The organism is Ruegeria sp. CG1 (assembly GCF_056537265.1).
Genome location: NZ_JBQFRF010000003.1, coordinates 115344 through 230686, shown reverse-complemented (window position 1 = coordinate 230686; position 115343 = coordinate 115344). Strand labels below are relative to the sequence as shown.

The 115343-nt window shown below is 56.8% G+C and carries 110 protein-coding genes and 1 tRNA gene (2 of these 111 cut by a window edge); 48 read left to right on the top strand and 63 right to left on the bottom strand.

The features are described from left to right. A protein-coding gene (gene carB / locus ACR0AU_RS10645) for a carbamoyl-phosphate synthase large subunit (RefSeq protein WP_170401770.1) crosses the window boundary here: on the top strand, positions 1-3276 show its 3' portion. It extends 69 nt beyond the left edge of the window; 3276 of the gene's 3345 nt are visible here — the last part of the coding sequence; its start codon lies beyond the left edge, outside the window; its stop codon occupies positions 3274-3276. Positions 3277-3378: 102 nt separating this feature from the next. After that, positions 3379-3789 (top strand): VOC family protein, encoded by a 411-nt coding sequence (locus ACR0AU_RS10640; RefSeq protein ID WP_170732993.1) that lies wholly within the window; start codon positions 3379-3381, stop codon positions 3787-3789. Here ACR0AU_RS10640 and ACR0AU_RS10635 read toward each other — a convergent pair whose 3' ends face one another. The 3 genes from ACR0AU_RS10635 to ACR0AU_RS10625 are packed head-to-tail and all read right to left on the bottom strand — an operon-like array spanning position 3790 to position 8343. Continuing rightward, on the bottom strand, positions 3790-6831 hold the full coding sequence (locus ACR0AU_RS10635; protein ID WP_170625207.1) for an efflux RND transporter permease subunit: 3042 nt from the start codon (positions 6829-6831) through the stop codon (positions 3790-3792). Between the two features lie 10 nt (positions 6832-6841). After that, entirely contained in the window at positions 6842-7879 is a 1038-nt protein-coding gene (locus tag ACR0AU_RS10630) for an efflux RND transporter periplasmic adaptor subunit (protein ID WP_480795661.1), read from the bottom strand. Further along, positions 7876-8343, bottom strand: coding sequence for a MarR family winged helix-turn-helix transcriptional regulator (locus ACR0AU_RS10625; protein ID WP_170420601.1), 468 nt, complete (start codon positions 8341-8343; stop codon positions 7876-7878). The genes ACR0AU_RS10630 and ACR0AU_RS10625 overlap by 4 nt, the downstream gene beginning before the upstream one ends. A 154-nt stretch (positions 8344-8497) precedes the next feature. On the opposite strand from ACR0AU_RS10625, the gene ACR0AU_RS10620 reads away from it, so the two are divergent. Next, positions 8498-9622 (top strand): beta-ketoacyl-ACP synthase III, encoded by a 1125-nt coding sequence (locus ACR0AU_RS10620; protein WP_170732994.1) that lies wholly within the window; start codon positions 8498-8500, stop codon positions 9620-9622. 157 nt (positions 9623-9779) lie between these two features. Then, positions 9780-10514 (top strand): hypothetical protein, encoded by a 735-nt coding sequence (locus ACR0AU_RS10615; protein WP_480795660.1) that lies wholly within the window; start codon positions 9780-9782, stop codon positions 10512-10514. 93 nt (positions 10515-10607) lie between these two features. Here the strand turns inward: ACR0AU_RS10615 and ACR0AU_RS10610 are convergent, their stop codons facing one another. Further along, complete coding sequence (locus tag ACR0AU_RS10610) at positions 10608-11069, bottom strand: hypothetical protein (RefSeq protein WP_170392365.1); 462 nt, start codon at positions 11067-11069, stop codon at positions 10608-10610. Between the two features lie 355 nt (positions 11070-11424). On the opposite strand from ACR0AU_RS10610, the gene ACR0AU_RS10605 reads away from it, so the two are divergent. After that, positions 11425-12003, top strand: coding sequence for a thymidine kinase (locus ACR0AU_RS10605; RefSeq protein WP_170801975.1), 579 nt, complete (start codon positions 11425-11427; stop codon positions 12001-12003). On the opposite strand, the gene ACR0AU_RS10600 is transcribed toward ACR0AU_RS10605, so the two are convergent. The 5 genes from ACR0AU_RS10600 to ACR0AU_RS10580 form a co-directional block, all read right to left on the bottom strand. Then, complete coding sequence (locus tag ACR0AU_RS10600; protein WP_170594589.1) at positions 12000-12950, bottom strand: 2-hydroxyacid dehydrogenase; 951 nt, start codon at positions 12948-12950, stop codon at positions 12000-12002. The two genes, ACR0AU_RS10605 and ACR0AU_RS10600, sit on opposite strands and share 4 nt — an antisense overlap. Next, on the bottom strand, positions 12950-13288 hold the full coding sequence (locus ACR0AU_RS10595) for a tRNA-binding protein (RefSeq protein ID WP_170392371.1): 339 nt from the start codon (positions 13286-13288) through the stop codon (positions 12950-12952). The genes ACR0AU_RS10600 and ACR0AU_RS10595 overlap by 1 nt, the downstream gene beginning before the upstream one ends. Further along, positions 13281-14096, bottom strand: coding sequence for a pyrroline-5-carboxylate reductase (gene proC, locus ACR0AU_RS10590; protein ID WP_170594587.1), 816 nt, complete (start codon positions 14094-14096; stop codon positions 13281-13283). The genes ACR0AU_RS10595 and proC overlap by 8 nt, the downstream gene beginning before the upstream one ends. 33 nt (positions 14097-14129) lie before the next feature. Further along, positions 14130-14630, bottom strand: coding sequence for a type III secretion system chaperone family protein (locus ACR0AU_RS10585; RefSeq protein WP_010441802.1), 501 nt, complete (start codon positions 14628-14630; stop codon positions 14130-14132). Between the two features lie 314 nt (positions 14631-14944). Continuing rightward, positions 14945-15193, bottom strand: coding sequence for an accessory factor UbiK family protein (locus tag ACR0AU_RS10580; protein ID WP_170512483.1), 249 nt, complete (start codon positions 15191-15193; stop codon positions 14945-14947). Between the two features lie 97 nt (positions 15194-15290). Here ACR0AU_RS10580 and lgt point away from each other — a divergent pair, with 97 nt between their 5' ends. The 4 genes from lgt to ACR0AU_RS10560 all read left to right on the top strand — a co-directional run bounded on the left by lgt (position 15291) and on the right by ACR0AU_RS10560 (position 19503). Further along, on the top strand, positions 15291-16178 hold the full coding sequence (gene lgt, locus ACR0AU_RS10575) for a prolipoprotein diacylglyceryl transferase (protein WP_170732997.1): 888 nt from the start codon (positions 15291-15293) through the stop codon (positions 16176-16178). Next, positions 16175-17242, top strand: coding sequence for a class I SAM-dependent methyltransferase (locus ACR0AU_RS10570; RefSeq protein ID WP_480795659.1), 1068 nt, complete (start codon positions 16175-16177; stop codon positions 17240-17242). The genes lgt and ACR0AU_RS10570 overlap by 4 nt, the downstream gene beginning before the upstream one ends. Further along, positions 17239-17997 carry a peptidoglycan editing factor PgeF gene (gene pgeF / locus ACR0AU_RS10565; RefSeq protein ID WP_480614963.1) on the top strand — a complete coding sequence of 253 codons (759 nt, stop codon included), beginning with the start codon at positions 17239-17241 and terminating at the stop codon, positions 17995-17997. The genes ACR0AU_RS10570 and pgeF overlap by 4 nt, the downstream gene beginning before the upstream one ends. 723 nt (positions 17998-18720) lie before the next feature. Further along, complete coding sequence (locus tag ACR0AU_RS10560; RefSeq protein WP_480795658.1) at positions 18721-19503, top strand: Hint domain-containing protein; 783 nt, start codon at positions 18721-18723, stop codon at positions 19501-19503. A gap of 118 nt (positions 19504-19621) precedes the next feature. Here ACR0AU_RS10560 and ACR0AU_RS10555 read toward each other — a convergent pair whose 3' ends face one another. Continuing rightward, positions 19622-20122, bottom strand: a complete 501-nt coding sequence (locus tag ACR0AU_RS10555; protein ID WP_170392385.1) for an Lrp/AsnC family transcriptional regulator — start codon at positions 20120-20122, stop codon at positions 19622-19624. Positions 20123-20349: 227 nt separating this feature from the next. On the opposite strand from ACR0AU_RS10555, the gene trxB reads away from it, so the two are divergent. From trxB to ACR0AU_RS10535, 4 genes are all read left to right on the top strand, one after another. Continuing rightward, positions 20350-21291, top strand: coding sequence for a thioredoxin-disulfide reductase (gene trxB / locus ACR0AU_RS10550; RefSeq protein WP_480795657.1), 942 nt, complete (start codon positions 20350-20352; stop codon positions 21289-21291). Between the two features lies 1 nt (position 21292). After that, positions 21293-21751 carry an RES family NAD+ phosphorylase gene (locus ACR0AU_RS10545; protein ID WP_480795656.1) on the top strand — a complete coding sequence of 153 codons (459 nt, stop codon included), beginning with the start codon at positions 21293-21295 and terminating at the stop codon, positions 21749-21751. A 102-nt stretch (positions 21752-21853) separates the two neighbouring features. After that, positions 21854-23509, top strand: coding sequence for an adenylate/guanylate cyclase domain-containing protein (locus ACR0AU_RS10540; protein WP_480439142.1), 1656 nt, complete (start codon positions 21854-21856; stop codon positions 23507-23509). 200 nt (positions 23510-23709) lie between these two features. After that, positions 23710-25428: a bifunctional sulfate adenylyltransferase/adenylylsulfate kinase gene (locus ACR0AU_RS10535; protein WP_480795655.1), complete on the top strand. Its 1719-nt coding sequence runs from the start codon at positions 23710-23712 to the stop codon at positions 25426-25428. Positions 25429-25500: 72 nt separating this feature from the next. Here the strand turns inward: ACR0AU_RS10535 and ACR0AU_RS10530 are convergent, their stop codons facing one another. The 3 genes from ACR0AU_RS10530 to ACR0AU_RS10520 form a co-directional block, all read right to left on the bottom strand. Beyond that, entirely contained in the window at positions 25501-26379 is an 879-nt protein-coding gene (locus tag ACR0AU_RS10530; RefSeq protein WP_480795654.1) for a PhzF family phenazine biosynthesis protein, read from the bottom strand. Between the two features lie 83 nt (positions 26380-26462). Beyond that, positions 26463-26687: a DUF1150 family protein gene (locus tag ACR0AU_RS10525; protein WP_170392397.1), complete on the bottom strand. Its 225-nt coding sequence runs from the start codon at positions 26685-26687 to the stop codon at positions 26463-26465. Positions 26688-26692: 5 nt separating this feature from the next. Continuing rightward, the gene (locus ACR0AU_RS10520; RefSeq protein ID WP_010441788.1) at positions 26693-27106 is read right to left on the bottom strand and encodes an Hsp20 family protein; all 414 of its coding nucleotides are present in this window, start codon (positions 27104-27106) and stop codon (positions 26693-26695) included. 165 nt (positions 27107-27271) lie between these two features. On the opposite strand from ACR0AU_RS10520, the gene ACR0AU_RS10515 reads away from it, so the two are divergent. The 4 genes from ACR0AU_RS10515 to ACR0AU_RS10500 all read left to right on the top strand — a co-directional run bounded on the left by ACR0AU_RS10515 (position 27272) and on the right by ACR0AU_RS10500 (position 29880). Continuing rightward, entirely contained in the window at positions 27272-27496 is a 225-nt protein-coding gene (locus ACR0AU_RS10515; RefSeq protein WP_010441787.1) for a YdcH family protein, read from the top strand. Positions 27497-27572: 76 nt separating this feature from the next. Beyond that, the gene (gene purE, locus ACR0AU_RS10510; RefSeq protein ID WP_170392399.1) at positions 27573-28058 is read left to right on the top strand and encodes a 5-(carboxyamino)imidazole ribonucleotide mutase; all 486 of its coding nucleotides are present in this window, start codon (positions 27573-27575) and stop codon (positions 28056-28058) included. Continuing rightward, entirely contained in the window at positions 28055-28810 is a 756-nt protein-coding gene (locus ACR0AU_RS10505; RefSeq protein ID WP_480795653.1) for an NAD(P)-binding domain-containing protein, read from the top strand. Before purE ends, ACR0AU_RS10505 begins: the two co-directional genes overlap by 4 nt. Positions 28811-28812: 2 nt before the next feature. Further along, the gene (locus ACR0AU_RS10500) at positions 28813-29880 is read left to right on the top strand and encodes a 5-(carboxyamino)imidazole ribonucleotide synthase (RefSeq protein WP_170392403.1); all 1068 of its coding nucleotides are present in this window, start codon (positions 28813-28815) and stop codon (positions 29878-29880) included. Between the two features lie 61 nt (positions 29881-29941). Here the strand turns inward: ACR0AU_RS10500 and ACR0AU_RS10495 are convergent, their stop codons facing one another. The 6 genes from ACR0AU_RS10495 to ACR0AU_RS10470 form a co-directional block, all read right to left on the bottom strand. Further along, positions 29942-31093, bottom strand: coding sequence for an alpha-D-ribose 1-methylphosphonate 5-triphosphate diphosphatase (locus ACR0AU_RS10495; protein WP_170401837.1), 1152 nt, complete (start codon positions 31091-31093; stop codon positions 29942-29944). After that, complete coding sequence (locus ACR0AU_RS10490; protein ID WP_170401841.1) at positions 31090-31863, bottom strand: alpha/beta fold hydrolase; 774 nt, start codon at positions 31861-31863, stop codon at positions 31090-31092. The genes ACR0AU_RS10495 and ACR0AU_RS10490 overlap by 4 nt, the downstream gene beginning before the upstream one ends. A 38-nt stretch (positions 31864-31901) precedes the next feature. Then, positions 31902-32744: a DMT family transporter gene (locus ACR0AU_RS10485; protein WP_170733001.1), complete on the bottom strand. Its 843-nt coding sequence runs from the start codon at positions 32742-32744 to the stop codon at positions 31902-31904. A 182-nt stretch (positions 32745-32926) separates the two neighbouring features. Next, positions 32927-34570, bottom strand: a complete 1644-nt coding sequence (gene groL / locus ACR0AU_RS10480) for a chaperonin GroEL (RefSeq protein WP_170392413.1) — start codon at positions 34568-34570, stop codon at positions 32927-32929. A gap of 55 nt (positions 34571-34625) precedes the next feature. Next, entirely contained in the window at positions 34626-34913 is a 288-nt protein-coding gene (gene groES / locus ACR0AU_RS10475) for a co-chaperone GroES (RefSeq protein ID WP_010441779.1), read from the bottom strand. 174 nt (positions 34914-35087) lie between these two features. Beyond that, complete coding sequence (locus tag ACR0AU_RS10470) at positions 35088-35762, bottom strand: DUF2161 family putative PD-(D/E)XK-type phosphodiesterase (RefSeq protein WP_170594561.1); 675 nt, start codon at positions 35760-35762, stop codon at positions 35088-35090. A gap of 121 nt (positions 35763-35883) precedes the next feature. Here ACR0AU_RS10470 and ACR0AU_RS10465 point away from each other — a divergent pair, with 121 nt between their 5' ends. From ACR0AU_RS10465 to ACR0AU_RS10435, 7 genes are all read left to right on the top strand, one after another. Further along, positions 35884-36864 carry a TraB/GumN family protein gene (locus ACR0AU_RS10465; protein ID WP_480795652.1) on the top strand — a complete coding sequence of 327 codons (981 nt, stop codon included), beginning with the start codon at positions 35884-35886 and terminating at the stop codon, positions 36862-36864. Between the two features lie 99 nt (positions 36865-36963). Next, a complete protein-coding gene (locus tag ACR0AU_RS10460) occupies positions 36964-37884 on the top strand; it encodes a manganese-dependent inorganic pyrophosphatase (RefSeq protein WP_170512514.1) in 921 nt (306 codons plus the stop codon). A 196-nt stretch (positions 37885-38080) separates the two neighbouring features. Then, positions 38081-38956, top strand: a complete 876-nt coding sequence (locus tag ACR0AU_RS10455; RefSeq protein WP_170733003.1) for a TIGR01459 family HAD-type hydrolase — start codon at positions 38081-38083, stop codon at positions 38954-38956. A 100-nt stretch (positions 38957-39056) separates the two neighbouring features. Then, positions 39057-39500: a MaoC family dehydratase gene (locus ACR0AU_RS10450; protein ID WP_074736482.1), complete on the top strand. Its 444-nt coding sequence runs from the start codon at positions 39057-39059 to the stop codon at positions 39498-39500. Between the two features lie 60 nt (positions 39501-39560). After that, positions 39561-40493, top strand: a complete 933-nt coding sequence (locus tag ACR0AU_RS10445) for a bifunctional riboflavin kinase/FAD synthetase (RefSeq protein WP_170733004.1) — start codon at positions 39561-39563, stop codon at positions 40491-40493. Next, on the top strand, positions 40490-40963 hold the full coding sequence (locus ACR0AU_RS10440) for a YcgN family cysteine cluster protein (protein ID WP_480795651.1): 474 nt from the start codon (positions 40490-40492) through the stop codon (positions 40961-40963). Before ACR0AU_RS10445 ends, ACR0AU_RS10440 begins: the two co-directional genes overlap by 4 nt. After that, positions 40963-41997 (top strand): beta-eliminating lyase-related protein, encoded by a 1035-nt coding sequence (locus ACR0AU_RS10435; RefSeq protein WP_170512555.1) that lies wholly within the window; start codon positions 40963-40965, stop codon positions 41995-41997. Before ACR0AU_RS10440 ends, ACR0AU_RS10435 begins: the two co-directional genes overlap by 1 nt. Positions 41998-42015: 18 nt before the next feature. On the opposite strand, the gene ACR0AU_RS10430 is transcribed toward ACR0AU_RS10435, so the two are convergent. Then, positions 42016-42615 carry a 2-hydroxychromene-2-carboxylate isomerase gene (locus tag ACR0AU_RS10430; protein WP_170512556.1) on the bottom strand — a complete coding sequence of 200 codons (600 nt, stop codon included), beginning with the start codon at positions 42613-42615 and terminating at the stop codon, positions 42016-42018. 108 nt (positions 42616-42723) lie between these two features. Here ACR0AU_RS10430 and ACR0AU_RS10425 point away from each other — a divergent pair, with 108 nt between their 5' ends. Continuing rightward, positions 42724-43743: a ribose-phosphate pyrophosphokinase gene (locus ACR0AU_RS10425; protein WP_170512558.1), complete on the top strand. Its 1020-nt coding sequence runs from the start codon at positions 42724-42726 to the stop codon at positions 43741-43743. A gap of 51 nt (positions 43744-43794) precedes the next feature. Here the strand turns inward: ACR0AU_RS10425 and ACR0AU_RS10420 are convergent, their stop codons facing one another. The 8 genes from ACR0AU_RS10420 to ACR0AU_RS10385 form a co-directional block, all read right to left on the bottom strand. Then, complete coding sequence (locus tag ACR0AU_RS10420) at positions 43795-44487, bottom strand: nitroreductase family protein (protein WP_170401865.1); 693 nt, start codon at positions 44485-44487, stop codon at positions 43795-43797. Positions 44488-44590: 103 nt separating this feature from the next. Further along, positions 44591-44941, bottom strand: coding sequence for an H-type lectin domain-containing protein (locus tag ACR0AU_RS10415; protein ID WP_170401869.1), 351 nt, complete (start codon positions 44939-44941; stop codon positions 44591-44593). 117 nt (positions 44942-45058) lie between these two features. Further along, positions 45059-45469: a F0F1 ATP synthase subunit epsilon gene (locus ACR0AU_RS10410; protein ID WP_170512562.1), complete on the bottom strand. Its 411-nt coding sequence runs from the start codon at positions 45467-45469 to the stop codon at positions 45059-45061. 12 nt (positions 45470-45481) lie between these two features. Next, entirely contained in the window at positions 45482-46906 is a 1425-nt protein-coding gene (gene atpD, locus ACR0AU_RS10405) for a F0F1 ATP synthase subunit beta (RefSeq protein ID WP_039537698.1), read from the bottom strand. A 20-nt stretch (positions 46907-46926) separates the two neighbouring features. Beyond that, complete coding sequence (locus ACR0AU_RS10400; RefSeq protein WP_170392441.1) at positions 46927-47805, bottom strand: F0F1 ATP synthase subunit gamma; 879 nt, start codon at positions 47803-47805, stop codon at positions 46927-46929. Positions 47806-47820: 15 nt separating this feature from the next. Next, positions 47821-49359 carry a F0F1 ATP synthase subunit alpha gene (gene atpA, locus ACR0AU_RS10395; protein WP_170392443.1) on the bottom strand — a complete coding sequence of 513 codons (1539 nt, stop codon included), beginning with the start codon at positions 49357-49359 and terminating at the stop codon, positions 47821-47823. Next, entirely contained in the window at positions 49360-49920 is a 561-nt protein-coding gene (locus ACR0AU_RS10390; RefSeq protein WP_170392445.1) for a F0F1 ATP synthase subunit delta, read from the bottom strand. Between the two features lie 302 nt (positions 49921-50222). Beyond that, a complete protein-coding gene (locus tag ACR0AU_RS10385) occupies positions 50223-50957 on the bottom strand; it encodes a methyltransferase domain-containing protein (protein ID WP_170401881.1) in 735 nt (244 codons plus the stop codon). Positions 50958-51018: 61 nt separating this feature from the next. On the opposite strand from ACR0AU_RS10385, the gene gloB reads away from it, so the two are divergent. Both gloB and clpA read left to right on the top strand, forming a co-directional pair. Beyond that, positions 51019-51786, top strand: coding sequence for a hydroxyacylglutathione hydrolase (gloB, locus tag ACR0AU_RS10380; RefSeq protein ID WP_170512527.1), 768 nt, complete (start codon positions 51019-51021; stop codon positions 51784-51786). A 174-nt stretch (positions 51787-51960) separates the two neighbouring features. Further along, the gene (clpA, locus tag ACR0AU_RS10375; RefSeq protein ID WP_170401887.1) at positions 51961-54285 is read left to right on the top strand and encodes an ATP-dependent Clp protease ATP-binding subunit ClpA; all 2325 of its coding nucleotides are present in this window, start codon (positions 51961-51963) and stop codon (positions 54283-54285) included. An 87-nt stretch (positions 54286-54372) separates the two neighbouring features. Here clpA and ACR0AU_RS10370 read toward each other — a convergent pair whose 3' ends face one another. The 3 genes from ACR0AU_RS10370 to ACR0AU_RS10360 all read right to left on the bottom strand — a co-directional run bounded on the left by ACR0AU_RS10370 (position 54373) and on the right by ACR0AU_RS10360 (position 57833). Then, entirely contained in the window at positions 54373-56052 is a 1680-nt protein-coding gene (locus ACR0AU_RS10370; protein ID WP_170636080.1) for a peptidoglycan -binding protein, read from the bottom strand. A 3-nt stretch (positions 56053-56055) separates the two neighbouring features. Continuing rightward, positions 56056-57234, bottom strand: coding sequence for a biopolymer transporter ExbB (locus tag ACR0AU_RS10365; protein WP_170636081.1), 1179 nt, complete (start codon positions 57232-57234; stop codon positions 56056-56058). A gap of 68 nt (positions 57235-57302) precedes the next feature. Continuing rightward, positions 57303-57833, bottom strand: coding sequence for a gamma-glutamylcyclotransferase (locus ACR0AU_RS10360; RefSeq protein WP_170392457.1), 531 nt, complete (start codon positions 57831-57833; stop codon positions 57303-57305). A gap of 67 nt (positions 57834-57900) precedes the next feature. On the opposite strand from ACR0AU_RS10360, the gene ACR0AU_RS10355 reads away from it, so the two are divergent. Beyond that, entirely contained in the window at positions 57901-58902 is a 1002-nt protein-coding gene (locus ACR0AU_RS10355; RefSeq protein ID WP_480795650.1) for a DUF2125 domain-containing protein, read from the top strand. On the opposite strand, the gene ACR0AU_RS10350 is transcribed toward ACR0AU_RS10355, so the two are convergent. From ACR0AU_RS10350 to ACR0AU_RS10335, 4 genes are all read right to left on the bottom strand, one after another. Continuing rightward, on the bottom strand, positions 58899-59720 hold the full coding sequence (locus ACR0AU_RS10350) for an extensin family protein (protein WP_170733006.1): 822 nt from the start codon (positions 59718-59720) through the stop codon (positions 58899-58901). The genes ACR0AU_RS10355 and ACR0AU_RS10350 overlap by 4 nt on opposite strands. Beyond that, on the bottom strand, positions 59717-60637 hold the full coding sequence (locus ACR0AU_RS10345; RefSeq protein WP_480795649.1) for a prephenate/arogenate dehydrogenase family protein: 921 nt from the start codon (positions 60635-60637) through the stop codon (positions 59717-59719). The genes ACR0AU_RS10350 and ACR0AU_RS10345 overlap by 4 nt, the downstream gene beginning before the upstream one ends. Next, positions 60634-61719, bottom strand: coding sequence for a histidinol-phosphate transaminase (gene hisC / locus ACR0AU_RS10340; protein ID WP_170392463.1), 1086 nt, complete (start codon positions 61717-61719; stop codon positions 60634-60636). Before hisC ends, ACR0AU_RS10345 begins: the two co-directional genes overlap by 4 nt. A gap of 64 nt (positions 61720-61783) precedes the next feature. Continuing rightward, on the bottom strand, positions 61784-63199 hold the full coding sequence (locus ACR0AU_RS10335) for an aminotransferase class V-fold PLP-dependent enzyme (RefSeq protein WP_170733007.1): 1416 nt from the start codon (positions 63197-63199) through the stop codon (positions 61784-61786). Between the two features lie 103 nt (positions 63200-63302). On the opposite strand from ACR0AU_RS10335, the gene ACR0AU_RS10330 reads away from it, so the two are divergent. After that, positions 63303-63764: an Lrp/AsnC family transcriptional regulator gene (locus tag ACR0AU_RS10330; protein ID WP_170392465.1), complete on the top strand. Its 462-nt coding sequence runs from the start codon at positions 63303-63305 to the stop codon at positions 63762-63764. A gap of 123 nt (positions 63765-63887) precedes the next feature. On the opposite strand, the gene rpsD is transcribed toward ACR0AU_RS10330, so the two are convergent. The 3 genes from rpsD to ACR0AU_RS10315 form a co-directional block, all read right to left on the bottom strand. Then, entirely contained in the window at positions 63888-64508 is a 621-nt protein-coding gene (rpsD, locus tag ACR0AU_RS10325) for a 30S ribosomal protein S4 (protein WP_170392466.1), read from the bottom strand. Between the two features lie 212 nt (positions 64509-64720). Next, entirely contained in the window at positions 64721-65035 is a 315-nt protein-coding gene (locus ACR0AU_RS10320) for a hypothetical protein (RefSeq protein WP_480795648.1), read from the bottom strand. A gap of 426 nt (positions 65036-65461) precedes the next feature. Beyond that, positions 65462-67744: an adenosylcobalamin-dependent ribonucleoside-diphosphate reductase gene (locus tag ACR0AU_RS10315; protein WP_170733008.1), complete on the bottom strand. Its 2283-nt coding sequence runs from the start codon at positions 67742-67744 to the stop codon at positions 65462-65464. A 129-nt stretch (positions 67745-67873) separates the two neighbouring features. Here ACR0AU_RS10315 and ACR0AU_RS10310 point away from each other — a divergent pair, with 129 nt between their 5' ends. Further along, a complete protein-coding gene (locus ACR0AU_RS10310) occupies positions 67874-68305 on the top strand; it encodes a DUF1489 family protein (protein WP_170392480.1) in 432 nt (143 codons plus the stop codon). Here the strand turns inward: ACR0AU_RS10310 and hisG are convergent. The 3 genes from hisG to hisS are packed head-to-tail and all read right to left on the bottom strand — an operon-like array spanning position 68302 to position 71579. Next, entirely contained in the window at positions 68302-68991 is a 690-nt protein-coding gene (gene hisG / locus ACR0AU_RS10305) for an ATP phosphoribosyltransferase (protein ID WP_170401909.1), read from the bottom strand. The genes ACR0AU_RS10310 and hisG overlap by 4 nt on opposite strands. Beyond that, positions 68988-70076: an ATP phosphoribosyltransferase regulatory subunit gene (locus ACR0AU_RS10300; protein WP_480587988.1), complete on the bottom strand. Its 1089-nt coding sequence runs from the start codon at positions 70074-70076 to the stop codon at positions 68988-68990. Before ACR0AU_RS10300 ends, hisG begins: the two co-directional genes overlap by 4 nt. Positions 70077-70079: 3 nt before the next feature. After that, on the bottom strand, positions 70080-71579 hold the full coding sequence (gene hisS, locus ACR0AU_RS10295; protein WP_480795647.1) for a histidine--tRNA ligase: 1500 nt from the start codon (positions 71577-71579) through the stop codon (positions 70080-70082). Between the two features lie 125 nt (positions 71580-71704). On the opposite strand from hisS, the gene ACR0AU_RS10290 reads away from it, so the two are divergent. After that, a complete protein-coding gene (locus ACR0AU_RS10290) occupies positions 71705-71899 on the top strand; it encodes a SlyX family protein (RefSeq protein ID WP_170392484.1) in 195 nt (64 codons plus the stop codon). A 4-nt stretch (positions 71900-71903) separates the two neighbouring features. Here ACR0AU_RS10290 and ACR0AU_RS10285 read toward each other — a convergent pair whose 3' ends face one another. From ACR0AU_RS10285 to dnaE, 3 genes are all read right to left on the bottom strand, one after another. Further along, entirely contained in the window at positions 71904-72272 is a 369-nt protein-coding gene (locus ACR0AU_RS10285) for a hypothetical protein (RefSeq protein ID WP_170392485.1), read from the bottom strand. 5 nt (positions 72273-72277) lie between these two features. Next, positions 72278-72490, bottom strand: coding sequence for a YMGG-like glycine zipper-containing protein (locus tag ACR0AU_RS10280; RefSeq protein ID WP_170392486.1), 213 nt, complete (start codon positions 72488-72490; stop codon positions 72278-72280). An 86-nt stretch (positions 72491-72576) separates the two neighbouring features. Then, on the bottom strand, positions 72577-76077 hold the full coding sequence (dnaE, locus tag ACR0AU_RS10275) for a DNA polymerase III subunit alpha (RefSeq protein ID WP_480795646.1): 3501 nt from the start codon (positions 76075-76077) through the stop codon (positions 72577-72579). Here dnaE and ACR0AU_RS10270 point away from each other — a divergent pair. From ACR0AU_RS10270 to ACR0AU_RS10230, 9 genes are all read left to right on the top strand, one after another. Then, positions 76076-76333: a hypothetical protein gene (locus ACR0AU_RS10270; RefSeq protein ID WP_170733013.1), complete on the top strand. Its 258-nt coding sequence runs from the start codon at positions 76076-76078 to the stop codon at positions 76331-76333. The two genes, dnaE and ACR0AU_RS10270, sit on opposite strands and share 2 nt — an antisense overlap. 86 nt (positions 76334-76419) lie before the next feature. After that, the gene (gene xdhA / locus ACR0AU_RS10265) at positions 76420-77781 is read left to right on the top strand and encodes a xanthine dehydrogenase small subunit (protein ID WP_480795645.1); all 1362 of its coding nucleotides are present in this window, start codon (positions 76420-76422) and stop codon (positions 77779-77781) included. Beyond that, positions 77778-80180, top strand: coding sequence for a xanthine dehydrogenase molybdopterin binding subunit (gene xdhB / locus ACR0AU_RS10260; RefSeq protein ID WP_170594400.1), 2403 nt, complete (start codon positions 77778-77780; stop codon positions 80178-80180). Before xdhA ends, xdhB begins: the two co-directional genes overlap by 4 nt. Continuing rightward, on the top strand, positions 80180-81115 hold the full coding sequence (gene xdhC, locus ACR0AU_RS10255) for a xanthine dehydrogenase accessory protein XdhC (protein ID WP_170733015.1): 936 nt from the start codon (positions 80180-80182) through the stop codon (positions 81113-81115). The genes xdhB and xdhC overlap by 1 nt, the downstream gene beginning before the upstream one ends. Next, complete coding sequence (locus ACR0AU_RS10250; protein WP_480795644.1) at positions 81112-82629, top strand: ABC transporter ATP-binding protein; 1518 nt, start codon at positions 81112-81114, stop codon at positions 82627-82629. The genes xdhC and ACR0AU_RS10250 overlap by 4 nt, the downstream gene beginning before the upstream one ends. Before the next feature lie 38 nt (positions 82630-82667). Continuing rightward, the gene (locus ACR0AU_RS10245) at positions 82668-83750 is read left to right on the top strand and encodes an ABC transporter permease (RefSeq protein WP_170392492.1); all 1083 of its coding nucleotides are present in this window, start codon (positions 82668-82670) and stop codon (positions 83748-83750) included. A gap of 1 nt (position 83751) precedes the next feature. Then, a complete protein-coding gene (locus ACR0AU_RS10240; RefSeq protein ID WP_170392493.1) occupies positions 83752-84672 on the top strand; it encodes an ABC transporter permease in 921 nt (306 codons plus the stop codon). A 34-nt stretch (positions 84673-84706) separates the two neighbouring features. Then, positions 84707-85780: a BMP family ABC transporter substrate-binding protein gene (locus tag ACR0AU_RS10235; protein ID WP_170733016.1), complete on the top strand. Its 1074-nt coding sequence runs from the start codon at positions 84707-84709 to the stop codon at positions 85778-85780. Positions 85781-85887: 107 nt separating this feature from the next. Next, positions 85888-87078: a S41 family peptidase gene (locus tag ACR0AU_RS10230; RefSeq protein ID WP_480795643.1), complete on the top strand. Its 1191-nt coding sequence runs from the start codon at positions 85888-85890 to the stop codon at positions 87076-87078. A 195-nt stretch (positions 87079-87273) separates the two neighbouring features. On the opposite strand, the gene ACR0AU_RS10225 is transcribed toward ACR0AU_RS10230, so the two are convergent. Both ACR0AU_RS10225 and ACR0AU_RS10220 read right to left on the bottom strand, forming a co-directional pair. After that, a complete protein-coding gene (locus ACR0AU_RS10225) occupies positions 87274-88506 on the bottom strand; it encodes an HlyD family secretion protein (protein ID WP_170733018.1) in 1233 nt (410 codons plus the stop codon). 3 nt (positions 88507-88509) lie between these two features. Next, positions 88510-88920: a hypothetical protein gene (locus tag ACR0AU_RS10220; protein WP_170595262.1), complete on the bottom strand. Its 411-nt coding sequence runs from the start codon at positions 88918-88920 to the stop codon at positions 88510-88512. A gap of 203 nt (positions 88921-89123) precedes the next feature. On the opposite strand from ACR0AU_RS10220, the gene ACR0AU_RS10215 reads away from it, so the two are divergent. The 3 genes from ACR0AU_RS10215 (at position 89124) to ACR0AU_RS10205 (ending at position 91249) form a co-directional block, all read left to right on the top strand. Beyond that, positions 89124-90185: an NAD(P)/FAD-dependent oxidoreductase gene (locus tag ACR0AU_RS10215; RefSeq protein WP_170733019.1), complete on the top strand. Its 1062-nt coding sequence runs from the start codon at positions 89124-89126 to the stop codon at positions 90183-90185. 2 nt (positions 90186-90187) lie between these two features. Beyond that, on the top strand, positions 90188-90841 hold the full coding sequence (locus ACR0AU_RS10210) for a DUF938 domain-containing protein (RefSeq protein WP_170594397.1): 654 nt from the start codon (positions 90188-90190) through the stop codon (positions 90839-90841). 72 nt (positions 90842-90913) lie between these two features. Next, on the top strand, positions 90914-91249 hold the full coding sequence (locus ACR0AU_RS10205; protein WP_170733020.1) for a carboxymuconolactone decarboxylase family protein: 336 nt from the start codon (positions 90914-90916) through the stop codon (positions 91247-91249). A 69-nt stretch (positions 91250-91318) separates the two neighbouring features. Here the strand turns inward: ACR0AU_RS10205 and ACR0AU_RS10200 are convergent, their stop codons facing one another. The 4 genes from ACR0AU_RS10200 to ACR0AU_RS10185 form a co-directional block, all read right to left on the bottom strand. Further along, entirely contained in the window at positions 91319-93826 is a 2508-nt protein-coding gene (locus tag ACR0AU_RS10200; protein WP_170733021.1) for a GcvT family protein, read from the bottom strand. Between the two features lie 140 nt (positions 93827-93966). Continuing rightward, entirely contained in the window at positions 93967-95295 is a 1329-nt protein-coding gene (locus ACR0AU_RS10195) for a hypothetical protein (protein WP_480795642.1), read from the bottom strand. A gap of 86 nt (positions 95296-95381) precedes the next feature. After that, positions 95382-96779, bottom strand: coding sequence for an FAD-linked oxidase C-terminal domain-containing protein (locus ACR0AU_RS10190; protein WP_170733023.1), 1398 nt, complete (start codon positions 96777-96779; stop codon positions 95382-95384). A gap of 27 nt (positions 96780-96806) precedes the next feature. Continuing rightward, complete coding sequence (locus ACR0AU_RS10185; protein WP_170392503.1) at positions 96807-97793, bottom strand: 2-hydroxyacid dehydrogenase; 987 nt, start codon at positions 97791-97793, stop codon at positions 96807-96809. A 169-nt stretch (positions 97794-97962) separates the two neighbouring features. Between ACR0AU_RS10185 and ACR0AU_RS10180 the strand changes: the two genes are divergently transcribed. Continuing rightward, on the top strand, positions 97963-98451 hold the full coding sequence (locus tag ACR0AU_RS10180; RefSeq protein WP_480439217.1) for an SH3 domain-containing protein: 489 nt from the start codon (positions 97963-97965) through the stop codon (positions 98449-98451). A gap of 27 nt (positions 98452-98478) precedes the next feature. Here the strand turns inward: ACR0AU_RS10180 and ACR0AU_RS10175 are convergent, their stop codons facing one another. Continuing rightward, positions 98479-98988 (bottom strand): ferritin, encoded by a 510-nt coding sequence (locus ACR0AU_RS10175; RefSeq protein ID WP_170401952.1) that lies wholly within the window; start codon positions 98986-98988, stop codon positions 98479-98481. 370 nt (positions 98989-99358) lie between these two features. On the opposite strand from ACR0AU_RS10175, the gene ACR0AU_RS10170 reads away from it, so the two are divergent. Continuing rightward, positions 99359-99433 (top strand) — tRNA-Gln (locus ACR0AU_RS10170). Positions 99434-99615: 182 nt separating this feature from the next. On the opposite strand, the gene ACR0AU_RS10165 is transcribed toward ACR0AU_RS10170, so the two are convergent. The 8 genes from ACR0AU_RS10165 to ACR0AU_RS10130 form a co-directional block, all read right to left on the bottom strand. Next, complete coding sequence (locus ACR0AU_RS10165) at positions 99616-100032, bottom strand: hypothetical protein (protein ID WP_170733034.1); 417 nt, start codon at positions 100030-100032, stop codon at positions 99616-99618. 146 nt (positions 100033-100178) lie between these two features. Further along, the gene (locus ACR0AU_RS10160; protein ID WP_480439121.1) at positions 100179-100439 is read right to left on the bottom strand and encodes a hypothetical protein; all 261 of its coding nucleotides are present in this window, start codon (positions 100437-100439) and stop codon (positions 100179-100181) included. A 6-nt stretch (positions 100440-100445) separates the two neighbouring features. Then, complete coding sequence (locus tag ACR0AU_RS10155) at positions 100446-100652, bottom strand: recombinase family protein (RefSeq protein WP_480439215.1); 207 nt, start codon at positions 100650-100652, stop codon at positions 100446-100448. Between the two features lie 45 nt (positions 100653-100697). After that, entirely contained in the window at positions 100698-100823 is a 126-nt protein-coding gene (locus ACR0AU_RS10150) for a hypothetical protein (RefSeq protein WP_480439119.1), read from the bottom strand. Next, the gene (locus ACR0AU_RS10145) at positions 100820-100957 is read right to left on the bottom strand and encodes a recombinase family protein (RefSeq protein ID WP_480439213.1); all 138 of its coding nucleotides are present in this window, start codon (positions 100955-100957) and stop codon (positions 100820-100822) included. Before ACR0AU_RS10145 ends, ACR0AU_RS10150 begins: the two co-directional genes overlap by 4 nt. A 283-nt stretch (positions 100958-101240) precedes the next feature. After that, a complete protein-coding gene (locus ACR0AU_RS10140) occupies positions 101241-101522 on the bottom strand; it encodes a DUF2924 domain-containing protein (RefSeq protein WP_480439117.1) in 282 nt (93 codons plus the stop codon). After that, positions 101519-101878, bottom strand: a complete 360-nt coding sequence (locus ACR0AU_RS10135) for a DUF3489 domain-containing protein (RefSeq protein WP_480592830.1) — start codon at positions 101876-101878, stop codon at positions 101519-101521. The genes ACR0AU_RS10140 and ACR0AU_RS10135 overlap by 4 nt, the downstream gene beginning before the upstream one ends. Positions 101879-102289: 411 nt before the next feature. Beyond that, complete coding sequence (locus ACR0AU_RS10130; protein WP_170733035.1) at positions 102290-105904, bottom strand: autotransporter domain-containing protein; 3615 nt, start codon at positions 105902-105904, stop codon at positions 102290-102292. A gap of 513 nt (positions 105905-106417) precedes the next feature. Here ACR0AU_RS10130 and ACR0AU_RS10125 point away from each other — a divergent pair. Further along, positions 106418-106966 carry a hypothetical protein gene (locus ACR0AU_RS10125; protein ID WP_170776242.1) on the top strand — a complete coding sequence of 183 codons (549 nt, stop codon included), beginning with the start codon at positions 106418-106420 and terminating at the stop codon, positions 106964-106966. 101 nt (positions 106967-107067) lie between these two features. Here the strand turns inward: ACR0AU_RS10125 and ACR0AU_RS10120 are convergent, their stop codons facing one another. The 3 genes from ACR0AU_RS10120 to ACR0AU_RS10110 all read right to left on the bottom strand — a co-directional run bounded on the left by ACR0AU_RS10120 (position 107068) and on the right by ACR0AU_RS10110 (position 109076). Then, positions 107068-107943, bottom strand: a complete 876-nt coding sequence (locus ACR0AU_RS10120) for a hypothetical protein (RefSeq protein WP_170733037.1) — start codon at positions 107941-107943, stop codon at positions 107068-107070. 98 nt (positions 107944-108041) lie between these two features. Beyond that, the gene (locus ACR0AU_RS10115; RefSeq protein ID WP_480795641.1) at positions 108042-108305 is read right to left on the bottom strand and encodes a hypothetical protein; all 264 of its coding nucleotides are present in this window, start codon (positions 108303-108305) and stop codon (positions 108042-108044) included. 69 nt (positions 108306-108374) lie between these two features. Continuing rightward, positions 108375-109076: an alpha/beta hydrolase gene (locus tag ACR0AU_RS10110; RefSeq protein WP_480795640.1), complete on the bottom strand. Its 702-nt coding sequence runs from the start codon at positions 109074-109076 to the stop codon at positions 108375-108377. A 142-nt stretch (positions 109077-109218) separates the two neighbouring features. Between ACR0AU_RS10110 and ACR0AU_RS10105 the strand changes: the two genes are divergently transcribed. Continuing rightward, positions 109219-110154: a LysR family transcriptional regulator gene (locus ACR0AU_RS10105; protein ID WP_480439112.1), complete on the top strand. Its 936-nt coding sequence runs from the start codon at positions 109219-109221 to the stop codon at positions 110152-110154. 352 nt (positions 110155-110506) lie between these two features. Here the strand turns inward: ACR0AU_RS10105 and ACR0AU_RS10100 are convergent, their stop codons facing one another. Further along, a complete protein-coding gene (locus ACR0AU_RS10100; protein ID WP_480795639.1) occupies positions 110507-113419 on the bottom strand; it encodes a VWA domain-containing protein in 2913 nt (970 codons plus the stop codon). Positions 113420-114729: 1310 nt separating this feature from the next. Between ACR0AU_RS10100 and ACR0AU_RS10095 the strand changes: the two genes are divergently transcribed. Then, positions 114730-115343: the beginning of an ABC transporter substrate-binding protein gene (locus ACR0AU_RS10095; protein ID WP_170609618.1), read on the top strand. The gene runs 1126 nt beyond the window's last position; only the first 614 of its 1740 coding nucleotides appear in the window; it begins with the start codon at positions 114730-114732; its stop codon lies off the right edge, out of view.

The window sequence follows — 115343 nt, the reverse complement described above, 5'->3', positions numbered from 1 at the left end:
TGCGAGTTCGACTATTCCGGCGCTCAGGCGTGTAAGGCGCTGCGCGAGGAAGGCTATCGGGTCATTCTGGTGAACTCGAACCCTGCAACGATCATGACCGACCCGGGGCTAGCCGATGCGACCTATATCGAGCCGATCACGCCCGAAGTTGTCGCCAAGATCATCGAAAAAGAACGCCCCGATGCCCTACTGCCCACTATGGGCGGACAGACCGGCCTGAACACCTCGCTGGCGCTGGAAGAGATGGGCGTGCTGGATAAGTTCAACGTCGAGATGATCGGCGCCAAGCGAGACGCGATCGAAATGGCCGAAGACCGCGCCCTGTTCCGCGAGGCGATGGATAGGTTGGGCATCGAAAACCCCAAAGCCGAGATCGTGACGGCCCCCAAGGATGAGAACGGCAAGAAAGATCTCGACGCCGGTGTGGCACTGGCGCTTGAAACCCTCGAAACAGTTGGTCTGCCCGCCATCATCCGCCCCGCCTTTACGCTGGGCGGCACCGGCGGCGGTGTCGCATATAACCGCGAGGATTATATCCATATTTGCCGCTCGGGTATGGATGCGTCCCCCGTCGGTCAGATCCTGATCGATGAAAGTCTTCTGGGGTGGAAAGAATACGAGATGGAGGTGGTGCGCGACACCGCTGACAACGCCATCATCGTGTGTTCCATCGAAAACGTCGATCCCATGGGCGTGCATACCGGTGACTCGATCACCGTGGCCCCTGCCCTGACGCTGACCGACAAAGAATACCAGATCATGCGCAATCACTCGATTGCGGTGCTACGCGAGATCGGCGTGGAAACCGGCGGGTCAAATGTGCAGTGGGCGATCAACCCGGTTGATGGTCGTATGGTCGTGATCGAGATGAACCCGCGTGTGTCCCGCTCTTCTGCGCTGGCCTCGAAGGCGACCGGTTTCCCGATTGCCAAGATCGCCGCAAAACTGGCCGTTGGGTACACGCTGGACGAGCTAGACAATGACATCACCAAGGTCACCCCGGCCTCGTTCGAGCCGACCATCGACTATGTTGTCACCAAGATCCCGAAATTTGCCTTTGAGAAATTCCCCGGTTCCGAACCCTACCTGACCACCGCGATGAAGTCGGTGGGTGAGGCCATGTCCATCGGCCGCACCATTCACGAATCGATGCAAAAGGCTCTGGCCTCGATGGAGTCGGGTCTGACAGGCTTTGATGAGATCGAAATCCCCGGTCTGAACGTCGGAGTCTGGGAAGAAGCCGACGACAAGGCCGCCGTGATCAAGGCGATCAGCCAGCAGACCCCCGATCGTCTGCGCACAATCGCGCAGGCCATGCGTCACGGCCTGACCGACGATGAGATTTTCGGCGTCACCAAGTTCGACCCGTGGTTCCTGGCCCGCATTCGCGAGATCATCGAGGCCGAGCGTCAGGTGCGCAAAGATGGTCTGCCGGTTACCGAGGACGGTATCCGCAAACTGAAAATGCTTGGATTCACCGACGCGCGTCTGGGCAATCTCACCGGCCGTGACGAAGACAACGTCCGCCGCGCCCGCCGCAATCTGGGTGTGAACGCCGTCTTCAAACGCATCGACACCTGTGCGGCTGAGTTCGAGGCGCAGACCCCCTATATGTACTCGACCTACGAAGCCCCGATGATGGGTGAGGTCGAATGCGAGGCACGTCCAAGCGACCGCAAAAAGGTCGTCATCCTTGGTGGTGGTCCGAACCGGATCGGCCAGGGCATCGAGTTCGATTACTGCTGCTGCCACGCCTGTTTCGCGCTGACCGAAGCCGGATATGAGACCATCATGGTCAACTGCAACCCCGAGACGGTCTCAACGGACTATGACACCTCGGACCGTTTGTATTTCGAGCCGCTGACCTTCGAACACGTCATGGAAATCCTTACGAAGGAACAGGAAGCCGGCACGCTGCATGGAGTGATCGTTCAGTTTGGCGGGCAGACCCCGCTGAAACTGGCCAATGCGTTGGAGGCTGAAGGTATCCCGATCCTCGGTACCACGCCCGACGCGATCGACCTCGCCGAAGATCGTGAGCGTTTCCAGGCGCTGGTCAATGAACTGGGCCTGAAGCAGCCCAAGAACGGCATCGCCTCGACCGACGAAAAGGCGCTGGAGATTGCCGAAGATATCGGCTTCCCGCTGGTCATCCGCCCCTCCTATGTTCTGGGCGGCCGCGCGATGGAAATCGTGCGCGATATGGATCAGCTACGCCGCTACATCAATGAGGCCGTAGTGGTATCCGGCGACAGCCCGGTTCTTCTGGACAGCTATCTGGCCGGTGCGGTCGAACTGGACGTGGACGCGCTGTGCGACGGTAACGACGTGCATGTTGCAGGCATCATGCAGCACATCGAAGAGGCCGGCGTGCACTCGGGCGACTCGGCCTGTTCGCTGCCGCCTTATTCGCTGTCGAAAGAGATCATCGAACAGATTAAGGATCAGGCGTTCAAGCTGGCCAAGGCGCTGAATGTCGTCGGCCTGATGAACGTGCAGTTCGCCATCAAGGATGACGAGATTTACCTGATTGAGGTCAACCCTCGTGCCAGCCGCACCGTGCCTTTTGTGGCTAAAGCCACTGACAGCGCCATTGCCTCTATCGCTGCGCGTGTAATGGCCGGTGAGAAACTGGCGAATTTCCCGAAACGCCCCCCTTACAAAACTGTCGATGACACCAAAATCGCTGACCAGATGACGCTGGCCGACCCCGACATGCCGTGGTTCTCGGTAAAAGAAGCCGTTTTGCCTTTCGCCCGCTTCCCCGGCGTTGACACCATCCTGGGCCCTGAAATGCGTTCGACCGGAGAGGTCATGGGCTGGGATCGCGACTTCCCGCGCGCTTTCCTGAAAGCACAAATGGGGGCCGGTATGGTGCTGCCCAGCGCAGGTCGTGCGTTTATCTCGATCAAGGATGCTGACAAAGGGCCGGATATGCTCGAAGCAGCGCGTGTTCTGGTTGAGCAAGGCTTTGAGCTTGTTGCGACCCGCGGCACACAAGCCTGGCTGACTGAAGAAAGTGTGCCGTGCGGCGTGGTCAACAAAGTGTACGAAGGCCGCCCGGATGTGACCGACCTGATGAAGGACGGCGGCGTGCAGCTGGTCATGAACTCGACCGAAGGCGCACAGGCGGTGGAAGACAGCCGATCAATCCGGTCGATCGCGCTGTATGACAAGATCCCCTATTACACCACAGCCGCAGCAAGCTATGCCGCCGCGCTGGCGATCAAGGCGCAGGCCGAAGGCGATGTTGAGGTGAAATCGCTGCAGGGCTAAGCCCCGGCAACGGTATGAATGAATGGACCCCGGCCTCGGCCGGGGTCTTTTTTCTTCCCCTCATTGCCCATCGCCCACATGATGGGCGGGGAAGGAGTGCTCATGGACCTCTACACTACATACGGAAGCAACGACCTGCCTCGGGCTATCCGCTTTTATGATGCGATCTTCGCGGTTCTTGGCCAGCCGCGCCTGCCCGGTTGGATTGATGGCTGGGCCGGATGGGGTTCCGACCCCGACAGCGGCACCGGGTTTTGGATCTGCAAACCTTTTGACGGAGCCACCGCCAGTACCGGCAATGGCACGATGATCGCCTTTCCCGCCAGAAGTGCCGATCAGGTCCGGCGTTTCCATGCCACGGGTTTGAAAAACGGCGGTGCAGATGAAGGCAAACCTGGTGTCCGCCCCCATTACGAGCCCGGATTCTATGTGGCCTATCTGCGCGACCCCGATGGCAACAAGCTATCCTGTTTTTATTACCATTATGATCCAAAGGAGGATTCGGGCGGATGATCAACCAGCAGCCAGACGTCGCTTTTCTTCACGGTTGAAAAACAACATGTAGAAGACAGGTGCGGCAACCATGGTCAGGATCGTGGCAAAGGCCAGACCGCCCATGATCGTGACTGCCATGGACACAAAGAACGCATCCGTCAGAAGCGGTGCCATCCCCAGAATCGTCGTGATCGCCGCCAACATTACCGGGCGCAGACGCGAGACAGAGGCTTCAACAATCGCAGGACGCAGGGCTTTACCAGTAGCGCGGACCAGATCGATTTCTTCGACCAGTACGATGCCGTTCTTGATCAGCATCCCTGACAGACTTAACAGCCCCAATAGCGCTGTGAAGGTGAAGGGCAGGCCTGTTCCAAGCAGACCGATAACTACGCCATTTACGGACATCGGGACCAGTAGCCAGATAATGACCGGTTGCCGGATTGCATTGAACAGCAATACGGAAATCAACACCATAATCAGCAAGCTCAGTGGCAACTGCCGCCCAAGGCTGGCCTGCGCGTCGCCTGAATCCTCGAACTCGCCCCCCCATTCCATACGATAGCCGATCGGCAGTTCCATCGCTTCAATGGCACTGCGTACTTCGGAGTGGACCTGCGCGGCGGTCATGTCAGGGGGGATGTCCGCTCCAACCGTGATGGTCAACACCCGGTCACGGCGGTGAACCAACGTATTGAGCGCCTTGTAGTCGAAGCCATCCACCATCTGCTCGATTGGAACGAAACGTTCCGACTGATCGGAGTAAACTACCTGATCGACGATCGAATAGTCTCCATCCGCCGGGCGGCGCAAGATGATCGGGATCTGGCGGTCGCGCTCGCGCAAAACGCCGCCCGTGATGCCATCGGTCGAAAACTGCAACGTAGCTGCAATGTCTTCGCGCGATACGCCTGCTGTTTGGGCGCGCTCCGTGGCATAGATCGGCTGCACGGCCAATTCCTGCTCACGCCAGTCGTGATGCACATGCAGCGCATTCGGAGATGCGGCTGACATGCGCTGTACCGCTTCTTCGGCCAGTTGACGCAGAACAACCGGATCACTACCCGAGAACCGAGCCTGGATTGGATCGCCGCCACCGGGACCAAAAATCAGGCGTTTGGTTCGGAACTCGCCTTCGGGGAACTGGGCTGAACCGAATTCCTCAAGATCGGCTTGCAAGGCAGGAATGTCGTCCAAAGCCTCGGTGCGGATGATCATATGTCCATAGCTTGGGTTTGGCTTCTCGGCAGCGTAGGTCAACATGAACCGCGTGGCACCCTGCCCGACGAATGTGGCAACCGAGACGACGTCATCACGTTCGGCCAGCCAGTCCTCGAATACGGCCATATCTTCCGCCGTGCGGGCGATCGGCGTGCCTTGTGGCAGCTTGTAGTGCACGAAGAACAACGGCGTGTTCGAGTTTGGGAAGAATTGCTGTTTCATCAGTCCAAAGCCCGCAAAACAGACGACTGTGACCCCGATCAACCCGGCCACTACCAGCCATCGGAACCGAAGCGCCCAGTTCAGGATTGCACCGTAGACGCGGAACAGGGTGCCGCCATAGGCATCCACCTCACCCTCTTTGCCCTGCTTGAAGAAATAGTGCCCAAGCAAAGGTGTCACCGTGATGGCCAGAACCCAGCTCAGCAGTAGTGAAATGCCGATCACGGCAAATAACGAGAACAGGAACTCCCCGGTCGCGTCAGGACTGAGCCCGATCCCGGCAAAAGCCATGATCCCGATCACCGTCGCGCCCAGAAGTGGGATCTGCGTTTTTGACGCAACCTCTTCCGCAGCATCGCGCGAGGATTTTCCCCGCAACATCGAAATCTGCATTCCTTCGGCCACCACGATGGCGTTGTCGACCAGCATCCCCATGGCGATGATCAGAGCGCCCAGCGAGATCCGTTCCATCTCGATCGAGAACATCGACATGAAGAGCAAAGTACCCACAACGGTCAGCAACAAGGTGGACCCAACGACAATTGCGGCGCGCCAGCCCATGAAAATGCCCAGAACCGCAACAACGATGCTGACTGACATGGCGAGGTTCAGCAGGAAGGCGTTCGAGGCCTCATCGACAACAACATGCTGCTGATAGATGGGCAGGATTTCGACACCAAAGGGGATTTCGGAATCCAGTTCGGCCAGTTTGGCATCTGCACGCTGCCCGACTTCGACGATGTTTTCAGTGGCCAGCCCAGCGATACCCAGCGTGAAAGCTTCAGCGCCGTTGAATCGGATCATGATATCGGGATCATTCTGCCGCCCGCGATAGACATCTGACATATCAAACAGATTGATCACCTGCCCCTGCGATCCAACCGACAGGCCGGCGATCGCCGACACGCTGTCCGAGCCCTCGGCCGTCAAGATCGTGGTGCGGTCACTATTGGATCTCAGCGAACCCGAAGCGTTGACCGAGTCTGCGTTTGCGATAGCTTCGTTGATCGCCTGCAGCGGAACGTTCTGATTGACCGAGATCGACAGGTCCGGCTCAATAAAGATCGCCTCATCCGGCAAGCCCTGAACCTCGACATCTGCAACACCGCTTACCGTCAGCAATTCGCGGCGAAGGAAGGTCGCCAGTTCGTGCTTCTCGGCGTCAGAAAACCCTTCTGCCGTAACGGCATAGAACAGGCCGAACACATCCCCGAACCCGTCATTCACATAAGGCGCACCCACGCCCGAAGGCAGACCGCGTGCTGCATCGCGCACCTTGGCGCGCAGACGGGTCCAGATGTCGGGCAACTCACTGCCGTCATAGGTGGATTTAATCTCAACCTCGATCAGCGACTGTCCCGGCTGGTTGACCGAGGTGATGACATCCACCTCGCCCATCTGCTGAATGGCAGATTCCAACGGTTCTGACACCTCCAGCGCCACCTGTTCGGCAGTCGCACCGGGATATTGCGTGGCGATCACCGCCTGTTTGATTGTAAAGGCCGGGTCTTCAAGGCGGCCCAGCGACGTGAAGCCCCAGATGCCGCCGAACAAGGCAATCAAGATGAACAGCCACGTATAAAGCGGCCGGTCGATCGAAGCGCGTGCGATGCTCATGAAACCGCCCTCAGTTCGAGAAGCCGACAAAGCGGCGGACGGTTTGACCATCGGTCAATGCACCCCCACCCGCGACGACGATTTCTTCGCCATCGGTCAGGCCGGTGAGCACGCGGACATCGCCGCTCTGCGTTGGTTCAATCGTTACGGGAACCCGGCGAACGGTGCCTTCGTCGGCACCAACCGGCGAGAAGACCATAACGGCCAGCGCACCGCTGGCATCAGCAACTACAGCCGTTGGCGGGATGATGATCCCGGTGCGTTCATCCTGCACCTGCACGGTGACGGTCACGGATGAACCGGGAAGAATCTGCAATCCCTCGGGCGGTGTCAAACCGAACTGGATGCGAAAGGTCTGGCCCACGCTTGAAGATTCAGCATCGAATTCCCTTATTTCCAGCGGAAAGATCTCGTCGCTGACAGGGAACTTGGCAGTAATCGTGATGTCGTCCTGCTGTCCGGACCGCTGAAATAGGATTTCGGGCACATCCACCTCGATACGCAGTTCAGACATATCGTGAATCCGCACGATCGGAGTACCCGCAGAAACAGTTGTAAACGCCTCAACTGCACGGCTTGAAACCAGCGCGTCGAACGGAGCGGTCAGCGTCGCATGCTCCAGTTCATATTCTGCATCTCGAACAGCAATCGCAGCCAATTGCGCAGCTGTTTCGGCATCATCGACGGCAACCTGGCTGGCTGCGGTTCCACGCAGACGCGACAGGCGGGCGAGTGTTCGATCCGCCTGATCTTTTTGCAAGCGCGTCCGGTCGCGCTGCAGTTCGAACGGTTCCTGATCGAGACGGGCAATCAGTTCACCCTTGGGGATCACAAAACCTTCGGTCACAGGCATCTCGACGATCTGCCCCGCGACCTGAAACGCCAGATCAACGGTCTGGCGCGCGGCGATCCGCCCAAAGAACTGGCGCGAAAAGCCGGGTGAAGTTTCGCTGACCTGCATCAGTTTCACAGGCTTAGCGGGCTCTTGCGCCATGGCAGGCGCAGTCAACAAGGACAGTGCGAGGCAAACAGAGGTCAGGAGTTTCATTTCGTCAATCCCTCGGGAATTCCGGTTTTCAGAATGTTGTCACGGATTTTGTGAGCCAGCCGTGCGAACTCGGCGGTTTCTTCGGTGTTCAGACCCGATGCGCTGTGGAAAAGCTCACCCGCCACGGCCACCAGCATATTGCGGGCCTCTTCGCCCTGTTCGGTCAGCACCAAAAGCCAGGCGCGACGGTCTTCGGGATCACGCTGTCGGGTCAGGTGCCCCGCCAGTTCAAGTGCATCGGCGGTCGCCGTAATCGTTGACGGCACTGTCAACATATCTGCGGCCAGCACTCCCATACGTTTGGGCACATCGAGCTTGATTAGCATGTGGCATTCCTGATGGCTCAGGTCTGTTTCGATGCTGTCAAAGCTCTCTTCCAGTTTCCAATAAAGCGCGTAGACCCCCATCATCGCCTGAATCTCAGGGCTGAGGCGTCCTAACCGCATGCTGATATCGTCTGACATGAATCTTTTCCGTGCGAGTCGCGGCGAAATATACTTCGAATTTTGAACTATTCAAGTTATGAAGCGAGGGGCGATGCATTCCCTTGGGTCAACACATCTTGATCAATACGAATAGGGACTGCATTTTGTGCAGATCATGAACTCAGGGCCAGCCATGTACACTCCTGCCATCACCGGGACCGGTGTCTATACACCAGAAAACATCATAACCAACGCCGAACTGGTGGAAGCGTTCAATGCCTATGCCGACCGGATGAACGTCGAAAACGCGGATGCGATTGCAGCGGGCGACATGGAACCGATGCAGCATTCCTCGGAAGAGTTCATCCTGAAGGCATCAGGCATCGAAAACCGGTATGTGATGGACAAGACCGGTGTTTTGAACCCCGAGATCATGCATCCCGCGCTGCGCCAGCGTAGCGACGACGAGCCTGGGATCATGACCGAGATGGCGGTGGATGCGTGCCTTAAGGCGCTAGCACAAGCGGGGCGCAGCGCCGAGGATGTCGATTTGGTGATCTGCGCCGCTTCGAACCATGAACGTGCCTATCCTGCAATTGCCATCGAGATTCAGCAGGCATTGGGGATCAGCGGATTCGGGTTTGACATGAACGTGGCCTGTTCCTCGGCCACATTCGGCATTCAGGCGGCGGCGGATATGGTGCGCTCGGGCTCGGTCCGAGCGGCGCTGGTCGTCAACCCCGAGATCTGCTCGGGTCATCTTGAGTGGCGCGACCGGGATTGCCATTTCATATTTGGCGATGTCGCGACCGCTACTCTGATCGAGCGGATCGAAGACGCCCAAGGCCCACATTTCGAGATAGTATCGACCCGGTGCGCAACTGCTTTTTCCAACAATATCCGCAACAACAACGGCTTCCTCCGCCGTTCGCGCCCCGATGGTCTGGTGGATCGCCGCGACATGCAGTTCATGCAGAATGGTCGCAAGGTGTTCAAAGAGGTCCTGCCCATGGTCAGCAAACATATCAGCGACCACATGGAGACAGAGGGCATCAGTAGTGATGATCTAAAACGCCTCTGGCTGCATCAGGCCAACAAGACGATGAACGACTTCATCGGTAAGAAGGTTCTGCGGCGTGAGCCAGAACCGGGTGAGCAACCCAACATTCTGCAAGACTACGCCAATACCTCATCCGCCGGGTCGATTATCGCCTTCTCAAAGCATTCCGATGATCTGGATGCGGGCGATGTGGGCCTGATTTGCTCGTTCGGAGCCGGGTATTCGGTGGGTTCCGTGATCGTCAAACGGCATCAATAAGCGCGCGCCTTAACTGCGCTGCTGGAATCGCTGCAAGACCAAACCGCTTTCTCAAGAATTATTCAGACGGGCTCAACCGCTCCTTCATCTCTGACCGATACATCGAAACCCGGATGCCCTGTGCATCCGAGTGATGTAGTTATGGGAGCCCGCTGTTATGGGAAATAATACTCGCGTTGGACTGGCCGCCTTGGTCGCCGCACCTTTCATTGGGGTCATGGCGACCGGCGCGGCAATCGCAGAACCGCAAACCTGTACAGTCAACACCGCGCGTGTTGCCGCCAATGAAGGCGATTTTGACACGCTCTGCGGCTGTTCGCAGGTCACGCGAGGGTTTGTATCACATCTGCAAAAACGATCTGATTTTGCTTCGATCCTGCAGAACACTTCGGCGCAATGCCCCGGTCTGACTCAGTTGTTGAGCGATCTGCCCACTGCGTCGATTTCCAACACCAATGCCGGTGAAGAGCGCAGCAGAGATCCATCCTCCAATTCCGTTGGCTCGAGTGAAAACGGAAGCTCGGGCAACGGCGGCGGTAGCTCAGGCAACAGCGACGGGAGTTCCGGCGGCAACGGTGATCCGGGTGATGGTGGAAGCAGTCCTGGCGATGGCGGCGGTAAGGGCGGTGGCAAAGGTGGCCACGGCGGAGGTGACAAACCCGGCAAAGGCGGCGGCAAAGGCGGTCACGGCGGTGGTGACAAGCCCGGCAAAGGCGGTGGTAAAGGCGGTCACGGCGGTGGTGACAAGCCAGGCAAAGGCGGTGGTAAAGGTGGCCACGACGGTGGTGACAAGCCAGGCAAAGGCGGTGCCAAAGGCAATAACGGTGGCGGCAACGGACCAGAGGGGGCAAGCCCCGGGCGCGGCAAGAACGCCAACAATGATGAACGCTGAATATTAATCTGCCCGGCAGACAAACAAAAAGGCGGCACATGGGCCGCCTTTATTTTGCGCATTCACAACAATTCAGTACAGGGACATGACACCTTAACTGACGCTTTCCTCTTCCAGATGCAGCTTCATTTCGATCAGAACCTGTTGCAGCATACTGGTTTCTTTCAGCAGCCGCTTCGCCTCGTTCACCGTGATGATGCCATCTTCTATCGCCGACTGGTATTCCGTCATCAGCATGGCAAAACGTTGGCTCAGCGCAATGACATCGGAATTTACCCCGCCCGTACGTGGGCTGTCCGAGTTTCGTCCATCGTAAGAAAGCGTGATATTCTTCAAATCCGCCAATGCCGCAGTCACGTGCGGATAGGCAGCCGCGTTTTCCAACCGGGCAACAGCATCCACCGGCATGAACCGGTCAGAATGTTCTGCGTTGTCTGAATAGTACCTGCCAAGCGTGGCTTTGGATTTCCCGGTGATCTCGCACGCTGCTTCGATTCCGACATCCTTAACCAATGCTTCGGTATGCTTTTTCAGATAGGCCCCGATATCTGCCATTTTGCTACCCTTGTTACCTGCGCCCTGCCCCCTCTGCCTGTCCATGCTGGGGGAAAGGGTAGGGAAATTTCCCATATTCGATTCATAATTGAAATGGCAATAATTGACTATCCCTCAGATATGCAGGGATTTTGTGAGTGAGTGGCGGCCGTTCGAGCCGGTAAAGAGTGTATGCGGGGCAGGATTTTAGCCTTGCATTGTATAGGCCACTTGTAGGCCGACGACGCCACTGTCGCGAAGGCGAGGTAATCCATCCCCAAGAGCATTTGCTCAACCTCAGCTGTAGCGATGGTGGCGTCGATTTACCCCCATGAGACGGCTTGCCCAGGCAGCACATGCGAATTAGACCCACGGCATGGCAAAGCTCTATTTCAACTATTCGACTATGAACGCGGGCAAATCGACCGTGTTGCTGCAGGCCTCGCATAACTATCGCGAACGCGGCATGGATACCTACCTGATGACAGCCGCCATTGACGGACGCGCCGGTGAGGGGCGGATCGCATCAAGAATCGGAATCTCGGAACGAGCGGACATGTTTCGTCCCGACGACAATGTGTTTGCCATGATCGAAAACCGCCTGACACAAGGGGGCATCGCCTGCGTATTCATTGATGAAGCCCAGTTTCTTTCGGAAGAGCAGGTCTGGCAACTTGCGCGCGCCGTAGATGATCTGAAGGTCCCAGTGTTGACCTACGGTTTGCGGGTGGATTTTCAGGGTAAACTATTCCCCGGGTCGGCAGCATTGTTGGCTCTGGCCGATGAGATGCGCGAAGTACGCACCATCTGCGAATGCGGGCGCAAGGCGACGATGGTGATTCGTCAGGATGAAAACGGAAACACCATCACCGAAGGGGCGCAGGTCCAGATTGGCGGGAACGAGACTTATGTCTCGCTCTGCCGCAAACACTGGCGCGACGCGGTGGGTTCCTAAACCGGGTTGGGTAACGTTCGCCCGGCCACGAACGCCGCGACATTGTCCAACGCCATGTGACCCATATCGGTGCGTACCTCTTCGGTCGCGGTGCCGAGGTGGGGCAGCAGAGTCACATTTTCCATGTCACACAAGGCCTGCGGCACCTTGGGCTCGAACTCGTAGACATCCAGCCCAGCGCCAGCAATCTGACCCGCATGAAGCGCTTGGATTAAGGCGGCTTCGTCCACAACTTCACCGCGCGCAATGTTTATCACAATGCCCGAGGGCTTCATCGAAGCCAAAATCTGCGCGTTGACCAAGTGTCGTGTTTTAACTCCTCCGGGGACGGCTATGACAAGAAAATCCACTGCCGCAGCCAATGCATTGAGTTCAGGGATGTACTCTGCTTGGAAGTCCAGCTGTTTTGGACCGCGTGATTGATAGGCGACGGCCATTTCAAATCCGAAATGACACCTCCGAGCAATAGCCTGTCCTATGCGGCCCATTCCAACGATGCCCACCTTTTTGCCGGTCACGTGGTGGCCCAGCATCTGTGTAGGATGCCACCCCTGCCACTGGCCTGACCTGACCAACCTTTCCCCCTCACCTGAACGGCGGGCCGTAGTGAGCAAAAGTGTCATGGCAATATCGGCGGTGGCATCGGTGACGGCACCCGGCGTGTTGGTAACCGCGACTCCGGCAGCATGTGCGGCGTCCACGTCGATATGATTGTAACCAACGCCGAAATTTGCCAGCAGTTTACAGCGAGGCTCTGGCACCTTAGCAAAGATCTCTGCCGAAAACTGATCGCCCAACGTTGGGACCACAACGTCAAACTCAGTCAGCGCCCGCAACATTTCTTCATGCGTCATAGGCGTGGTTTCACTGCGGAATTCCACATCGAATTCGGCACGGGCGCGCACTTGGACAGCCGAAGTCATCGGTCGGGCAATCAGCAGTTTCATCAATGCATCCTTCCACCGATGGGCACAGCGCCATCGGGGCCTATCAACACGATCTCACCGTTTTCGTCAGGAAGACCCAACACCAAAACCTCGGACATGAATTTACCGATTTGGCGCGGGGGAAAGTTGACCACGGCCATCACCTGCTTGCCCACAAGCGTCGCCGGATCGTAGTGCGCGGTGATCTGGGCTGAAGTTTTGCGCTCACCGATCTCATCGCCAAAATCGACCCACAGCTTGATCGCGGGCTTGCGGGCCTCCGGGTACGGCTCGGCGCGTATCACCTCACCTACACGAATGTCGACTTTGAGAAATTCGTCGAATGAAATCTCACTCACGAGACAGCTCCTTGGATCGGTCGGTTGCAGCTTTGACGGCACGATGTAGCAGGCCTGGGAAACCCTCTTCTTCATGCATCAACACCTCCAGTGCGGCCTGAGTGGTGCCGTTGGGAGAGGTGACGTTAACTCGCAATTGCGAGGGGTGTTCGTCAGCGGCCATCGCCAGCACCCCTGCCCCGGCGACGGTTGATTTGGCCAACTTCATCGCCAGTTCCGGTGGCAGACCATGCGCTTCGCCAGCTTGCGCCAGTGTTTCGATCAGGTGGAATACATAGGCCGGGCCCGAACCGCTGACCCCGGTGACGGCATCCATCTGTGTCTCATCATCCAATCGAACCGTCTCACCAATGGCCGAAAGCAGGTCTTCAGCCAGTAGGATATCCGCGTCCGAGGTGTTGGCATTCCCAATCAGCGCCGTGATCCCCTGCCGAACCGCCGCAGGCGTATTTGGCATCGCACGGATGATCGGCGTATCTGCCCCAATGACGTTCTCGAAAGTGGCCAGCGATGTACCCGCTGCGACCGATATGAAAAGACTGTCACCATTGCCCAGCGCTTGAATGGCTGGCAGGGCTTCGCCCATCATCTGTGGTTTGACCGCTACGAGTACAACTGCGGGTGCCTCGGGGAGAGGAGTGTTGATGTTGACGCCCTGCGCCTTCAGCCAATCCGAGGGGTAAGGATCAATCACCCAAACAGATGCTGCGGGCAGGCCATGTTCCAACCAACCCGCAAGCATTGCTGAACCCATCTTGCCGCATCCCAGAAGCACCAACCCCTGTTCGGCGACGCGCGAGATATCCATGATTGCCCCTCCCCTATGGTTCGGGGCAAAGCTTTACGCGCGGCCGTAGGCCTCTGCAATGGCGACTTGCATCGCCTCTTCGGGGTCTCGGTTTCCCCAGGTCACCAGTTGGATCGCGGGGTAATAGCGCTCGGCGCTCAGTACCGCTGCGGTGATCATGGTATCGATCTGTTCTGGGCTGGCCGTCTGACCACCGGCCAGCACCAAGCCATAGCGATAGACCATCAATTTCTGGTTGGCCCAGTAGGTAAACGCCCCGGCCCAACACTGATCATTCATCTTGTTCAGTAGCTCATAAAGCTCGGTTTCGCGCTCGGCCGGAGGCTCCATCTCAAAGGAACACACCATGCGGAGCGTTTCATCGTAATTCGACCAGGCCAAAGTTATCGAATATGTGCGCCACTGTCCTTCGACAGCCATGGCAATCTGATCATCCCCGATCCGGTCAAAATCCCAGTCGTGATGTTCTGCAAGATGTTCAACAATGTCGATCGGATGAAGGTCTTCTTCGAGATACTGCTCGGAAAGGGCCATAATGCCACCTCACTAATCTCTAGCATTTTGGGGCTGGCAGCGCCCCAGCGCTAGTTGCCTGCTCTACAAGCCGGGCTTCCCCAGTCTGCCTGTACTAAATATGGTGCGATGTGAGCACAGCTCTGGCAACCCTATTTATTGGGGATAACAGCAATAAGTTGTGGACAGTTGGCAACGCCGATCAAAATATTGGCGTTGGATGCAGCTTTGTCTTGATAAATTTCTGCAGAGCGGCAAAATGCACAACACCGCACAATCCAAGTTCGGATTGCGCGGCGGACGCTTTTACCCAAAATCTTAAATTCCTGCGGACGTTACTTGTCCAGCTTCGCCTCGAGCGCGGCAATTCGCTGTTCAAGTGCACCGTTCTCTTCGCGCGCTTTCTGCGCCATGGCACGCACAGCATCAAATTCTTCACGGGTTACGAAATCCCGGTCGGCCAGCCAGCGGTCCATCATGGATTTCATCGCATTCTCGGCCTCTTCTCGTGCCCCCTGCGCCACACCCATGGCATTGGTCATCAGTTGAGACATATCGTCCAGAATCTTGTTACGGGTTTGCATGGGCTTTCTCCGATTTCGCGATTGCTCTCTATATGGGTAAAGATTGGCCCGGGCTCAAGGTTGACTTGCCACGCAAACCCCGGGCAATGAGACGCACATGCAGGCTGTTTTGAATTTCCCCGATCTGTCACCCGAAATTTTCTCGATCTCTCTGTTCGGGATGGAGTTTGCGCTCAGGTGGTATGCGCTGGCCTATATCGTTGGCATCCTGATTGCTTGGCGCATGGCGCTGATGGCGCTTAGGCGGCCTGTGCTTTGGGCTGATGACACACCACCGATGCAACCCGATCAGCTTGAGGATTTGGTCACCTGGATCATACTGGGTGTAATTCTTGGTGGTCGATTGGGGTTCGTCCTTTTCTATCAACCCGCATATTATTTTGCGTATCCACTGGAAATTCTGATGGTTTGGCAGGGTGGCATGGCCTTCCATGGCGGCCTGTTAGGCGTGGTGATCGCCACGTATCTGTTCGGCAAGCGCCACGCTACACCGATTCTTTCGCTGGGTGATCTGGTTGCCTACACAGTGCCGCCCGGGTTGTTGCTGGGACGATTGGCGAATTTCACTAATGCCGAGCTTTGGGGTCGACCCAGCGAATTGCCGTGGGCGGTGATCTTTCCCGGAACTGCGGCCCAGGATTGTCCCGGCGTTGTTGCCGGGATGTGCGCTCGCCACCCTTCGCAACTGTATGAGGCAGCACTTGAGGGTCTGGTCCTCGGGGCGATTCTGATATGGCTGGCCTACCGGCGCGGCGCGTTTCAAAAACCAGGTCTGGTTATGGGCGTATTTCTGGCTGGCTACGGCGCATCGCGGTTTTTTGTCGAATTCTTCCGTCAACCCGATGCGCAATTTGTATCGCCGGGGAATCCGCTAGGGCTGGCGTGGCATGTTGGCGGATATGGATTGACGATGGGGCAAGTCTTGTCGCTACCAATGATTGCACTTGGCCTTTGGTTCGCAATTCGGGCACAACGCAGATCATGAACCTGAAGGATCGTCTGCTCCTGCGCATCCAGAATGATGGCCCTATGACCATCGCTGACTACATGACCGAGTGTCTGATGCATCCGGAACATGGATACTACACAACCCGCGATCCGCTGGGCGCTCAAGGCGATTTCATTACAGCGCCTGAAATCAGTCAGATGTTCGGAGAGCTAATAGGACTGTGTCTGGCGCAATGCTGGCTGGTACAAGGCAAACCCGAAAAGTTTGTTCTGGCCGAGCTTGGCCCTGGTCGTGGCACCCTGATGGCTGACATCCTGCGCGCCACTCAGAGTGTGCCTGGCTTTCACAAAGCGGCCGAGATCGCGTTGCTCGAAGCTTCACCTGTTTTGCGCGACGTACAAGCCAAGGCACTGCAAGGGTATGAACCTCAGTGGATCGAGGCAATTTCTGATTTTGAAGATCTTCCACTGTTTCTGGTGGCAAACGAGTTCTTTGATGCCCTGCCCATCCGCCAGTTCCTGCGCGAAGGCGAAGGTTGGCGCGAGAGGTTAGTTGGCAAAAATGGTGCATCGCTTGCGTTCGGTCTTGGTGCGCAATCGGCACAAGCTGCGCTCAGCGAACGTGTCGAGGATACGCAGGACGGAGATCTGGTAGAACTGTGCGCTGCTGCCAGTTCCATTATGTACTCTGTTGCCGGGCAGATCGCTCGTAACGGCGGAGCCGCGCTGATCATCGATTATGGTGACTGGCGCTCGCTTGGCGACACATTGCAGGCGTTGCAAGCGCATGAACGTGTCGATCCCCTGGATCAGCCCGGTCAGGCGGATCTGACCACACATGTCGACTTTGAGGTCTTGGCGAAGGCGTCTCATGCTTCGGGCTGCGCATATACAAAACTGACCCCGCAGGGTGTTTTTCTTGAGCGGCTCGGGATCACCGCGCGCGCGCAATCGCTTGCCGCCCCTCTCAGCGGGTCACAGCTTGAGACGCTGGTCACTGCACATCGACGGTTGACGCACCCCGACGAAATGGGAAACCTGTTCAAAGTACTGGGTCTTTATCCGCTAAACGCCACGCCGCCACCGGGACTGGAACCATGACACTGGAAATCATTACTTCAGACATGCTGTCCCCCGTACGACACGGGTTCTTCAGCCGCCGCGGTGGCGCATCTTCTGGTATCTTCGAAGGACTCAACTGCGGAACCGGGTCAACAGATTTGACTGAGGCCGTAGCTTTGAACCGTCGGCGCGTCGCCGACGCGATGGAAGTGGCACCTGAAGCGATGATCGGTGTGCATCAAGTGCATTCGCCGACCGTGATTGCAGTCGATGGTCCGATGACTGGTGACAAACCCAAAGCTGACGCGGTTGTCACATCAACGCCGGGTTTGGCGCTTACAATCTTAACCGCTGATTGTCAGCCGGTGCTGTTCGCGGATCCTGACGCAAATGTGATCGGGGCCGCACATGCCGGTTGGCGCGGCGCGTTGGATGGTGTGCTGGAATCAACACTGGACGCAATGGAAGCGCTGGGAGCCAGCCGGGATAACACTGTTGCCGTAATCGGCCCCACGATTTCACAACGCGCTTACGAGGTCGGCTCAGAGTTTCTGGACGACTTCCTTGCTGACACGCCAGAGAACGCGCGTTTTTTTGCAAATGGCAAAGGTGACCGGATGCATTTCGACCTGCCCGCCTTTGGCCTGCATCGTCTGCGCGAAGCTGGTATCGGCCAGGCCGAGTGGGTCCGTCATTGCACCTATTCCGACCCTGACAGGTTTTATTCATACCGGCGCTCGACCCATGCCAAAGAGGCCGACTACGGCAGATTGATTTCCGCTATCAGATTGTAAATCTGGCCCATATTAAGGCAGCTTTGCCCAGTTTCTGCCACATTTCTTGTGTTTATCAGAGTCAGAATCGTCTCAAATTTTCGCCAATGCACAGACGGTTACCCCAAGTGGGGTCGTGATGGCATGGGCGGAAGCAACTAAGAGGTACCTGAAACCTTCAATTTGTCCTCAATTCAACCCGGATCAGCCTTATAGGCGCCGCAAATCAGCGTCACATTGGCTTCACAAACGGGAACAGGGCGACCGCCCTATCGAAGCAGGACAATGGATATGAAATCGAAATCACGCTTTCTCAGCGCCGTTTTTGCGGCTGTCAGGGATCAAGAACCAGAAATGCCCTGGAAGCGGGTTTCAAGTCACTCAGTCAGAGTTGCACGCCGTCTGGCGGCGCGACGCTGACACAGCAACCCCAAGAGACCAGCTGCCGGTCTCGGAGGGCAAACGCATACCGGATAAAGCTCCGGTCCGGTGTGTGGGGTCGCAATCAGGACTGCGACCAGGGTTCGGAGCGTGTGTGTGCAGGCAATTGCAGCCTGCGGTTTACGAGTTTGTCTGGGGGGTCAAGAACTTGACCAAAACACTGGTGTTTTCTGATGCGGCGCTGTGCATTCGCGGCGACCGGCCTGTGTTTACCCATCTGATTACAGACAAAGAACAAGGTCGTCCGGCGATATTGCACGGGGGTTCAAGCCGTCGGACGGAATTTAGAGGGGACGGAATACCATGACTATTCCAAATTCTCTGGCCCGCGCTGCCAGAAACGCGGTCGAAACGTCAGCGCTATTGCGCGATGCGCCTCGTCCCGCGACAAATCAAAAAGCACAGCTTCGACGTTATGAAGTGTGCAGTCTGTTGAAAAACGGGGATATTTCACAGACGCGCCATATCGCACCAGCTTTGCCGATGTTTGAAGATGCATTTTGTGCGTTCACGCGCGGATCGTTGGTCGAGACGCCGCAAGGCCAGATGGCGATCGAAGATCTGCTGCCGGGTGATGATGTCCTCACTCAAGACGGATCATCGGAAACCGTACTTTGGAAAGGGTCTGTCACGCTGATTCCCGGACGCGAGGATACGCGCGGGCGAACCCGGCCACTGACGCGGATCATGGCCGACACGTTCGGGATGCAAAAACCGATGTCGGGCGTCATCACGGGCCCCGCCGCACGTCTGCTGGGTACGCCTACGCACATGCGTCATTTGAACGGCGGGCAGCCCATGCTGACACCCGTCAGTGAGTTTCAGGATGGAATGGGTATCATTGAAACGCTGCCGCCGACTCCGGTCGAGCTGTTTCATATCTGTGTGGCCCGACATTCCGTGATTCGGGTCGATGGCCTGCAATTCGAGACCTATCATCCGGGCATCAACGCAGTCCGAATGATCAGTCACTCTTTGCGTTCGATCTATTTGAATCTATTCTCACATATCGAATCGTTGAATGATTTTGGGCCGTTGCTCTTGCCAAGAGCCGGAGATGGTGAAATTGACGCTATGACAGCGTGAACTGGTTAACTATTACTGCAAGCGTGGGGCATTATGCAGATTTTACTGAGTTGGGTTTTAACCCTTGCACTGGCAGCGATGCTGCCACCCTGTCCTGTGGATCAAACAAGAGGTAGGTTCAGGCCGTCCGGTTCATCCGGTCTTCCAGTACGTCAAATGGTACGCCTGGCTCGTCTTTTGCGCCTCGGATAACAAGCGAAGTCTTGACGCTGGCCACGTTTGGCGTGGTCAGCAACTCGCCTGTCAGAAATTGCTGAAAACTGCTGAGATCCGGTGCGACGCATTTCAGGATGAAATCAACCTCGCCATTCAGCATGTGGCATTCGCGAACCAAGGGCCATTCCCGACACCGGTCTTCGAAAGCGCTGAGTTCGGATTCAGCCTGACTTTCAAGTCCGACCATGGCAAAGACCTGCACTTCGAACCCAAGCTCGCGGGCGTTCACCTCGGCATGATAGCCGCGAATGTACCCCGAATCTTCCAGCGTCCGCACCCGTCGCAGGCAAGGAGGAGCGGATATTCCTACGCGCTTGGCAAGCTCAACATTGGTCATACGGCCATCGGCCTGCAGTTCCGCAAGAATTTTGCGGTCGATTTCATCCAACCGGGTCGTGACCATCGAATGCTCCTGAGTTTTTCAGTTGTTATATCAGCAGCCCCGGGAGGCGCAATAATATTTCACAGCCACGCAATTTTCGTTATTTCAGATACATAATTGGCCGCAAAGCCAATCATTAGGCACATCACGGACCTGCAATATGAAGGGGCTTTAAGCCCTGCCCTGCGGTCGCTATATCGATCCGCACCGGACAACACGTCCGCCGAGGCAGTTTGAGTGAGGATACCATGGCCGAAACACGACACACCAAGGTTCTGATCATCGGGTCGGGACCTGCAGGATACACCGCGGGCGTTTATGCAAGCCGGGCCATGTTGGAACCGATCCTGGTGCAGGGTATCGAACCCGGTGGACAACTGACCACCACAACCGAGGTGGAAAACTGGCCGGGTGACACCGAGGTTCAGGGGCCAGACCTGATGGTTCGGATGCAGGATCACGCCAAGGCAATGGGATGCGAAGTGATCGGCGATATCATCAGCGATCTCGATATAAGCCAGCGTCCCTTCACAGCCAAAGGCGACAGTGGCACCGTCTACACCGCCGACGCGGTGATTCTGGCAACGGGCGCACGAGCCAAGTGGTTAGGCATTCCCTCAGAAGAGAAATTTAAAGGGTTTGGCGTATCAGCCTGTGCCACCTGTGACGGCTTCTTCTATCGCGGTCAGGAAATCGTTGTGATCGGCGGCGGAAATACTGCCGTAGAAGAAGCGCTGTTCCTGACCAACTTCGCAAGCAAAGTCACTCTGATCCACCGCCGCGATGAGTTGCGAGCTGAAAAGATCCTTCAGGATCGGCTGTTCAAGAACGAAAAGATCGAGCCGCTTTGGTTTCACGAACTGGATGAGGTGATCGGAACCGATGCCCCACTGGGTGTGGAAGGCGTCAAGGTCAAGAATGTAAAGACCGGCGAAATCACGGAGATTCCGTGCAAAGGCGTATTTGTCGCTATCGGCCACGCCCCGGCAAATGAGCTGGTCAAAGATACGCTGGAAACCCACATGGGTGGCTACGTCGTGACCAAGCCGGGCACGACGCAAACTTCGGTTCCGGGAGTTTTCGCTGCCGGAGACCTGACCGACCACGTATACCGTCAGGCTGTGACAAGCGCCGGTATGGGCTGCATGGCCGCGCTGGATGCAGAACGATTCTTGGCGGAGAACGACTAAGATGATCACAGAATTCTCCGGCCTCGTCTGGAGAATTCTGTTCCGCACCCAATCGGGTGACCCGCTCTCATCGGCCCGTGCCCCCGAAGGACGGTTTCATCATTCTGGCCAATTCGCGCTTTACGCGTCGCTTAGCGCTGAAGGGGCCGGGATCGCCATTCGGCGCTATGTCTCGCAGTGCGACCCTCCACGGACGATCCATCGCTTGAAGATATCCAAGGCGCAAGTATTGGATTTGCGGGGGCAACCTTCTGCCTCGATCGTCTGGCAAGACATGCGGGCAACCGGCATACCCTCTCCAACATGGCGATTTTCGGACAAGGCCCGCACATACGGCGCGGATGGACTGCTATACAGTTCGCGCTCGCGTCCTAAACTGAGCCATTTGGTGTTGTTCAACGCAGAACACCAGATGATACAAACCGCAGGTGCCTCCTGCGACTGGTTCCCCGAAAGGTGACCGCGCCTATCTTGACCGGCACCCGGCACCGTATCAGGATCAACCATAGTAACGCGAAGAACAGGTGAGCTTTTGGAAAACGTTCTTTGGCGCGGCGGATGGATGAGCCGGCTCAGAATCGCAAGCGGCCTCGTGCTGTTTGTCTTTGCGTTCTTTCATTTCATCAATATCGGCCTTGGTCTGTTTCACACTGATTTGCTGCACGGGATGCAGGGCGGACGTAAAGCTGTCAGCCGTAATGAGATCGGCAGCGTCGTGATATATGGCGCATTGCTGATGCACATGGGACTGGCGCTTATCTCACTCGCGCAGCGCCGGACGCTCAGAATGCCTTTCAGCGTCGCGCTTCAGGTTATTCTTGGCCTGTTGATCCCGCTGCAGCTTATCTCACATTTGGTTCAGACCCGATACGCGCATGAGATTTTTGGGGTGAATGATGAAATGGGTTACATCATCATTCTGATGTGGCCCAGCACCGCGATCTGGTTCCAAAGCCTATTACTTCTGCTGGTGTGGGTCCACGGATGTATTGGGCTGCACATGTGGTTACGGTTGACCACATGGTGGCGCGCGATGGTTCCATATCTGATCGGTCTCGCCGTCTTTGTACCGGGCTTCGCCTTCGCAGGCCTTCTGACCGAGGGGCGGCGTATCTGGGCCGATTTTGCCGACCCCGATCTACGAGAACAGTATGTCGAATACTATAACTGGCCTTCGCAAGAAGAGTTTCAGTCTTTGTTTTCCGTCACAGACTATACGCAGTGGGTATTCTGGGCCGCGCTTGCACTAACAGGCTTGGTCTATCTCGGGCGCAAGCTTTGGCGGCGGCGGCATTCGGTGCGGGTGCGCTATGTCAACGGTCCAGAAGTTGTGTCGGAGAAAGGCATGACCCTTTTGGAGATGTCACGCGCAAATGGCATCCCACATACCGCGCTGTGTGGTGGCAAGGGGCGCTGCACGACCTGTCGCGTAGTGGTTGAAGATGGTGCCGATCAGTTGCACCCGCCTACCGAAGTTGAAGCCCGCAGTCTGAAAGCGATCAGCGCGCCAGAAGGAACCCGTTTGGCCTGCCAGATGCGGCCGTCCGACCCGCTCACGGTGTTTCGTGTTTTCCGCCCTGACGGCGCGCGTGATCGTGCGCATGCGAGCCAAGGGCAAGAACGGCAGCTGGCGGTTCTGTTTCTGGACATGCGCGGGTTCACCGCCCGCACAACGGGGCAATTGCCGTATGATATCGTGTTTCTGTTGAATCGTTTCTTCGACGCAATTGTCCCAGCAATCACGGCGCAAGGCGGAGTTGTCGACAAATACATGGGCGATGGGTTGCTGGCGATGTTTGAAACAGCCAACGCCGCAAGTTCGGCAAGTGCCGGTCTGAGGGCGGCGGCCGGGATCGGACACGCTTTGGAGCGTTTCAACCAGCAGCTTCAAGCAGAAGGCAGCCAACCCGTGCGCATTGGCATGGGTCTACATCTTGGTGATCTTGTGCTGGGCGAAATCGGAGCGGCGAAACACGCGCCACGCACCATCATCGGAGACGCTGTAAATGTTGCCAGCCGTTTGGAGGCTGAAACCAAAGCGTTGGGGGTCGAACTCCTTGTATCGGACAAGGTTTTGGACGCGGCTGGGTTACAATGTGATCCCCGCGATCTGCGGGAATTCAGCCTGCGCGGTGTCTCTGAACCTGTCCCCGCCCTGCCCGTCAGGCACGCAGCCGACCTTGAGTCGCAAACCTCACCACTGGAACAGATTGCCTGAGAATGCGCCTAATGAGCCTGAGCGGCGGGATTTTTTCAATAACCTGAAACAAAAAACAGAAAACCGTTCCATTTCAAGAAAAAACCACGCATTTCATCCTTAGTTTTTGCAAGTCTATGGACTTCACCCTCAGGCCGAGGCACATGCCCTGCAAACACCCTTGAAACAAATGCCAACAGAACTGCGATAAGAGTTTTCCGATGACGATGTTAAGCAATCTGGCCCCTATCTCCGAACTGTATGTTTCCTACGAGTCTGCGCAGAAACTCAAGATAGAAGCCGCTGATCTGACCAGCTGGGATCTTAAGCCCCGGCAGATTTGCGATCTGGAACTGCTTATGAACGGCGGGTTCAATCCGCTCAAAGGTTTCCTGAGCGAAGCGGACTATGACAACGTGGTCGAAAACATGCGCCTCGCCGACGGGACGCTGTGGCCAATGCCGATCACCCTGGATGTTGACGAAGATTTTGCCGCATCGATCGAGCTGGGCCAGGATATTGCCCTGCGCGATCAGGAAGGCGTGATCCTCGGCACCATGACCGTGACCGACCGCTGGACACCAGACAAGGCGCGTGAGGCGGAAAAGGTCTTTGGCGCTGATGATGATGCGCACCCGGCTGTGAATTACCTGCACAATGTAGCGGGCAAAGTTTATCTGGGCGGCCCGGTCACTGGCATCCAGCAGCCCGTGCATTACGATTTCAAAGCCCGCCGCGACACGCCGAACGAGCTGCGCGCCTATTTCCGCAAAGTGGGCTGGCGCCGGATCGTTGCGTTCCAGACCCGTAACCCTTTGCACCGTGCGCATCAGGAATTGACCTTCCGTGCCGCAAAAGAAGCACAGGCCAACTTGCTGATCCATCCCGTGGTTGGCATGACCAAACCGGGCGATGTGGATCATTTCACCCGCGTGCGTTGCTACGAAGCCGTGTTGGATAAATATCCGGCCTCGACTACGTCGATGTCGCTGCTGAACCTTGCGATGCGCATGGCTGGCCCGCGCGAGGCAGTCTGGCACGGTTTGATCCGCGCAAACCACGGCTGCACCCATTTCATCGTCGGTCGTGACCACGCAGGTCCAGGCAAAAACTCTGCCGGTGAGGATTTCTACGGCCCCTATGATGCGCAAGACTTGTTCCGAAAATATCAGGACGAGATCGGCGTCGAGATGGTCGATTTCAAACATATGGTCTACGTGCAGGAACGCGCGCAATACGAGCCGAATGACGAGATTCTGGACAAGGGCAACGTCACGATCCTCAACATCTCGGGCACTGAACTGCGCCGCCGTCTGCGCGAAGGGCTGGAGATTCCGGAATGGTTTTCGTTCCCCGAAGTTGTTCAGGAACTGCGCAACCGCTTCCCGCCGCGCTCGCAACAGGGATTCACCGTGTTTTTCACCGGTTTTTCAGGCTCGGGCAAATCCACCATTGCCAACGCCTTGATGGTCAAGCTGATGGAGACCGGGGATCGTCCGGTTACCCTGCTGGACGGGGATATCGTGCGTAAGAACCTGTCTTCGGAACTGGGCTTTTCGAAGGAACATCGCGATCTGAACATCCGCCGCATCGGTTATGTCGCGTCTGAGATAACCAAGAACGGCGGTATTGCCATCTGTGCTCCTATCGCGCCTTACGCAACTACCCGTCGTGCTGTGCGTGAAGAGATCGAACAATTCGGTGCATTTTGCGAGGTGCATGTCGCGACCAGCATTGAAGAATGCGAGCGCCGAGACCGCAAGGGTCTGTACAAACTGGCACGTGAGGGCAAGATCAAAGAGTTCACGGGGATTTCCGACCCTTACGACGCCCCTGAAGACCCAGAGCTGCGCGTCGAGACCGAGAATGTCGAGGTTGACAACTGCGCACATCAGGTTCTGCTTAAGCTGGAAAGCATGGGGCTGATTGCAGCATCCTGATCACTTAAGACGAAAAAATACATCAAAGGCCCTCAGATTTCTGAGGGCCTTTTTCGCAGGTGCGGGTCTGGTTCAGTCGGGCAAATTCACCTGCCCGCGCATCAGGACATGGCCGCGCCCGGCAACTTTGATCCCCGTCATCGCATCCGAAGGTCCAACGCGTGTCACGGTCGCCTGACCGGGGCGGCCCATGTCATGGCCCTGTTCGGCGATGAATGTCTCTTTGTCCATCAGTCCGTGTTTCCAGAGATAGGCCGCCATCGCACCGGTGGCCGATCCGGTGAACGGGTCCTCGGGCGGGCTGGGGGGCGCCATCATCAGGCGCGAGAATGTGTCGCCCGTAGTCGTTGCGCCTTTCAGTGTTACAAGAAACGGTTCAGCCATGTCCGACCCCGAGAAACCGGCCTTTTCGGTAATATGACTGAGCAAAGCAACATCCAGCTTGGCAGCGCGCAGCGCCTCGTGATCGCGCAGGACCGTAATGCAAAAGGGCAGACCGGTTGAAACGAACTGCGGTGGAGAAATTACCACCTCTTCCGGCACGCTGATGGCAGCGGCAACCAGATCTGCGGGCACATGATCGCCGAATCGCGGGGCGACCTGCGTCATTTCTATGTCATCACCATTTAGTTTGATCGATACAATCCCTGCTCCGGTCTCAAGCGTCAGAGCATCACCCTGAAACAACCCCCGTGATCGCATCGCTGCAACGGTTGCTATGGTCGGGTGCCCGGCAAATGGGATTTCCCGGCTGGCCAGGAAGTACCGGACCCGGATATCAGCAATATCGGATGGCCCGGTAAAAGTGCATTCAACCAGAGAAGTCTCGCGCACATATGCCATGCAAACCGCGTCTGACAGCCCTGCACCCTCATGCACAACTGCGCAGCCGTTGCCACCAAAGGCCTGATCGCTGAACGCATCCACCCAATCGAAATCATACCAGCTCATCGCGCACTCCTGCGTTTCAATCAGCGGCACGATCACCGCTGAGGCAGAAAATGTCACGTCAATTCGGCGGAATGTTTGGTGGCCTAGTGAACGGCCACCGGGGACAGGTCATGTTCGCGTGCCAGTACAAAGGCCAGCTTGCGGTCGGCAACCAGTGCCAATTGCTGCCCATCGGAATCGTGGACAGCATACAGCTGATCCAGATCGCCTGCCTGCTCTCGCAGATCCTGCGGAAGGTCTGCCACATCAACGGCCTTTACATAGACAATCCGATTGCCTTCGGCGTTGATCTCAATCGGTGTATTCATTGCTCTTACCCCTTCTTGATGTTGATTGTCTGAACCACGGTTTCAGGCACGGCGCGGGTCAGGTCCACATGCAGCAGACCGTTTTCCATGATCGCCTCGCCCACCTCGACCCCGTCAGCCAGCACAAACATGCGCTGGAATTGACGCGCCGCGATGCCACGGTGCAGGAATATGCGCCCCTCGCTGTCGTCGCGCTGACGGCCCCGGATCACCAACTGGCGATCCTCGATGGTAATCGACAGGTCCTCTTCCGCGAACCCGGCCACTGCCAAGGTGATGCGATAGGAAAAATCCGAGGTCTGCTCGATATTATAGGGCGGGTATCCTTCATTTCCGGCCTTTGCAGACCGTTCCAGAAGGCGTTCCAACTGCTCGAACCCCAAAAGATGCGGGTATGAGCCTAAGGTAAGTTTCGACACGTATTTTCGTCCTTCATTGTCAAAGCGACGTATTCTGCGGTCCCGATGTCGGCAACCGCGTGATATAGAATATGGGAAGATACAGGGATGTCCACAAGGTCTGGCCGGATAAACCCTGACACACTATCTTGTGTTAGAAGCACCACTTGAAACACTGAGTCGTCCATGAACGCACCCACCGATCTTTCGATGAAAACCGATGAAGTCCTGCGGGTGGAATTAGAGGTCTTTCGACGCCAGCACCGTGATTTGGACGAAGCGATCGAGGCCTTGCAGGCCAAGGGGACCTCGGACCAATTGACGATCAAGCGGCTAAAAAAGCAGAAACTGCGCCTGAAAGACATCATCCGTCTGATCGAAGACAGATTGACCCCCGATATCATCGCCTGAGACGCGCGTACCGCATTGCCACATATGCGGATTTGGCTATAGTGCGCGCTCTTTCCGATGGCAGGGGCGTAAGCGGATGAGCGATGTGAAAGTAGGGATCATCATGGGCAGCCAGTCGGACTGGCCTACGATGAAAGAGGCCGCCGATATTCTGGATGAGCTGGGCATCGCTTATGAGGCGCGGATCGTCTCGGCCCACCGCACGCCGGATCGCCTCTGGGATTATGGTAAAACCGCCGTGTCGCGCGGCTTGCAGGTCATTATCGCGGGCGCGGGTGGCGCGGCGCATTTGCCCGGAATGATGGCGTCGAAAACACGTGTGCCCGTGATTGGCGTTCCGGTGCAAACCCGCGCGTTGTCGGGCGTAGATTCGCTCTATTCCATTGTGCAGATGCCCAAAGGTTTTCCGGTTGCGACCATGGCTATCGGTTCGGCCGGCGGGGCCAATGCGGGCCTGATGGCCGCGGGCATTCTGGCGCTGCAGGATGCCGCGCTTGCGGAACGGCTGGACGCCTGGCGCGAGGCCCTCTCTGCTTCGATCCCGGAAGAACCTCAGCAATGAGCCGTATCGGTTTCATCGGCACAGGCCACATCGCTGCGCCAATCGCGCGGCTGATGGCTGCAAAAGGTCATGATCTTCACGTCACAGAACGCAATGCCCAGGTATCCTCGGCCCTGCAGGCCGAACTTGGGGTCCAAGTTGGCACTCCGCAAGACGTGATTGATGCGTCCGAGATCGTGTTTCTCTGCCTGCGCCCCCATGTGGCCGAGGAGGTTCTGGCCCCGCTAAGCTTTCGCGCAGATCAGAAGATTGTTTCGGTGATGGCCGCCGTCTCTGAGGAGCAGCTATCCGGCCTGTGCGCGCCGGCATCGGATTTTGTGCAAACGATTCCGCTGGGTTTCCTTCAGACAGGAGGTTGCCCGTTGGCCGCTTACGGCAACGATCGCCTCTTGGCAGATTTGTTCGAGCCCGAAAATCCTGTGGTCAAAGTTGCCAGTGAGGCCGCGTTGAACGCCCACTTCGCCATCTGCGCCATGGTGCCAGGTATCCTGGACCTTATCGCAACAGGCACCGACTGGTTGGCTGATCAGACCGGCGACAAAGACCGGGCCGAATTCTACACCACGCAGCTTGTGTCAGGGTTTTTGGCATCAATGCACAAAGAGCATGCGGGCCAACTTGCAGCCGAGCGTGACGCGCTTGCGACCGAGGGCACCCTGAGCCTTCAGATGACGGATATTTTGCAATCCGAGGGCGCGCATGATGCCTTGCGTGCTGCACTGAGTGCGATTGGCAAGAGATTGGAGACATGACGATGTCAGATATGCTTACGCCTGGTGCGACAATCGGGATATTGGGGGGCGGTCAACTGGGCAGGATGCTCTCGATCGCGGCTGCACGGTTGGGGTTCAAGTCCCACATATTCGAGCCGGGCGCAAATCCTCCGGCCGGTCAAGTTGCAAATCAGGTCACGACCGCCGCCTATGATGACGCCGACGCATTGAAGGCCTTTGCTGAGTCGGTCGACGTGATCACCTACGAGTTTGAAAACATCCCCACCCAGGCGCTGGATCTGCTTGAGGCACACCGCCCCATTCATCCGGGTCGAGAGGCGTTGCGGGTCAGTCAGGACCGCTTGACCGAAAAGACATTTCTACAAGGCTTAGGCCTGCAAACCGCGCCCTTTGCAGACATCTCCGATTTGGACAGCTTGCGCGCCGCAATTGATGACATTGGCACCCCCGCCATCCTGAAAACCCGCCGCTTCGGCTATGACGGTAAAGGTCAGGCCCGGCTGCGCGCACCCGAAGATGCCGGGGCGGCACTGGCCGATATGGCGGGCGCGCCGTCCATACTGGAAGGGTTTGTGGACTTCAGCCACGAGGTTTCGGTCATCGCAGCACGCGGTCTGGACGGGCAAGTTGCCTGTTTCGATCCTGGAGAGAATGTCCATCGCGATGGCATCCTGCACACGACCACAATACCGGCACGCCTGTCTCCGGCGCAGCGGACAGATGCGGTATTGCTGGCCGCCAACATTCTCAACGCGCTGGATTATGTCGGCGTCATGGGTGTCGAATTGTTTGTGACGCCACAAGGATTGATCGTGAATGAAATCGCGCCGCGCGTTCATAACTCGGGTCACTGGACCCAGAACGGCTGCGCCGTGGATCAGTTTGAACAACATATTCGCGCCGTGGCCGGTTGGCCTTTGGGCGACGGTCAGCGCCACTCGGACGTCGTGATGGAGAATTTGATCGGGCATGACATGGACCGCGTACCCGAGCTTTCACGCGAACGGGACGTAGCACTGCATCTCTATGGCAAGGCCGAGGTCAAGGCCGGCCGCAAGATGGGGCATTTCAACCGGATTTCGCGATGAGGTAATCGCGCTTAAGCGCGATGCCTCCGGCGGAGGTATTTTTAGCCAGATGAAGCCGGGATCAGCTCAAGAAACGTGTTGCGATACTACCGGACATATAGCTGACACACCCGCCTGATAGTGTGGCGGCGACTTTGTGGGTTGTCGCATCGAGTATCACCAGATCAGCACGATATCCGGGCTGTAACGTTCCGCGATCCTTCAGGCCTAAAACCCGCGCGGGACCGGACGAGACAAGCGCCCAGGCGCTCGCAATATCCAGCAGGCCAGATTTTACCAACATCAGCGCAGCGCGGCGCGGGCTGGGGTAGTGGTAATCCGATGCCAATGCATCACACAAACCCATCGAGATCAGATCCACCGCGCTGGCATTTCCCTTATGTGAGCCGCCCCGCACAACATTGGGTGAGCCGAGGATGATGTGATCTCCGCCCGCCCGGGCACATTCGGCGGCTTCCAGCGTTTCCGGAAATTCCGAGATCATCACCCCGCGCTCGCGCCACTCAGCACGATCCTGCGGCGTTGTATCATCATGGCTGCCGAGCCGAATTCCTCGGTTCGCAAGGACAGTGCAAAGGCTGTCCAGTGCTGCTGGCACCTCGGCGCTGCGGTTGTGCATTGCCTTCAGCATCTCAAAATGCACTTCGGGATTCCGTCCCGCCTTCAGTGCCTGCCCCGTCAAGCGGGGTGGTTTTCGCCCCTCAGCCAGCCGGTCATGAGGTAGATGATCATTCAGAACCACATAAGGCACCTGCCAATCCGCGATACGTTCGGGCAGCCCGTCATAGTCGTCCAGCATATGGGTTTCGAAGCGCAGTTGAGGGATCAGTTGGGTTACAACATCATCCCGAACCGCAGCGATGGCGTCAAAAACCTGACCAGCAAACTCGGGCCCGCGCACGCCGCCTTCCCAACTGTGGAACTGCGCCAGAACAGCTGTGGTTATTCCATTCGCGGCCAGTTCCGCCTCGACCGATAAAATGCCCTCTGCCATCTGCTTCATGGCACCGCGCCGGGGCGCGATGTGACGTTCAAAACCGTCGCCATGCAAATCAATGATGCCAGGCAGGATGAGGTATCCTGACAAATCAATCTGCCGCCCTGCCCTATCGGATTGAATGGTACCTTCGGCGATCGTCAGTTCAGCACGCGACACCCCTTCGCCGGGCAACAGAACATTCGCGCCGGTCAATGTCAGTTCCAATGAGTTCATTGAGTGGGCTCCGAGTCCGGTTCCGAGCAATCTTCCCCAAGACAGATCTGGTCGATGATATCCATCACCCCGTCAAGCCAGGTGATTTGTGGATCGAACTGTCCGAATTCGATGAAATGCAGGGTCTGCGCCATGACCCGCGGGTTGTTCATCATGAACGTATGCGTCACCGGCAAGACGATGTGATCAGCCATACCCTCAACCTTTGTGGTCTCTATCGATACCTTGCCGTCATCTGGACCATCGATCAGAGACGAGAACAATGGGTTCAATGAGTTCTCGCCTGCAATCACCCCCAAATCGAACTCCACGGGCGGCAGGCGGCGTGGAATACCCTCTGGTCCGGTTCCCAACGCAAGCCCTGCAGGGCCATTCAGAAAGCCGAAAACCTCCCAGGCGCCAAGCTCGTCTACCAGTTGGCTGCCCTGATTAGGAGGTCCGAGCATGACAACGCGTCCCAGATTCTCGGGGTCGTTGTCCTGCAACCAATAGCGCAGCAGAATGCCCCCCATCGAATGCGCTACAACGTTAACCGTATCCTCCCCGCAGGCGGCGAACGCAGCTGGTAAAGTCTGGTTGGCGAGGTCTGGTATTGGTAGGTCTGTCGAAGGGTAACCTGGACGAACCACAGTGTAACCATGCGCATGAAAAAGCTGTTCCATGACGGTAAACGAGGCCTCTGTGCGCGCGAGGCCATGCAGAAGAACCACGCATTTCGCATTGGCCACCGCAGGCATAAGGCACAAGAGGAGAACAGCAAGAAATTTCATACACGCCAGATAAGGCCTAACCCAGGCCGAGGGAACCCCTAGCCACGGTTCCGGCGCAGCACCGCCAGTGCGATGCCGCCGAGTACAAATCCGGCGCCGAGTAGAAGCCTTAGACTTGCCATCTCGGCTAACAGGATGACCCCGGCAGCAATTGCGATAACTGGAACGCTGAGTTGCACGATCGCGGCCACCGCCGGTGAAAGCTGTGGCACGACACGGTACCATAGCGCATAGCCGAGACCGGACGTGACGCCTCCGGAAAGCGCAGCCAGCCCATAGCCAAGCGGAGACATTTGCCAATTGCTTCCCAGCAGGAACAGGGCAAATCCCGTGACGGGCAACGCCATGATGAAATTTGCTGCAGTTCCCGACAATGCATCTGGTTCGGACCGGCCCGCGATGGAATATATGGCCCACCCGACCCCGGCAGCCGTCATTAAGCCGGCCCCTGTCGGGTCGACCTGAACCGTCCCAGCAGGCCAAAGAACAAAAGCCAGTCCACCAAGCGCAATACCGGCACCCAATATCTGTCTCAAAGTGGGTGCAGAACCGGTCATTGCACCAATCGCAAACATGGTAATTTGCACAACCCCGAACAGGATCAGCGCACCAAGCCCGGCATCAAGCGTCAGATACGCTACTGAAAACCCGATCATATAAAGCGACAGTGACCCGGCCCCAACAACACGTCGACGATCAAAAACAGGGATCGAGCCGCCCCGAAGCGCCACCAATACCGTTAAAACCAAGGCACCAGCCAAAACCCGGATGATGGCAAATCCCGCCGGATCACTTGCGCCACTGTCGATAGCAAGGCGGTTCAGGATCGAATTCGCGGCGAAGGCGCACATGGTTAAAGCGGTCAGAAGAAACAGTCGCATATCAACCGCATAGCCGTTTCAAAGGGATTTGCACACTCACATTCCCGATTGCCGAGCCAATCCCGACCCTCCTCGGACCAGAGCCTACCAGCGCCAATGATACGAATGCACAACAGACATTCCAAACAAAACCGGGGCCGCCCAAAGGCGACCCCGCTATTAAGCACTAAGGCTTAAGCAGCTTACATCATGCCGCCCATGCCGCCCATGTCGGGCATGCCGCCGGCAGGTGCCGCGCCTTCTTTGGCGGGCTTGTCGGCAACCATTGCTTCGGTGGTGACCAGCAGGCCAGCAACCGATGCCGCATCTTCCAGAGCGGTACGGACAACTTTGGCCGGGTCGATGACGCCGAACGAGAACATGTCGCCATATTCTTCGGTCTGAGCGTTGAAGCCGAATGCTGCGTCGTCGCTTTCGCGAACTTTGCCAGCAACAACCGCACCGTCGACACCAGCGTTCTCGGCGATCTGGCGCAGAGGCGCTTCGATTGCCTTACGAACGATGTTGATACCTGCGTTCTGGTCGGCGTTTGCACCTTCCAGAGTTTCCAGTGCTTTACCGGCCTGAACCAGAGCAACACCACCGCCCACAACAACGCCTTCCTGAACAGCAGCGCGCGTTGCGTTCAGAGCATCGTCGACACGGTCCTTACGCTCTTTCACTTCAACCTCGGTCATGCCGCCGACGCGGATAACGGCAACACCGCCTGCCAGTTTGGCAACGCGCTCTTGCAGCTTCTCACGGTCGTAGTCCGACGAGGTTTCTTCGATCTGAGTGCGGATCTGAGCAACGCGTGCCTCGATCTCGGCTTTCTCGCCAGCACCGTCGACGATGGTGGTTTCGTCTTTGGTGATTTCGATTTTCTTGGCGGTGCCCAGCATGTCCATGGTGACAGACTCGAGCTTCATGCCCAGATCTTCGGAGATCACCTGACCGCCGGTCAGGATCGCGATGTCCTGCAGCATGGCCTTGCGGCGGTCGCCGAAGCCCGGTGCTTTGACAGCAGCAATTTTCAGGCCGCCGCGCAGTTTGTTGACCACGAGGGTCGCCAGCGCTTCGCCTTCAACGTCTTCCGCGATGATCAGCAGCGGCTTCTGCGACTGGATCACCTGCTCGAGCAGCGGAACCATCGGCTGCAGCGAGGACAGTTTCTTTTCGTGCAGCAGGATCATGCAGTCGTCGAGTTCTGCGATCATTTTGTCTGCGTTGGTGACGAAGTAAGGCGACAGGTAGCCACGGTCGAACTGCATACCTTCGACAACATCGGTCTCGGTTTCCAGACCTTTGTTTTCTTCGACGGTGATAACGCCTTCGTTGCCAACCTTCTGCATCGCGTCTGCGATCTGCTGGCCGATTTCGGCTTCGCCGTTGGCCGAGATGGTGCCAACCTGAGCAACTTCTGCCGAGTCTTTGACTTCACGCGAAGCGTCTTTGATGCCTTCGACAACCTTGGCAGTTGCCAGGTCGATGCCGCGCTTCAGGTCCATCGGGTTCAGGCCAGCAGCAACCTGCTTCAGACCTTCGCGAACGATGGCTTGGGCTAGAACGGTTGCGGTGGTGGTGCCGTCGCCGGCTTCGTCATTGGTGCGGCTGGCGACTTCTTTCACCATCTGCGCGCCCATGTTTTCGAACTTGTCTTCCAGTTCGATTTCCTTGGCAACCGAAACACCGTCTTTGGTGATGCGCGGCGCGCCAAAGGATTTGTCCAGAACCACGTTGCGGCCTTTCGGGCCCAGGGTCACTTTAACAGCATCGGCCAGAACATTTACACCGGCCAGCATGCGGTTACGGGCATCAGTGTCAAACTTGACGTCCTTTGCAGACATGTTGTCTCTCCTTGAGAATATCTGTTGAAATGAAGATCAGAGAAAGCGGGTGCGCTTACTCGATGATCCCCATGATGTCGCTTTCTTTCATCATCAGCAGCTCTTCGCCGTTGACCTGAACCTCGGTGCCCGACCATTTGCCGAACAGGATCTTGTCGCCAGCTTTTACAGCCATCGCGATCAGTTCGCCGCTGTCCTTGCGCGCGCCTTCGCCGGTTGCAACGACTTCGCCTTCGCTGGGCTTTTCTTTTGCGCTGTCGGGAATGATCAGTCCGCCTGCGGTTTTCTCTTCGCTTTCTACGCGACGAACCAGCACACGGTCATGAAGCGGTTTCAATGCCATCTTTGCAGCTCCTTGGGCTCAAAGTTTGTTATCCTCCCCTCGCCGACTGACGAGGCGTTAGCACTCGGGTCTCATGAGTGATAACGACGCATAGCTAGGGAGTTGCAGGAAGCGAGTCAACAATATGTGAAAGATTTTTTTGCCTGGCGCGATAAGCAGGCAAGAACAAGGCACCTAGTCTGGCTGATCCCAGCTGTACGCCCAGTGTTTCAGACCTTCTTGCCCTGCCTCAGACAGCGCGTAGACGCCCTTTTCCACTTTTTCGAACCAGCCGTAATGATTGTCGTACATCAAACGTGTCGCCGCACTTACGCCAGTGGCCTTTGCGACATCGGCCCCCTTGCCCGCTCCGTTCTCTGCCAGATGGGCCGCGCATTTTAGCGCATCTTGCCGATAGGCCGTTACGATCCCATGACGCGTGGCACCGCCCGCATTGGGATCGCCCTGCAACCTTTCAAACTCGCGCAGCAATCGCTTAGCCCTGACCTTATCCTTGCGCGGCGCATAGGGGCCGGGATCGCATTGAACCTCGACCGCTCCATCAGAGCGCACGGTGATCAGGCCCAATCCCAGGCGGCGGCACAGCGCCAGATTATCCTTCAACGCCCGTCGCGCTGCCCGGCCTTTTGGTTTACAGACCCCAATATAGACCTGATCGGTTATTTTCAGTCGTGTGATGGCCTGATGAAACAGCGCGAGACTGAAGCGCAGCTTGAGTTCCACGATCACCGGCTCCTGCCCATCCCGCAGAGCAACAATATCGGCGGCGCCAACCTCACCTTTCACGGTATATCCCTGACGTTCCAACAAGGCTTTGATGGGTGGATAGAGATCCTGCTCGAGCTTCATAACGCTATGCTATGTAGTTTCGCGCGGATTGCCAGCCACGGTTTGAAGACAAACTACATTGCAACTTACAAGAAGGCAGGAGTACGTCTTGGTCATATTCGCCATTTCCGGAAGGTTCCATATGCGCTTGCTCAGCTTTTGTCTCGGCCTTTTGCTTCCGATTACCGCCCATGCGGCCTGCGAAGGGAGAGATCTTAGGCTTGACCTGTCGGCCGAAAGTCAAGCTGATCTCGAGAAGACAATCAGTGACATTCCGTTTCCGGAGGGCAACCACTGGATCGCGACAAAAGACGGGACCGTCTTGCACCTGATCGGCACCCTCCACACCAGCGACCCCCGCATGGCACCCGTGGTCGAGCGCTTGGAGCCAGTTCTGAGTCAGGCCGACGCGTTTTTCTTCGAGGTCACACAGGACGAAATGGACGCGTTCGAAAAAGATCTGGCCGATGATTTCAGCCCGGTCCTGATTACGTCCGGCCCCACTTTGATTGACCTGATGTCGGAAGAAGATTGGACAGCGCTGTCCGCGACTCTGGCCGAGCGTGGCATTCCCGCCTGGATGGCCGCCAAGATGCGCCCTTGGTTTCTAAGCATGATGTTGGGCATTCCGCCTTGCCGGATGAATACCCCAGACTTTGATCGCGGCATGGACACGCGCCTGACGGAACTGGCCGAACAACACGGGATACCCCAGTATTCGCTAGAGCGGATCGAGGATCTGATCGCCATGTTCGACAGCCATCCTCTGGAGGAACAAGTGGCCTCACTGACCAGGCTGGCCGGGGCGCTGCAGGCCGGGGACGACCAATTGATCACCATGGCGAACGCCTATATCGAAGAGCAGCACGCCGCGATCATTGAGCTTGCGAAAATTCAGGGACTTGAAGCTTCAGGGATGACACCAGAAGAGTTTAACGCCGAATGGAAAGGGTTCGAGGATCAGCTTCTGGTGCAACGCAACGCCAACTGGATGGAAAAGATTCTGGACCTGAAGGATCAGACCGCGGTGATCGCTGTCGGGGCCGGACATCTGAGCAACGACTACGGCTTACTGAACCAGCTACAGCAAGCCGGATATACACTGGAACGCGCTGAATTCTAGGTTTTCAGACCAAGGGTCGCAGCAAGTTTGCTTCCGGGTGACAACCGTGTTTGACCACCCTATAAGGCGCGCAAATCCATATTCTTCAGGACACGAGACATGACAACGCTAGTTTTTGGCCACAAATCTCCCGACACCGATTCCACCGGCTCTCCGATCCTGTGGTCGTGGTATCTGAACGAAGTGAAAGGTGAACAGGCACAGCCCGTTTTGCTAGGCGAACCCAACACCGAAGCCGCCTTTATGCTTGAGCGTTGGGACCTGCCCAAGCCGCAAATCATCGAGGACGTGGCCGAGGATGCACCGGTTGTCATCGTCGACACCAACAATCCGGCCGAGTTGCCCGCCAGCATCAATAGCGCAGATATCCGCGCCATAATCGACCACCACAAACTGGTTGGCGGGCTTGAAACCAAAGGCCCTATCGACATCACCGTGCGCCCGCTGGCCTGCACGGCAACCATCATGGTCGATCTAATGGGTGACGACGCCGCCAAGATGCCCGACGCGATCAAAGGTGCCGCGCTGACCTGCATCCTGTCGGACACACTGGAATTCCGCTCACCCACAACCACCGCGCACGACCGCGCCGTGGCTGAGAAACTGGCGGCTGAACTTGGTCTGGATGTCTCGGCCTACGCCGCCGACATGTTTGCGGCAAAATCGGATGTATCGTCATTCTCGGACGCCGAACTGATCCGCATGGACAGCAAAGAATACGAAGTAGACGGCACCAAGTTCCGGGTCTCGGTTCTGGAAACCACAGCCCCCGGTGTCGTGCTGGATCGCAAGGACAGCATCGTAAGCTCGATGGCTGATGTGGCCAAGGAAGACGGCGTTGATCAGGTGTTGTTGTTCGTGGTCGACATTCTGAACGAAGAGGCAACGCTGCTGGTTCCAAATGATCTGGTCAAAGGTGTCGCTGAGAAGAGCTTTGGCGCAACCGTGGACGGTGACGCGGTTGTGTTGCCCGGCGTGATGAGCCGGAAAAAGCAGATCATTCCGAACCTCAAGGTTTGAATTTAGATTATCAAAGGCGCCCGAAACCGGGCGCTTTTTTTTTGCGAGGCTCTGCCTCGTGCTCCGAGATATTTTTAGCCAGATGAACAAGGGGGTTGATTTCGGCCGCTCCGCCTTGGGCTGCACCTCTGGCCAATTGCGCCACGCTCTGCCATAGGCTTTGACATCTCGCATTCCCTGCTGCACGAGGCGCGCCATGACCCAGATCGTTTCTTCACTCGCTGAAATCTCTGACCGCTACAAAGCGCTGTTTGTTGATTTGTGGGGGTGCGTTCATAATGGGATAACTGCCTACCCCGAGGCCGTCGCGGCACTGCGAGCTTATCGCAAAGCCGGAGGCACGGTGGTTCTTGTAACCAACTCTCCCAAGCCTCGTGCTGGCGTTGCAGTGCAGCTTTCGCAATTTAATGTGCCAGCAGATTCCTATGACACGATTGCAACCAGCGGTGATTCGGCGCGTTCAGCGATGTTTCGCGGGGCGATTGGCGAAAAAGTCTACTTCATGGGGGAATGGCAGCGGGATGCCGGTTTTTTTGAACCCCTGAAACTGCTGGATCATCCGATCCACATTGAACGCGTTCCGCTGGACGCGGCCGAAGGCATCGTGTGTTGCGGCCCGTTCGACCCGATGGCGGACCCAGATGTGAACCGGCCCGACTTTCTTTATGCCAAGCAGAAAGGGATGAAACTGCTCTGCGCAAATCCGGACATCGTGGTGGACCGAGGCGAAACGCGCGAATGGTGCGCAGGTGCTTTGGCCCGACTTTATACCGAGATGGGTGGTGAAAGCCTATATTTCGGTAAGCCACACCCGCCGATCTACGATCTGGCCCGGCGCAGGTTGCAGGCGATTGGGGTTGATGTGTCGGATTCTGAAATACTTGCCATAGGGGACGGGCCGCAAACAGATATCGCTGGAGGCATGGGGGAAGGCATTGATACCCTCTTCATCACCGGCGGTTTGGCAGCCGCAGAAACCAAAACATCACATCATCCAGACGAAGACGCGTTGAAAGCTCATAACGAGAAGGAACAGATCAATCCAACCTATTCGATTGGTCGCCTGAGATAGCAAAAAAGACTTGATTTTCTGCAACTGCGAAGTAATAAAGTTGCCGACGAGCGGCATATGATGGTCTTTTGTTGCTCTTTCGATCTCGAATGAGGGCAGCATGTTGGACAACCTTCCGCGCGGAACGATTTGCATCGAAGACATCGAAATGGGCATGTCACGGCACTTGCGCAAAGTCGTGACCGATGAAGATATCGAGATGTTCGCTCAAGTATCGACCGACCGGAATCCGGTTCATCTGGATGATGACTATGCCCGCGATACGATTTTCGAAGGACGTATTGCCCATGGCATGCTGACCGCCGGCCTGATCTCTGCCGTGATCGGAGAGCAGCTGCCCGGACATGGAACCGTATACATGGGACAATCGCTTAAATTTCTGGCGCCGGTGCGTCCGGGCGACATGGTTTATGCCGAGGTCAAGGTGATCGATATCGATTTCGCCAAACGCCGGGTTAAGCTGGATTGCCACTGCGCAGTTGACGGAAAGAAAGTGCTGGTGGGTGAGGCCATGGTGCTGGCTCCGAGCCGCAAGTTCGACTGATAATCCACCTTAACCGAACTGCGGCTTGAACCTGACGGGCAGTCCCGCTAGGCAAGCCGCATGCATATCATCCGGGACTTCCAGTTTGTTGAACCAGAAGACCGAGGCGCAAGTGTCGCCATCGGGAACTTTGACGGTGTTCATCTTGGCCATCAATCCGTCATCGAGTTGGCGCGCAATGCTGAATTGAATGCGCCGCTGGGGGTCATGACATTTGAGCCGCATCCACGAGAGTATTTTTCCCCAGAGGCACCGCCCTTTCGTCTGATGCGCGGCAATGCACGCGCGCACCGGCTGGAAAAACTCGGCGTGCAGAAGCTTTATGAACTGCCTTTTAATTCAACGCTCGCGGGTATGACGCCCGAAGCTTTTGCGAGGAATGTCATATGCGATGGTCTGGGGCTTTCTCATGTTGTCGTGGGTGCCGATTTTTGTTTTGGCAAAGGGCGCAGCGGTAACCCTCAGGACCTGGTTCGCTTTGGCGAAGAGATGGGGTTCGGTGTGACCATCGCGCCCCTGTTGGAGCGCACCGAGAATGTGGTTTCGTCGACTGCGATCCGGACAGCTCTGTCAGAGGGGCGCCCGCGCGATGCGGCAACAATGTTGGGGCACTGGCACCGGATTGAGGGTGAGGTCGTCGGAGGCGAGCAACGCGGACGAGACTTGGGATACCCGACGGCCAATATGTCGATCGAAGGGCTGCACCCTCCGAGATTCGGCGTTTATGCAGTTTTGGTCGACGTTTTGGATGGCCCGCATCAGGGCAGCTATCACGGGGCGGCATCGGTCGGGACCCGGCCCATGTTCCAAGGTGAGGTTCCCAACATCGAAACATTCCTGTTCGATTTCTCAGGCGATCTTTACGGCGCGACGCTGTCCGTTGGTCTGGTCGACTATCTGCGGCCCGAAATGACATTCGACGGCCTTGACGGGTTGATCTCGCAGATGGATGCCGACTGCGCGCGCGCCCGAGAGCTTCTGGCCAACCCATGACCACGGATCCAATTGATCGAGCTGGCCTCGCGCTCCGATTCTGGGAACGAAAGCCGCTGCGCAAGATGAACCAGCGCGAGTGGGAGGCCCTGTGTGATGGCTGCGGCAAATGCTGCCTGAATAAGCTGGAAGACGAAGATACCGGCGAGGTCGCCCTGACATGTGTTGCCTGCCGCTTGCTGGACGACGAAACTTGCCGGTGCATGCAATATGATATCCGTCACCGGTTCGTGCCCGAATGCATCGTCATGACACCCGACAATATCGAAGATCATGCCTATTGGCTGCCGCAGACCTGCGCCTATCGGTTGCTGTGGGAAGGCAAACCGCTTTACGACTGGCACCCGTTGTTGTCTGGTACGCCAGAAAGTGTGCATGCCGCCGGGGTTTCGGTGCAGAGGCGCACCGTATCCGAATTCGAAACACCCATGGAAGAATGGGAAGATTACATCATCGAGGAACCGAACTGATGCATTTTGCTTCTGACAATTCCGGACCTGTCCATCCTGAAGTTCTGGCCGCGCTGACCGAGGCAAATCAGAGCTACCAGATGGCGTATGGTGCAGACACCTTGATGAACGAAGTGCGCGATCAGATCCGCGGCATTTTTGAAGCTCCGGGTGCAGCGGTTTATCTGGTCGCTACGGGAACAGCGGCGAATTCACTGGCGTTGGCGACACTAAGCAACCCGTGGGAAACCGTGTTCTGCTCACCCGTTGCTCATATCCACGAGGATGAGTGCAACGCGCCCGAATTCTACACCGGTGCAAAGCTGACGCTGGTTCCCGGTGGCGACAAGATGACCCCCGAAGCGTTGACCAAGTCCATTGAGGGGGAAGAAACCCGCGGCGTGCATGGTCCTCAACGTGGGCCTGTCTCAATCACTCAAGTGACCGAGCGCGGCTCGGTTTACTCGCTGGCCGAACTGCACGCCTTGTGTGGCGTTGCCAAGAAATATGGGTTGCCGGTGCATATGGACGGCGCGCGCTTCACTAATGCCCTTGTCTCTTTGAATTGCTCACCGGCAGAAATGACATGGAAAGCCGGTATTGACGCCGTCAGCTTTGGCGGCACTAAAAACGGTCTGATGGGAGTCGAAGCCGTCATCTTCTTTGATGAAAGCAAAGCCTGGGAATTCGAATTGCGGCGCAAGCGCGGTGCGCACCTGTTTTCCAAGCACCGTTACCTGTCGGCCCAGATGGCCGCCTACCTGCAGGACGATCTCTGGCTTAAATCGGCACGTAAGGCCAATGACAATTGCGCGCGTCTGGCAGATGGGCTGCGCACGGTCGGGGCAGAATTCTTACATGAACCCCACGCGAATATGATTTTCGCAAGCTTTCCCCGCGGCCAACACAAGCGCCTGCACGAGGCAGGCGCCGTGTATCATCTGTGGGGTGACACGTTGGATGGTGACGACGAAGACGAGATGCTGGCCTGCCGCCTTGTCTGTGACTGGTCCATCGGAACCGACCAGATCAATCGGTTTCTAAGCCTTCTTTAACTGTGCTCCTCTGCTCGGCTATTTCATCTCGGCCAAATGCTTGTCTAGGTCGTCAAGACGATCCTGACCCCAGAACCTTTGACCGTCCGGGGTGATATAGAACGGCGCACCAAAAACACCTCGATCCACGGCTTCTTCGAGATTGGCGGCGTAGGTTTCAGCACCTACCAACAGGCCGCTGTCAGCAAGATTTGGATTAAACCCGGCCTGCTCCAGACAATCGCGGATAACGCCATCATCGGCGATATCTTTTTCTTCTGCCCAACACGCTCGTAGGAAAGAATGGCACAGCATTCCGACATCCCCTGATCCATCCTGAATGGCCGCAATCACAGCATATGAGGACGGCGCCATATTCGTCGGCCAGTGCGCAGGCTGCAAGTTCAACGGCATATCCAGATTACGCGATTGGCGCACCAGTTCCTGCGCGCGGTACTCGATGCGGGAGATGTGTCGGTCTTTTGGCGGCACTCCACCGGTTCGGCCGAACAAAGCGATGATATCCAGCGGTTTGTAATTGATCGTCGCACTGTGTTTTGCCGCGATCTCTTCAAGTCGCATTCCCGCCAGATAGGAATAGGGCGAGAGTGTCGCAAAAAAGTAGTCAATCTGGGCCATGTTCACTTTCTCCGCTGCGTTATCTTTGCGGGACGGTAGACCCATGCTAAGCGGTGTCAACATCACGAATCTGTCACATTGCCACTGCTGCCCGGGGAAAATCAGCCGATGCCGACACTTCACGAACCCAAGCTTATCGCTGGGAACGCCAATCTTCCGCTTGCCGAAACCATTGCACGCCGCATGAGCCTGCATCGCGGCGTTGACCAGGGATTGGTCGATGCGCGGGTCGAACGGTTCAACGACGGCGAGATTTTCGTCGAGGTGTTCGAGAACGTACGCGGCGAGGATATGTTCATTATCCAGCCGACTTCGAACCCCGCCAATGACAATCTGATGGAGCTGCTGATCATCGCAGATGCGCTGCGCCGTTCATCCGCAGCCCGGATCACCGCTGTCATTCCGTATTTCGGGTACGCCCGTCAGGACCGCCGCACCAAGGCGCGCACACCAATCAGCGCCAAGCTGGTGGCAAACATGCTGACTGGTGCGGGTATCGAACGGATTCTAACCATGGATCTGCACGCAGCCCAGATTCAGGGCTTTTTCGACATGCCGGTGGACAACCTATATGCCTCTCCGATCTTTGCCCTGGATGTGAAGAAACAATTCAAGGATCAGATGGACGACCTGATGGTGGTCTCGCCGGATGTCGGCGGTGTTGCACGTGCCCGTGAATTGGCCAAACGCATCAATGCGCCCCTTTCGATCGTTGACAAACGCCGCGAAAAGGCAGGCGAAGTGGCTGAGATGACTGTCATTGGTGACGTGAAAGACAAAATCTGCCTGATCGTCGATGACATTTGCGATACCGCTGGCACTCTGTGCAAAGCTGCTCAGGTGCTGATGGATAACGGTGCCAAGGAAGTGCACTCTTACATCACCCACGGTGTCATGAGTGGACCGGCGGTTGAACGTGTGACCAATTCGGTGATGAAATCTCTGGTCCTATCGGACACGATCCAGCCTACGGCTGAGATCAACAAGGCCGCCAATATCCGCATCGTGCCCACCGCGCCGATCTTTACGCAGGCGATCCTGAACATTTGGAATGGCACCAGCGTATCATCGCTGTTCGAAGACAAGACACTGACGCCGATCTACGAGTCACTTTATCATATGGATTGATCGAAAAACTGCTGACTACCATAGATAATGTCTGAATTCATGACGGCCTGCCTATTCGGCGACCGTCATGATTTCTTCCAACGGTTTTTTCATCTTTGCAACTTTTGGCACCTTCGCGTCGTCTTGCGGGTGGCCTACAGCTACGATCATAATAGGCTTTTCATGATCAGGGCGGTTTAGCAGTTTATTCAGGAATTTCATCGGGTTGGGTGTGTGGGTCAGTGAAACCAGCCCTGCATGGTGCAACGCAGTCAACAAAAAGCCCGTGGCAATGCCCGTGCTTTCAGGCACGTAGTAGTTTTTGAACCGATCTCCATCATCGAAATGACCCCAACGTTGGGCGAAAATCACTATCAGCCACGGTGCGTCTTCCAGATGCGGCTTCTGATCGTTAGTCCCGATTGGTTCAAGCGCCTTCAGCCATTCATCTCCGGCACCGCCTTCATAAAACCTGCGCTCCTCAGCTTCTGCCTCTTCCCGAATACGGCGTTTCATCTCAGGGTTCGAGATGGCCACAAAGTGCCAGGGCTGATGATTGGCCCCTGAGGGCGCTGTTCCGGCTGCGCGAATGCACTCTTCGATGACCGTGCGCTCGACGGGCCGGTCCGAATAGTCACGCACGGTATGGCGGCGTTTCATCTTGTCGTAGAACGCTCGCGCTTCGGCCAGCATTTCTTCATCAGACAAGTCCATACGATCCGGAAGGTCCAAGGCTTCGTATTCGATATGATCTCTTGCAAACACCTGTAAGATCCTCCGGTTGCGTTAGCCGCTATTTGGGGTGGCCAGTCTTCTTTATGGGACGACGCGCGAAGGTGCGCAATCTTATGTCACGAACAGGCCTGCTTCACGAGATGTCCCAATCGTCTTCATGCGAAACATCTCCAATTGCGGTCCAATTCACCCGAATTCTGGCGATACGCGTATCAGACCAGGTGCGAAACACCGCATTGAATCCTTCCGGCGTTATATCTTCGGCCTGAACTTCAGCGCGTAAAGCGGAAGACGTATCCACATCCCAAAGCACCACGCCTATCTGGACGATTGGCACAGAGCGGAACACTTCTGAAAAACGGACGCTTACGCGACGCTCACGCGGGCCCTCACCAGTCCACATCACGCCACCATCGGCGAAATCGGAAAACAAGACCTCCTCGCCCTGATCAATGCCGATGGGATGGGTTTGAAACTTTTTCATCTATCGTCTTTTATTGTTCAATTCCTGCAGCTTAACTTCAGCGAATGGCAAAATCACGACAAAAAAACGGCCCCGCGGATACGGGGCCGTTCCAAGTGATCAGAATGTCATGAACCCTTACAGGCTCATATGCGTTCCTAGGGCTTCCATGTCAGCCAGCAACTTGGCAGCATCGTCGACGATCGTCTGATCTTCACCGGCCTTGGCCGCCTCGTGCGAAGCGCGGGCCTCGGCGATCAGATCGTCCAGATGCGAACGTGTTACTTCGGCAACTGGGATGGCTTTTTCGGCCAGAACCGACAGGCCATCACCATTGATCTGAGCAAACCCACCGGTGACCAGGTATTCGCTGGAGCCTTCGGGTGCTTCGACCTTCAGGATGCCCGGGCGCAGAGTTGTAATTGTGGGGGCATGATCGGGCATTGCCGTCATATCCCCGTCCGCGCCGGGAATCTGGACCGCCGTCGCGCTAAGCGAAGCAAGGCTCCGCTCGGGGCTGACGAGGTCGAATTGCATCGTGTTTGCCATCAGGGATACTCCTTAGGCGGCTTCTGCGGCCATCTTCTCCGCTTTGGCGATCACTTCTTCGATGCCGCCAACCATCAGGAAGGCCGCTTCGGGCAAGTGATCGTATTCGCCAGCGACAACCGCTTTGAACGACGCGATGGTCACATCCAGAGGAACCTGAACGCCCGGCGAACCGGTAAAGACTTCGGCCACGTCGAACGGTTGCGACAGGAAGCGCTCGATCTTACGGGCACGTGCCACGGTCAGTTTGTCTTCTTCCGACAGTTCGTCCATGCCGAGGATGGCGATGATGTCCTGCAGCGACTTGTAGCGCTGAAGGATTTGCTGAACGTCGGTCGCAACCTTGTAGTGCTCTTCACCAACGATGGCCGGGTCGAGCAGACGCGAGGTCGAGTCGAGCGGGTCAACCGCAGGGTAGATACCCTTTTCCGAGATCGCACGGTTAAGAACGGTGGTCGCGTCCAAGTGAGCAAACGAGGTTGCTGGCGCCGGGTCGGTAAGGTCGTCCGCAGGCACGTAGATCGCCTGAACCGAGGTGATCGAGCCCGACTTGGTCGAGGTGATGCGTTCCTGCAGAGCGCCCATGTCAGTCGCCAGCGTCGGCTGATAGCCCACAGCTGAAGGAATACGACCCAGCAGAGCCGAAACCTCAGAACCCGCCTGCGTGAAACGGAAGATGTTGTCGACGAAGAACAGAACGTCGGTGCCGGACTGGTCGCGGAACTGCTCGGCCAGGGTCAGCCCTGTCAGAGCAACACGTGCACGCGCTCCGGGAGGTTCGTTCATCTGACCGTAAACCAGGGCCACCTGCGATTCCGACAGGTTGTCCGGTTTAATAACGTTCGATTCGATCATCTCGTGGTACAGGTCGTTGCCTTCACGGGTCCGTTCACCAACACCCGCGAACACCGAGAAGCCCGAGTGCACTTTTGCGATGTTGTTGATCAGTTCCATGATCAGAACGGTTTTACCAACGCCGGCGCCGCCGAACAGGCCGATCTTACCGCCTTTGGCGTATGGGGCCAGCAGGTCAACAACCTTGATGCCGGTTACCAGAACTTCCGACTCGGTCGACTGTTCGTCAAAAGTCGGTGCGGGCTGGTGGATCGCACGGGCTTCGGTTGCTTCAACCGGGCCTTTTTCGTCGATCGGCTCGCCAACCACGTTCAGGATGCGGCCCAGAGTGGCGTTACCAACCGGAACCGAGATCGGTGCGCCAGTGTCGGTCACGGCTTCGCCGCGGACCAGACCCTCGGTCGCGTCCATCGCGATGGTACGGACGGTGTTTTCACCCAGGTGCTGAGCAACTTCCAACACCAGGCGCTTGCCGTTGTTGGTGGTTTCCAGCGCGTTCAGAATTTCAGGCAGCTGATCTTCGAAGTGCACGTCGACGACGGCCCCGATGATCTGTGTGACTTTGCCTTTTGCATTCGCCATGTTTCGTCTCCGGTATGTCTCTACAGCGCTTCGGCGCCGGAAATAATTTCAATCAGCTCGTTGGTGATCACGGCCTGACGCGAGCGGTTGAACTGGATCGTCAGCTTGTCGATCATCTCACCCGCATTGCGTGTCGCGTTGTCCATTGCGGACATCCGTGCACCCTGTTCAGACGCTCCGTTTTCGAGCAGAGCCGAGAAGATCGCGGTGGCAACCCCCTTGGGCAGCAAATCGGCCAGGATGGCCTCTTCGCTGGGCTCGTAGTCGAATACCGCACCGCTGTCGTCACCCGTCGCTTCGTCTTCGAACGAGGCGGGGATGACCTGCTGTGCCGTCGGGATCTGGGTCACAACGTTGACGAACTTCGAGTAGAAGATCGTGGCAACGTCGAACTCACCCCCGTCAAAGCGGGACAGGACGTCCTTGGCGATGTCCTGCGCGTTGGAATACCCCAGACGCTTGACCTCGCTCAGGTCGATATGTCCAACGAACAGATCGCTAAAATCACGCTTGAGCGCGTCGCGGCCTTTTTTGCCGACGGTCAAAACCTTGACCGTCTTGCCTTTGGCGCGCAACTCGTCCGCCTTTTGGCGAGCGAGTTTGGCGATGTTCGAGTTGAAGCCGCCACACAGGCCGCGTTCAGCTGTCATGACAACCAGCAGATGGACATCATCACTGCCCGTGCCACGGAGCAGCTTGGGGGCGCTGTCGCTGCCCCCGACCGAAGCCGCCAGCCCCGCCATCACGGCATTGAACCGCTCGGCATAGGGGCGCGAGGCTTCGGCAGATTCCTGGGCGCGACGCAGTTTTGCAGCCGCGACCATCTGCATGGCCTTGGTGATCTTGCGGGTCGATTTGACCGACTCGATCCTGTTTTTAAGGTCCTTAAGATTTGGCATATGCCCGCCTCTCCCTTAAGCGAAGGTTGCGGCGTATTCGTCCAGCGCAGCCTTGATCTTGTCGGAAGCGTCACCCTTGATCTTGGGATCTTCGTCCGTGATCCACTGAAGCAGATCCGCGTGCTTGCCACGCAGGTGCGCCAGCAGGCCAGCTTCGTAACGGCCAACATCGGACACGTCGATCTTATCGAGGTAACCATTGGTACCGGCGAAGATTACGCAGACGATTTCAGCGTTGGTCAGCGGCGAGTACTGCGGCTGTTTCATCAGCTCGGTCAGACGCGCACCACGGTTCAGCAGCTGCTGGGTCGCGGCGTCGAGGTCAGAACCAAACTGCGCAAAGGCAGCCATTTCGCGATACTGAGCCAGTTCCAGCTTAACCGGACCGGCAACCGACTTCATCGAGTTGGTCTGAGCCGAGGAGCCCACACGCGAAACCGACAGACCGGTGTTTACCGCAGGACGGATGCCCTGGTAGAACAGTTCGGTTTCCAGGAAGATCTGGCCGTCGGTGATCGAGATCACGTTGGTCGGAATAAACGCCGAAACGTCACCACCTTGAGTTTCGATAACCGGCAGAGCGGTCAGCGAGCCCGCACCGAAGTCTTCGTTCAGCTTTGCTGAACGTTCCAACAGACGCGAGTGGAGGTAGAATACGTCGCCAGGATAGGCTTCACGTCCGGGCGGACGGCGTAGCAGCAGCGACATCTGACGATAGGACACAGCCTGCTTCGACAGGTCATCATAGATGATCAGCGCGTGGCGGCCGTTGTCACGGAAGTATTCGGCCATCGCGGTTGCGGCGTAAGGTGCAAGGAACTGCATCGGTGCCGGGTCGGACGCGGTTGCCGCCACAACGATCGAGTAGTCGATCGCGCCGGACTCTTCCAGTTTCTTCACCAGCTGAGCAACGGTCGAACGCTTTTGACCGATCGCAACGTACACGCAGTACAGCTTCTTCGACTCGTCGTCGCCTGCTGCGTCGTTGTAAACTTTCTGGTTCAGGATCGCGTCCAGAGCAACGGCGGTTTTACCGGTCTGACGGTCACCAATGATCAGCTCACGCTGGCCACGGCCGATTGGGATCATTGCGTCAACCGATTTCAGGCCGGTTGCCATCGGCTCGTGAACCGATTTACGCGGAATGATGCCCGGCGCTTTAACGTCTGCAACGCCACGCTTGGTCGCGTTGATCGGGCCTTTGCCGTCCAGCGGGTTGCCCAGACCGTCAACAACGCGGCCCAGCAGCTCGTCACCGATCGGAACGTCCACGATCGAGTTGGTGCGCTTAACAGTGTCACCTTCTTTGATGTCACGGTCGGAACCGAAGATAACAACACCGACGTTGTCGCTTTCCAGGTTCAGCGCCATACCCATGATGCCGCCGGGGAATTCGACCATCTCACCGGCTTGCACATTGTCCAGGCCGTATACACGGGCAATCCCGTCACCGACGCTCAGCACGCGGCCGATCTCGGCCACTTCGGCTTCCTGACCAAAATTCTTGATCTGGTCCTTCAGGATTGCAGAAATCTCTGCAGCTTGGATTCCCATTTATCCGACCTCTTTCATTGCATTCTGTAGGGAGTTCAGCTTCGAACGGATCGAGCTATCGATCATTTTCGAGCCCACTTTAACGACAAGACCGCCGATGAGGCTTTCATCAACGGTCGCATTGATTGTCACGGTCTTGCCCACACGCTCGGACAGCGTCTTGGACAGTTTATCCATTTGGGTCTTGGTCAGCGCCTTGGCCGAGGCGACATCGGCGGTCACCTCGCCACGCTCGTCAGCCAGCATGTCGCGCAGAACCTGCACCAGTTGCGGTACAACGAACAGACGACGTTTCTGCGCCATCAGACCCAGCGTATTGCGCAGGATGGCATGCAGGCCCATCTTGTCCGCAACAGCGGTGATTGCGCTTTCCTGTTCGGCGCGCGAAACCAAAGGCGATGCGATCAGGTCGCGCAATTCTGCGCTATCACCCAATGCGGCTGCCAGATCGTTGATTCCGGTTTCCAGACCTGCAAGGTCATTATTCTCTTTAGCGATCTCGAAGATCGCGGTGGCATAGCGCTCGGCGATGCCAGTGGAAATCGAAGCTGGTTCGGACACGTCCACCCTTCCGATATTTGAGGCCCCGATTTTGAGTAGCGGCCGCTACCTTGGGGCGTGAGGAAACCCCGTCCATTTAGGGCGGGGATCAAAATCACCGGGGATGTAGCAGAGGTGTTCCAACCAAGCAATACGCTATAGCGGTAACAGTTTTATCCACAAATTATTATTTTTCATACACTTAACCCAACTGCGACCCTTTGGACCGATTGGGGCAGTTGAAAAATGTTACGAATATGCAGGTTTTTGCGATTCCTGTGACCTTTTTCCCGCATTTTTTCCGTTCAAAATGCGCCGGACTGTCACGCAGGCTTTAACAAACCATCCAACGCTTTGATCGGGCGCTTCGCTGTGTCTTTAGTAACGCTCCCGCTAGGCGGGCGAATGAGTTTACTGGCCTCAACCATAAGCACGCCTCCGGCCATGACGGTTGGGATGCGTTGTCCAGTCTTCTCGATCAGGCTACCTGATTTTAGCCAGAACCGACGGAACGAAGGCGGCAGGTAAAGCGCCGAGCAATGGTTTTCAGGGACGAAGTGGTGCGCGCGCAATTGGTTTTCCAACTGGGTTGTTGAATAGGGCTGCCCAAAGCCAAACGGCGTCCGGTCTGAGCGCGACCAAAGCCCGGCCCGGTTCGGTACGACAAATAGCACACGCCCTCCGGGCCCCAGAACGCGCCAGCATTCTTCCAGCAATTGGCTGGGTCGGTTTGAAGTTTCCAAACCATGCATCACCACCAGTTTATCCACATGGCCAGTTTCGATTGGCCACATCGTCTCTTCGGTCAGAACGGAAACATTGGGCATCCCCGCAGGCCATGGCATTACACCCTGCGGACCAGGCATAAGACCAATCACACGGCGCGCATCTTTGAGGTAAGGCCGCAATAAAGGTACGGCAAAACCAAATCCGACCACAGTTTGCCCTTTGGCTTCGGGCCAAAGATCCACCAACCGACCACGGATCGCTGCCTGGGCCGCGCGACCCAGGGTGCTGCGATAGTAGAAATTCCTCAGATCCTGCACATCAAGATGCATTGCGGACACCCGGTCAATCGGCTTAGCTGGGCGCAGTCTAGCAATGAAAGGGCAAAAGGCCATGCCTCTTGAGATCGTCACCATTCCTTGCCTCAGCGATAATTACGCCTTTCTAGCCCATGATCCGGCCAGCGGTGAGACTGCCTTGATCGATGCGCCAGAGGCAGCTCCGATTCTGGCCGAACTGGATTCGCGCGGCTGGCAGCTAAGCCATGTGTTGCTGACCCATCATCATTGGGATCATGTGGACGGGCTGGGCGACATTCTGGCGAAACAGCCCGCGCGTGTGATCGGCGCAAAAGCAGATGAGCATCGGTTGCCAAAACTCGATCAGGCGGTGGTTGAAGGTGACACTTTTTATATCGGCGGTGAGCCGGTCGAGGTTCTTGATGTGTCCGGTCATACAATTGGGCACATTGCATTCTACATGCCCCAAACTGGCGTTGTATTCACCGCTGACAGCCTGATGGCGCTGGGATGTGGACGATTGTTCGAGGGCACGCCTGCGCAAATGTGGGCCTCTCTCAGCAAGTTGGCGGCCCTGCCCGATGAAACAATCGTGTGCTCAGGCCACGAATACACACAGGCAAACGCCAAGTTCGCCCTGACCATCGATCCCGACAACCCAGCCTTGCTTGACCGAGTGGCCGATATTAATCGCGCCCGCGCTGCCGGAGAACCCACTGTGCCCTCGCTTTTGGGCCTGGAAAAGGCGACAAATCCGTTTCTAAGGGCCACTGATCCGGCGATTCAGGCCCATCTGGGCATGGAAAACTCTGATCCCGTGTCCGTATTCGCCGAAATTCGAGCCCAAAAAGACAGCTTTTAACCCGTTTCAAGCCCCAATCACGGCCACGGTCACAACAAATGTGACTGTCAAGTGAAAGAAAACCCTTGAAGCCGGGGCGGGATCAACCAAACTCTAATAGTATGAGGACATGGTTGGGATGGGGATCCGGCCTGCAGCCCGCCCCCTTCCGGCCCAATACAGAGGAGCACCCGCGTGCCTTCATTCTCGAGCACACTTGAACAAGCCATCCACGCGGCCCTTGCGGCGGCGAATGAACGGCGACATGAATTCGCAACGCTAGAGCATCTGCTGCTGGCGCTGTTGGAAGAACCCGATGCGGTGCGCGTCATGAAAGCGTGCAGCGTCGATCTGGACGAGTTACGCAGCACCTTGGTCGAATTCATCGACGAAGATCTGTCAAACCTCGTCACTGATATCGACGGGTCCGAAGCCGTGCCCACGGCAGCCTTCCAGCGTGTCATTCAGCGCGCCGCGATCCACGTTCAAAGCTCTGGCCGCACAGAGGTGACCGGGGCCAATGTATTGGTGGCCATCTTCGCCGAACGTGAAAGCAACGCAGCCTATTTCCTGCAAGAGCAGGACATGACCCGTTATGACGCGGTAAACTTCATCGCACATGGTGTGGCCAAAGACCCGGCCTATGGAGAGAATCGTCCTGTAACGGGTGCTGATGAAGCCGAAGAAGAGGCTCAGACGACCTCTGGTGACGCTGAGCAGAAAGAAAGCGCGCTTGGCAAATATTGCGTTGATCTGAACGCCAAATCACGCGCCGGTGATGTAGATCCGCTGATCGGACGCTCGGACGAGGTTGAACGCTGTATTCAGGTGCTGTGTCGCCGACGCAAGAACAACCCGTTGCTGGTAGGTGACCCCGGTGTCGGCAAAACCGCCATCGCCGAAGGTCTGGCGCATAAGATCGTTGCGGGCGAGGCCCCGGACGTGTTGTCGGAAACCACCATCTACTCGCTTGATATGGGCGCCCTGCTTGCAGGAACTCGCTATCGCGGCGATTTCGAAGAGCGTCTGAAAGCGGTTGTGACCGAATTGGAAGAGCACCCTGATGCAGTTCTCTTCATCGACGAGATTCACACTGTGATCGGAGCGGGTGCAACCTCGGGCGGTGCAATGGATGCGTCGAACCTGCTGAAGCCAGCGCTTCAGGGTGGCAAACTGCGCACCATGGGCTCGACCACGTATAAAGAGTTCCGTCAGCATTTCGAAAAAGACCGCGCGCTGAGCCGCCGATTCCAGAAAATCGACGTGAACGAGCCGTCGGTCGAGGACAGTGTCAAAATTCTGCGCGGTCTGAAACCGTATTTCGAAGAGCATCACTCGATCAAATATACTGCCGACGCGATCAAGACAGCTGTCGAATTGTCGGCGCGCTATATCAACGACCGCAAACTGCCCGACAAGGCCATCGACGTGATCGATGAGGCCGGGGCAGCGCAACACCTGCTGGCCGAAAGCAAACGTCGCAAGACCATCGGCGTCAAAGAGATCGAGGCGGTGGTTGCCAAGATTGCGCGTATCCCACCCAAGAACGTCACCAAGGATGATGCCGAGGTTCTCAAAGATCTCGAAACCTCGCTGAAACGCGTGGTGTTTGGTCAAGATGAAGCGATCGAAGCGCTGTCCAGTGCGATCAAACTGGCGCGCGCCGGTCTGCGTGAGCCCGAAAAACCCATCGGCAACTATCTGTTCGCTGGCCCCACCGGTGTTGGCAAAACAGAAGTGGCGAAACAGTTGGCTGACACGCTTGGTGTTGAACTGCTGCGCTTCGACATGTCGGAATACATGGAGAAGCACGCGGTCAGCCGTCTGATCGGTGCGCCTCCGGGTTATGTCGGGTTTGATCAGGGTGGTTTGCTGACCGACGGTGTCGACCAGCACCCACATTGCGTCTTGTTGCTTGATGAGATCGAAAAAGCGCACCCTGACGTGTTCAATATCCTGTTGCAGGTGATGGATCACGGCGAATTGACCGACCACAATGGCCGGACGGTGAATTTCCGCAACGTGGTCCTGATCATGACCTCAAACGCGGGTGCACAGGAACAGGCTAAGGCTGCCATTGGCTTTGGCCGCGACCGGCGCGAAGGTGAGGATACCGCAGCGATCGAACGTATGTTCACGCCGGAGTTCCGCAACCGCCTGGACGCCGTGATCTCATTCGCGCCGCTGCCGAAAGAGGTCATTTTGCAGGTCGTTGAGAAGTTTGTCCTGCAGCTGGAAGCACAGTTGCTGGATCGTGGCGTGACCATCGATCTGACACCGCGTGCCGCCGAATGGCTGGCCGACAAGGGCTATGATGACAAGATGGGTGCGCGTCCTCTAGGCCGTGTCATTCAGGAGCACATCAAGAAACCTCTCGCCGAGGAACTGCTATTCGGCAAACTGGCCAAAGGCGGCGTGGTCCGTGTCTCGATGAAGAAGGGCGAGCTGAACCTGGAAATCCTGGGCCCCGATCAGCCCCGCATTCCGGGCGACAAGCCCCCGCTTTTGACAGCGGACTAACCCACGGCTTCTATAACGAAAAACGCCCGCCTTTTCGGTGGGCGTTTTTCTTGTTTGGCAGGTAATCCACAGCGGTTCGAACCAGCCTTACCGCTCTGTCAGCTTCAACTCGATCCGACGGTTTTGGGCGCGCGCCTCGGGTGTGTCGGCGGGATTAACGGGCTGGAATTCTCCGAACCCGTTTGCCGCCAAACGATCAGGTGGAATGCCCAGCGCATCAACCATGTAGCGCACCACAGAAAGGGCACGACCCTGGCTGAGCTCCCAGTTGTCGCGATATCGTCCGCTTCCTGCAAGTGGCACATTGTCGGTGTGACCATCGACACGGATGACCCAGTTCAACCCTTCGGGTATTTCTGCGGCAACGCTTCGCAGGATATTGGCAACTTTGGCAACCTCCTGACGACCTTCCGCAGACAGGTTTGCGGACCCGGTGGCAAACAACACCTCAGACGAGAACACGAAGCGGTCACCTTCAATGCGCACGCCATCCTGATCACCCAGCACATCGCGCAACCGCCCGAAGAATTCCGAGCGATAGCGCTGCAAATCCTCGGCCTGCGCGGCAAGCTCCTGATTCTGGCCCGCCAGTTTCTCGGCCTCGGCTTCCAGCCGAATACGTTCAGCCTCTTCCAGCAGTCGGCGACGGCGTTCTTCCGAGGCTGCGCGCGCTAGAGCGGCATTCAGATCCTGGCCCAGCGTCTGTATCTGGATCTCGGCGGCGGTATTACGTTCTTCGTAATCGTCTAACAAAGCCTGCAGCGATCCCAACTGGCTGCGCAGGGCTGCCATCTGCTGATTAAGCAGCGCGGTCTGACGTTGCGCTTCGGTCGAGATTTCCTGTTCCGATGCAAGCGCCTCTCGGGCGAGCGCCAGCAGCGCCGCGCGCTCCTCGGCCAGTGACCTTTGTTCAGCTTCATTTGCTTGTGCTTGGGTTTGGGCATCCAGCGCCGCCTGCAGTTGTTCCCTCAGTTCTTCGGCATTGATCTCACCGAACTGACGCTCAAGCTCTGCCTTGGCAGCCTGTGCCGCAGCTAGCAAAGTCAGGGTATCCTCGGCTTCCTTTCGCTGCGCTTCCAGCGCCAAGGTCATCGCTGTCAGTTCAGCATCTGCATTCTGCAATCGATCACGCAACGCCTCAGCAGCGGCGGCTTCGGCCAGACGCGCGGCCTCTTCCTCGGTCAGTTGCTGTTCCAGCTCGGATATCTGAGCTGCCTGTGCATCTTCGCTGGTTTCAAGTTCGGCGACGAGAGCTTCAAGTGCTTCGCGTCGAGCCGCGGCAAGGCGGGCGGCTTCGGCCTGTGCGTCGATTTCTTGTCTGCTTTGAGCAAGTGCCAAATTCAAGGCATCTTGTTCATTTAGCAACTCATCGCGTTGCGTTTCTAGCGCGGCGATATCCCCCTGCGCACGCGCCTGATCAGCCAGCAAAGCCGCGACCTGTGCTTCAAAGTCGGTTATGCGGGTTTGTGCCTGCGCTAGATCGTCTTCGACCTGATTAAGCGTTGCATTCAAGTTCCCAAGACGCGCTTGAAGACGGCTGTTTTCCCGCTCTTCCAGCCCCAGCGCCCCGGCCAGAGCGGCGATTTCGTCGGACAGCGCAGTCAGTTCATCCTCTTGCCCCGAAATCGTTTCGCGCAGCACAAATTGCACGACCATGAAGATGGTCAGCACAAAGGTCAGCACCATCAACAATCCCGTCATCGCATCCACGAAGCCGGGCCAGACCGAGCCCGAGAATCGTTGACCTGTGCGGCGGGACAGCGCCATGAGTTACTCTCCTTCTGGCGGCGTACGTACGGCGCCCCGTGGCAAGGTCAATGCTTTGACCAGTAGCTCAAAATCCTTGCGCAGCTCGTTCATGCTGTCCTGGCGACCGGCGGAAATCTCTTCGAGGATACGCAGCAACTGCACATCCATCGACCGCAGGCGCATGCGGCTTTCCGCATCGATCCCCTCGCCCGCGCCATGTTCGCGCATGTGATCAAGCAACGCGTCTTGCCCCAGCGCCACACGCTCAAGCGCAGCCGTAACACCTTCGGTCTGGGCCTGACGCTGGTTCATTTCCCCGATGACATCGACCAATTGCCCCAGCTTGGCTGATACGTCCGTCCGATCAGCTTCTTGCGCCGAGAACATATCCTGCAGCGCATCCATCTGCTCGGACATGGCGTCCAGTACTGGGGTCAGCACGGCCAGTTCCGCGCCGCCCTCATCGCCTGCTGCAAAGCCAACGCGGGTGATCGAGGACAACCATTCCTCCAATTCGCGATAGAACCGGTTCTGACCATGGCCCGCGAACAGTTCCAGCAGGCCGACGATCAATGAACCGGCCAGACCCAGCAATGACGACCCAAAAGCAACGCCCATGCCCTGCAGCTGCGCTTCCAATCCTGTCATCAGACGGTTGAAGACGGCCAGACCTTCTTCACCTTCCTGCGGATTCAGGCTGCGGATCGTATCAACGATGGCGGGGACAGTGGTGGCCAAACCAAAAAATGTCCCCAGTAGGCCAAGGTAGATCAGCACGTTGGTGATATAACGGGTGATCTCGCGCTCTTCTTCGACCCGTTCGGCGACGGAATCGAGGATCGATCGGGTAGAGCTAGAGCTGATCTGAGACCGCGCCCCGCGTTCCCTCAACAACGACGCCAGTGGGGCAAGCAGTTGCGGCGGGCGCACATCGTCACGTTCGACGCCTCCGGCAAAGGCTTCGATCCAACGAACCGATCCGATCAGCTGTGTGACCTGCAGAAAACAGGCAGCGACACCGATGACAAAGACCAGCAAAATGAACCCGTTAAGATACAGATTGGCCTGAATAACCGGCAGCACATATGGCAACGCCATGAACACGCCAAGTCCTGACAGCCCTATTGCGATCAGCATCATCAAAATCTGACGGATCGGTTGTGAGAAATGTGGTCTCACGCCCTGTTGTGCCTGCGCCATGCGCGTGGCTCCTGGTATTGTCTGCTCTGGGCTGAACCTATCGAAGTTCGCCCCGTGACGCCAAGAGTTTATGCGCTGATTGTCCGCACCCGTTGCGACAACCACTCAAGATCAGGGTCGTGCAGTCCGATCTCGGTCAAGTGCGAGGCAGTATTGTAGAGATATTCGGTATTTGGCCCACGTCCGCCAACCGCGTGGGCGATGATCTGAGCCTGCTCTTCCAATGGAAGACCGCCGCAATACTGAACGTGGTGAGCATCGATGACGTAAGTCACTGCATTTACGATCTGCCCGCAGTCCAGATGCACGTCCAGCATCCGTTCCAGATAGGCTGACGAGATCAGCTCACGCTCACGCAATTCAGCCAAAGTGCGCTCTTCGTGACCTGCCTCGACAGCAAGCGCCAATCCAGTGCAATGCGCGTCTGGCTGTTCGTCCAGCGCCAACACCAAACCGGGGTCTTCTTCCGTGCCGCGATGGTGGATAGAGCGCATGCAAAACGACCGCGCATATCCGTGCAATTTAGCGCGTTCGCTGCGTGCCACCGGAAAGCCCGGGTTCCACAGCAGCGATCCATATCCGAATACCCACATCGTCATTGCACTGGTCCTTGCCCGTTTGGCCCTATAAACATCAAATCCGAGGCAGGAAAAAGGGCCATTCATCATGCGCCGTCTGATACGCGTTTTCGTATTTATCGCCCTCGCGTGGAGCGCCTACTGGTTTGTCGCCGGTTATGGTCTGCGAAACGCCCTAACCGGTTGGTTTGACCGACAGCAAGAACTGGGCTGGCAGGCCGAATTCTCGGACGTGTCGACGGCCGGATATCCGTTTCAGCACATCACACGCCTGAATAATCCCGCTTTGGCCGATCCGGTCAACGGAACGGCGTGGAGTGCGGACTGGGTCGAGTTCCAAAGCCCAGCAATCTGGCCCGGCCGCCAGATGCTGCGCTTTGCCAGTACGCCGCAGCGCCTTTCCTATTTCGACCAGACCACGACCGTTCAGGCCGAAGCGCTACAAGCCGAATTGCAGCTCCAACCCGGTGTCGCGCTGGTGCTCGAGAAAATGGCGCTGACCTCAAAGCGCTGGCTGCTGACAACCGAAGGTGATCCGCAAGCCGGAGGCCAGTCGCTGAGCCTTGTGATGGAGCAATCTGGAGCGCCCGCAAGCTATGGGATTACCGCGAAGATCGACGGATTTACCCCCGGCGATGATCTGAGACGCCTGATGCGTTCAGCATCGACCCTGCCGCAATCGTTCGAAACGCTGGAAATGGATATGTTTGTCACTTTCGACAAACCCTGGGACCGCACCGCACTTGAGCAGCGTCGCCCCCAACCCGTTGCGATTGATCTGCGTTTGGCAGAAATGAAATGGGGTGAGCTGCGTCTGTTCGCCACCGGCGAACTGGAAGTTGACGAACAGGGCATTCCAACGGGTGAAATTGCGATGAAAGCCGAAAACTGGCGCGACATGATCGCGATGGCAAACGCCGCAGGTGCGCTGCCGGATCAGGCAGTCGATCCTGTGACCCGCGCATTGGGTTTCATGGCTGGACTGGGTGGCAACCCAAATGCGCTGGATTTACAGCTGAATTTCAGAGATGGGTTCGTCGCCTTGGGTCCGTTGCCCCTTGGTCCTGCCCCGAGACTGGTACTGCGTTAACGGCAATAGGTGCCGCTGCGGTAGCGCGCGGTGTCTAGGTGGAAATGATCCCGATGGTAGCGATCAGAGTTTGGTCCGAGAACCGTGCCAAATGGCCCACACGCGCCGCGCCATACCTTGGTCAGTTGCTTCTTGGACGGATTTTTGCGCCAGCCATTCAGAACCGTCACCACCTCACCATCGGCCATCTTGAAGCCCGAAATGTCGATGGCGCGCCCTTTACCATGCTCAGAAATCCGCGCCCCTTTACGGTTGTTACGTGTTCTGCAGGCGTAATGCGCGGCGACCTGTAGCTCGACCACCGGACCTCGGCGTTTGAACGTGGGCTTTACAGTTTTGTCGACCCAATTGTTCAGCGCCTGTGCAGTGCCGCAATCCATCGTCGCCGGGCGGCTCAGCCTGACCCCCGATACTGAGGTGATTTGCACTGCATCCTTAATCCCGCAGGCTTTGATCTTGCCCTTCACACGTCCAACCGGCTTACCCTGAATATCGATATCGCCACAGACTGAACCCTTACGCAGCTTGCGTTTCTTAAGAAAGACGCGTTGTTCCAATTCTTCCGGGCGCACAAACGGGCGGATCGAATTCTCGGGCCCGAGCAATGGTAATTCAGCGGGACGGGCTGCAGCGGCCGTTACCTGCGGCGAAGCGGGCCGTAGCACAGGCCGGATGTTGGGGGTGACGATTGCCACCATCGCTTGGGTGGTTTCCGGGCGCGTCAACGGCACAATAGAAGTTTCAGGCGCCGCCGCATTTGCAGTCGTTGCCGCCAAAGCAACGCAGAAAATCAAATGGCTGCAACCGATCTTTCTCATGTCGATGTTTTTCCCCGCCCAAAATCTGGCGCATCCGTATCCTGGCCCGCATCAATGATGCCGCGGCGGATCGCCCGTGTGCGCGTAAAGTAGTCGAACAATTGCTCTCCGTCACCTGTTCGGATGGCCCGCTGTAGCGCAAAGAGCTCTTCCGTAAACCGGCCCAGAATCTCCAGCGTTGCGTCTTTGTTGGTCAGAAACACATCACGCCACATCGTCGGGTCCGAAGCCGCGATGCGAGTGAAATCGCGGAAACCAGCTGCCGAATACTTGATGACTTCGGTGTCTGTGACCCGCCGGAGATCATCCGCAACTCCCACCATCGTATAGGCAATCAGGTGAGGTGCGTGCGAGGTGACCGCCAGCACCAAATCATGATGCGCGGCGTCCATCTCATCGACATTCGATCCCAGACCCTCCCACAAAGCCCGCAGGCGAGCGATTGCATCCGGGTCGGAATCTTCGACCGGCACCAACAGGCACCAACGGTTGTCGAACAGTTCGGCGAATCCCGATTCAGGCCCGGAATGCTCGGTCCCGGCCAGAGGGTGTGCCGGAATGAAATGAACGCTATCGGGTATGTGGGGTGAGACGGCGTCAATCACGTGACGCTTTACCGACCCCACGTCTGAAACGGTGGCACCGAATTTCAGAACCGGCGCAATCTGCTGCGCCACAGGTCCCATTGCACCAACGGGGACACACAAAACCACTAGATCAGCACCTTCGACCGCCTCTTCCGCGGTCTCGCAAACCCGGTCACAAAGGCCGATCTGGCGCGCCGTCTCGCGGGTTGCCTCGGATCGCGCATAGCCCGTCACTTCCCCCGCAAGCCCAGCCCGTTTGATCGCCCAGAACATGGACGATGCAATCAGGCCCAACCCGATCAGCGCAACACGGTCGTAAATCTGGCTCATACAGCGCCCCCTTTGAACGCAGTAATCGCTGCAACCACGCGACCGCAGGCGATTTCGTCGCCTACGGTGATCCGCAGCGCGTTTGGCAGGTTGTAGCCCGCGACCCGCCGCACGATCAAACCCTGCGTTTTCAAATAGTCATCGCAGGCTTCCGCCTCGGCCCTGTCAGCAAAACGGGCGAGGATGAAATTCGTGCATGACACATCGGATGAAACGCCGACCTTCGCCAGTTCATCAGACAACCAAATCCGGAGGCGTGCATTTTCAGACAGGCAGAACCGCAGATATTCCTCATCCCGCACGGCGGCCTCGGCCGCCGCGAGAGCCGTCAGCGATAGGTTGAACGGCTGACGAACGCGGTTCAGCACATCAATAATCTCTTTCGCCGCATAGCCCCAGCCAACGCGCATCCCACCTAGACCGTACACTTTCGAAAACGTCCGGGTCATGATGACATTGCTAAACCGGTCCACCAGCCCTGCGCCTCCATCGAAACCATCGACAAATTCGGCATACGCACCATCCAGCACCATCAGGCAATTGGCTGGCAATGCATCCGCCAACCTCTGCAATTCGGCGTCAGAGACCATGGTTGAAGTAGGATTTCCCGGATTGGTCACAAAGACAATCCGTGTCTGCCCAGTGACCGCGGCAAGGATGCTATCTACGTCTACACGGCGATCCCTCTCGGGCACCATGACCGGGGTCGCGCCCGCCATTCGCGCGATGATCGGATACATGGAGAATCCATGCTCGGTATAAATCACCTCATCACCCGGACCAGCATAGGCCTGCGCTACGAACTGCAACACTTCATCACTGCCGACACCGCAGATGACCCGATTGGCATCCAGTCCGTGCCGTTCAGAAATTGCGGCGCGCAGGCTGGCATGATCGGTGCTGGGATAACGATGCAGCGAAACGGCACTTTCGCGCACCGCTTCGATCGCCTTGGGACTTGGCCCAAACGGGTTTTCGTTGGAACTCAGCTTGATGACATCCGCAACACCGTCAACATGCGACTGTCCGCCCTGATACAGCGCGATGTCCATTATGCCGGGTTGAGGTGTGATCTGGTTCATGAGGGGCTCCACTAGCTTGGCCCCTCATACCTTTCTCAACGGGTTGAGAAAAGCGGCAATTATCTTACGCCGCTTTGAAGCGCGCCGTCGCCGGATCGGCATTGTAGAATGGGACGAACTCCTCGGTCCGGCGCGACAGCTCGTTAACGCTGTCGATAATGAACTGAACGGTCTCTTCGCTCATGAGGTAAGAGAAATTCAACCGCACCCAACCCGGTTTCTTCATTTCCTCACCCTCCGACAGGGCCGCATGCAATTCTTCCGATGTTGCCCGATCAATGCCCAGCAGACGATGCGCATAGGGTCCGGCACAGGCACAGCCGCCACGTGCCTGGATGCCGTAGATATCGCTGAGCATCCGGGTAAACAGCTGCTGATGCACCGGCTGCCCATTCCGATCACACACGAGGAACGAGAATATCGGCAGGCGGTGTGCATTCTCGGCACCTAGCAATGTCAGATGTGGGTTGTCGGACCACCCATCCAACGCCATGTGGTTACACTGCGCTTCACGCTGCGCGATCTCATCCGCTCCAACCGCATCTTTCACGATGAAGGCCAAGGCCGCACGAATGTCTCCGATCACATTTGGTGTACCCGCCTCTTCCCGTGTCGCGAGATCGGCGCTGTAGTCGTGCCGCCAAGGCGAGACAAAGCTGACAGTCCCACCGCCGGGCCAACTCGGACACGTCCGCTTCACAGCGCATTGGTTAACGACCAGAACACCCGACGCCCCCGGCCCGCCCGGAAACTTATGCGGAGAGACAACAATCGCGTCCTTCCGCGCATCTTCCGGCCCCATGTCCATTGGCAAATAAGGTCCACCACCCGCATAGTCCCATACCGCAAGCGCACCATGTTCTTTCAGTAACCGCGTCACAGGATCAGGGTCGGTGATGATGCCTGTGACGTTTGACGCCGCTGAGAATGACCCAATCACAAGATCGGAATCTGCGTGTTCGATCAGCACTGCCTTTAGCGCCCGCATATCGGGACCGCCGTCAACGGCTTCTGGAATCTCGATCACCCGCGCCTTGCTTTCACGCCACGGCAGAATGTTCGAATGATGCTCATACGGACCGATCAAAACGACCGGCTGATTAGCCTCTTGCACTCCCAGCAGACTAACCAGCCGGTTGAGACCCGCTGTAGCGCCAGACCCGGTAAAGATCACCGCGTCCTCTTCCTTGGCGCCAACTATGCGGGCGACCTCGGCCCGCGCCTCGCGGCGCAAACGGGTTATATAGGAACCGCAATAGGAGGCTTCGGTGTGGCTGTTGGCATAGAACGGCAACACATGCTCAGCCACGAAATTTTCGACCTGTCGCAACGCGCGACCCGAGGCAACGTAGTCCGCATACACAAGCGGCACGTCCCCATGCAGACCCGGGATGAGTACCCCCTCACCGATCAGCCCATCACGCAGAGTATTTCCGTGAGCAGCAGATTGAATTTCTGCGCGAAAGTTGGACAAGGTCATAACACAGGCTCCATATTGCTAACTCCAATATGATTGATCCATCCTGTGGAAACCTCACAATTTTATGCTTTATATGTCCGAGTTTTGTGTCATATGAGTTTATATGGAGAAAAAATTAGATCAAATTGACACGCGTCTTCTGAAGGAACTGCAAAAAGACGCAACACTTTCCCAGCGAGAATTAGCAGATAGGGTCGGCCTGTCCCAAAATGCCTGCTGGCGAAGAATAAAGGCCTTGAACGACGCAGGTGTCCTGCAAGGTTCTACGGCGCGCATCGCGCGTGAAAAGCTTGGGCTGAATCTGGTGGTTTTCGTCATGCTACGCACGCGCCACCACTCTGCCCAATGGTTGCAGGCCTTTCGCAGTCATGTCCTGACCATTCCTGAAGTGGTCGATTTCCATCGCATTGGCGGCGACTATGACTATCAACTCAAGGTCGTTACAGAAGATATGGCCTCTTACGACAAAGTCTATCAACGCCTCATCGATAAGATCGAACTGGACAGCGTCACCTCCTATTTCGCAATGGAGGCCATTGCCGAAAGTCGCCCGCTTCCTATCTGATCCGCCTCTTCATCTGGCCAAATATATCTCGGGGGAGTCGCGCAGCGACTGGGGCAGAGCCCCATCAAAACAAAAAAGACCGCGCTGAAAGCGCGGCCCTTAAACTCAACAGGTCGGCGAAGATTAGTTCTTCGCGTAGAATTCAACGACCAGGTTCGGTTCCATCATAACCGGGTAAGGCACATCGCTCAGGCCCGGTGCACGCACGAAGGTCGCGGTCATTTTCGAGTGGTCGGCGTCGATGTAGTCAGGCACATCACGCTCGGCCAAGCCGACAGCTTCCAGGACAACGGCCAATTGCTTGGACTTGTCACGCACTTCGATAACGTCGCCTTCTTTGACGCGGTAGGACGGGATGTTGACCCGCTTGCCGTTCACTTTAACGTGGCCGTGGTTCACGAACTGACGTGCGGCGAACACGGTCGGAACAAACTTGGCGCGGTAAACAACGGCGTCCAGACGACGCTCCAGCAGACCGATCAGGTTTTCACCGGTGTCGCCTTTGACACGCTCAGCTTCTGCATAGATGCGGCGGAACTGCTTCTCGGTCAGGTCGCCGTAGTAGCCTTTCAGCTTCTGCTTGGCACGCAGCTGCAGACCGAAGTCAGACAGTTTACCCTTGCGGCGCTGGCCATGCTGGCCGGGGCCGTATTCACGACGATTAACCGGGGATTTCGGACGACCCCAGATGTTTTCGCCCATCCGGCGGTCGATTTTGTACTTGGCAGACGTGCGTTTGGTCACGGCTGATCTCCTTCTTTAGATTGAGGCCCCGATGGGCCACTATGAAGGGCGTTGTCCTCTTGAGGTTTCCCCCATGACAGGCATCCCCTTGCGGGGGCCACCAACACCAATGAAGCCGCGCTTATATCCCTGCTTCGGCCAGAGTCAACACGCCACAGCAAGCAAAGGGTAGGATTTCTGCTTAGAGTTGGAATCTTTCTGAGAAGTATCCGTTATTCAGCGGCCCAACCGGCAGTATTTGATAGATTTACCGGCACTGAACTTGCATTTGCACGAGCCGCCGGGAACACGACAACCTTGTCGTCATAACCACTGTCAATCTCAACAGGTTCAATATGCGAAGCTGCCGAACTGACCCAGAAATCTTGATCAGGCTCAGGGTATCCATCCTCAAACACAAGCACCAGAGACGCTTCGTTCACCTCACGCACCAGCTCGGCAACGAAAGTCTGAGCGCCGTTTGACAACTCGATCTTGGCACTTTTGTTGATCTCGCCGGGGTTGGTGAAACTGGCTCTGGCCGCCAATATAGATCCAAGACCGGTGGAGTCTGCGTGCAGCGCAACTTGTTCAGCACTTGCGGCGAGTTGGACCCCTCGCCCCCTCCAGGACCAAGAGCTACCAACGCGCAAGTGGGCCAAAGGCGCCGCCTCAAGCCCGTCAACTTCCGTCTGTGTCCAAAATATTGCTATCCGACCGTTATAACCGGTTCTCATCTGTCCGCCCGCACTTTTACTCATCCCACAAGTAACTGTGCTTGTGTATCAACGAAAAAATGGGCGGAAAAGAGACCGAAATGTAGCAATCACGAAAATGTTGCTAAAGAACAGCCTCATATTGATACTTTTCGTCGAATGTTGGTGAACGTCTGGCGCACCGCGCTAAGTTCGCTTCGATCCGAAGTCCGCGAAGATAGCCGACTTTGATTGATTGCAGATAGCTTTTACGCCAAATCAGCCACACTTAGAATAACCGCAGCTGCGGCAGGTCATGCAGCCTTCGATCATCACCATGTCGAACTGACCACAGGATGGGCAAGCCTTGCCACGCGGGGCGTCCATGTTGACCACCTGCGCCTGAGGATCGGATTTCAGGCCCATGCCTTCGCCCTCAAGGAAGCCGATATTGACCATGTGTTGCTCGATCACGCCGCCAATCGCGGCCAGGATGGACGGAATGTACTTGCCTTTGACCCAGGCCCCGCCGCGCGGGTCAAACACAGCTTTCAGTTCCTCGACCACAAAGGACACATCGCCACCGCGTCGGAACACGGCCGATATCATCCGGGTCAAAGCCAGCGTCCAAGCATAATGCTCCATATTCTTCGAGTTAATGAACACCTCGAAGGGACGACGGCGTCCGGCAATGACGATATCGTTAATTGTCAGATAGATTGCGTGCTCGCTGTCCGGCCATTTCAGCTTGTAAGTCGACCCTTCAAGCGATTGTGGGCGATCCAGCGGTTCGGACATATAAACGACCTCGCCCCCGTCAACCTCATGCGGGGCATCCGCGCTTTCACCCGGCGCTTTGTCGTCGCTTTCCGATACGCTCAGAACCGAGCCGGTCACATCGTTTGGCCTATAGGTAGTGCAGCCTTTGCATCCCTGATCCCAGGCCTGCATATAGACGTCTTTGAAGGCGTCAAAGCTGATATCTTCGGGACAGTTGATCGTCTTCGATATCGAACTATCGATCCACTTTTGCGCCGCCGCCTGCATTTTTACGTGATGGGACGGGCTTAGTGTTTGCGCATTCACGAAATACTTGGGCAATTCGGCGTCGCCAAACTTGTCGCGCCACATCTGCACCGCATAGTCCACAACCTCTTCTTCGGTGCGCGAACCGTCCTTTTGCAGCACCTTGCGCGTGTAGGCATAGGCGAAAACCGGCTCGATCCCCGAAGACACGTTGCCCGCATACAGCGAAATCGTACCCGTCGGCGCGATCGAGGTCAGCAGCGCGTTGCGGATGCCGTGTTCGCGGATTGCGTCGCGCACATCGTCATCCATCAGTTGCATGGTGCCGCTGGCCAGATATTTCTCGGCGTCAAACAGTGGGAAAGCGCCCTTTTCCCTCGCCAAATCGACCGACGCCAGATACGCGGCGCGCGCGATTGCGTGCAACCAGCGTTCGGTCTGACGCGCCGCCTCGTCCGAGCCGTAGCGCAAACCCAACATCAACAGCGCATCGGCCAGACCAGTCACGCCCAGCCCGATACGGCGCTTGTCCTGCGCCTCGGCTTCTTGTTCGGCCAGCGGGAATTTCGACGCGTCCACCACGTTGTCCATCATGCGAACGGCGGTGGCCACCAGCTCTTGCAAGGCCTCCTCGTCCAGATGCGCGGCATCCTCGAACGGCTCGGCAACCAACCGTGCCAGATTGATCGAACCCAGCAGACAGGCACCATAAGGCGGTAGAGGTTGTTCTCCACACGGGTTGGTCGCCGAGATCGTCTCGACGTAATTCAGGTTGTTCGCCTGGTTGATCCGGTCGATAAAGATCACGCCCGGCTCGGCATAATCATAGGTGGCCTGCATGATCTTGTTCCAAAGATCCCGCGCCTGAACGGTGTGATAGACCTTTCCGTCAAATACCAGATCCCACGGTCCATCGGCCTTAACGGCCTCCATGAATGGATCGGTGACCAGAACCGACATGTTGAACATGCGCAAACGCGCCGGGTCGGATTTCGCGGTGATGAACTGTTCGATATCTGGATGGTCGCAGCGCATGGTCGCCATCATCGCACCACGACGCGAGCCTGCAGACATGATCGTGCGGCACATGGCGTCCCAGACGTCCATAAAGCTTAGCGGGCCCGAGGCATCCGCTGCGACCCCTTTCACATCGGCGCCGCGCGGACGGATGGTTGAGAAATCGTAACCGATCCCCCCGCCCTGCTGCATGGTCAGCGCGGCCTCTTTCAGCATGTCGAAGATACCGCCCATGCTGTCGGGGATCGTCCCCATCACAAAGCAGTTGAACAGGGTTACCTGTCGCGCGGTGCCCGCCCCGGCGGTGATGCGGCCAGCAGGAAGGTATTTGAAATCCTCTAGCGCCTCATAGAATTTTTCTTCCCAATGCGCCGGGTCTTCTTCTACACGCGCCAGATCACGAGCTATGCGCCGCCAGCTGTCCTCGACTGTCTGATCGATGGGCGTACCATCCGCCTGTTTAAAGCGGTATTTCATATCCCAGATCTGCTCGGCGATGGGGGCGGCAAAGCGGCTCATTGGTGATTCCCTGTGCTGAAAGAGGCATTCAGATTAGCCCAGATCACATCTAAACCACAACACCTTGATGACAAGCGCATGAGGGCTACAATATAGGGATCACCCTTGGGACGACTCTGTGGGAAAGCTGTGGATAAGTACGTAAACCTCATCAAACTTTCGGTTGGGTCAGAAAGCGTCGACACGCTGATGGCGTGGCAAGACAGCCGCAAACCACTCTATGAGGACGGATACCCGCGCCACGTCACCCGCATGTGGCCCAAGCGCGACGCTGAAATTCTGAATGGCGGGTCGATCTATTGGGTGATCAAAGGTGTGGTCCAGTGCCGCCAGCGCATCCTGCGGCTGGATGAAGTCCGAGGCGAGGATGGCATCCGCCGCTGCGCCATCGTCCTTGACCCCGAGGTACACAGAACGCAGAACGCTCTGAAGCGTCCATTCCAGGGCTGGCGGTATCTCAAGCCTGAGGACACCCCTGCCGACTTGCCTAAAAATCGCGAGCAGGACGATGCCTTGCCCGACGACCTGAACCGCGCATTAGCGGAAATTGGGGTGCTTTAGGCCAACCTGTCCAGCAGCTCATTCAAAGCCGTCTTTTCAGCCGCATCGTATTTGGCCACGCGGCTGCGCCACAGCGTGGCCTGCGATTGCAGGATCAACCCATCCGACAGGATTTTCAGGTGGTTCGCCCGCAGTGTTTCCCCGGTCGAGGTGATATCGGCAATCGCCTCGGCTGTCTCATTCACCACCGTCCCCTCGGTTGCGCCCTGGCTGTCGACCAGCGTATAATCGGCCACTCCCGCTTCGGTCAGGAATTCGCGGACCAGACGGTGGTACTTGGTAGCGATCCGAAGCCGATGGCCATGCGCCCTGCGAAAACCTGCCGCCGCTGCATCCAAATCATCCAGAGTGTCCACGTCGACCCAGCAGGCTGGGGTTGCGATGATAAGGTCCGCCTTGCCGAACCCCAAAGGTGCAACCTCTTCCACCTGCTGTTCCCAGCGCGGCAGCTTTTCATGCACAAGATCGATGCCGGTCACGCCCAAATGAATGCGTCCCGCCGCCAGCTCGCGCGGAATCTCTCCTGCAGACAATAGGATCAGCGAGACGCCACCAATCCCATCAACCTTGCCCGCGTATTCCCGGTCTGATCCGCTGCGCGACAGTGTAATGCCGCGCTTTTCAAACCATGCAAAGGTCTTGTCCATCAACCGGCCCTTCGAAGGCACCCCGAGTTTCAGGCTCATTGCGCAGCCTCCTCGATTTCGAGCATCAGGTCCGGGCGGATCACGCCGCCAATTGCCGGAATCTCGGCCCCACCACCCAATTGCCTGGTCAGCGCATCATAGCGCCCACCGGTCGCAACCGGTGGCAGATCAGGGCGGCCTTCGGCGTAAAAGCCGAACACAAACCCGTCGTAGTACTCCATCGAGGTCCTGCCATAAGACGCCTCAAAATCCAGTGTATCCACATCCACGCCACGCGCCTGCAGGGCTGCGATACGAGCTTCCAAACGATCCAAAGCAGATGTGATCTGTGGCAGATCAACCGCAATGTCACGCAGTTGTTCCAGCGCGAAAGGCATGGTTTCGCGCACATTAAGCAGCGTCTCCAAACCGGCCAGTTCATTGTCCGAGATCGGCGGCGCAGCGCGGTCTTCGCGCAGGGCATCAATCCGTTCGAGAATTTCGGGCGTGCGGCGCTTGCCTATCATGGGCACGTCAATCGCCAATGGATCGACCGCGTCAAGCAGAGCATCGCGCCCCTCGAGACTAGCTTTGCGTCCGGCATATCGGTCCAGCAAAACGCGGAACCGGCGAGGCCGCCAGAGATGCCGCATCAGTGCAGCCTTACGACGACTAGTGGTCTTGAGACCCTCAACAGCGGCGATCAGAATACCGATATCACCTGTCGCTGCCCGCAAGGGCAGCCCGCGCAATTGCAGGGCAAATAACGAAAACACCTCGGCATCGGCTCCGGCGGGGTCTTCGCGATCAAATACTTCGTAGCCGACTTGGATATACTCATTAGCACGATCCGGATCGTGTTCCTGACGGCGGAACACTTCGCCGGAATAGGTGTATCTTGCTGGTTCAGCCCCGTCGGACATGTGCATCTGCACCACCGGCAGGGTGAAATCCGGGCGCAGCATCTGCTCACCCCGCAGCGCGTCCGAGGTTACGTAAGCACGGGCGCGGATATCTTCTCCATAGAGGTCCAGCAGCGTCCCGGCTGGCTGCAGCAGAGGCGTATCAACCACCTGCGCGCCCGCCGCCTCGAACCGGACACGCATCATGGCGGCGCGGGCCTGTATTTGGGAACGGTTCGGCATGGGTCAGTCCTGATTGTCCAGAATCTCGCGCACCTTAGCGACCAGATCGCCGCGGGGCACTTCGAACTGGCTGGGCCGTTCTTTCCATTCCTCAAGCGTGGCGCTTTCGGCAATCTTGGCGCCAAGAATCAGGTCCTTGATCTGCACGATCCCATTTGCCTTTTCGTCACCGCCTTCGATCACCGCAATCGGAGAGTTCCGCTTGTCCGCATATTTCAGCTGATTTCCAAAGTTCTTAGGGTTGCCCAAGTAGACCTCGGCCCGGACCCCTGCATTCCTCAGTTCAGCGACCATCGTCTGGTAATCCGCCATGCGGTCGCGATCCATGACTGTCACAACCACCGGGCCAGTCGCTTGCGCCGCGATCCGCCCCTTTTCACGCAAAGCGGCCAACAATCGGTCAACACCGATGGAGATGCCGGTCGCGGGTACTTCCTGTCCGGTAAACCGCTTGACCAGATCATCATAGCGACCACCACCCGAGACCGACCCGAATTGCCGCTTGCGGCCCTTCTCGTCGTATATTTCGAAGGTCAGTTCGGCCTCATAGACCGGCCCGGTGTAATAGCCGAGGCCACGCACGACCGAAGGATCAATCTCGATCCGGTCCGAACCATACCCGCCTGCATCCAGCAGCGCACCAATCTGCTCCAACTCAGCGATCCCGTCCGCACCGATCTTGCTGTCACCCACAGCGGCGCGCAGGTTGGCCAGCGTTCCGGCGATATCTGCAGCTTTAGAAGTCAGGAAGGCAATCACCGGCTCGGCCTGATCACCGCTAAGACCAACACCATCGATAAAAGCGCCAGAGGCATCCAATCGGCCTTTGGTTAAAAGCTCACGCACACCAGCCTCGCCCACCTTGTCGAACTTGTCGATCGTGCGCAGAACGTTATCTCGGGCGGCGGCGTCTTCACCCAAACCCATCGCTTCGAGCACTCCATTCAGAACCTTGCGGTTGTTGACCCGCACCAGATAGTCACCGCGCGGGATTCCAACGGTTTCCAGCGTGTCCGACAGCATAGCGCAAATCTCGGCATCCGCAGCCATTGAGGCCGTGCCCACCGTATCCGCATCGCACTGATAAAACTGACGATACCGTCCCGGCCCCGGCTTCTCGTTCCGCCAGACCGGACCCATCGCATAGCGGCGATAAGGCGTCGGCAGGTCGTTGCGGTGCTGCGCATAGACGCGGGCCAGAGGCGCAGTTAGGTCATAGCGCAGGGCCATCCAGTCGCCCCCGGAACCTTTTGAGCCGCCTTCGTCAAACTCCTGCCATGCGAACACGCCCTCGTTCGGGCGGTCCACGTCGGGCAGGAACTTGCCCAACGCCTCAACCGTTTCAACCGCGCTGCTTTCCAAGGCATCGAACCCGTAACGATGATAGACACCCGCAATCGTCCGCAGCATCTCGGTGCGCTGCGTGACTTCCTCGCCGAAATAGTCACGGAACCCTTTCGGCGTTACGGCCTTGGGGCGGGGCTGTTTCTTGGGCTTGGCCATGTGGGGCGTCCTTGGGATTTAGTGTTCCGCGCGCGGTCTATCCCATGGCCCGCATCGGAGCAAGGCGGGGTTTCTCTGGTCAGGGCGTCACAGGGTCGCTATGAGACGCCTATAAGGAGAGCCCCATGCAGCATCTGGAAGAGCAGATCGCCCATCTGACCCGCACGGTCGAAGAGCTGAACTCGGTCGTCACAAACCAACAGAACGAGATCGACCGCCTGACCCGCCGCGTCGAGATGTTGCTGCAGCGTGAAGCAGAACGCGCGCAGGAAGGTTCAGGCGGAGTTGTGTTCGGAGACGAACGCCCGCCGCATTACTGAGGGGTTACAACCCCAGCGTCGACTTCACCGCGTTATCGACCACACCGCCCAGAAGGGCATTCTTGTCGGCGGCACAACCCTCTGACAGAGCAGCAATGAAGGCTTCGCGCAGTTGGGTCTTTTCCTCGTCAGTGGCCGCATGATCTTCGATATTGATCTGGCGGTTATAGAGTGACAGGGCCGTCATTTTTCCAACAACGGCCACGACAAATTCTTCGTCGCCATCAGCCTCCTCTGCGATCGACGCACATGTGTAGTGCATCACAGGCAAGGCATCCTGTACCATCTGCTCTGCTGAATCGTCAGCCAGCGCGAATGTGGGTACGACAAAGAGCGTGGCACAGAAAGTAGATTTTACGAGAATTGACTGCATCAGCTTCACTTCCAGTTATGTCCGATAATCGCACCGGCCACCCCACCGACCGCAGCCCCTTTACCATCGCCGACCAGCGCGCCAACGCCCGCGCCGACCAAGGCCCCGGTAAGAGTGTTTTTCTTCTTTTTGTCGTCTGCATGTACCGCGGTGGCCAATGCCAGTGAACATGCCGCGGCGAGTGTAAATATCCTGAAAACATTGCCTGAACTTGCCATTTCGGAACCCTCCTGTGAAATGACCTTTGAGGATGTTCACCCAGCCTAGCGGGGTCCATCGCGTGTGGCAACATTACGGTTCGGGATCAGATTTCTTCGATCTCCGATATCCCCTCGAGCGATTTCAGCGCGCCTTTGATTTCTGGGTTGATCGGAAATTCCCGGCCCAGATCCATCTCGACCTCGCCTGGCAGTCCGGGATCGAATAGACAAACATAAACAGGTCCCTTGGCCACCCTTTTGGCTGAAGCCTCTGCGCCTTCCAGTACCGTGGCCATGTTCGGCAAAACCTTCGAATCCTCGACAAACACACGCAAACCCGTTGCACCCGCATCGGCCACAACTGTATCAACCGGACCAACGGACCGGCCCAGCAGTTTCAGCTGATCGGCCTCCATGGTCGCTTCGGCCGTCAGTACCACCTGTGCGCCGGTTTCCAGAAACTCTCGGGATTTCTCCAGTGTTTCCGAGAATAACGTGACCTCGAATGCTCCGGTGGGGTCAGAGAGCTGGGCAAAAGCGAACCGATTGCCGCGCGCTGATTTCCTTTCTTGCCGTCCGGCAACGACACCTGCCATCTTGGCAATAAATGGGCCAGAGCGCGCCTTTTCAGTCACCTGATCCAGTGTCAGTACCTGTTTGCGCTTCAGGGCCGGCATATAGTCATCCAGCGGATGGCCGGACAGGTAGAATCCGATAGCCTTGAATTCCTCGCTCAGGCGTTCGGCAGGTAGCCAATCAGGCGAAGGGGACAGACGCGGTTCGGGCAGGTCATCGCCTGCCTCGCCAAACAGGGAAACTTGGTTGGAATTCTTCTGCTCGTGAATCGCCGCCGAATACTGAACCAACGGATCAAGGCTTTCAAACACACGGCGACGATTTTTATCGAGCTCGTCAAAGGCACCGGCGCGCGCCAGCATCTCAAGCGGGCGTTTGCCGACCTTCTTCAGGTCAACACGGCGGGCGAAGTCGAACAGGTTTACGAAAGGCTTTTCGCCACGCCCCTCAACCACAAGATTCATTGCCTCGACGCCTACGTTCTTGAGCGCGCCCAGCGCATAGACCAAATGCTCATCGGCCACATCAAAGGTCGCTTGGGATCGATTCACGCACGGCGGAACATAGGGCAGCTGCAGCCCCTTGCGGACTTCCTCAAAATAGATCGCGAGCTTGTCGGTCAGATGGATATCGCAGTTCATGACACCTGCCATGAACTCGACCGGGTGGTTCGCCTTTAGCCAGCCGGTTTGATAGCTGACCACCGCATAGGCGGCGGCGTGGGATTTGTTGAAGCCATAGTTGGCGAACTTGTCCAGCAGGTTCCAGACTTCGGTCGCCTTGGCCTCATCCACATTGTTTTCGGCAGCACCTTTGAGGAACTTGGGCCGCTCTGCATCCATCGCCTCCTGAATTTTCTTACCCATCGCGCGGCGCAGCAAGTCCGCGCCCCCAAGGCTGTAACCCGCCATTTCCTGCGCGATCTGCATCACCTGTTCCTGATAAACGATGATGCCCTGCGTCTCATCCAAGATATGGTCGATGGACGGGTGCAGCGTGTCGCGTTCGCTAAGCTTGTTCTTGACCTCGCAGAACTTGGGGATGTTCTCCATTGGGCCGGGTCGATAAAGCGCGACGAGGGCGATGATGTCCTCGATACAATCCGGCTTCATCCGCTTGAGCGCATCCATCATGCCAGAGGATTCAACCTGGAACACCGCCACCGTCTTGGCCGCCGAATAGAGTTTGTACGTCGCCTCGTCATCCAGCGGGATGGCGTTGATCTGATTTATTGCCCCTTCGGCGGGTTCATAGAGTTCCGTGCCATCGGGAGCTATGTGAAGGTCACGCCCTGACTTAAAGATCAAATCCATTGCGTTCTGGATCACGGTCAGTGTTTTCAGACCCAGAAAATCGAACTTTACAAGGCCGGCCTGTTCAACCCATTTCATGTTGAATTGGGTCGCAGGCATGTCCGAACGCGGGTCCTGGTATATTGGAACCAGTGCATCCAGCGGCCGATCTCCGATCACCACGCCGGCAGCGTGTGTCGAGGCGTTGCGCAGCAGCCCCTCGACTTGCTGGCCATATGTGAGCAGACGGTCCACGACCTCTTCATTGCGTGCCTCTTCCCGCAGGCGCGGCTCATCCTTCAGCGCCTTTTCGATGGAAACGGGTTTGACGCCTTCGACCGGGATCATCTTGGACAGGCGATCAACCTGCCCGTATGGCATCTGCAATACACGCCCAATATCGCGCACAGCCGCCTTCGACAGCAAGGCACCGAAGGTGATGATCTGCCCCACTTTGTCGCGCCCGTATTTCTGCTGCACGTAGCGGATAACCTCTTCACGGCGATCCATGCAGAAGTCGATATCGAAGTCGGGCATAGAAACCCGCTCGGGGTTCAGAAACCGTTCAAACAGAAGCGAATACCGCAGCGGATCAAGGTCGGTAATCGTCAACGCATAAGCCACCAGTGATCCCGCACCCGAGCCTCGCCCCGGACCCACCGGAATGTCATGATCCTTGGCCCATTGGATAAAGTCGGCAACGATCAGGAAATAGCCAGGGAAACCCATCCCTTCGATAATGCCAAGTTCGAAATCCAGCCGTTCTTGATATTCTTCGGAAGTCACGGCATGCGGGATCACGGCCAGACGTTTTTGCAGACCCTCGTTGGCGATGCGACGCAGTTCGGCGACCTCATCATCTGCAAACTTCGGCAGGATCGGGTCGCGGCGATAAGCCATGAAGGCGCAGCGTTGCGCGATTTCAACCGTATTCTCGACGGCTTCGGGCAGATCGGCGAACAGCGTCACCATCTCCTGCTGAGACTTGAAATAGTGCTGCGCGGTCAGACGTCGGCGACCGTCCTGCTGGTCGACATAAGCCCCCTCGGCGATACAGATCAGCGCGTCGTGGGCCTCGTACATGTCCGAAGTCGGAAAATAGACGTCATTGGTGGCCACCAGCGGCAGGTTCTTGTCATACGCCATCTCGACATGACTGCGCTCGGTCAAGCGCTCGGCCTCAGGTTGGCCTCCTTCGCCTGGGTGACGCTGCAACTCAACATAAAGGCGATCCGGGAAAATCGCGGACAAACGATCCACCAAAGCCTCGGCAGCAGGGCGCTGACCTTGCTGTAACAGCAACCCTACGGGCCCGTCTGGACCGCCGGTTAAGCAGATCAAATCATCTGATCGTTCCGCCAATTCGTCCAAAGTGACCTGCGGCAACTGCCCGCTTTTGTCTACATACAGGCAGGAACTGAGCTTCATCAGATTCTCATATCCCACCTCGGATTGTGCCAGCAGCACCAGCGGCGCGGGTGATTTTGGCTTTTCTCCCGGCTGCGCCTGAACGTAACTGAGATCGACCTGACAGCCCATGATCGGTTGCACACCCGCCCCGCTGGCGGTGACCGAAAACTCTAAGGCCGAGAACATTGAATTGGTATCCGTCACTGCGACGGCGGGCATCTCCATCTTCTGGCACAGGTCCGGCAGCTTCTTCAGCCGCACGGCACCTTCCAGCAACGAATATTCAGTGTGAACGCGGAGGTGAATGAATCGGGGGGAACTGCTCATGCAGGCTAAGCTATCTCAGCCAGCGACGTTGCAAAAGCGGGAACCGGCACCATCGAATGCCGAAAAAATCATCGGTGATTATTCGGCTTTTTCAGAAGGTGCTTCGGGCGCAGGAACGCACACCTTCCCAAAAAGTGTTTATTTTCAATTTATTAAGCTTCACACATACACGACAATCATGGGCCGCTCGGGTGCAATGGTGTATCATATAGGCAGTTTTTCTTGCCAGATAAGGTACGCTGTTTCTAACATCTGACAGCAAGCTACCGCCCGCCACTCTTTCTACGTCGCATCGAAGGAGGGCCGAACGGGCGCAACCGGGTAACGCGACGGGTTTCTCGAATGAACATCACGTTTCTTCTGAACGGAGAGACAGTGGAGCTGCCGGATGTCGATCCGACGGCCACCCTACTGGACTGGCTGCGTGAAGATCGCGGTCTGACAGGCACCAAAGAAGGCTGCAACGAAGGCGATTGCGGCGCGTGCACGGTCATGGTGACGGACGAAGACGGTGCAAAAGCTCTGAACTCCTGCATCCTGTTCTTGCCCCAGCTGCATGGCAAAGCGGTTCGTACAGTCGAAGGGGCAAGCGGCCCGGATGGCGAAGCACATCCCGTTCAACAGGCAATGGTTGACCTGCACGGTTCGCAATGCGGTTTTTGCACTCCGGGTTTTGTCATGTCGATGGTCGCCAGTCATGCGACGGGCGCCACGGATCATGACACCCAGCTTGCCGGAAACCTGTGCCGCTGCACTGGCTATGCACCGATTATTCGCGCCGCGAAAGCGGTCGAGGACCGTCCCGTGCCAGTCTGGGTCAAAGACAAGCCACTCGCATCTTCTGCTGCGTCGCGCATGCTGCCTGAATCTTCCGATGAACTGGCAGCTGTATATGTTGAAAACCCGGATGCCACGCTGGTTGCCGGAGCAACAGATGTCGGCCTGTGGGTGACAAAGCAACTGCGCGACCTGGATCCAGTAATCTTCCTCAACCGTTGCGATGATCTCAAACAAATCACCATCACCGACGATGAAATTCGCTTTGGCGCAATGGTCGACATGAATCGGATGGGTGAGGCTCTGGCCGATCTTCACCCCTCTTACGCCGAAATGATCCGTCGCTATGCCAGTGTTCAGGTGCGCCATGCTGCAACGGTGGGCGGCAACATCGCCAATGGCTCGCCCATTGGTGACAACCCGCCTGCGCTGATTGCTCTGGACGCAACCCTTCATCTGCGCAAAGGCGACACCCGCCGGTCCCTTCCGCTGGAAGAGTTCTTTATCGACTATGGCAAACAGGACCGCGTTCCCGGTGAATTCGTCGAAGCTGTCAGTTTCCCCCGTCAGCTGGATCGCCTGAAGGCCTATAAACTCAGCAAGCGGTTCGATCAGGACATCTCGGCCGTCTGCGGGTGTTTCAACATCACCGTCTCGGGCGGCATCGTCACGCAGGCGCGCATCGCGTTCGGCGGCATGGCCGGCATCCCGAAACGGGCAACCCATGTCGAGGCCGCATTGGTCGGTAAACCTTGGGCGCGCGAGACGATTGACGCCGCGCTGCCTGCCTTTGCTGACGATTATTCACCACTCACGGACATGCGCGCCTCGGCCACCTATCGACTGCAAACCGCCAAAGCGATGCTCGAAAGATACTTCCTGGAAGATCAGGGCGAAGTGACCAATGTGCTGGAGGTATCGGCATGAGCGTGACCAAACCCCTCCCCCACGACGCAGCACCGCTGCACGTTTCAGGAACCGCGCGGTATGTGGACGATATCCCAACACCCAGGGACAGTTTGCATCTGGCTTTTGGCCTCAGCCCGATTGCCAAAGGCAAGATCACCGCAATGGACTTATCTGCGGTGAAGGCTGCCGAGGGCGTCGTGATGGTTATGGCTGCGGATGATCTGCCCTTCGCCAACGACGTATCGCCTTCGATCCATGATGAACCGCTACTGTCGGACGGCACGGTTCACTATATCGGCCAGCCTGTGTTTCTGGTCATCGCCAGCAGCCATCTGGCCGCCCGCAAGGCGGCCCGTTTGGGCAAGATCGACTACGCCGAGGAAACCCCGATCCTAACCGTCGAAGAGGCTCTGGCCGCCGACAGTCGGTTCGAAGACGGCCCGCGCATCTATGCCAAAGGCAATGCTGATGCGGCTATTGCAGGATCCGCCCATGTGATCGAAGGGTCATTCGAGCTTGGCGGGCAGGAGCATTTCTATCTGGAAGGTCAGGCCGCTTTAGCCGTGCCGAATGAAAGCGCGGATATGCTGGTTCACAGCTCGACCCAGCACCCGACTGAGATCCAACACAAGGTGGCTGATGCGTTGGGCGTTCCGATGCACGCCGTCAGGGTCGAGACGCGCCGTATGGGCGGCGGTTTTGGCGGCAAGGAAAGCCAGGGCAATGCGCTGGCCGTTGCTTGCGCGGTCGCCGCTCGCGCAACTGGCAAGGCGTGCAAGATGCGCTATGACCGCGACGATGATATGACAATCACCGGCAAACGCCACGCGTTCCGCATCGCCTATAAGGCCGGATTTGACGAGAACGGCCATATTCAGGGCGTCTCGTTCCACCACTACGCCATCTGCGGCTGGGCACAGGACTTGTCCCTGCCCGTCGCCGACCGCGCGATGCTGCATTCGGACAATGCCTATCTGTTGCCAAATGCACGGATCGAAAGCCACCGGCTGAAGACCAACACCCAATCCGCCACCGCTTATCGCGGCTTCGGCGGCCCGCAGGGCATGGTTGGCATCGAACGCGTGATGGACCACGCTGCGTATGAGCTGGGTCTGGACCCGGTGGAACTGCGCCGCCGAAACTACTACGAACCGGCCCATGCGATTGCCGAGATCACGCCGTCCGAGAAGCCTTTGGGTCATCCCGACCCGCATGAGGACCTGACGAGCCGCGGCGCGGTCGAAACCGGGGACGCCCCCGTGCGCCCTCTGCCCGCTGGTGGCAATACCACACCCTACGGAATGGAGGTCAGCGATTTCGAATTGCACGGGATGACTCAGGCCCTACTGAAATCCAGCGATTACGAAACGCGCAAGGCCGCCATTGCGAAATGGAACGCCGAGAATCGTGTGATCAAGAAGGGCATCGCCTTCTCTCCGGTCAAGTTCGGGATTTCCTTCACGCTGACCCACCTGAATCAGGCAGGCGCTTTGGTGCATGTGTATCAGGATGGCTCGGTCCATCTGAACCACGGCGGCACCGAGATGGGTCAAGGCCTGTTCCAGAAGGTCGCGCAGGTGGCGGCTTCGCGCTTTGGCATCCCCCTGGAGATGGTCAAAATCACCGCCACGGATACGGCCAAGGTACCGAACACTTCGGCCACGGCAGCATCCTCGGGCAGTGACCTGAATGGTATGGCCGTGAAGGCGGCCTGCGATACGATCCGCGATCGAATGGCGGACTATCTGGCCGAGCGGCATCAGGCCGATCCGTCGACTGTCACCTTCTCTGATGGCCATGTTTCGGTTGGCGCAGAACGCTACACCTTCGCTGAAGCTGCGGCGCTGGTCTATCAGGGTCGGATCAGCCTGTCGGCGACCGGTTTCTACAAGACACCCAAGATCGAATGGGACCGGATCGCCGGACGAGGCCGTCCGTTCTTCTACTTCGCCTACGGAGCGTCGGTCACTGAAGTGGCCGTCGACACTCTGACTGGTGAGAACCGCATTCTGCGCACCGATATCCTGCATGATGCCGGTGCTTCGTTGAACCCGGCGTTGGATATCGGGCAGGTCGAAGGCGGTTATGTGCAAGGCGCGGGCTGGCTAACGACCGAGGAACTGGTCTGGGACGGCACGGGCAACCTGCGCACACACGCACCCTCGACCTACAAGATCCCCGCCTGCTCAGATCGACCCGACGTATTCAACGTCGCACTCTGGAATGCCGAAAACCGTGAGGACACGATCTATCGTTCGAAAGCGGTGGGCGAACCTCCGTTCATGCTCGGGATTTCAGCATGGCTGGCCCTGTCGAATGCGGTCGCGGCCTGTGGAGAGGTCTACCCCGCTCTTGATGCACCAGCCACGGCTGAAGAGGTTTGGCGCGGCGTCCAAAAGATGAAGGGAGGCATCTGATGGGATTTGACTTGGAGGCTTTGAGGGAGGCGGTCAAAACCCACGGAACAGTGGTCCGGGTGGTCATCGCCGGCATCAAAGGGTCGTCTCCACGTGAAGTGGGGGCCGCGATGCTAGTCTGGAAGGACGGGCAAAGTGGCACCATCGGTGGAGGCACGTTGGAGTATCAGGCAACTGAAGCTGCGCGATCCCAAACCACCGCCACCCGACTAACGCATCACGCTCTTGGCCCCGACATGGGGCAATGCTGCGGCGGTGCAGTTTCATTGCTGAGTGAAGTATTTGATCATGAAACGCTGAATGCACTGGACGATACCGTCATCGCGCGTTCGGCCTCGGGCGGAGAGATGCCGCTATCGGTCAAACGTCTGCTGGCGGCAGCGCGAGGACAAGGTGCCGCGCCCGAGCCACAACTGATCGAAGGTTGGATGGTCGAACCCGTTCACAAACCGACGCGTATTCTGTGGATCTGGGGCGCAGGCCATGTAGGCCGGGCGCTGGTGGACGTTTTGTCCCCCTTACCCGATCTAGCAATCACCTGGGTCGATACCGGACCCGAGCGGTTTCCCGATGTGGTTCCAACCGGTGTAACCCCGGTTCCGACCGCAAAACCCGCCGAGCTGGTTCACCACGCGCCAACCGACGCCGAGCATCTGGTGCTGACCTATTCGCACAATCTGGATCTGGAACTGTGCAACCGGCTGCTTTCGCACAATTTCCTCTTTGCGGGGCTTATCGGCTCGGCTACGAAATGGGCGCGATTCCGGTCGCGGCTTGCGGCCCTTGGACATCCGCCCGAGCGGATCAGCCGGATCACCTGTCCGATCGGCGATCCGGGCTTGGGCAAACACCCGCAGATGATCGCCGTTGGGGTGGCAGCGCAACTGTTACGCCCCGCCCGACAGAACGAACTGAAGAAGGACCTGAGCGCGTGACCACTCCACTTCTGAGCTTGCAAGGGCTGACCAAAGCCTATCCCGGCGTCGTGGCCAATGATCAGGTGTCCTTTGACATCGGTGAAGGCGAAGTTCACGCGCTGCTGGGCGAGAACGGCGCGGGCAAATCCACGCTTGTCAAAATGATCTACGGGCTGGTGAAGTCCGACAGCGGCACGATGCTGCTGCGTGGGCAGCCCTATGCACCGCCTGAACCGCGCGCCGCCCGTGCGGACGGGATCGCGATGGTGTTCCAGCATTTTTCGCTGTTCGATGCGTTGAACGTCGCCGAGAATATCGCTCTGGGGATGGAGAACCCACCCCCGATGGGAGATCTGGCGTCGCGTATCCGCGAAGTATCCGAAACCTACGGCCTGCCCTTGGATCCTTTCCGTACGGTAGGTGATCTGTCTGCGGGTGAGCGTCAGCGGGTCGAAATCATCCGCTGCCTGCTGCAGGACCCGAAGTTGCTGATCATGGACGAGCCGACCTCGGTTCTGACGCCGCAAGAGGTTGAAATCCTTTTCGAAACGCTGAACAAATTGCGCTCGGAAGGGACATCGATCCTGTATATCTCGCACAAGCTGGAAGAGATTCGAACGCTATGCGACCACGCCACGATTCTGCGGCTGGGTAAGAATGTGGGCGAATGTGTACCAGCCGAAACCTCAGCGCGCGATATGGCTGAGATGATGGTGGGGTCAACCCTGCAGACACCTGAACGTTCCGGCCGGGAATTCGGTGACGTTGCGCTGGATGTCAGCGGATTGTCAGTGCCGTCGCCGTCGGAATTCGGAACCGCGCTTCGCAACGTCCACATGACCGTCCGCAAGGGCGAGGTTCTGGGGATCGGGGGTGTCGCGGGGAACGGTCAGGATGAATTGCTGGGTGTGCTTTCTGGCGAAATTCCGACCACCGCAGATGCGATCAAATTCAACGGTCAACCCATCGGCAAACTCGGCCCGACCGCGCGGCGTAAGCTCGGCGTGTTGACCGCGCCCGAAGAACGGCTGGGCCACGCGGCTGCCCCTGATATGAGCCTGACCGAAAACGCTCTGCTGACCGGGTCGGTCCGCGAGGGGCTGGAGAATAACGGCTTTCTGAAGTGGTCCGAGACCAAGAGCTTTGCCGAAAAGATCATTAGCGCCTTTGACGTGCGTACGCCGGGTCCTGAAAATGCCGCCCGGTCGCTGTCGGGCGGGAACCTGCAGAAGTTCGTGATTGGTCGCGAAGTGCTGCAAAACCCGGATGTTCTGGTCGTGAACCAGCCGACTTGGGGCGTGGATGCGGCGGCGGCGGCTTCGATCCGGCAGGCCATTCTGGATCTGGCGGCCAAGGGAACTGCGGTCATCTGTATCTCGCAAGACCTCGATGAACTGATGGAAATCTCAGACAGCTTTGCCGCCTTGAACGAAGGGCGACTAAGCGCCCCGCGTGAAACCACGGGTCTGACGGTCGATGAGATCGGCCTGATGATGGGCGGCGCGCATGGCATGGAGGTGGCCCATGTCTAAACAGTTAAAAGAAAAGAGAAACGCGGGGGTATGAGCAAATGATTGTGTTGGAGAAACGGCCTCAGCCGTCCAAGGCGTGGTCTTATGCCACCCCTCTGGTCGCGGTCCTGGCGACGATGGTTTTTGGTGGCATACTGTTCGCCATTCTGGGCAAAAACCCGGTCGAGGCTATTGGAACCATTTTCTGGGAACCCCTGTTTGGCGAGTTCGCCTTCTATTATCGGCCGCAATTGCTGGTTAAGGGCGCGCCCCTGGTTTTGATCGCCATCGGCCTGTCTTTAGGCTTCCGCGCCGGTATCTGGAATATCGGGGCCGAAGGTCAGTACATTATGGGGGCCATTTTCGGTGCGGGCGCTGGTCTGGCATTCTATCCGCTGGATGCATTCTACATCTTTCCGATCATGGTGATTGCAGGCGCGTTTGGCGGCTGGCTATGGGCAATGATCCCAGCCTTCCTGAAAGTGCGCTTCGGTACCAATGAAATCCTTGTGTCGCTGATGTTGGTCTATGTGGCCGAACAGATGCTGGCCTCGGTCTCGCTAGGCCTGCTGAAGAATCCCGAAGGGTTCGGCTTTCCCGGTTCGCGCAATCTGCAATCCTACGACAGCGCGTATAATGCCGAGCTGATTGCGGGTTCAGGCATGCACTGGGGCGTAGTCACTGCCCTGATCGCTGTTATCTTTGCATATGTCTTGCTGAACCGGCACATGCTGGGCTTCCACATCCGCCTGACAGGTGAGGCCCCGCGTGCGGCGAAGTTCGCAGGTGTAAACCCTGCCCGCCTGATCTTGTTCTGTCTGGGTCTGGCCGGCGCGCTGGCCGGTCTTGCGGGGATGTTCGAAGTCTCGGGCCCTGCTGGCGTGGTCAGCATCGATTTCAACGTCGGTTACGGCTTTACCGCGATCATCGTGGCTTTCCTTGGCCGTTTGCATCCGGTGGGCATCCTGCTGGCCGGAGGCCTGATGGCGTTGACTTATATTGGCGGTGAAATCGCCCAATCTCAGCTGGGTCTGCCCGCCGCAGCCATTCAGGTTTTCCAGGGGATGCTTCTGTTCTTCCTGCTGGCATTCGATCTTCTGACAAACTACCGCATCCGTGCGGCCCGTAGCGAGGTAGCGTGATATGGACCTTGGTGAAATTAACCCCGTCCTTCTGGTCGCCTCGCTAATGGTGGCCGCAACCCCACTTTTGTTGGCCGCAATCGGAGAATTGGTGGTCGAAAAAGCAGGCGTCCTGAACCTCGGTGTCGAGGGCATGATGATCGTGGGCGCAATCAGCGGCTTCGCAATCTCGGTCGAGACCGGTTCGCCCTGGCTGGGCTTTATTGCGGCAGCAATCGGTGGCGCGGTGCTATCGCTGTTGTTTGTGCTGCTGACGCAGGTGGCGCTGGCCAATCAAGTTGCCAGTGGCCTGGCCCTAACATTGTTCGGCCTCGGGTTCAGCGCGCTGATGGGGCAGAGCTACGTAGGAATCAAGCCGCCCAGCATGGGTGAAATCCATATCCCGGTGATCAGCGATATCCCCGTTATTGGACCAATCCTGTTTCAGCACGACCCGATCCTCTACGTCGGAATTGCCCTGACGGCCGCCGTCTGGGCCACGCTGAAATACACACGCATCGGCCTGATATTGCGCGCGGTTGGCGAGAACCACGATGCGGCGCATGCGCTGGGCTACAAAGTCATCAAAATTCGCATCATGGCGATCCTGTTTGGTGGTGCTTGCGCTGGCTTGGGCGGCGCCTACATCAGCCTGATCCGCGTGCCGCAGTGGACCGAGGGCATGACTGCCGGTGTCGGCTGGATTGCCTTGGCGCTGGTGGTTTTTGCCAGCTGGAAACCATGGCGTGTCTTGCTGGGCGCCTATTTGTTCGGCGGCATCACTGTGTTGCAGCTTAATTTGCAGGCAGCGGGCGTTGCCATTCCTGTCGAGTATCTGGCAATGTCGCCCTACATCATCACGATCCTTGTGCTTGTGATCCTTTCGGCCGACAAGAGCAGCGCACCTGCCGCATTGGGCCGGACCTTCCATGCCTCGCACTAGGCGAGGCCAACTGAACCAACTTGGGGAGTAACACATGAAATTCACTACACTTTTGGCAAGCGCCGCAATGGCGCTGGGTCTGGCCTCGGGGGCCGTGGCCCAAGACAAGACCAAAGTCGGCTTCGTCTATGTCGGCCCAGTGGGCGATGGCGGCTGGACCTATGAGCACAACAAGGGCCGTCTGGCCGTGGAAGAGCACTTTGGCGACAAGGTCGAAACCGTGTTCGTCGAGTCGGTGCCTGAGGGCCCAGATGCAGAACGCGTGATGACCCAGATGGCGCTGGAAGGCGCGGACCTGATCTTCACCACCTCGTTCGGCTACATGGATCCGACCATCAATGTCGCGAAGAAATTCCCGGATGTGAAATTCGAGCACGCAACCGGCTACAAGACCGCCGACAACGTCTCGGTCTACTCGGCCCGTTTTTATGAAGGTCGCGCAGTCCAAGGCCACATCGCCGGTAAAATGACGGAATCGAATATCATCGGCTACATCGGGTCCTACCCGATCCCTGAAGTGATCCGTGGTATCAACTCAGCCTATATCCACGCCAAGAAGGTGAATCCGGATGTCGAGTTCAAGATCGTCTGGGCCTACACTTGGTTCGATCCTGCGAAAGAAGCTGACGCCGCCACAGTTCTGATCGAACAGGGCGCGGACGTGATCCTGCAGCACACTGACTCGACTGCACCGCAGGCAGCCGCGCAAGAGGCAGGAAACGTTGTCACCTTTGGCCAAGCCTCCGACATGAGCGAATACGCACCCTTCCCGCGTGTGTCTTCAATCATCGACGATTGGGCTCCCTACTACATCGCGCGGACCCAGGCCGTGATGGACGGAACATGGGAAAGTGCCAACACTTGGGATGGCATCCGGGAAGGCATGGTAGCAATTGGTGAGATTTCGGACGCCGTTCCGGCTGATGTTAAAGAAGAAGCACTGGCGCTGAAAGCCGCGATGGCAGCCGGTGAATACCACCCCTTTACTGGCCCGCTGAAAAAGCAGGACGGCAGTGACTGGCTGGCCGAAGGCGAGACCGCCGATGACGGTACGCTGGCGGGCATGAATTTCTACGTTGAGGGGCTGGAAGGCGAAATCCCGCAGTAGAAACTGACCCGGAAACTAACAACAAGGCCCGCATGTTTTTTGCGGGCCTTTTTAGTCGCCCTGAGCCCAATCTGGACATTGACGAGTGGCTATGCGCATCGTGAAACATGTCGCTCACGGAAGACCTGAACCAAATTTTAGAAACTGCCCTGCCGACCGATCCCAGTTTTCGACAGATCGAAAAGGCCGTGATTGACGACTATATTGGTGAAACCCGGCAATATGCCTCAGAGGGCTCTGTCGAAGCCTTTCTGTTGTCAGCGATGCGTTTATTGGCACTTCCCGGCAATGGGCACACACGGCTGATCCCGAATGATGCGATCGCGGTGCTACCGCTGAGATTCGTGAGCGTTGGACGTTCCGTTCAATTCATCGACGCGGCGCCAGAGATAGCCGCACCGCGAGGAGAGTTGATAGCAGTCAACGGCTCAGCTTTGAGCCAGATTGAAGCCACTGCAGAGAAATTTCTGGCGGGAACGTGCCAAAGGAAACGGGTCATCGGCCCGATTCTACTGGCTTGGCCGTACGCTTTGGCACGTTTGGGTTTTTCGTCAAACGGCGGCACGACCGAGTTCCGTGTGCAGGACGAAAATGGGCGGATAGCCAATCTGAAAGTGGCCAATGAACATACAGTTCCTGGATCGATGCTCTACCCGAGAAACGAGCACGGCAAGGCTGATCCAGCCTGGGAACCCGAGATATTTGTAGAGATAAAGGACTGGCAAGAGCTAGGGCTATCAATAGCGTTACCAAGCTTCTTTGATCCGAAGGAAAATGCGCTGCCTAAAGCCATCTCAGCCGCGGTGGAATGCGTGCGCGCATCCTCGAACAAAACACTACTAATTGATGTTCGCGGAAACACTGGTGGCGACTTTCTTCTAACGATGCCCTTGATCGACGCGATCTCAGAAAGTGCAAACAAGCAGGTTGTTATGCTTGTCGATAAATTCACGTTTTCCGCAGCGATAGTGTTTGTAGCCATCCTCAAACATCGATTGGGAAACAGGCTCAAACTCATTGGTGAGGAAATGGGTGATGCGCTGACGTTCTTTGCCGAGGGCGGATTGCTCGAATTGTCGACCAGTGGAGCGGTCGTTCGATACTCATCAGCCTTTCACGACTGGAAGAATGGAACGACTGACGATACCACGCCGCCCGAAATCGCAAGAAAAATCGTACCTGCGGGATCACTGAACTTGGATTTGGAATGGGTCGAAAGACCTGCAGGTGAGGATGCACCAACCGATCTCCATCAACGAGTTCTCAAAAGCATGAGCAAATCGCTAAACAGCCGCTAAGTCCGCATAGCTGCATTCAAAGAAAGCAAATGCTGCACGCACGGCGAAGGTCTACTTGGTGGCCAGTCTTATTGGAGACCCAACACCATCGGCCCGTGGGCAATATTAGCCACGAGCGATTTGATACCCAGCTGTCGTCGGGTCAGGACTTCAAGCGATTGAATCGCCGCAATGGTTAGGTTCTAGGGCGTGAAATTAGTGTCCGCCCAGCACCAGAGTGTTCACTGGCATCAGGATCAGTCGCAGGCGCAGGCCTGCCGCATGAACGACGCCAATCGTGTCTACCACATGCAGGAACGATTTTTCCCAGAAGCCGAGGCTCTCATCCTCCAGCTTTGCATGATTATCCGTATAGATATTCGCCAGACAGTTGCTGCCTGGAGGCACATCATCGGCCATGCTTTTGTAGAGCGGTTCAAGGTAGACAAGGATCGAACCCGGATTGGTGTTGCTCTGCACGTCCCGCAACTCATCAGATGGCCTGATCTGCCCTGATGGGATCACATCCTGCACCTCGACGACAACCACCGGGATAACGGTAAAGGGCTTGGTCATGCAGCCCAATTCGCCAATCATACCCGGTTTGACCACCTGGGCCGAAAGCTGACTGAACGCCGCCTGGAATCGGTCATGTCCGGAGGAGGATGGCACCAGAATACCCGCCGGGCGCAGCAAAGGGCTGACATAGTCGCCGACCTGAAGCCCGAATTGTTCAACCCTGCCCGTCACTCCAGCGTTGACCACAGTCTTGTCCAACTCGGTCAATGCCGCATCCAGCTGCGCATTGGCACTGGCAAGTTGGGCCGGGATCAGCTCTTCGATCTGTTGTACAACCGCTGCGCGTTTTGAGACGGCTGCTTTGACCTGCGCTTCACGCTCGGCAACCAGATTTTCCAACCGATCAATCTCGGCCAAGCGCACCGCGCTGGATCCCTCGTCACGTAGGGTGGTATTGCGTTCCAGATCCTCGAGCGACTGATCCAGAGCTGCGCGCGCGCCTGCAATCCCGGCCTCAGCCTCGGCCAGATCGGTTTCCGCCACCTTCAACGAGGCTTGAACCTGAGCAATCTGGGCATGCGCTGCTTCGACCTGCGCGGTTTGCGTGAAGTCTTCGATCCGGAAAATCGGCTGTCCAGCTGTCACCTGCTCATTGTTGCCCACGTAGACTTCGGAAACGCGCCCCCCTAGCTGCGGAAGAATCGTTACCGTCCGGAAGTAGGAAGCCGCTGTTTTGCTGGACGGGTGAAAATAGAACAGCGTTGTGATAACGGTTAGCGCCAAAATAGCGCAAGTCGTCAGCCCCCAGCGCAACTCGTACCACATGGTGAACAGCGTGATCTCGTGTCCGATCCGTTTGCCCTGCACAAAGCGGCGAAACAGATAGTCAGGAAGCACGGTAATCAGGGCGCACAGCATCGTCTCGATCATTGTTCAGTGCCCCTGTGCTGCCGGTTCGGAGGGTTTGGATTGTTCGGGCTCAATTTCCAGCTCAGGAGGGGGTGAAGCGTGTTCTTTGTCCTGCCCAGGCGCCAAAGATCGGATGGCATCGGCAATCGAGCGCAGCGGTGCCGCGAAATCAGGGAACTGGAACCCAGCCACAAGGATGGCGGCAACCCAGAAAAGGCCGTTATGCGTAAACAAAGCCAAAAGCGCCAGAATCCCAACCAATTGGAATTGCGGGTGATTGGTTTCATGCGCCATTTTTTCCGGGATCGAATGCAACGTGAAGTAGGCAACCCCGATCAGCACGACCATCCCGACGGTAAAAAACAACATGAAGGTGAAGAGGAAGTCGCTACCATCTGCCTGTGTCACATATGACGGAATGTGCCCCGTTGCCATCGGGTGAATATCTGCCGCGTTCACGTCCGCCTCCGAATCTTTTGTTGTTTGCACTAAAAGCAGGCTGGCCGCCTACGATCAAGTTTCCATTGCGGTGGGCTTGTGTCTTTTCGTTTGGCAGTACGCGTGCCATGGTCCGCCAATGTCGCCAGTCAACTTACCACCGCCTCGATCACTTGGCGGCCGGAAACGGAACAAAACGCATGATTGATTTTCTGATAATCGGTGGCGGTGTCGCCGGGCTAAGCGCAGGTGCGCGCCTGTCAGAGCACGGCACAGTCACGGTGTTAGAGGCCGAGGACGGATTAGGATATCATACTTCGGGTCGTTCAGCTGCCCTGTTCGAAAAGGGTTACGGTCCAAACTCGGTCAAGGCATTGAACGAGGCAAGTGCTGCGTTCTTTGAAACAAATGCGTACCTCACACCACGCGGCCTGATGCTGATTGGCGGAAGGGATCAACAGGCGCTGTTTCAAAAAGACGCCCAAGATCTTGGTGTGCAAGAGATTTCGCCGGAAGATGCCATCGGACACATTCCTGTCCTGAATGCTGAAACTGTCGGTTATGCAGCCATAAGTAATAGCGCATATGATATCGATACAGATCGCGTCCTGCAGGACTTTGCGCGAACCGTCCGCAAGAATGGCGGTTCAGTCCTGACCCGTCAGAGGGTCAGCAGCATCCGCAAATCGGTTCATTGGACCGTCGAAACCTCAGAATCCTTTGAGGCACGCAATCTGGTAAATGCCGCCGGAGCCTGGGTCGATGAGGTGGCGCAGATGGCAGGAATCTCCCCCATCGGGATCACACCTTACCGTCGATCGATTGCGCGCATCCCCGCACCGGGCGGACATGACCTGCGAAACTGGCCAATGATGCTGGGCGCAGGCGAGAGCTGGTACGCCAAACCTGATGCGGGCAAGCTACTGGTCTCGCCTTGCGAGGCGGACCCAACCACACCCCATGACGCTTACGCCGATGACATGATTCTCGCAGAAGGACTGGCACGATACGAAGCGATGGTTACTGAAACTGTAACTCGGGTAGAAACCAATTGGGCGGGGTTACGTAGTTTTGTTGCCGATGGCACGCTGGTCCTCGGACCTGATCCAACCGATCCATCGTTTATCTGGTCGGCAGCACAGGGAGGGTATGGGTTTCAGACCGCTCCTGCTGCCTCGCAACTTGTGGCGGATCTTGTGACTGGCGCGTCGCCGCGCCTTGATGCGGCGATTGTGAAAGCGCTGACACCCGGAAGGCTGTAACGATGACAAAACGCAAACTGCCCTCAAATGCCAGCGTCGCCACCGAGAGCGACGGCAGCAAACTCGTCGCCCCAGCCGCCAGCCGAAACACGGTTGTGCTGTGCGATCTTCTGGCACGGGTCGCTCCGTCATCAGGACAGGCCCTGGAACTGGCCAGTGGAACCGGACAACACATTTCGGCCTTTGCCCAGCGGATGCCCGGGTTGCATTGGCAACCCAGCGAAGTCACCTCCGAACGGCGCGCCAGCATCGATGCGTACACCAAGGGTTTACCAAATACCGCCGCAGCCGTTCATCTGGATGCAACTGCGGAGGGTTGGCACAAAACAATGGCGCAGCAAGATTTGGTTTTACTGGTCAACCTCTTGCACCTGATCAGTTTGCCCGAGGCTGAAACCCTCATTGCCGAAGCAGCGTGCGCTCTGAAAACGGATGGGCGTTTGGTGCTTTATGGCCCTTTCAAACGTGACGGACACCTGACAAGCGATGGCGACCAGCGATTTCACGACGCACTGGTCCAACAAGACCCTGAGATCGGGTACAAAGACGACACACATATATTGTCTATGTTAAAGGACAACGCCCTCGAATTGGTCGAAATCGTAAAGATGCCTGCGAACAACTTGGCATTTGTCGCCCAAAAAACTGGAATCTGATCAGGATCAAAGTCTGCTTTGCTCTTCATCATTCATATGCAGATTATCATATGTATCAAGAAGGACGTTATAATGAGCTGGCAGGATTCACTGAACGAAACGCGCAAAAGCTTGCGTAACCTTAACGGAGCCATTCCTGATACGGCGCGTGCCTTCGAGGCGCTGGGAAAATCTGTCAAGGAAGGCGGGACGCTGGACTACAAAACCAAAGAGTTCATCGCGTTAGGCATGTCAATCGCAGTACGGTGTGAGCCTTGCATTACCCTGCATTCCGAGGCGTTGGCCAAGGCGGGAGCCACCCGCGATGAGGTTTCGGACGTTCTGGCAATGGCCATCCAGATGGGCGGTGGGCCGTCCATGATGTACGCCGCCAAGTCACTAGACTGCTTTGATGAATTGAGCGCATGAAAAAAGCCCACCGAGAGCGGGCTTTTGGTAGGCGGTGCTACGTGAGTACCGCCTTATTTCTAAAAAGCGTCAGCCGTCCTTGCGGATGACCTCGTTCTTCGGATCATACGGGCTGTCACAAGTGACGACCGCATCCCACAGCTTGTCCTGAATTTTGACCTGCAGCTTGGTGCCTTCGACCGCCAGCTCAGGCTTCACATACCCCATGCCGATGGATTTCTCGAACGCCACCGAGTACCCGCCCGAGGTCAAACGACCCACGCGCTCACCTTCCGGCGTGTACAGCGCCTCGCGGCCCCAGGGGTCGGCATCGTCCGGTCCGTCGATCAGCAGAGTGCAGCACTTCACGCGCACGCCGGTCTCTTCCAGCTTGGCTTTGCCGTAGAAGTCTTTCGACAGATCAATAAAGCGCGGCAGGTCAGCTTCCAGCGGGGTCGCGTCGCGGCCCAGTTCGGTGCCGAAGGCGCGATAGGATTTCTCCTGGCGCAGCCAGTTTTGGGCGCGGGCACCAACCAGTTTCATGCCGTGCTTTTCACCGGCCTTCTCCAGCAGGTCGAACAGATAGTTCTGCATCTCGATCGGGTGGTGCAGTTCCCAGCCCAGCTCACCCGTATAGGCCACGCGGATCGCGTTGACCGGGCACATGCCCAGTTCGATCTGACGGGCCGACAACCAAGGGAAGCGCTTGTTGGACAGCGCGGTTTCCGGATCGGCGTCCTTGATGACCTCTTTCAGAACATCACGCGACTTGGGTCCGGCGATCGCGAAGACGCCCCACTGGGTGGTCACGTCCTGGATTTCGATGTAGCCGAACTCCTCCATCTTGTCCTCGGCCGCCTTGCGAAGGTAGTCGGCGTCGTACTCGGTCCAGGCACCGGCAGAGACGATGTAGTAATTGTTCTCGCCATTGCGGACGATGGTGTATTCGGTGCGGGTGGTGCCGTGCGCGGTCAGCGCGTAGGTCAGGTTGATGCGACCGACCTTGGGCAGCTTGTTGCAGGTGAACCAATCCAGGAACTGGGTCGCACCGGGGCCTTTGACGACATGCTTGGTGAAGGCCGACGCATCGATCAGGCCAACGCCTTCTCGGATCGCTTTGGCTTCTTCGACGGCATACTGCCACCAACCACCGCGGCGGAAGCTGCGGCTTTCTTTGTCGAAGTTATCAGGCGCATCCAGCGGGCCGAAATAGTTCGGACGCTCCCAGCCGTTGACCCAGCCAAACTGTGCGCCACGCGCTTTCTGACGGTCGTAGGCCGGAACGGTGCGCAGCGGACGGCAGGCCTCACGCTCTTCATCCGGGTGGTGCAGGATGTAGACGTGCTCATAGCACTCTTCGTTCTTGCGCGCCGCGAACTCGGTGGTCATCCAGTTGGACGAGTACCGCTTGGGGTCCAGCGAAGCCATGTCGATCTCAGCTTCGCCATCGACCATCATCTGAGCCAGATAATATCCGGTGCCGCCTGCAGCGGTGATGCCGAAACTGAAGCCCTCGGCCAGCCACATGTTGCGCAGGCCCGGCGCCGGACCAACCAGCGGGTTGCCATCGGGGGTGTAGCAGATCGGACCATTGAAATCGTCTTTCAGGCCGGATTCAGCGCATGAAGGCACGCGTTCGGCCATCGCCATGTACTGATCGGCAATCCGATCCAGATCCAGCGGGAACAGGTCGGCGCGGAAGCTGTCCGGCACGCCGTGTTCGAACTGCGCAGGAGCGCCATGTTCGTAGATACCCAGAATCCAGCCGCCACGTTCTTCGCGCGCATATGACTCGTTGTCGGCATCACGCACAACCGGATGCTCGGGGTTGCCTGCTTCGCGCCATTTGACCAGCTCAGGGTCTTTGTCCATGACAATGAAGGTATGCTCGACCGGGATCGCGGGCATCTTGATACCCAGCATTTTCGCGGTCCGCTGTGCGTGGTTGCCTGACGCGGTCACGACATGTTCTGCGGTGATCACAACCTGCTCATCTGACGGAATGAGGTTGCCACCCTTTTCGACCATCTTAGTGCAGGTGACTTCCCAGTGAGTGCCATTCCAGTGGAAGGCATCAGCCTGCATCTTGCGAACAATGTCGACACCGCGCTGACGAGCACCCTTGGCCATCGCCTGAGTTACGTCGGCGGGGTTAATATAGCCATCCTCGGTGTGGTAGATCGCGCCTTTCAAGTCCGAAGTTTCGATCAGAGGCCAACGTTCCTTGATTTGCTCGGGCGTCAGCCACTCATATGCAACATCACAAGTCTCCGCTGTGGACGCATAGAGCATGTATTCATCCATACGCTCTTGTGTCTGTGCCATACGCAGGTTTCCGACTACGGCGAAGCCTGCATTCAGGCCGGTTTCTTCCTCTAGTGTCTTGTAGAAATCGACTGAGTACTTGTGGATGTGGGTCGTGGCATACGACATGTTAAACAACGGCAACAGGCCCGCTGCGTGCCAGGTGGAACCGGAAGTCAGTTCGTCCCGCTCGATCAGCATCACATCATCCCAGCCCGCTTTGGCAAGGTGATAGGCAATCGAGGTCCCGACGGCGCCGCCGCCAACGACCAGTGCTTTGACTTGGGTTTTCATAGCCGGGTGTCTCCCCTTGAATTCAGTTGACACCATATGGCGCATTTGAGGGGCTCGACGCGACATTCATCCGACCAGTGATATAAGAAAAGCGACCTGAGCGTTGCACCAGGTCGCTTTCCAACAGTCGATCTGACGTGTTATCCGCCCCCCAATTTGCACCTTTTGAACGTTCCGGTGGTTGCGCAATCTATGCCCGTTCCGGAACCGCCTCGGTTTACCCGCACGACAGTTTCTGCTTCGGAATCAGAGCTACCAAAGGCTGACAACAGTCCGGACAGGAAGCCTTCATTTTCGTTTACAGATGCGACTTCTTCAGAGGTTTCCTGATCTTTGAATTTGGCGAACAAATTTCCAAAGAAACCCTCGTCATCTCTGTCTGCCTGCTGCATCTCGTCTTCAAGCAAATCTGTCAGTCCTTTGCGGTATCCGACCTGGACCAAATCATCCGCAGATTCGATTCTGTTCGCGGTCAAGTCGAAGGTGTCTGCCGGCAAACCGTATTGCGCGGCCAAAGTATTTGCGACAAGAGACAATCCATCAATGTTTTCTAGCTTCAAACGCGCCAGCTCGCTGCGCAGCTTGACAAACTCGCCGCGCAAGGCGGCCATGTTTGTCGCCAGTTCACTTTCTCGTTCAGCATCAAAAACGGTATCGTTGCCGACGCCAGGCACTTTCTTTTGAAGCAGTGCGTTCAATCCGTCATAATCCAGTCGATCCAGAAACGCTCGCAGCATAGGCGCTGGTGCATCGGAATAGACTTGCAAACGAATTTCTTCGCCCAGTCCGATTGTGGCCTTGTAGATTTCAAACCGAGGTTCGACCTCAAGGTCCGTCAGGCTCGCCGTGATCATTGACCAAAACTTTCGATCTTTCACTGTGACGGGTTTGTATCGGCTGTTTTCAAACCTGAAATACGCAGCACCACCAATTATGCCGAATGGAGTGTAGCCACTCGATCCTGCGCCCAACCCTTCGACAGACCTGACGATGTTGCCAGTCAGTGTATTGGATTTAGCGTCTTTCCTGAGTTTCGCCTGTAGCCAGACCGTATGCTCGCCGCTTTCGTAGACCCAACTAGAATTATCGAGTTTTCTGGCCAGTTGTTCGGTCTCTTGCACAGCAACTCTTTTTGCAATTGGACGAGCAGCTTCACTTATTCCGTCCTGCAAAACACCTTCTCGGGCATCGCGTGTAAAATCTGCATCCACGATCGAGCGACGCACCCAGCCTTCGCCCGAATCCGGCAGGTACGGCTTGGCCCCCTCTCGCCAACGCTTCTGCCTTTCGCGTTCAACTTCTTCCGCGGCTAGCTCCGCCTGATATAAGTTGAACCGCTGATTAATCGTGTCGACATATCCGTTGAAGGACAACCTGCCTTCGACTTTCTTATCCTGCTGATAATAATCCAGACCTACGACAACCACGACGGCAATCAGCAAAAACCCAATGAAACGCAACGCGCCCATGAATAACCTCGGAATCAAATACTGCTCTTTCCTAGATCATTCACCTAAAATTGAGGCGCTGTTATGGCCGAGCCCAACAATCGCGGTCAGAGTACCTTGCCCGGATTCATGATGTTATCGGGATCCAGCGCTGCTTTGATCGCCGCCATATAATTTGTCGCCGCACCAAGTTCTTTCACCAGATAGGGGCGTTTACCCTGCCCGATTCCGTGTTCTCCGGTACAGGTGCCCTCCATCGCAATTGCAAGATCATTTAGCCAACCGACGAATTCCTCTGCACTTGCGACCTCTTTTGCGTCATCCATGTCGATTAACAGAAGTGTATGGAAGTTACCGTCACCAACATGACCCACGATTGGGGCCAGCAAACCCAATTCAGCGGCCTTATCCTGTGCGGCGGTCACACATTCGGCCAAACGCGAGATCGGAACACATACATCCGTAGAAATGCCCCGCGCGCCTGGGCGCAGTTGTAGGCTGGCCCAATACATATCGTGCCGGGCCTGCCACAGCTTGTTGCGCTCTTCGGTTGTCGTGGTGGTGGTAATATCGCTGCCACCAAATTCTTCCGCGATTTGACCAAAGGTCTCTGCCTGTTCCGCTGCACCGCTGTCCGAACCGTGAAATTCCAGCAGCAGCAGTGGCGTTTCTGGCAAATCCAGTCCTGAATATGCGTTTGCCGCTTTGACCGACATCTGGTCCAGCAATTCGATCCGCGCAACCGGGATACCATACTGAATAGTCATCATCACAGCCTGACAGGCAGCATCCACCGATGGAAAAGAACAGCGGGCTGAACTGATGGCCTCGGGGATACCCTGCAATCGCAATGTGATTTCGGTGATTATTCCCAGTGTGCCTTCGGCACCGATTAGCAAGCGGGTCAGATCAAAACCCGCCGAAGATTTTCGCGCACGATGCCCCGTGCGGATCACTTGCCCGTCCGGCATCACGGCCTCAAGGCTAAGCACATTGTCTTTCATTGTCCCATAACGCACAGCATTGGTGCCAGACGCGCGTGTCGCGGCCATGCCACCTAGCGACGCATTCGCGCCCGGATCAATCGGAAAGAACAACCCCTGATCCCGCAGATGGGTGTTCAATTCGGCTCGGGTGACACCCGGTTGGACAACGCAATCTAGATCACCGACATTAACCGCCAATATCTTGTTCATCTGACTCAGATCGACGGATATGCCACCAGCAGGAGCGTTCACATGACCTTCGAGCGAGGTGCCTGTTCCGAATGGGATGACTGGCACCTTGTGCTCGGCACAGGTCCTGACGATATCGGCCACTTCTTCGGTTGAATGCGGGAAGACGACTGCGTCCGGACTCTGGTTTTCAATCCACGTTGTCGTGTGCCCGTGCTGCTCGCAGATCGCAGCACCAGATTGCAGCCGGTCTGCGAACCTCTGCTTCAAAATTCCCAGCGCCGTGTCGATCCCGGCCTCGTTTCGCGGCAAAGCAGTTGCCTGCACCATTGCGTTCCCCTTTTCTCAGGCCACAGCCTAAAGCATTGCAGGCACAACCTGATCTGGCGGGCGATGACCGTCTTCGAAGGTCTTGATGTTGATAATGACTTTCTCACCCATCTCGATCCGACCCTCAAGCGTCGCCGAGCCCATATGGGGCAGCAGCACCACATTCGGCAATTGCCGGAGGCGTGGGTTCACATCCGTGCCCTGTTCATAAACATCCAGACCAGCGCCCGCGATCTCACCGGCGCGGATCATGCGTGTCAGGGCGTTCTCATCAACGACTTCACCGCGTGATGTATTCACGATCACCGCCGTGGGTTTCATCAATTTCAAACGCCGCGCATTCATCAAATGAAAGGTCGAAGGGGTCGACGGGCAGTTGATCGAGATGACGTCCATCCGCGCCACCATCTGATCAAGACTATCCCAATAGGTCGCCTCAAGTTCCTGTTCAATCTCGGGGCGCAACCGGCGGCGGTTGTGATAGTGGACCTGCATTCCAAACGCGCTGGCACGTCGCGCAACGGCCTGCCCTATCCGGCCCATCCCAAGAACACCCAAGCGGCGACCACCGACCCGGCCACCCAGCAAGGCCGTCGGGGCCCAACCGGCCCAATCGCCCTTTTGCATCACACCTAACCCCTCGGGGATACGTCGTGTAACCGCCAGGATCAGAGCCATAGTCATATCTGCAGTATCGTCAGTCAGTACTCCTGGTGTGTTCGAGACAAGGATCCCGCGCTGCCTCGCCGTCGCCACATCAATGTTGTCGACACCGGCACCATAATTGGCGATCAGTCGCAATTTCTCACCAGCCTGCCCCAGGATACCGCCATCAATTGTATCGGTTATCGTCGGAACCAACACATCTGCTGTGTTCACTGCCGCCACCAGCTCTTCGCGAGTCATGGGATCGTCGGTGTCACGCAGTTTTACATCGAAAAGCTCGCTTAGCCGTGTTTCCACCGCTTCGGGCAACCGTCGCGTAACGACAACACTCAGACGTTCTCTTGGCACCTTGACCCTCCTACCGCTTTGCAAACTGCCGCGCGCCATGGCATCGTGGCGCAGGATTACACGGGGCACAAGAACCCCTTGGGCATCGTCTCAACCTTTTTTGCATACGATCCACAGGCATAAGAGCAGACAGGCAGTGAGTGCTAGTTTTTCAGTGAACCGCCATTTTGTGGTGTTGATATCGGTTTTCCTGCTCGTGCTCGGCGCAGTGGCCGTGTCCGCGCAGGAAAAACGCGGTCCAGTGACGAATCTACCGCTTCCGCGATATGTCTCGATGAAAGCCGCCGAGGGTAATGTCCGTCGCGGCCCTTCGCTGACTCACCGAATCGATTGGGTGTTCAAACGGCGTGGCATGCCGCTGCAGATCACGGCCGAATATGGAAACTGGCGCAAGGTTCAGGATCGAGACGGTGCCGGGGGTTGGGTGCATTACGCGCTGCTTTCAGGTGTGCGGACAGTCCTTATCGAAGCCGACTTGCTGCCGGTTTACGCGATGCCTGATCCCAAATCGCAGGTGAACGCGCAATTTGAAACCGGCGTCGTCGCCCGGCTTGAAAAGTGCTCACCCGATTGGTGCCGCATCTCGGCAGGCGGCTATCGGGGCTGGACCCTGAAAAGCAATCTTTGGGGGGTCGACCCCGCCGAGATTCGGGAATGACGTACGTGCGCAACAGCGCCGACTGAGCTACTCCGCGCCTGCAGCGCTGCCGCGTTTGGCCAGTTCCTGATCCAACAACAGCAGGTTCCATCGGTCCCCGCTGGCCGCCTTGGCCTTGTCCAGGATCGATGTGAACAGGTCTTCTTCCTCTATCTGTTCGGCCAGGAACCAGTTCAGCATATTCTGTGTGCTGTATTCTTTGACCTCATGCGCCAGCTCAAACAACGCGTTGATCTGGCCCGTCACGGTTTGCTCCTGCGCCAACGCCTGCTCCAGTACATCAACGGGTGATTCATAGTCCGTTTGCGGTTTTGCGATGCCGTCGAGATTTACCCTCCCACCCCGCTTGGCGATAAAGTCGAATATACGCATTGCATGGGTTTCCTCTTCGGCAGAATGCCCCCGAAACCAACTGGCGAATCCTGGCAGATCCTGCGCCTCAAAATAAGCCGACATCGCCAAGTAGGTGTACGAAGCGTGGAGCTCATTGTTGATCTGCTTATTCAATGCTTCTGCAACTTGCGGGTTCAATTTCATTGCTCGCTCCTTTTTCGTGCTGGCTAGCGGACTTTATCTAGCTAGGTCCGAAGCCAAAGACATTCAACTGATAAAGGTAATTTTTATCGCTATTAATCAATAATTTAATCCAATTCTTGCGCTATTGAAACGCAGTCGCAGGAACGAGCGTTGTGGCGCATTGCGGATTGTATCTCGAGACCGCAAAACCAAGGATTGCCAGTTGGATTTTCGTTTTAGAGATCTAGCTTCGCCTCAAACAATCGCCTGCCCCCTACTCGACCATCCCGACGATCCAACCGCCATCAAACTAAATTGCATATCCACATCAAAATTGTCCAAAAAAGCCCTTGAACCCTGAAAGCAACAGTCGTAGATAGCCGCTCACCGTTGGGGTGTAGCCAAGTGGTAAGGCAGCGGTTTTTGGTACCGTGTATCGTAGGTTCGAATCCTACCACCCCAGCCATGATTTCCCGGAAATCACATACCGAGAAGTTGCACGCCGATTATAGCGTGTTTTCAGCGACTTAAGATCCAGTAATTTCAACTGAGACCCGAGCGTGTGCGCAACAGTGGTCGATTTCCGACCACAGTCCCAGGTCGCGATTCCGACGGTACGAGTTTGGTGTGTTTCGGAGAGGCGGCAGATCAGAGGGCAGAGAAGCCCTTGTGTTGATCTGACCAGATCGCCGGGAAACCCGACCTGATCAGGTAGTCCATTGTCAGGCCATCAGTTTGTTCGCCTGAATCGATGGCATCCAGAGCATCAGGCACCAGCATGGCCAGATCGACCACATCCAGCACCCAGCGTTTGGAGGTGCCTTCTTCTTGAACGATTTCTGAGAAAGCTCTGCCATCATTGATCATCGCCAACCACCGGCGGGCCTTAACGACGTTGCGGATAAGTGTTTGATCGATTTCAGGGGGCTGATCGCCTAAGTGCAATTTCAGTTCCAAGCCTCTGCGGCGCATCCGGAATGGCGCTTCGATCGCTAGTTCCCCGGCATCGACCAGGTCGACCCTGCAACCAATCATCTGGGCCCGCGCCTGGATATCCAGTTGCACCCTCAGAGAGCCCTATCACAGCTCCGCCCGCGCAATCATGCCAAGGCAGTTCCTGGCAGACTGGCAATCTCTGAGAAACTCTGTTGCCGAAGCGCTTTCGGCTGCAGACATATTCCGCACCATTGAAGTCACAGCGTTCGGTCGGTTCAAGTGTTGTCTGACCATTCGACCAGAAGGTTTTCGAGCTGCTCTGCCGACAGCCGCCAGGCATCCGGATGCTTCTGAATTCGATCGGTCAACAGACTTCTAGAGATGTGGTAACGCAAACGCTTGCCGTTTTTGCGGCTATGGCTAGTTGTCAGCCGATCTCCGGTCTCATCAAAGAGCTTCCCGGCCAGCACTGATCGCTTGGCCTTCTGCTTTAATCCACGCTCCCTTGCCGCGCCATCTATCAACCACTGCTGCACCAGCTGCTATACCGCCGGGTCAATGATAGCGGGGTGCTGCCCATCATCAACCTGACCCTTGTGTCGTATGCGGCCAGCATAGATAGGGTTGCTGAGAAGTTGATGGATATGCCCGCGATCGAAGAACGTCCCGCCCGTCACGCGCCCACCCGGGCGTTCCGGGCGCCGGATCCGGAGCTCCAGTGCCTCCGCCCGCTCTTTGAAACAAAAAATGGTCTGATGCTCCAGATAGAGATCGTGGAGCGCCCTAATTGTTGCCTATTCCTCTTCGTCGATTCTAAGCGTCAGGCCGTCCGCCTGATATCCAAACGGAACATTCCCGCCCATCCATAGGCCCTTGTGTTTAGAGGCCGCAATTTTTTCCCTGATAAGTTCAGCGGTCATTTCACGTTCAACTGAGCGAAACTGAGCAACACGTTGAGTGTAAAGCGCCCCATGCTGGTGGACAAATTAAAGGACTGGGTAACGGACACAAACGATACGTCGGCTGCGTCGAGATGGTCGATCAGCTTTGCCAAGTGAGTCAGCGATCGTGTCAACCGGTCGACCTTTCAAACAACAATCTGATCTACGTGATTATTATCTACAGCCTGCATCAACCGCTGCAGAGCAGGGCCGTCAAGATGACCGCCCGAGATACCGCCATCATCATAGTGATCCGGCAACAATTCCCAGCCCTCGTGCTTCTGGCTCGCATGTATGCTTCGCAGGCTTCCCGCTGGGTATCCAGCGAATTGAATTCCTGCTCTAGCCCCTCCTCCGAATTTTTTCGAGTGTAGATGGCGCAGCGGATAAGTTGCATCACTGAACCCCGAAGAAGCGCGGGCCTGACCAGTGCGGTCCGGTGGTGTGCTTTGCGATGGCCGACAGGGAGCGCCACGTTTTGCCGTCCAAGAAAGATCCGCCCGCGATTACTTCAATCTGATAGGTGCGTCCGTTCCACTCCCGCACCAGATGTGATCCTGGTTTCAGACTAGGTGGCAGCGCTTTTCCCAACGCGATTTGTTGCAGTCGGAGTTCTGTCTTCACAGACAACCCGCCTAGTTCTTGTATCTGTAGCTCCCAGGTCAACACCGGCTTCATGAACTGCGAGGACAGTTACTTCGGCGGCGGCCGACCGAACATTTTCTGCCACTGATCAAGGCAGCTAGAGCGGTCCAGATTTTCGATGTCAGCGAGTACGTGCGTAAGGTCGCAAAACTTGAAGTTTGCATCCGTAATGCTGACGCCTCCTTCACAATCCGATAGACAGTACTTTTTTCAGACCCTGATCGCTCAACGGTATGTCCCGCCTTGCGCATCATCGAAATCGCTGCGAGCGCAGAATGCGGCTGCCAGCCAAAGACGTTTTGAATCTGCACAATCGTTGCACCGGCCTTAAGGGACAGCAGTATCTGTAGACTTTGTTGACGCGTCGGCTGCTCCGGGCTTTTTGGCAGGTGGTGATTTTATTTCCAGGTTGGATGCATTTGACATTTTATTCTCCACTCTATGGGCACAGGCTAAGTCCGCGCCCTGAACAGAGCGGAGCCCGGGCACCTCGGGCGAGTCTTGACCGTCGTTAGTACCGCTTGCGAACAGCCTAAAGTCCAGTTGTTAACATTAAAATGGGCGGGAAGCTGACATTCTCTGCGGTTGCAAACCTATCCGGTAGCGGAGGCGAAATCCGACCTTCGCGGTCGACGCCTACGGCTAGATTCGAAAATACAAAAAAGCCCCTGTGATTTCGTAGGCGTAGATGGCTTGGACGTGCGTGACGAAACTAAACAGACGCTCCCATGTTAAGGCAGTCAGTTTGAAGAGGCTGTTAAGAACCAACATTTGACCAAACAATACGGCAATTCGTTGGTTTAGAACCTTATGGAAGCCGTGAGTTCTCCGACAACACTGGATCCACCACCAAAGGTTGATTGAAACTCGCCGCTGAAGCCTATCGATCGGTTTCCATCTGCAGAGGTATGTTCAAGCGTAAAGCCAAGAAACCCTGCAGCTGCATCTTCTGTTGAAGCTACGAAAGAAAAGGGTGTCGCTGCTACGATTGCGTCCACATCGTCGGATCCTGCATCAAAAGTTGCATCTACTCCAACGGCCCAGTTCAGGTAGGTACTCGATCCATTTGCGGCCTCGTAGAGGCGGGGCAAGTTCAATTGAGCCCGCGTGTTGAACAGCGAAACGTTCCGATCTTCGACAGTCAGCGGATACGCGGTTCCTGTTTCGGAATATTCATCAAGTTTCAGAAAGACATAGCTTGCGCGTGCACTGAAGAAGGCAGGAATTGGCAAGGCGTTGATGGGTGCCGAGATCGAGAGCGATGGCGAAACGAACGTGCCGTCAAAATCGCCTTTCGCTTCGCCGCCATCAACGTTTCGGGTCGCTTCATTGTCGGTTACGCCAGCAAGAAGCGCTGCGTTGAGGCTGTATCGTCCGTAGTCCCTTTCGAGGTAGACGCCCCCAAAATATGACGTGATATCGGTATCTCCTGCGTCTTGATCCAGCGAGACATGGCTGTCGTCATATCCGACAAGAACACCAAAATCGCTGTTATCGATGAATTCATTCGTCTCGGCACCAACTACGAAACCGTACATACGATGGCTGAATCCAAGATTTGAACCGTCTTCTTCAACATCGCGATCTCCTCCGAAGGCTGAACCCCAGACATATGGGCCGTTATCCTGTTCAACATACCCGAAAGGACCCAGGTTTCTGCTAACCTGGCCACCGGACGAGCCGGACGCATAGGGGCTGGCGGTGTCAATCGTATTGAACACCGCGTCGGTGAGATCGCTGATAAAGGTACCTTGGGCCGCGAATCCCGTCGTATCCACCGAAACCGCAGTGAGGCCATTGTTGGCCACAACGCCGGCCCCTTCAAAATTGACGACTTCGGGGGCGGATGCGAGGTCATTATCGTCACCCGATGCATCAGCAAAATTTACAACCGAATTCATCCCGCGCGCAAAGTTCAACGTGTCAATGTCATTCGGGTTCGTGCCCCCCATGCCATCGTTGCCATTGCCGAAATCGACCGATCCGTTCAGAATCGAGCCGGGCTCGAGATTCAACGTGTCGTTCCCATCGCCGCCATATACGATGGAAAAGCCTTCTCGACCGGTGATGCGGGCGGAGTTTGTGATTATTGCAGCGGCGTTGTTGTCGCGATCTTCGATCTCGATACCGTATTCGAACGCATCAATATTTCCGGTGTTCACAATGGTGATTGAACCGGCTCCGTCCACGTCCACTTCGATCCCGTTATTGTCCAGCGAACGCAACGCCCCGCTGTTGGTCACACGGGCATCGCCGTCACCGTTTAGTTCGATATCGATCGCGTCGGAATCGGCGGTGAGCTGGGCATAGTTCACAATGCTGACATCGCCGCTTCCCTCGACATCCACTTCGATCGCATCGTCTTCGCGAGAGATTATCCGCCCCGAGTTTCTAATGAAGACATCGCCATCTCCGAAGATTTCGGCGTCAATTCCCTCGTCGTTTCTGGCGGTTATGGATGCAGCGTTTGTAATGCTTATGTTGCCGTTCTCGGTCACGTGGGCGAAGATTCCGTCAACTTCGGCATCGATGGTACCGGATGCCGAAATAGTAACATCGCCGTTTCCGTCTATTTCAGCGTTAATGCCATCAATATTTTCCGCCGCAATTTCACCCGACGCTTCAACCGAGATGTTTCCGTCGCCAGCAACAAAGCTGCGGATCCCGTGTTCGCTTGCTTCGATATCACCGTTCATCGTGATCGAGATGTCGCCGTCACCATCAACTTCGGCTTCGATGCCGTCATCCGAACCGGCGCGGATATCACCTGTGACCTGAATGTTGATATCACCGGAGTCCTCGGCATCAGCGTCAATGCCGATCGCATCGCCAGTGATATTGCCCACCACAGTGACGTCAATCACACCTCCGGGGCTGCCGGTTTCCACATCAATTGCATCGCTATCGAGGGATTGGACGTCGCCCGTCACATTGACGGCCACATTCCCGTCCTCCGCGTCAGCAAAGATCGCATGTTCTTCTTCAGCAGAAATGTTGCCGTTGGAATTGACCGTTACGTTGCCTGTTCCATTTGCTACGCCGTAAATCCCGTATTCTCTGCCAGTAATATCCCCGATGCTGTCGACGACGACATCACCAGCGCCATTCACCGTGGCGTTGATACCGTCGCCCGCTGCTGCGCCGCTGACATCGCCCCGGTTCGAAATTGTAATGTCGCCATCATTGGTCAGAAGCGCGCGGATGCCGTCCCTTGCGGACGAAATATTGCCCGACGAAGTGACGTTGATATCTCCGTCTCCACCCCTTTGGCGGGCAAAGATGCCATCAGCGTTGTTGCCAGCTGTTGTGATATTTCCGGTCGAGCGGATCGTGATATCGCCATCACCGTCGTCTTGCCGTGCAAAGATCCCGCGGGCGTTATTTCCAGAAGTCGAGAGACTGCCCTCGGATTCAATGGAGATATCCCCATCGCCGCCATTTTGACGCGCCAAGACGGCGTTCGCGTTGTTTCCTTCTGTTGTGATGTTTCCGGTTGATAGGATCGCGACATCGCCATCGTCATCGCTTTGCTGTCCAAGTATACCGCCAGAGTTGTTTCCAGCCGTTGAGATATTGCCATTCGACACCACCGAGACATCCCCTTCGCCGCCACTCTGAAGAGCGGTGATGCCTGTTGATCGATTTCGAATTGTGCTGATATCGCCCGCTGAGTTGACCGATACCGTGCCGTCTCCACCGTCCTGATTGGCGTAAATTCCGTCTGAACGGCTGCCCGATGTGCTTATACGACCCGCTGAAACCACTGACACATCGCCATCACCACCTTGTTGAGTAGCGCCGATACCGGCGCTTCTGCTGGGTCCGGATGTCGTGATATTGCCGGTCGAGTTAACCGAAATGGCACCGTCACCCTCAAGATCGGACCGAATGCCAAAGGACCGACGTCCGTCGGTTGCAATGTCGCCCGTCGAAGTGATCGAAACATCCCCGTCGCCGTCCGCATCCACAACAATCCCATCCGCGCCGTTCCCCGTCGTGACAATGCCGTCGGTTCCATTCGTCTGGATGTTAAGGGTTACGTTACCTGTTGGTGTGCTGAAAGCCACTCCGTCTGTTCCACCGCCTGGTGCAATTCCCGGAGCAGTCACGTTATTGATATTGAGCGTTTCGATTGCTGGCCCGTTTGCCTGAACACCCGTTGAAACATCTCCCGTACAGGTGGCGAGGTCACCCGCAACACTGCACGAACCGTTTGATGGAGGAACAACCGTTTGCGCGATCGAAGGAGTTGCCACTCCAATCGATGCACCCAAACCTATCGCACCGGCAGCAACTGGAGCAGCGAAAGCGCGATATGCAGCGGATTTTCCTTGATGGTATTTGCTCGTCTGCGCTTTGGAAAGTGCCGCTGTACGACGGCGCGCTTTGCGGTTCAAACCGCTTACTCGTAACATCTTGTTCACCCCTTAAGAGTGGTCGGGAAACCACCGCAACTTTTTTGCGCGAAAACCTCCGCGTATTTGTTAGCAGCAAAAAAAAGATGGCTTTTTGATGTTCCGATTAACGATATATTAACGAATTTCTGACTGGTCTTTTGTATGATGCAATTTGATCACATGCATGCTCTGAAAAAACCGGCCAGCGGCAGCTCCCTACTTGGATCCGGTGGAATGATAGAATTATTCAAATAACCTCCATCTGTCTGCATGAATGCCAAACGGGTTTAGAACTCGTGCCCACTCGAATTTCTGCCGAGCGCTCTTAGCGCAAAACTTCGGATACGCGTCGAATGTCTGCAACGGGCCGTCAGCGTGGTTAGATCTTTGGCGAGATAGGGGCTTGCTGCGGCTTTCCTGGGCGTCGCAAAATGCGGTGGCAAACCGAGAATTAAGGGAGAAGAGACCATCGAAATCTCAATTTCCATTCATCAACGGCATGTACCACTTTAGCTTCTCGCGACGGCGGATTTGAGGCAGAGCAACTACTATCGGAACCCCGGTGGCCACAGGCCAGCTAAAGAACTAATAACTCTGATCGTTCCAAACCACTTTCGTGGGCAAGATGTCCGGTTATCTTGGGCGGATGAGCCGGACGTCAAACTTGAAACGCGTCTTACCGAGCTTGCGATCGAATTGGTTGTATTGGCCGAGACCATTCACCGGGAACATGCCGAGCGCCAGCATGAGTGGTTAATTGAACGCAAACAAGACCATGAGCGAAGAACGAAAGAAGCCGAGTCGGCAAGGCTTGAAGCGCTCCGTGTTAGGAACAAAAAATTTGAGAAAGCGAAACGCAGCATGCTGCTTGGCCATGCCCGCGACCTCGAAGATGCGAGGATATTGTGCCAATTGGTCCAAGACGTGCTGAAGTTAAGGGGCCACGAAACTAATGATCACACAACTGCTTGGGTGGAATTCGTTAGCGAAGAGGCCAATCGGATTGATCCAATTTCGAACGCTAGATACCTTGAAATCATGGTACTAAAGCCTGAGGATTTCACTGAAGACAGCGACTAAATATGCCTTCTGGGAACCGGGACTAGGGCCGTAAAATAGCTCTCGGAGCATATGGTACAGGCGGAAGCCCCACACCACAGAAGCGAGAGTACGCGCGTCTTTTAGTCAAAGTTCTGTATCGCCTGAGACGGCAACTCCGCATAGGATGCGTCATAGAAATAGGTCAGCCAAATCGACCACCCATCGAAGAGTATATCGGAAATCCCACGCGAATGAGACCCGACGCTCAGCGGATCTACGGACCCATCAGTTTCAACGCGCAAGAGCCTCGCATTCGGGTACTTCTCGTGACCCCGGTAACCCCCGACAACAATTGTGCCGTTCACGACTTCAACGGATTCCAAGTTACCAAAGCCGGTTGAAACAGCTACAGCAGTATCTCCGTTGCCTGAATGCGGAACCCAATACAAAGCGCTGTCCCAGGCGTCGTCGCTGCCCCAGGACACAGCGTAAATACCTGTCTCTGCGATTGCAAAGCGGGCGAGACCACTGATGCGCAAATCGCCGAGGTGAGGTTGAATTTGTCCGGTTTGGGCTGCGACCGATAGGAATGCGCCGCGCCCAAAATCACTCACAAGAAGGGTGTCGTCGTCGAGGGCTTCGATATCGTAGAGAAAAACACCATCGTCATCGAGAGCCTGACGCCAGTTTACCGTGCCATCCGAAGCGGTAGAAATGACCTCATTGCCATCCACAATGACAATCTGGTTGCCGGAACGCACCATCCCTGTTGGGTTGCGCAGACCTTGCCCATCCGAGAGTTTGATTTCTTCGGTCGCGCCATCAGGAGTGAGCTTGTAGAGCCCGCCGTTAGTGGCGTCTGAGCTGAACTCTTCATCTGGCCCACCCGGTCCAATCGATACGGTATAGACATCATTTCCCATCGGCAAAACGGCTTCGGTAAAGGGCGGCAGCTCCTGTTCGGCGACAACAGGTAAGGACGTGGTGCAAGTGAACAATAGCGAAAGAACTCTCATCTCAAATATTTCTCCGGTGTATCTGTGCCTTGATGTTGCCGCCCGTTTTTCCGGCAATGATTGTTCCGGGGCGGCGTCAATGAACCGAGCGGTTTGCATCAAAGGGTTCGATTGGAGGCAAGAAAGTGCGGAGCCAGAGCATTGACGGCGGCATCAATGATCAACGGGTCTTCGTAAAACTGAAGCTGGTTGGCGCCGTCGATCCAATACAGCGTCTTCTTTTCTGACGCGATTTCTTCAAAAATGCGGCGGGGAATGACCTGACCGCTTGCCGCTCTGTCGCCATGGATCATCAATACAGGCAGGTTCAGTTGAGGGGCTGTTTCGTCGATCCGCCAGCCCCAAATGCCAGCTTCGCTCATCGCGGTGATGCGGTTTTCCCAACCCCCTTTGAAAGTCAGCCAAGGGGCCCTGTTATCCCATGGTAGGTATCAGTCTGCGATGGCAGTTGCGGTCAGAAGGGCATCCTCAGAGCCGACGATCGGGATGTAGCTTGCTTCCCCCGTTTTTTCGAATTCGGTGGCTGCTTTGGCCGCGCGATCTATGCGTGCTTCAACCTCGGCATCACTGCCAAGGTACATTCTGGCGGTTTCCTCAGTTAGATAGTGGCCCGCGACAACCCCGAGAGAGGCCACGCGACCGTCTGTCACCGCTGTTTCAATCGCCCAGTTGACACCCTGACAGATCCCGAGAAGATGAAGCCGGTTTGCGTCGATGCCTTCTTGGTTTGCGAGAAAACCGAGGGCGGCTTGGCAGTCTTCAACCTTGGCTTCACCAGACTCGTAGCGTCGGGGTGAGCCCGAGCTTTCTCCGTGATAGCGTGGATCGAATATCAGAACTGCCAGCCCGCGCGATGCCAGGCGGGTTGCATATTGCACCGGTGACTGTTCCTTGACGAATGCAACAGGGCCGATGATCACAACTGCCGGGTGAAGTCCTTCCGAAGCAGGTCTCAACAACTTTCCAACAAGGGTTTCCCCAGAGCTGTCAAAGGACACTGTTTCAACATCATAATAGCCAAATGCCGATTGATCTGGGTCACCGGATGCCTCCGCTGTGCTAGCGCGGGCGGCGAAAGCTCCGCTCAAGGATGTTGCAATCGCGATTGAGTTGAACATGCGTCGTGTAATCATTGCTGCTGCCCTTTCGTATACAGTTTGATGGTCTCGACAACCAAACGATCTTGGATCGAGCGCCCCGATCTGGGGGGGCGCCCGGTTAGGCTTCACTTGTCAGTTAACTCGCGACGGACATAATTGGGATGACGCAAATAGCATGATGAGCATGCAAAAAATGAATGACATCTTAACTTCTCTGGATGTTAGGACTCTACGGTTCCTACAGCTCCTGCTTCGCACAAGCAGCGTGACACGCACGGCAATACATCTGGGGATCAGCCAGCCCGCCGCCAGTCGAATCCTCGCCCGGGTACGCGACCTTATTGGAGATCCGGTGCTGATCCGAACGCAGTCCGGATACCAATTAACGGATCATGCTCTGGGCTTGAATGAACCGGTCGATGCTGCCCTGTCGGCGATAGCTGACGTCTTCCAGCCGTCCGCCTTTGATCCGGCACAGTCCAACCATTGCTATCGCATTGCCTCGACAGATTACGGCGTCGCGGCTGTCCTGGGACCCATGATGGAAGTCTTTGCCGTTACCGCACCAGCATTAAGGTTCAATGTCTCGCCACTGGTGCCGCAAAGCTTTACCGATTTGGAAAAAGGAGCAATTGATCTGCTGCTATACGCGGATTTGGATGCGAGGAACGATTTGCTTGTTCAGAAGCTATTTGATGAAACCTACGAAATCCTGTTCCGACAAGGCCATCCGCTTGAAGAACATGCGTCATCAAAACGGGCACTTACTCCGCGAGACGTTTCGGCTTACCGGTTAATCGAGTTCAGTTTTCCGGGCACTTCGGGTCTGAAAACCGATACGATCATGAGGGAAAAAGGAGATGGTTCGAATGCTGTGTTCCAGCAGCCTTACTTCACCACATTACCTTTTTTGGTAGGACAGACGGATGCAGTTGCAGCTGTCCCCAAGCGGCTGGCAAAGCAAGTCCAGAAATTGACCTCTCTTTGTTCAGCTCCGTTTCGGCCGAGTTGTGGCTTCCCTTATTTTCTTGTCCGCCACGAGCGTAGCCGCTTCAATCCAGCGATCAATTGGCTAAGGGAACAAGCATTAGAGATCGCCAAATCCGACTGATCAGATGTTCGAGCTGGGATGATAGTTTGCACGTGAGATCTTCGAAGTACACAAAGGCCATCCAAATCAGCACCCGCCCTTGGGTCCTGACGAAACCACAATCCATAGATGGCAGGTCTGTTGGGTTAAGCTGCAACATCGTCCGTTAAAGTTACATCTCCGCTCAGAGCCGTTCCCCAGATCATCGTCTACTTTCCAGCTTCGCGATTGCAGCGAACGACAGCTTTGACGGTCCGCACCGCGAGAAGGTGACCAGGGTCAAACGGCAGCAATGGGCCCACCTTGCCTCGCCAAGCACCCCGGATCATGCGGATGTTACTCTGCTTCGGAGATTGACCTTTAGGCGCTAGACCTAGCACTCTTTGTCATTGTCGATCAAGAACTCGACGCAGACGCTTTTGATGCGGATCTTGCGTACATCGGAGTCGGGCAAGCCGATGCAATCCAGCAGTTTCTCGGCCTTGTCGAAGCAATCCTTGTCTTCATTGTCGTCGCAAGGCACCGCACCTGCGGGCGGCTGATAGACGCCAGGGGCCCGGTCGGGTTGCTGCACCACGATGCCGGGGCGATCGATGTCTGCGTCCCAAGAGATGTCGACACCATAGCTGCCGTTGCCCCTGTCCTTGACGCGCCCGTCGATCGAGACACCCGGAATGGGGTGAACCTCGAAACTGCCCGGACGTCCGGGTCCGAGGGGATTGCCGTATTTGTCACTCGGCGTCAGGACCAGCGTGCCTTTGCCATCGGAACCTTCAATCACTACATCGGTCTTCTCGGGGTCGATGCCTATCTCGACATGGACCGACCACATGACCTCGCGGGTGGACTGGCAATCGTCGCCATAGCGGGCCGTCGCGCGGAAATCATAGGTGCCTTCGACAACCGAAAAGTCCTTCAGCGGCAAGTTGAAGACGCCGTCCGGGGCCATGGCACCATCGTCATGTGCCCCATCGTCGTGGAGTGCGAATGTCATGCTGTCGGCAACAACCGGCAGTGCGCCTTCCTCGCGTTCGATGGTTTGCAACGTTGCGCGGAATCCACCGAGCGCGTCACCGGTGATGACCGGTTTGGAGATGCCGCGCTCTTGGACCAAGGCCCCAAGCGAGCGGGTGGGAGAGGTCGCCGTCACGTGCACAGTTGTCCCGTGGGGCACGGTTCCGTTCGGGTAGTGCAAACCGACCAGCGGATCGATCCGGTCGCCGGTATAAATGCGCTGCTGGTTTCCAAGGTAGCGCATCTTTGGCCCACCTTCGCACACGACCAGCGAGAAATACTGGACGTCGGTTGGTGGCGGCGGGAATTCGCCCCCGGTTGGCACCCGGTCTACGGTGAAGCTCCAGGTACCGTCGCGTTCGCCACGGAACGGCAGCGGAATGCGGATGAATGCCCAGGTGCGACCTCGCACTTCGGTGAAGCCTTTGCCACCGACGGACTTGCCTTTTGGTGTTTTCACGTGCAGCCGCAGCGGCGTCGAAACCTCGTCCCAGCCGATGGCCACGGTGATTTCCTCTTCGCCGCAGACTTTGAAAGTGTGCGGCGCGGAAACGGTCTGACTGGCACGCAACACGTGTTCGGGGTCGTTCAGAGCACCGCTCTGGAAGATGTCGCCGAAGCAGACGCCGAAGAATTTGCGTAGCGCCAGACCGTCGACAGCCCGGGTGAATTGTCCGCCATGTTCGGCGGCCAAACGACCCAGAAGCGAGCCGTCAATCTGTGCATCGGAGCCGAACCCGATGATGCACAGGCGGGTGTCTCCCAAACTGTCCTCAACCGCCTCGACCATTGGATCGGTGTTCTGCAAACCGTCGGACAGCAGCAGGATCGTCCTATCGTTGCTGGTGCCGGACATCGCCGACAGCGCTTCGCTGAGGCCACCACCGATCGAGGTGTTGCCGCCTGCGGCGATGTCTCCGACCAGCCCCTCGTCAAACGGTGGAGTGTTGCCGACGAGTGTGTTCTTGGCAGCGGCCGTCGCTGTGGGGCCGAGTTCCAGGTTAGGGCTATGGTTAAAAGTCACCAGCCCAAGCCGGTTACCATCGCCGTTTTGCACCAATTGCACAAAGAGGCTGGCCGCATCCTGTGCCTCTTCCAGTTTCGAGCGGCCTGCTGGCGGCGCGTTGCTGTTCATGCTGCCGGATTTGTCGAAGACCAGCATGACATCGAGCGGGTTCGGAGGCGGCGACGGGTTCTCGAGTGTATTGATAATGCCCGCGACCGGTGTAAACCTCACATTGCACGGACCCGGTATAGGCCCCTGGCTGAGCGGCCCGCCGACAAGTTGCCCGGCGGCGTCGAACAGACCCGAGCCCGAACTGCCGCCGGCGAAATCGAACCCGTTGATGGTCGAGGTGTCGCCATCATAGACAACCGACTGTGTTTTCTTCACCGAACCGCCTGGGTGGTGCATCGACAACAGCGTTTCGCCGGCCATCAGGTTGCTGGTCCTGATGGGGATTGGCGCGGGTAAGCTGCCGGGTGCAGCGTCGAGCCGTACGACGACCCAATCGGAGTTGACCGTCGAAGGGCCCGGTGCGGTGCCGGACGCCACCTCTTCGATAACCTTGAAGAAACGCGGAGCATGGCCGCCTGGGCGCGAGCCGTCGCAATTGGGCGCATAATCGAAAGTCACCGATGCGCTACGAACGTCCTCGCCGCTGGCGTCGGTCAGGCAATGGCGCGAGGTCAGAAAAAGATCGCCGACGATCAGCGTGCCCGAGCAACTGCTGACATGCCCAGCGTGCACCAAGAAAATGATGCCGCTGGCGTTCTCGACCTGCGCTTTGACGGCTGGGGAAATGCCCGCGGGCGGTGCGCAATCGGCATTCTGCCAGGCGAACCCGGACGTGCACATCAGCCGCGTCTCATAGATCGGTTCATCGAAGGGATTTGTGTGCAGAAACGGATCGGGGTTCGACAGGCTGCCGGTGAAGGTTCCCGGCGGATTGACTGTTTGGGTCGGTTCGCCGCTGCCGTATTCCAACAGGCGCGCCGAACCGCTGCCACCGACGATCCTGATTTCGATCGGAGCCGTCGCCGCATCGGCAGGGCGTGTCCAGAAATCGCTGGGCGCGCCGGACGAGAACACATCCGTCGTATAGCCAAGGTTCACCTCGAGCCGGGCGCCGCCAGAGAGCGAGACATTGTCGAAATGCAGCATTGCAAATCGCGGACTGCCGATCGGGCTTGGATCAAGCACAAGATTGAGGGGGGATGCATCCGTTACGGCCTGGGATACAGGCACAACGCGGCCAAGGTCATGAGTCATATTGTCCTCCGTCAGCTTTCGCCGCCGCGGCAGGACTGAAGAAGTCTCTGATACTCAAAATCCACAGATGGCCCGGTGCATATGAAATGACATGCACCTTCGAAAATCAGCTTCACTTCACCCGCGCAGCTGCGGTCAAAAAAAATAAAACAATGGGGCATAGTACCAGATGATACTTACTCGCTCAACGGAGGCAGCAGCACAATCATTTACTATTATGCTTTTCAGGCCTTTTTCGAGGCGGCTTACCGCCTAATCCGATCTCGCCTCGCTACAGGTGAGCAGAATTCAAACCAAGTCCTAACTGTCGCTGTCAAACTACCCAACTGCTCAATGAGCTTTTCCATTGACGATTCAATCAAACGCTTGACCTATGTCAGCTTTATGAAATTCCGCACTGTAACGAGAGTGCCGTGTTCAATGGCAGGTTTGGGCCGTCTGTAAGGGCGACCCAGAGGCGTCAGATTTCAATTGCCTCCACCACGGCTAAGGCTTCCTCGAGCTCAACTCCAAGATACCGAAAGGTGTTATCCACCTTTATATGACTGAGCAAGAGCTGAGCTACGCGCAGGTTGACGATTAAGTCTATTTGATCAAGCGCGACTACCAGCACGATCACAGTACAGTGACCAGGAATATTTGCCGCATCCCGCTGTCGGAATTAACTTCGGCCCCGCTGGACGGTCCCCTGCCCGTTGTCAGCAAGCAAACGATCCTCGACATGCTGCCCGACTTGGCCTCGACGAGAGGTAGTTCTGAACAAGATCGAAGGTCTGGCCATCCCGCCTTGAAGCGAGGCGTTTGTGATGACTGACAATGACGGCGTCGACGATGCCGCACCCGGCGTTTGGAGGTGCCTTTTTCTTCTGCAATCTCAGAAAACGTTAGCCATCGACGATCATCACCAGCCACTGACGCACTTTGATGACACTGTGAACAGGTATTTGATCAATCTGGGGCGGCTCATCGCCAAGATGCAGTTTCATTTCCACGCCTTTCCGGTGCATCCGGTATAGCACTGCTATGGTTGGTTCAGCGTTGGGTTCCACCCAATTTGCATTGGAACAGCAAGCGCTAAGCTCACTTCAGAATTGGGTGTTTCGCGATGCTTTCAGCACCTACGGACACCATTTGTTTGAGCGTATATTCTACTTCCAACACGCCGCAAGCAGGTATTATTATTATTTATCAAGCGCTTAAATTTGTTATCTCTTATTACTAAAATTTTAGTTTGACAGCAGCGCCGAATATCATCGATGCTGTTTGCCATCCGGTCTGCACCGGATCACATAATCTTTGGGAGGAGACAGATGCGGAGACATCTACTTTCCGCCGTGGCGGCAGCGGCCGTCATTGCGGGGCATGGTCCTGCTTGGGCCGACGAAGCCGCAGCACAACGTTGGATCGACGACGAATTCCAGCCATCGACCTTGTCGAAGGATGAACAGTTGTCCGAAATGAAGTGGTTCATCGATGCTGCACAACCGTACTCGGGAATGGAAATCAATGTCCTGTCCGAGGGTATCCCGACGCATTCCTATGAATCCGAGGTTCTGACCAAGGCGTTCGAGGAAATAACCGGGATCAAGGTCAATCACCAGATTCTCGGCGAAGGCGAAGTGGTTCAGGCCGTACAGACTCAGCTACAAACCGGACGGAATCTGTATGATGGCTATGTCAACGACAGCGACCTGATCGGCACGCACTCGCGCCTGCAGCTGGCCTATCCGCTGACCGACATGATGGCAGGCGACTGGGCAGCGACAACCTCACCGACGCTGGATCTGGATGACTTCATGGGCATTCAGTTCACCACCGGCCCTGATGGCAAGCTGTATCAATTGCCTGACCAGCAGTTTGCGAACCTATATTGGTTCCGCAAGGACTGGTTCGATGACGAAGCCAACAAGGCCGCGTTCAAAGA

Excerpts from the sequence above, each read along its gene's own strand:
- ACR0AU_RS10220 (WP_170595262.1), bottom strand. The coding sequence starts at position 88,920 with ATGGCAACGGGGCACATTCCGTCATATGTGACACAGGCAGATGGTAGC.
- ACR0AU_RS10495 (WP_170401837.1), bottom strand. The coding sequence starts at position 31,093 with ATGAACTCATTGGAACTGACATTGACCGGCGCGAATGTTCTGTTGCCC.
- ACR0AU_RS10515 (WP_010441787.1), top strand. The coding sequence starts at position 27,272 with ATGAACGCACCCACCGATCTTTCGATGAAAACCGATGAAGTCCTGCGG.
- pgeF (WP_480614963.1), top strand. The coding sequence starts at position 17,239 with ATGACACTGGAAATCATTACTTCAGACATGCTGTCCCCCGTACGACAC.
- ACR0AU_RS10385 (WP_170401881.1), bottom strand. The coding sequence starts at position 50,957 with ATGCATCTTGATGTGCAGGATCTGAGGAATTTCTACTATCGCAGCACC.
- ACR0AU_RS10115 (WP_480795641.1), bottom strand. The coding sequence starts at position 108,305 with ATGAGCGAAGCTGGCATTTGGGGCTGGCGGATCGACGAAACAGCCCCT.
- ACR0AU_RS10415 (WP_170401869.1), bottom strand. The coding sequence starts at position 44,941 with ATGAAAAAGTTTCAAACCCATCCCATCGGCATTGATCAGGGCGAGGAG.
- ACR0AU_RS10440 (WP_480795651.1), top strand. The coding sequence starts at position 40,490 with ATGACCACGGATCCAATTGATCGAGCTGGCCTCGCGCTCCGATTCTGG.
- ACR0AU_RS10470 (WP_170594561.1), bottom strand. The coding sequence starts at position 35,762 with ATGAAGCTCGAGCAGGATCTCTATCCACCCATCAAAGCCTTGTTGGAA.
- groL (WP_170392413.1), bottom strand. The coding sequence starts at position 34,570 with ATGTCTGCAAAGGACGTCAAGTTTGACACTGATGCCCGTAACCGCATG.
- ACR0AU_RS10525 (WP_170392397.1), bottom strand. The coding sequence starts at position 26,687 with ATGAATACACCGATTGAGATCAACGCCGAAGGCAATCGGATTGTCTAT.
- ACR0AU_RS10570 (WP_480795659.1), top strand. The coding sequence starts at position 16,175 with ATGAACCTGAAGGATCGTCTGCTCCTGCGCATCCAGAATGATGGCCCT.
- ACR0AU_RS10315 (WP_170733008.1), bottom strand. The coding sequence starts at position 67,744 with ATGAGCCGCTTTGCCGCCCCCATCGCCGAGCAGATCTGGGATATGAAA.
- ACR0AU_RS10175 (WP_170401952.1), bottom strand. The coding sequence starts at position 98,988 with ATGAAATTGAACCCGCAAGTTGCAGAAGCATTGAATAAGCAGATCAAC.
- ACR0AU_RS10190 (WP_170733023.1), bottom strand. The coding sequence starts at position 96,779 with ATGGTGCAGGCAACTGCTTTGCCGCGAAACGAGGCCGGGATCGACACG.
- ACR0AU_RS10630 (WP_480795661.1), bottom strand. The coding sequence starts at position 7,879 with ATGAAACTCCTGACCTCTGTTTGCCTCGCACTGTCCTTGTTGACTGCG.
- hisS (WP_480795647.1), bottom strand. The coding sequence starts at position 71,579 with ATGGCCAAGCCCAAGAAACAGCCCCGCCCCAAGGCCGTAACGCCGAAA.
- xdhB (WP_170594400.1), top strand. The coding sequence starts at position 77,778 with ATGAGCGTGACCAAACCCCTCCCCCACGACGCAGCACCGCTGCACGTT.
- ACR0AU_RS10615 (WP_480795660.1), top strand. The coding sequence starts at position 9,780 with ATGGGAAATAATACTCGCGTTGGACTGGCCGCCTTGGTCGCCGCACCT.
- hisC (WP_170392463.1), bottom strand. The coding sequence starts at position 61,719 with ATGAACCAGATCACACCTCAACCCGGCATAATGGACATCGCGCTGTAT.
- lgt (WP_170732997.1), top strand. The coding sequence starts at position 15,291 with ATGCAGGCTGTTTTGAATTTCCCCGATCTGTCACCCGAAATTTTCTCG.
- ACR0AU_RS10450 (WP_074736482.1), top strand. The coding sequence starts at position 39,057 with ATGTTGGACAACCTTCCGCGCGGAACGATTTGCATCGAAGACATCGAA.
- ACR0AU_RS10335 (WP_170733007.1), bottom strand. The coding sequence starts at position 63,199 with ATGACCTTGTCCAACTTTCGCGCAGAAATTCAATCTGCTGCTCACGGA.
- ACR0AU_RS10625 (WP_170420601.1), bottom strand. The coding sequence starts at position 8,343 with ATGTCAGACGATATCAGCATGCGGTTAGGACGCCTCAGCCCTGAGATT.
- ACR0AU_RS10465 (WP_480795652.1), top strand. The coding sequence starts at position 35,884 with ATGCGCTTGCTCAGCTTTTGTCTCGGCCTTTTGCTTCCGATTACCGCC.
- ACR0AU_RS10555 (WP_170392385.1), bottom strand. The coding sequence starts at position 20,122 with ATGGTCACGACCCGGTTGGATGAAATCGACCGCAAAATTCTTGCGGAA.
- ACR0AU_RS10120 (WP_170733037.1), bottom strand. The coding sequence starts at position 107,943 with ATGAGAGTTCTTTCGCTATTGTTCACTTGCACCACGTCCTTACCTGTT.
- ACR0AU_RS10245 (WP_170392492.1), top strand. The coding sequence starts at position 82,668 with ATGATTGTGTTGGAGAAACGGCCTCAGCCGTCCAAGGCGTGGTCTTAT.
- hisG (WP_170401909.1), bottom strand. The coding sequence starts at position 68,991 with ATGAGCCTGAAACTCGGGGTGCCTTCGAAGGGCCGGTTGATGGACAAG.
- ACR0AU_RS10400 (WP_170392441.1), bottom strand. The coding sequence starts at position 47,805 with ATGCCAAATCTTAAGGACCTTAAAAACAGGATCGAGTCGGTCAAATCG.
- ACR0AU_RS10455 (WP_170733003.1), top strand. The coding sequence starts at position 38,081 with ATGACCCAGATCGTTTCTTCACTCGCTGAAATCTCTGACCGCTACAAA.
- groES (WP_010441779.1), bottom strand. The coding sequence starts at position 34,913 with ATGGCATTGAAACCGCTTCATGACCGTGTGCTGGTTCGTCGCGTAGAA.
- ACR0AU_RS10110 (WP_480795640.1), bottom strand. The coding sequence starts at position 109,076 with ATGATTACACGACGCATGTTCAACTCAATCGCGATTGCAACATCCTTG.
- ACR0AU_RS10150 (WP_480439119.1), bottom strand. The coding sequence starts at position 100,823 with ATGACCGCTGAACTTATCAGGGAAAAAATTGCGGCCTCTAAACACAAG.
- ACR0AU_RS10280 (WP_170392486.1), bottom strand. The coding sequence starts at position 72,490 with ATGGCAAGTTCAGGCAATGTTTTCAGGATATTTACACTCGCCGCGGCA.
- ACR0AU_RS10600 (WP_170594589.1), bottom strand. The coding sequence starts at position 12,950 with ATGAAACTGCTGATTGCCCGACCGATGACTTCGGCTGTCCAAGTGCGC.
- atpD (WP_039537698.1), bottom strand. The coding sequence starts at position 46,906 with ATGGCGAATGCAAAAGGCAAAGTCACACAGATCATCGGGGCCGTCGTC.
- ACR0AU_RS10200 (WP_170733021.1), bottom strand. The coding sequence starts at position 93,826 with ATGAAAACCCAAGTCAAAGCACTGGTCGTTGGCGGCGGCGCCGTCGGG.
- ACR0AU_RS10585 (WP_010441802.1), bottom strand. The coding sequence starts at position 14,630 with ATGGCCCTTTCCGAGCAGTATCTCGAAGAAGACCTTCATCCGATCGAC.
- ACR0AU_RS10300 (WP_480587988.1), bottom strand. The coding sequence starts at position 70,076 with ATGCCGAACCGTTCCCAAATACAGGCCCGCGCCGCCATGATGCGTGTC.
- ACR0AU_RS10370 (WP_170636080.1), bottom strand. The coding sequence starts at position 56,052 with ATGGCGCTGTCCCGCCGCACAGGTCAACGATTCTCGGGCTCGGTCTGG.
- ACR0AU_RS10230 (WP_480795643.1), top strand. The coding sequence starts at position 85,888 with ATGTCGCTCACGGAAGACCTGAACCAAATTTTAGAAACTGCCCTGCCG.
- ACR0AU_RS10410 (WP_170512562.1), bottom strand. The coding sequence starts at position 45,469 with ATGGCAAACACGATGCAATTCGACCTCGTCAGCCCCGAGCGGAGCCTT.
- xdhA (WP_480795645.1), top strand. The coding sequence starts at position 76,420 with ATGAACATCACGTTTCTTCTGAACGGAGAGACAGTGGAGCTGCCGGAT.
- ACR0AU_RS10540 (WP_480439142.1), top strand. The coding sequence starts at position 21,854 with ATGAGCCGGCTCAGAATCGCAAGCGGCCTCGTGCTGTTTGTCTTTGCG.
- ACR0AU_RS10235 (WP_170733016.1), top strand. The coding sequence starts at position 84,707 with ATGAAATTCACTACACTTTTGGCAAGCGCCGCAATGGCGCTGGGTCTG.
- ACR0AU_RS10105 (WP_480439112.1), top strand. The coding sequence starts at position 109,219 with ATGATGAGCATGCAAAAAATGAATGACATCTTAACTTCTCTGGATGTT.
- ACR0AU_RS10355 (WP_480795650.1), top strand. The coding sequence starts at position 57,901 with ATGCGCCGTCTGATACGCGTTTTCGTATTTATCGCCCTCGCGTGGAGC.
- ACR0AU_RS10290 (WP_170392484.1), top strand. The coding sequence starts at position 71,705 with ATGCAGCATCTGGAAGAGCAGATCGCCCATCTGACCCGCACGGTCGAA.
- gloB (WP_170512527.1), top strand. The coding sequence starts at position 51,019 with ATGCCTCTTGAGATCGTCACCATTCCTTGCCTCAGCGATAATTACGCC.
- ACR0AU_RS10330 (WP_170392465.1), top strand. The coding sequence starts at position 63,303 with ATGGAGAAAAAATTAGATCAAATTGACACGCGTCTTCTGAAGGAACTG.
- trxB (WP_480795657.1), top strand. The coding sequence starts at position 20,350 with ATGGCCGAAACACGACACACCAAGGTTCTGATCATCGGGTCGGGACCT.
- ACR0AU_RS10100 (WP_480795639.1), bottom strand. The coding sequence starts at position 113,419 with ATGACTCATGACCTTGGCCGCGTTGTGCCTGTATCCCAGGCCGTAACG.
- ACR0AU_RS10430 (WP_170512556.1), bottom strand. The coding sequence starts at position 42,615 with ATGGCCCAGATTGACTACTTTTTTGCGACACTCTCGCCCTATTCCTAT.
- proC (WP_170594587.1), bottom strand. The coding sequence starts at position 14,096 with ATGGATATCTCGCGCGTCGCCGAACAGGGGTTGGTGCTTCTGGGATGC.
- ACR0AU_RS10130 (WP_170733035.1), bottom strand. The coding sequence starts at position 105,904 with ATGTTACGAGTAAGCGGTTTGAACCGCAAAGCGCGCCGTCGTACAGCG.
- ACR0AU_RS10460 (WP_170512514.1), top strand. The coding sequence starts at position 36,964 with ATGACAACGCTAGTTTTTGGCCACAAATCTCCCGACACCGATTCCACC.
- ACR0AU_RS10530 (WP_480795654.1), bottom strand. The coding sequence starts at position 26,379 with ATGAGCTGGTATGATTTCGATTGGGTGGATGCGTTCAGCGATCAGGCC.
- ACR0AU_RS10610 (WP_170392365.1), bottom strand. The coding sequence starts at position 11,069 with ATGGCAGATATCGGGGCCTATCTGAAAAAGCATACCGAAGCATTGGTT.
- xdhC (WP_170733015.1), top strand. The coding sequence starts at position 80,180 with ATGGGATTTGACTTGGAGGCTTTGAGGGAGGCGGTCAAAACCCACGGA.
- ACR0AU_RS10215 (WP_170733019.1), top strand. The coding sequence starts at position 89,124 with ATGATTGATTTTCTGATAATCGGTGGCGGTGTCGCCGGGCTAAGCGCA.
- ACR0AU_RS10445 (WP_170733004.1), top strand. The coding sequence starts at position 39,561 with ATGCATATCATCCGGGACTTCCAGTTTGTTGAACCAGAAGACCGAGGC.
- ACR0AU_RS10535 (WP_480795655.1), top strand. The coding sequence starts at position 23,710 with ATGACGATGTTAAGCAATCTGGCCCCTATCTCCGAACTGTATGTTTCC.
- ACR0AU_RS10210 (WP_170594397.1), top strand. The coding sequence starts at position 90,188 with ATGACAAAACGCAAACTGCCCTCAAATGCCAGCGTCGCCACCGAGAGC.
- ACR0AU_RS10285 (WP_170392485.1), bottom strand. The coding sequence starts at position 72,272 with ATGCAGTCAATTCTCGTAAAATCTACTTTCTGTGCCACGCTCTTTGTC.
- ACR0AU_RS10425 (WP_170512558.1), top strand. The coding sequence starts at position 42,724 with ATGCCGACACTTCACGAACCCAAGCTTATCGCTGGGAACGCCAATCTT.
- ACR0AU_RS10635 (WP_170625207.1), bottom strand. The coding sequence starts at position 6,831 with ATGAGCATCGCACGCGCTTCGATCGACCGGCCGCTTTATACGTGGCTG.
- ACR0AU_RS10270 (WP_170733013.1), top strand. The coding sequence starts at position 76,076 with ATGCAGGCTAAGCTATCTCAGCCAGCGACGTTGCAAAAGCGGGAACCG.
- dnaE (WP_480795646.1), bottom strand. The coding sequence starts at position 76,077 with ATGAGCAGTTCCCCCCGATTCATTCACCTCCGCGTTCACACTGAATAT.
- ACR0AU_RS10560 (WP_480795658.1), top strand. The coding sequence starts at position 18,721 with ATGACTATTCCAAATTCTCTGGCCCGCGCTGCCAGAAACGCGGTCGAA.
- ACR0AU_RS10580 (WP_170512483.1), bottom strand. The coding sequence starts at position 15,193 with ATGCAAACCCGTAACAAGATTCTGGACGATATGTCTCAACTGATGACC.
- ACR0AU_RS10505 (WP_480795653.1), top strand. The coding sequence starts at position 28,055 with ATGAGCCGTATCGGTTTCATCGGCACAGGCCACATCGCTGCGCCAATC.
- purE (WP_170392399.1), top strand. The coding sequence starts at position 27,573 with ATGAGCGATGTGAAAGTAGGGATCATCATGGGCAGCCAGTCGGACTGG.
- ACR0AU_RS10360 (WP_170392457.1), bottom strand. The coding sequence starts at position 57,833 with ATGACGATGTGGGTATTCGGATATGGATCGCTGCTGTGGAACCCGGGC.
- ACR0AU_RS10195 (WP_480795642.1), bottom strand. The coding sequence starts at position 95,295 with ATGGGCGCGTTGCGTTTCATTGGGTTTTTGCTGATTGCCGTCGTGGTT.
- ACR0AU_RS10485 (WP_170733001.1), bottom strand. The coding sequence starts at position 32,744 with ATGCGACTGTTTCTTCTGACCGCTTTAACCATGTGCGCCTTCGCCGCG.
- ACR0AU_RS10605 (WP_170801975.1), top strand. The coding sequence starts at position 11,425 with ATGGCAAAGCTCTATTTCAACTATTCGACTATGAACGCGGGCAAATCG.
- ACR0AU_RS10240 (WP_170392493.1), top strand. The coding sequence starts at position 83,752 with ATGGACCTTGGTGAAATTAACCCCGTCCTTCTGGTCGCCTCGCTAATG.
- ACR0AU_RS10500 (WP_170392403.1), top strand. The coding sequence starts at position 28,813 with ATGTCAGATATGCTTACGCCTGGTGCGACAATCGGGATATTGGGGGGC.
- ACR0AU_RS10140 (WP_480439117.1), bottom strand. The coding sequence starts at position 101,522 with ATGAAGCCGGTGTTGACCTGGGAGCTACAGATACAAGAACTAGGCGGG.
- ACR0AU_RS10350 (WP_170733006.1), bottom strand. The coding sequence starts at position 59,720 with ATGAGAAAGATCGGTTGCAGCCATTTGATTTTCTGCGTTGCTTTGGCG.
- ACR0AU_RS10435 (WP_170512555.1), top strand. The coding sequence starts at position 40,963 with ATGCATTTTGCTTCTGACAATTCCGGACCTGTCCATCCTGAAGTTCTG.
- ACR0AU_RS10205 (WP_170733020.1), top strand. The coding sequence starts at position 90,914 with ATGAGCTGGCAGGATTCACTGAACGAAACGCGCAAAAGCTTGCGTAAC.
- ACR0AU_RS10225 (WP_170733018.1), bottom strand. The coding sequence starts at position 88,506 with ATGATCGAGACGATGCTGTGCGCCCTGATTACCGTGCTTCCTGACTAT.
- ACR0AU_RS10365 (WP_170636081.1), bottom strand. The coding sequence starts at position 57,234 with ATGGCGCAGGCACAACAGGGCGTGAGACCACATTTCTCACAACCGATC.
- ACR0AU_RS10620 (WP_170732994.1), top strand. The coding sequence starts at position 8,498 with ATGTACACTCCTGCCATCACCGGGACCGGTGTCTATACACCAGAAAAC.
- ACR0AU_RS10345 (WP_480795649.1), bottom strand. The coding sequence starts at position 60,637 with ATGAGCCAGATTTACGACCGTGTTGCGCTGATCGGGTTGGGCCTGATT.
- ACR0AU_RS10640 (WP_170732993.1), top strand. The coding sequence starts at position 3,379 with ATGGACCTCTACACTACATACGGAAGCAACGACCTGCCTCGGGCTATC.
- ACR0AU_RS10545 (WP_480795656.1), top strand. The coding sequence starts at position 21,293 with ATGATCACAGAATTCTCCGGCCTCGTCTGGAGAATTCTGTTCCGCACC.
- ACR0AU_RS10490 (WP_170401841.1), bottom strand. The coding sequence starts at position 31,863 with ATGAAATTTCTTGCTGTTCTCCTCTTGTGCCTTATGCCTGCGGTGGCC.
- atpA (WP_170392443.1), bottom strand. The coding sequence starts at position 49,359 with ATGGGAATCCAAGCTGCAGAGATTTCTGCAATCCTGAAGGACCAGATC.